Origin of the sequence: Steroidobacter flavus, from assembly GCF_042651805.1 — a bacterium.
GTDB lineage: Bacteria > Pseudomonadota > Gammaproteobacteria > Steroidobacterales > Steroidobacteraceae > Steroidobacter > Steroidobacter flavus.
The window spans coordinates 2,571,106-2,662,803 of record NZ_JBHSDU010000015.1 but is presented as its reverse complement, the minus strand read 5'-3'; the positions used below and the strand labels follow the sequence as shown (position 1 = coordinate 2,662,803).

The 91,698-nt window shown below is 61.4% G+C and carries 77 protein-coding genes, 2 tRNA genes and 3 pseudogenes (1 of these 82 only partly in view); 56 read left to right on the top strand and 26 right to left on the bottom strand.

The window, feature by feature from the left end:
* Positions 1-20 precede the first annotated feature (20 nt).
* The 3 genes from ACFPN2_RS38515 to ACFPN2_RS38505 form a co-directional block, all read right to left on the bottom strand.
* Positions 21-1,103, bottom strand: a complete 1,083-nt coding sequence (locus tag ACFPN2_RS38515; protein WP_380606654.1) for a phosphotransferase family protein — start codon at positions 1,101-1,103, stop codon at positions 21-23.
* A gap of 4 nt (positions 1,104-1,107) precedes the next feature.
* On the bottom strand, positions 1,108-1,875 hold the full coding sequence (locus ACFPN2_RS38510; RefSeq protein ID WP_380606652.1) for an enoyl-CoA hydratase/isomerase family protein: 768 nt from the start codon (positions 1,873-1,875) through the stop codon (positions 1,108-1,110).
* A 100-nt stretch (positions 1,876-1,975) separates the two neighbouring features.
* On the bottom strand, positions 1,976-3,682 hold the full coding sequence (locus ACFPN2_RS38505; protein ID WP_380606651.1) for an acetyl-CoA acetyltransferase: 1,707 nt from the start codon (positions 3,680-3,682) through the stop codon (positions 1,976-1,978).
* Positions 3,683-3,814: 132 nt separating this feature from the next.
* Here ACFPN2_RS38505 and ACFPN2_RS38500 point away from each other — a divergent pair, with 132 nt between their 5' ends.
* From ACFPN2_RS38500 to ACFPN2_RS38480, 5 genes are read left to right on the top strand one after another with little or no spacing between them, the layout of a single operon-like run.
* Positions 3,815-4,780, top strand: a complete 966-nt coding sequence (locus ACFPN2_RS38500) for an NAD(P)H-dependent flavin oxidoreductase (RefSeq protein WP_380606784.1) — start codon at positions 3,815-3,817, stop codon at positions 4,778-4,780.
* The gene (fadB, locus tag ACFPN2_RS38495) at positions 4,738-6,945 is read left to right on the top strand and encodes a fatty acid oxidation complex subunit alpha FadB (RefSeq protein ID WP_380606649.1); all 2,208 of its coding nucleotides are present in this window, start codon (positions 4,738-4,740) and stop codon (positions 6,943-6,945) included. The genes ACFPN2_RS38500 and fadB overlap by 43 nt, the downstream gene beginning before the upstream one ends.
* Positions 6,946-6,952: 7 nt before the next feature.
* Positions 6,953-8,098, top strand: coding sequence for an acyl-CoA dehydrogenase family protein (locus ACFPN2_RS38490; protein ID WP_380606647.1), 1,146 nt, complete (start codon positions 6,953-6,955; stop codon positions 8,096-8,098).
* Positions 8,098-9,762, top strand: a complete 1,665-nt coding sequence (locus ACFPN2_RS38485; RefSeq protein WP_380606645.1) for an AMP-binding protein — start codon at positions 8,098-8,100, stop codon at positions 9,760-9,762. Before ACFPN2_RS38490 ends, ACFPN2_RS38485 begins: the two co-directional genes overlap by 1 nt.
* A gap of 23 nt (positions 9,763-9,785) precedes the next feature.
* Entirely contained in the window at positions 9,786-11,996 is a 2,211-nt protein-coding gene (locus ACFPN2_RS38480; RefSeq protein ID WP_380606643.1) for an acetate--CoA ligase family protein, read from the top strand.
* A 21-nt stretch (positions 11,997-12,017) separates the two neighbouring features.
* On the opposite strand, the gene ACFPN2_RS38475 is transcribed toward ACFPN2_RS38480, so the two are convergent.
* Positions 12,018-13,226 (bottom strand): acetyl-CoA C-acetyltransferase, encoded by a 1,209-nt coding sequence (locus ACFPN2_RS38475; RefSeq protein WP_380606641.1) that lies wholly within the window; start codon positions 13,224-13,226, stop codon positions 12,018-12,020.
* Positions 13,227-13,422: 196 nt separating this feature from the next.
* On the opposite strand from ACFPN2_RS38475, the gene ACFPN2_RS38470 reads away from it, so the two are divergent.
* The 7 genes from ACFPN2_RS38470 (at position 13,423) to ACFPN2_RS38440 (ending at position 24,686) form a co-directional block, all read left to right on the top strand.
* Entirely contained in the window at positions 13,423-16,143 is a 2,721-nt protein-coding gene (locus ACFPN2_RS38470; RefSeq protein ID WP_380606639.1) for a winged helix-turn-helix domain-containing protein, read from the top strand.
* A gap of 118 nt (positions 16,144-16,261) precedes the next feature.
* On the top strand, positions 16,262-18,583 hold the full coding sequence (locus tag ACFPN2_RS38465) for a TonB-dependent receptor (RefSeq protein ID WP_380606638.1): 2,322 nt from the start codon (positions 16,262-16,264) through the stop codon (positions 18,581-18,583).
* 25 nt (positions 18,584-18,608) lie between these two features.
* Complete coding sequence (locus ACFPN2_RS38460) at positions 18,609-19,721, top strand: NAD(P)-dependent alcohol dehydrogenase (protein WP_380606636.1); 1,113 nt, start codon at positions 18,609-18,611, stop codon at positions 19,719-19,721.
* A gap of 12 nt (positions 19,722-19,733) precedes the next feature.
* Positions 19,734-20,498: an SDR family NAD(P)-dependent oxidoreductase gene (locus ACFPN2_RS38455; protein WP_380606634.1), complete on the top strand. Its 765-nt coding sequence runs from the start codon at positions 19,734-19,736 to the stop codon at positions 20,496-20,498.
* A gap of 7 nt (positions 20,499-20,505) precedes the next feature.
* Positions 20,506-21,939, top strand: coding sequence for an aldehyde dehydrogenase family protein (locus tag ACFPN2_RS38450; protein WP_380606632.1), 1,434 nt, complete (start codon positions 20,506-20,508; stop codon positions 21,937-21,939).
* Positions 21,939-23,717 (top strand): acyl-CoA dehydrogenase C-terminal domain-containing protein, encoded by a 1,779-nt coding sequence (locus tag ACFPN2_RS38445; protein ID WP_380606630.1) that lies wholly within the window; start codon positions 21,939-21,941, stop codon positions 23,715-23,717. The genes ACFPN2_RS38450 and ACFPN2_RS38445 overlap by 1 nt, the downstream gene beginning before the upstream one ends.
* A gap of 207 nt (positions 23,718-23,924) precedes the next feature.
* Entirely contained in the window at positions 23,925-24,686 is a 762-nt protein-coding gene (locus tag ACFPN2_RS38440; RefSeq protein WP_380606628.1) for an SDR family NAD(P)-dependent oxidoreductase, read from the top strand.
* Here ACFPN2_RS38440 and ACFPN2_RS38435 read toward each other — a convergent pair whose 3' ends face one another.
* The 3 genes from ACFPN2_RS38435 to ACFPN2_RS38425 all read right to left on the bottom strand — a co-directional run bounded on the left by ACFPN2_RS38435 (position 24,687) and on the right by ACFPN2_RS38425 (position 27,786).
* Positions 24,687-25,085: a YciI family protein gene (locus tag ACFPN2_RS38435; protein WP_380606626.1), complete on the bottom strand. Its 399-nt coding sequence runs from the start codon at positions 25,083-25,085 to the stop codon at positions 24,687-24,689.
* Positions 25,086-25,586: 501 nt separating this feature from the next.
* Positions 25,587-27,080, bottom strand: a complete 1,494-nt coding sequence (locus ACFPN2_RS38430; RefSeq protein WP_380606624.1) for an ATP-binding cassette domain-containing protein — start codon at positions 27,078-27,080, stop codon at positions 25,587-25,589.
* Positions 27,081-27,219: 139 nt separating this feature from the next.
* Positions 27,220-27,786 carry a redoxin family protein gene (locus ACFPN2_RS38425; RefSeq protein ID WP_380606622.1) on the bottom strand — a complete coding sequence of 189 codons (567 nt, stop codon included), beginning with the start codon at positions 27,784-27,786 and terminating at the stop codon, positions 27,220-27,222.
* 220 nt (positions 27,787-28,006) lie between these two features.
* Here ACFPN2_RS38425 and ACFPN2_RS38420 point away from each other — a divergent pair, with 220 nt between their 5' ends.
* The 5 genes from ACFPN2_RS38420 to ACFPN2_RS38400 are packed head-to-tail and all read left to right on the top strand — an operon-like array spanning position 28,007 to position 30,392.
* A complete protein-coding gene (locus ACFPN2_RS38420; protein ID WP_380606621.1) occupies positions 28,007-29,008 on the top strand; it encodes a hypothetical protein in 1,002 nt (333 codons plus the stop codon).
* Positions 29,009-29,043: 35 nt separating this feature from the next.
* On the top strand, positions 29,044-29,547 hold the full coding sequence (locus ACFPN2_RS38415; protein ID WP_380606782.1) for a GTP-binding protein: 504 nt from the start codon (positions 29,044-29,046) through the stop codon (positions 29,545-29,547).
* Positions 29,544-29,939: a roadblock/LC7 domain-containing protein gene (locus ACFPN2_RS38410; protein WP_380606619.1), complete on the top strand. Its 396-nt coding sequence runs from the start codon at positions 29,544-29,546 to the stop codon at positions 29,937-29,939. The genes ACFPN2_RS38415 and ACFPN2_RS38410 overlap by 4 nt, the downstream gene beginning before the upstream one ends.
* Positions 29,902-30,153 carry a hypothetical protein gene (locus ACFPN2_RS38405; protein ID WP_380606794.1) on the top strand — a complete coding sequence of 84 codons (252 nt, stop codon included), beginning with the start codon at positions 29,902-29,904 and terminating at the stop codon, positions 30,151-30,153. The genes ACFPN2_RS38410 and ACFPN2_RS38405 overlap by 38 nt, the downstream gene beginning before the upstream one ends.
* Positions 30,150-30,392, top strand: a complete 243-nt coding sequence (locus tag ACFPN2_RS38400) for a hypothetical protein (RefSeq protein WP_380606617.1) — start codon at positions 30,150-30,152, stop codon at positions 30,390-30,392. Before ACFPN2_RS38405 ends, ACFPN2_RS38400 begins: the two co-directional genes overlap by 4 nt.
* Here the strand turns inward: ACFPN2_RS38400 and ACFPN2_RS38395 are convergent, their stop codons facing one another.
* The 3 genes from ACFPN2_RS38395 to ACFPN2_RS38385 all read right to left on the bottom strand — a co-directional run bounded on the left by ACFPN2_RS38395 (position 30,393) and on the right by ACFPN2_RS38385 (position 33,462).
* Positions 30,393-30,923 (bottom strand): chemotaxis protein CheW, encoded by a 531-nt coding sequence (locus ACFPN2_RS38395; protein WP_380606615.1) that lies wholly within the window; start codon positions 30,921-30,923, stop codon positions 30,393-30,395.
* A gap of 13 nt (positions 30,924-30,936) precedes the next feature.
* On the bottom strand, positions 30,937-32,874 hold the full coding sequence (locus ACFPN2_RS38390; protein ID WP_380606613.1) for a HAMP domain-containing methyl-accepting chemotaxis protein: 1,938 nt from the start codon (positions 32,872-32,874) through the stop codon (positions 30,937-30,939).
* Positions 32,875-33,135: 261 nt separating this feature from the next.
* Positions 33,136-33,462: a UrcA family protein gene (locus ACFPN2_RS38385; RefSeq protein ID WP_380606612.1), complete on the bottom strand. Its 327-nt coding sequence runs from the start codon at positions 33,460-33,462 to the stop codon at positions 33,136-33,138.
* Between the two features lie 228 nt (positions 33,463-33,690).
* Here ACFPN2_RS38385 and ACFPN2_RS38380 point away from each other — a divergent pair, with 228 nt between their 5' ends.
* Complete coding sequence (locus ACFPN2_RS38380; RefSeq protein WP_380606610.1) at positions 33,691-35,574, top strand: winged helix-turn-helix domain-containing protein; 1,884 nt, start codon at positions 33,691-33,693, stop codon at positions 35,572-35,574.
* A gap of 31 nt (positions 35,575-35,605) precedes the next feature.
* Here the strand turns inward: ACFPN2_RS38380 and ACFPN2_RS38375 are convergent, their stop codons facing one another.
* The 4 genes from ACFPN2_RS38375 to ACFPN2_RS38360 are packed head-to-tail and all read right to left on the bottom strand — an operon-like array spanning position 35,606 to position 39,956.
* Positions 35,606-36,889, bottom strand: a complete 1,284-nt coding sequence (locus ACFPN2_RS38375; protein ID WP_380606608.1) for a hypothetical protein — start codon at positions 36,887-36,889, stop codon at positions 35,606-35,608.
* 37 nt (positions 36,890-36,926) lie between these two features.
* A complete protein-coding gene (locus tag ACFPN2_RS38370) occupies positions 36,927-37,850 on the bottom strand; it encodes a serine protease (RefSeq protein ID WP_380606607.1) in 924 nt (307 codons plus the stop codon).
* Positions 37,851-37,861: 11 nt separating this feature from the next.
* On the bottom strand, positions 37,862-38,875 hold the full coding sequence (locus tag ACFPN2_RS38365) for a caspase family protein (RefSeq protein WP_380606605.1): 1,014 nt from the start codon (positions 38,873-38,875) through the stop codon (positions 37,862-37,864).
* Positions 38,876-38,900: 25 nt separating this feature from the next.
* Entirely contained in the window at positions 38,901-39,956 is a 1,056-nt protein-coding gene (locus ACFPN2_RS38360) for a hypothetical protein (RefSeq protein ID WP_380606603.1), read from the bottom strand.
* 435 nt (positions 39,957-40,391) lie between these two features.
* Here ACFPN2_RS38360 and ACFPN2_RS38355 point away from each other — a divergent pair, with 435 nt between their 5' ends.
* The 4 genes from ACFPN2_RS38355 (at position 40,392) to ACFPN2_RS38340 (ending at position 43,186) form a co-directional block, all read left to right on the top strand.
* Entirely contained in the window at positions 40,392-40,520 is a 129-nt protein-coding gene (locus ACFPN2_RS38355; protein ID WP_380606602.1) for a hypothetical protein, read from the top strand.
* Between the two features lie 340 nt (positions 40,521-40,860).
* The gene (locus tag ACFPN2_RS38350) at positions 40,861-41,412 is read left to right on the top strand and encodes a hypothetical protein (RefSeq protein ID WP_380606601.1); all 552 of its coding nucleotides are present in this window, start codon (positions 40,861-40,863) and stop codon (positions 41,410-41,412) included.
* Positions 41,393-42,406, top strand: a complete 1,014-nt coding sequence (locus ACFPN2_RS38345; RefSeq protein WP_380606600.1) for a relaxase/mobilization nuclease domain-containing protein — start codon at positions 41,393-41,395, stop codon at positions 42,404-42,406. The genes ACFPN2_RS38350 and ACFPN2_RS38345 overlap by 20 nt, the downstream gene beginning before the upstream one ends.
* A 108-nt stretch (positions 42,407-42,514) precedes the next feature.
* Positions 42,515-43,186, top strand: coding sequence for a hypothetical protein (locus ACFPN2_RS38340; protein ID WP_380606599.1), 672 nt, complete (start codon positions 42,515-42,517; stop codon positions 43,184-43,186).
* 538 nt (positions 43,187-43,724) lie between these two features.
* On the opposite strand, the gene ACFPN2_RS38335 is transcribed toward ACFPN2_RS38340, so the two are convergent.
* Together ACFPN2_RS38335 and ispB are read right to left on the bottom strand one after the other, a co-directional pair.
* Positions 43,725-43,801 (bottom strand) — tRNA-Pro (locus ACFPN2_RS38335).
* Positions 43,802-43,830: 29 nt separating this feature from the next.
* Positions 43,831-44,799 (bottom strand): octaprenyl diphosphate synthase, encoded by a 969-nt coding sequence (gene ispB / locus ACFPN2_RS38330; protein WP_380606597.1) that lies wholly within the window; start codon positions 44,797-44,799, stop codon positions 43,831-43,833.
* Positions 44,800-45,048: 249 nt separating this feature from the next.
* On the opposite strand from ispB, the gene rplU reads away from it, so the two are divergent.
* From rplU to cgtA, 3 genes are all read left to right on the top strand, one after another.
* Positions 45,049-45,363 (top strand): 50S ribosomal protein L21, encoded by a 315-nt coding sequence (rplU, locus tag ACFPN2_RS38325; RefSeq protein ID WP_380606596.1) that lies wholly within the window; start codon positions 45,049-45,051, stop codon positions 45,361-45,363.
* Between the two features lie 29 nt (positions 45,364-45,392).
* Positions 45,393-45,650 carry a 50S ribosomal protein L27 gene (rpmA, locus tag ACFPN2_RS38320; protein WP_380606594.1) on the top strand — a complete coding sequence of 86 codons (258 nt, stop codon included), beginning with the start codon at positions 45,393-45,395 and terminating at the stop codon, positions 45,648-45,650.
* Positions 45,651-45,738: 88 nt separating this feature from the next.
* Complete coding sequence (cgtA, locus tag ACFPN2_RS38315; RefSeq protein ID WP_380606592.1) at positions 45,739-46,776, top strand: Obg family GTPase CgtA; 1,038 nt, start codon at positions 45,739-45,741, stop codon at positions 46,774-46,776.
* 86 nt (positions 46,777-46,862) lie between these two features.
* On the opposite strand, the gene rpsT is transcribed toward cgtA, so the two are convergent.
* A complete protein-coding gene (gene rpsT / locus ACFPN2_RS38310; RefSeq protein WP_380606591.1) occupies positions 46,863-47,132 on the bottom strand; it encodes a 30S ribosomal protein S20 in 270 nt (89 codons plus the stop codon).
* A gap of 243 nt (positions 47,133-47,375) precedes the next feature.
* On the opposite strand from rpsT, the gene murJ reads away from it, so the two are divergent.
* The 5 genes from murJ to ispH are packed head-to-tail and all read left to right on the top strand — an operon-like array spanning position 47,376 to position 54,293.
* Positions 47,376-48,959, top strand: a complete 1,584-nt coding sequence (gene murJ / locus ACFPN2_RS38305) for a murein biosynthesis integral membrane protein MurJ (protein ID WP_380606589.1) — start codon at positions 47,376-47,378, stop codon at positions 48,957-48,959.
* Positions 48,960-49,009: 50 nt separating this feature from the next.
* Complete coding sequence (locus tag ACFPN2_RS38300; protein ID WP_380606587.1) at positions 49,010-49,936, top strand: bifunctional riboflavin kinase/FAD synthetase; 927 nt, start codon at positions 49,010-49,012, stop codon at positions 49,934-49,936.
* Between the two features lie 7 nt (positions 49,937-49,943).
* The gene (ileS, locus tag ACFPN2_RS38295; RefSeq protein ID WP_380606585.1) at positions 49,944-52,748 is read left to right on the top strand and encodes an isoleucine--tRNA ligase; all 2,805 of its coding nucleotides are present in this window, start codon (positions 49,944-49,946) and stop codon (positions 52,746-52,748) included.
* Between the two features lie 10 nt (positions 52,749-52,758).
* Positions 52,759-53,307: a signal peptidase II gene (gene lspA / locus ACFPN2_RS38290; protein WP_129777101.1), complete on the top strand. Its 549-nt coding sequence runs from the start codon at positions 52,759-52,761 to the stop codon at positions 53,305-53,307.
* A gap of 2 nt (positions 53,308-53,309) precedes the next feature.
* Positions 53,310-54,293 (top strand): 4-hydroxy-3-methylbut-2-enyl diphosphate reductase, encoded by a 984-nt coding sequence (gene ispH, locus ACFPN2_RS38285; RefSeq protein ID WP_380606582.1) that lies wholly within the window; start codon positions 53,310-53,312, stop codon positions 54,291-54,293.
* A gap of 64 nt (positions 54,294-54,357) precedes the next feature.
* On the opposite strand, the gene ACFPN2_RS38280 is transcribed toward ispH, so the two are convergent.
* Together ACFPN2_RS38280 and ACFPN2_RS38275 are read right to left on the bottom strand one after the other, a co-directional pair.
* Entirely contained in the window at positions 54,358-54,822 is a 465-nt protein-coding gene (locus tag ACFPN2_RS38280) for a type IV pilus modification PilV family protein (protein WP_380606581.1), read from the bottom strand.
* 15 nt (positions 54,823-54,837) lie between these two features.
* Entirely contained in the window at positions 54,838-55,392 is a 555-nt protein-coding gene (locus ACFPN2_RS38275) for a GspH/FimT family pseudopilin (RefSeq protein ID WP_380606579.1), read from the bottom strand.
* A 178-nt stretch (positions 55,393-55,570) separates the two neighbouring features.
* Here ACFPN2_RS38275 and ACFPN2_RS38270 point away from each other — a divergent pair, with 178 nt between their 5' ends.
* From ACFPN2_RS38270 to ACFPN2_RS38255, 4 genes are all read left to right on the top strand, one after another.
* A complete protein-coding gene (locus ACFPN2_RS38270) occupies positions 55,571-56,047 on the top strand; it encodes a Fur family transcriptional regulator (protein ID WP_380606577.1) in 477 nt (158 codons plus the stop codon).
* 100 nt (positions 56,048-56,147) lie between these two features.
* A tRNA-Thr gene (locus ACFPN2_RS38265) sits at positions 56,148-56,223 on the top strand.
* 31 nt (positions 56,224-56,254) lie between these two features.
* Entirely contained in the window at positions 56,255-57,388 is a 1,134-nt protein-coding gene (locus ACFPN2_RS38260) for a S1C family serine protease (RefSeq protein ID WP_380606575.1), read from the top strand.
* A 21-nt stretch (positions 57,389-57,409) separates the two neighbouring features.
* Positions 57,410-58,144 (top strand): lysophospholipid acyltransferase family protein, encoded by a 735-nt coding sequence (locus ACFPN2_RS38255; RefSeq protein ID WP_380606573.1) that lies wholly within the window; start codon positions 57,410-57,412, stop codon positions 58,142-58,144.
* Here the strand turns inward: ACFPN2_RS38255 and ACFPN2_RS38250 are convergent.
* Positions 58,141-59,013: a cation diffusion facilitator family transporter gene (locus tag ACFPN2_RS38250; RefSeq protein ID WP_380606780.1), complete on the bottom strand. Its 873-nt coding sequence runs from the start codon at positions 59,011-59,013 to the stop codon at positions 58,141-58,143. The genes ACFPN2_RS38255 and ACFPN2_RS38250 overlap by 4 nt on opposite strands.
* A gap of 36 nt (positions 59,014-59,049) precedes the next feature.
* Here ACFPN2_RS38250 and ACFPN2_RS38245 point away from each other — a divergent pair, with 36 nt between their 5' ends.
* From ACFPN2_RS38245 to ACFPN2_RS38235, 3 genes are all read left to right on the top strand, one after another.
* Positions 59,050-59,352: a hypothetical protein gene (locus tag ACFPN2_RS38245; protein ID WP_380606792.1), complete on the top strand. Its 303-nt coding sequence runs from the start codon at positions 59,050-59,052 to the stop codon at positions 59,350-59,352.
* An 11-nt stretch (positions 59,353-59,363) separates the two neighbouring features.
* Entirely contained in the window at positions 59,364-60,095 is a 732-nt protein-coding gene (locus tag ACFPN2_RS38240) for a glycosyltransferase family 2 protein (RefSeq protein WP_380606778.1), read from the top strand.
* A gap of 297 nt (positions 60,096-60,392) precedes the next feature.
* Complete coding sequence (locus ACFPN2_RS38235) at positions 60,393-63,083, top strand: EAL domain-containing protein (protein WP_380606569.1); 2,691 nt, start codon at positions 60,393-60,395, stop codon at positions 63,081-63,083.
* 347 nt (positions 63,084-63,430) lie between these two features.
* On the opposite strand, the gene nadC is transcribed toward ACFPN2_RS38235, so the two are convergent.
* Together nadC and ACFPN2_RS38225 are read right to left on the bottom strand one after the other, a co-directional pair.
* Positions 63,431-64,282 (bottom strand): carboxylating nicotinate-nucleotide diphosphorylase, encoded by an 852-nt coding sequence (nadC, locus tag ACFPN2_RS38230; protein WP_380606567.1) that lies wholly within the window; start codon positions 64,280-64,282, stop codon positions 63,431-63,433.
* A 90-nt stretch (positions 64,283-64,372) separates the two neighbouring features.
* Positions 64,373-64,831, bottom strand: a complete 459-nt coding sequence (locus tag ACFPN2_RS38225; protein ID WP_380606776.1) for a urate hydroxylase PuuD — start codon at positions 64,829-64,831, stop codon at positions 64,373-64,375.
* A 321-nt stretch (positions 64,832-65,152) separates the two neighbouring features.
* Here ACFPN2_RS38225 and ACFPN2_RS38220 point away from each other — a divergent pair, with 321 nt between their 5' ends.
* From ACFPN2_RS38220 to rnt, 4 genes are all read left to right on the top strand, one after another.
* A complete protein-coding gene (locus ACFPN2_RS38220; RefSeq protein WP_380606565.1) occupies positions 65,153-65,344 on the top strand; it encodes a DUF1289 domain-containing protein in 192 nt (63 codons plus the stop codon).
* A gap of 28 nt (positions 65,345-65,372) precedes the next feature.
* Positions 65,373-65,696, top strand: a complete 324-nt coding sequence (grxD, locus tag ACFPN2_RS38215; protein WP_380606563.1) for a Grx4 family monothiol glutaredoxin — start codon at positions 65,373-65,375, stop codon at positions 65,694-65,696.
* 89 nt (positions 65,697-65,785) lie between these two features.
* Positions 65,786-66,832 (top strand): dihydroorotase, encoded by a 1,047-nt coding sequence (pyrC, locus tag ACFPN2_RS38210; RefSeq protein WP_380606561.1) that lies wholly within the window; start codon positions 65,786-65,788, stop codon positions 66,830-66,832.
* A gap of 38 nt (positions 66,833-66,870) precedes the next feature.
* The gene (gene rnt, locus ACFPN2_RS38205; RefSeq protein ID WP_380606774.1) at positions 66,871-67,464 is read left to right on the top strand and encodes a ribonuclease T; all 594 of its coding nucleotides are present in this window, start codon (positions 66,871-66,873) and stop codon (positions 67,462-67,464) included.
* A gap of 113 nt (positions 67,465-67,577) precedes the next feature.
* Here the strand turns inward: rnt and ACFPN2_RS38200 are convergent, their stop codons facing one another.
* Complete coding sequence (locus ACFPN2_RS38200) at positions 67,578-68,249, bottom strand: alpha/beta hydrolase family protein (RefSeq protein ID WP_380606559.1); 672 nt, start codon at positions 68,247-68,249, stop codon at positions 67,578-67,580.
* A 47-nt stretch (positions 68,250-68,296) separates the two neighbouring features.
* Between ACFPN2_RS38200 and ACFPN2_RS38195 the strand changes: the two genes are divergently transcribed.
* From ACFPN2_RS38195 to ACFPN2_RS38165, 7 genes are all read left to right on the top strand, one after another.
* The gene (locus tag ACFPN2_RS38195; protein WP_380606557.1) at positions 68,297-68,719 is read left to right on the top strand and encodes a VOC family protein; all 423 of its coding nucleotides are present in this window, start codon (positions 68,297-68,299) and stop codon (positions 68,717-68,719) included.
* Positions 68,720-68,969: 250 nt separating this feature from the next.
* On the top strand, positions 68,970-70,178 hold the full coding sequence (gene cas7g, locus ACFPN2_RS38190; RefSeq protein ID WP_380606555.1) for a type I-G CRISPR-associated RAMP protein Csb1/Cas7g: 1,209 nt from the start codon (positions 68,970-68,972) through the stop codon (positions 70,176-70,178).
* Positions 70,179-70,180: 2 nt separating this feature from the next.
* Positions 70,181-71,572: a type I-G CRISPR-associated protein Csb2 gene (gene csb2 / locus ACFPN2_RS38185; protein WP_380606553.1), complete on the top strand. Its 1,392-nt coding sequence runs from the start codon at positions 70,181-70,183 to the stop codon at positions 71,570-71,572.
* Positions 71,569-74,391, top strand: coding sequence for a type I-G CRISPR-associated helicase/endonuclease Cas3g (cas3g, locus tag ACFPN2_RS38180; RefSeq protein ID WP_380606551.1), 2,823 nt, complete (start codon positions 71,569-71,571; stop codon positions 74,389-74,391). The genes csb2 and cas3g overlap by 4 nt, the downstream gene beginning before the upstream one ends.
* Positions 74,388-75,296, top strand: coding sequence for a type I-G CRISPR-associated protein, Cas3-extension family (locus tag ACFPN2_RS38175; protein WP_380606549.1), 909 nt, complete (start codon positions 74,388-74,390; stop codon positions 75,294-75,296). The genes cas3g and ACFPN2_RS38175 overlap by 4 nt, the downstream gene beginning before the upstream one ends.
* Before the next feature lie 2,437 nt (positions 75,297-77,733).
* A complete protein-coding gene (locus tag ACFPN2_RS38170) occupies positions 77,734-78,063 on the top strand; it encodes a SymE family type I addiction module toxin (protein ID WP_380606547.1) in 330 nt (109 codons plus the stop codon).
* A gap of 22 nt (positions 78,064-78,085) precedes the next feature.
* Positions 78,086-78,286: a hypothetical protein gene (locus tag ACFPN2_RS38165; RefSeq protein WP_380606546.1), complete on the top strand. Its 201-nt coding sequence runs from the start codon at positions 78,086-78,088 to the stop codon at positions 78,284-78,286.
* Between the two features lie 1,010 nt (positions 78,287-79,296).
* Here the strand turns inward: ACFPN2_RS38165 and ACFPN2_RS38160 are convergent.
* Positions 79,297-79,920 (bottom strand): alpha/beta hydrolase family protein, encoded by a 624-nt coding sequence (locus ACFPN2_RS38160; RefSeq protein ID WP_380606544.1) that lies wholly within the window; start codon positions 79,918-79,920, stop codon positions 79,297-79,299.
* A gap of 186 nt (positions 79,921-80,106) precedes the next feature.
* Between ACFPN2_RS38160 and ACFPN2_RS38155 the strand changes: the two are divergent.
* The 4 genes and pseudogenes from ACFPN2_RS38155 to ACFPN2_RS38140 all read left to right on the top strand — a co-directional run bounded on the left by ACFPN2_RS38155 (position 80,107) and on the right by ACFPN2_RS38140 (position 82,028).
* Positions 80,107-80,528, top strand: a pseudogene (locus ACFPN2_RS38155) (VOC family protein).
* Positions 80,529-80,769: 241 nt separating this feature from the next.
* On the top strand, positions 80,770-81,099 hold the full coding sequence (locus ACFPN2_RS38150) for a SymE family type I addiction module toxin (RefSeq protein WP_380606542.1): 330 nt from the start codon (positions 80,770-80,772) through the stop codon (positions 81,097-81,099).
* A gap of 628 nt (positions 81,100-81,727) precedes the next feature.
* Positions 81,728-81,802: pseudogene (locus ACFPN2_RS38145) on the top strand (winged helix-turn-helix transcriptional regulator); the annotation flags it as partial.
* 91 nt (positions 81,803-81,893) lie between these two features.
* On the top strand, positions 81,894-82,028 hold the full coding sequence (locus ACFPN2_RS38140) for a winged helix-turn-helix transcriptional regulator (protein ID WP_380606540.1): 135 nt from the start codon (positions 81,894-81,896) through the stop codon (positions 82,026-82,028).
* An 857-nt stretch (positions 82,029-82,885) separates the two neighbouring features.
* Here ACFPN2_RS38140 and ACFPN2_RS38135 read toward each other — a convergent pair.
* Both ACFPN2_RS38135 and ACFPN2_RS38130 read right to left on the bottom strand, forming a co-directional pair.
* A pseudogene (locus tag ACFPN2_RS38135) lies at positions 82,886-83,059 on the bottom strand (GFA family protein); the annotation flags it as partial.
* A 3-nt stretch (positions 83,060-83,062) separates the two neighbouring features.
* Entirely contained in the window at positions 83,063-84,595 is a 1,533-nt protein-coding gene (locus ACFPN2_RS38130) for a M17 family metallopeptidase (RefSeq protein ID WP_380606539.1), read from the bottom strand.
* Positions 84,596-84,674: 79 nt separating this feature from the next.
* Here ACFPN2_RS38130 and aceE point away from each other — a divergent pair, with 79 nt between their 5' ends.
* From aceE to ACFPN2_RS38110, 4 genes are all read left to right on the top strand, one after another.
* The gene (gene aceE / locus ACFPN2_RS38125) at positions 84,675-87,344 is read left to right on the top strand and encodes a pyruvate dehydrogenase (acetyl-transferring), homodimeric type (protein WP_380606537.1); all 2,670 of its coding nucleotides are present in this window, start codon (positions 84,675-84,677) and stop codon (positions 87,342-87,344) included.
* 15 nt (positions 87,345-87,359) lie between these two features.
* Complete coding sequence (aceF, locus tag ACFPN2_RS38120; RefSeq protein ID WP_380606535.1) at positions 87,360-89,108, top strand: dihydrolipoyllysine-residue acetyltransferase; 1,749 nt, start codon at positions 87,360-87,362, stop codon at positions 89,106-89,108.
* Complete coding sequence (lpdA, locus tag ACFPN2_RS38115; RefSeq protein ID WP_380606533.1) at positions 89,105-90,964, top strand: dihydrolipoyl dehydrogenase; 1,860 nt, start codon at positions 89,105-89,107, stop codon at positions 90,962-90,964. The genes aceF and lpdA overlap by 4 nt, the downstream gene beginning before the upstream one ends.
* A gap of 301 nt (positions 90,965-91,265) precedes the next feature.
* A protein-coding gene (locus ACFPN2_RS38110; RefSeq protein WP_380606531.1) for an RNA polymerase sigma factor crosses the window boundary here: on the top strand, positions 91,266-91,698 show its 5' portion. It continues 188 nt past the right edge of the window; the window shows 433 of its 621 coding nt (coding positions 1-433); its start codon is at positions 91,266-91,268; the stop codon falls past the right edge of the window.

Sequence of the window (91,698 nt, the reverse complement as noted above, 5' to 3'; positions counted from 1 at the left end):
GGGGGCGGGTGGGCGGGCTCTTAGAAAACTTCGCCGCGAGCGATAGAACGAGCGAACTGAAGCAGCCCCTCGCCAATCTCACCGAACCTCTCATACCGCGAATCGCGCGTCTCCCCCCGCCTCCACCGAACATGCAACTGCTGAAAAATCACCGCAGTCCTCATCTGCGCAAGCACACGATGAAACCGAAACGTCGAAAGATCCCGCCCAAGCGCCAACGCATAACGTTCAGCAACCTGCTGTCGAGTAGGAAACCCGGGGCTAGCAGTCGGCATCTGCGCCATCTGATGCATCGCTGCCGGATCCCCCGACTCTGTCCAGTAACTCAACAGCACAGCGAGATCGAACAATCCGTCACCCCGCGTCCCTTGATCCCAATCGAGCACAGCAAGCGGCGCCAAGCTCACCGGATCGAGCAGCACGTTATCGAGCTTGAAGTCGTTATGGAGCAGCCCCTGGTTCGAGTCCGGAACGCAATGCTCACGCAACCAATGCGCAAGCTCGATGATCATTTGCAGCGTCGTCGGCGTACCCCAGCCGTCGACGGCGACGCTGGCCCGTTTGATCCAGCCTTCCGTCGCTCGTTGCAGAAAGCCGGAGGGCTTGCCCAATGTTTCCAGCCCGACGCTTGCTGGGTCCACACGATGCAGATCGATGAGGATATCCACGAGCGTATTCCCGAGCGTGGCGCCCACCGCGACATTTCCCGCGAGTGAGGTAGGCAGAGAGTCACGCAGAGAAATGCCAGTTCGATACTCGACAATCTGAAACGGCGCGCCAATGACACGAGCATCCTCACACAGATGCAAACCACGCGGTGCCAGCGGAAACTTCTGCCACAGCCGCGAGAGAATTTGAAACTCGCGCGCCATGTCGTACGCGCCCGCAGGAAGCGGGCCTTTCGGCGGCCGGCGTAGCACGGCCGGCTGGCCGTCGAGCTTGATCAGATAATTCAGATTCGCGAAGCCGCCAGCGAACTGTTGGGGTGGACTGTCGAGGTCCAGTTGCAGGCCGAGCCCCGCCAGATACTCGGCGAGCCGCGGCCAATACTGCGGCACAGTTTCGATTTCGGCTCGCATGGTGTCGGCTGCCGCGTTCAACATCGCATTACTCTCCACGAAACGCGGGCGGCCGCCGCGCGGCGAAGGCGCGGATGCCTTCTTGCAGATCTTGAGTTCGAGCGAGCAGGGATTGCGTGTCCGCCTCCCAGGCCAGCATCGTGTCCAATGACAAAGGAGCTCGCGACAGCACGGCTTTGGTCGTCGCGATCGCGCCGGGCGAGGCCGCGGCGAGTTCTTTCGCAAGCTGGAACGCCGCGTCGAGCGTTTCCCCCGGGCCCACGAGACGATCGATCAAACGCATCGACAGCGCTTCTTCGGCGCCGACCTGTCGACACAACATCATCAATTCTCGCGCCCGTCCGATGCCGACGCGCTGAGGCAGCGTCCACATCAGTCCGTAATCGGGCGTGAGGGCGACTTTGCCGAACGCCGCGCACAGCGTGGTCGACGGATCGCCGACGACGAAGTCACATGCCATCGCGAGCGAGAAGCCGGCGCCGAATGCGCTGCCAGCGACTGCGGCGACGGCGGGCAACCTTCCGCCGATCAGAGCGCGAACGGCTCGGTGGCCGACGTGCATCGCCGAGCGCATGGCGAGCGGTGCCGAGTCGAGGGATGAGATGTCGCCGCCCGAGCAGAAATGCTTGCCGCCATAGAGAACTAATGCGCGAACGGACGAGTCGTCTTGCAGAGACGTGAGCGTTTGCGAGAGCGCTTGATACAGCGCGACGCCAAGGGCGTTGCGCTTCTCCGGCATGTTCAACGTCACGATGGCGACATCGCCGCGATGCTCGACGAGTACCGGCTCACTCATGTCACAGTCCAGTTCAGAAGGTTGTCCGAGCCGCGGGTTGCTTGGCCCACGCGGCCGATGGGAATCGTTGGCGCAACACGGGCCATTAGTGCCGGCTTGCTCATGCCACAGTCCAATGGAGAAGGTTGTCCGGGCCGTGGGTGATCTGGCCCACGCGGCCGATGGGAGTCGTTGATCGGCTGGTCAGTGCTTGCAGCGATGCGCTGTCGGTGACCGGAACACGTGCCATCAGTCGACGCGAGAAAGGCTTGTCGCGGCCGTCGTTGTTTGCCGTGGCCCCGGCGATGCCCGGCTCGCCGTGCTTGACGGCGCGAGCGATGGTCGCGCCAAAGTCCTGCTCGCCGTTCTCAATAGGACGAGCGATGACCGTGCCAAATTCCGGCTCGCCGTCGCGACCGTACACGACGGTGAATGTTTCCACCGTCGCCGGTCCGCTGAAGTCATCGATCAGCTCCGGAATGGGCCGGCGTTGACGATCGGCGAGCGATTGAACGTCGCCGTCGCTGGCCGAGAGGTCATGTTCCGGCGGTGACGAGCCGAGCAGTAGCGCATGATGCTTCGTGACGAACTCGCCTTGTCCGTAGAGCAGGGCGAGACCATCGTGCTTGTTTCGGAGCCGACGCACGAGACCGGCCACGGCGTGCGTCATGTAGTTGTTGAGCGGCGCGCCGAAGAAACTCAGACCGCCGATCGCAGTCAGACGCGAGTTTTCCGGCAACGCGAGCACCCGCCGCGCCATCTTCGGCACGATGGGGAAGCAGCTGTACAATTCCACCGCATCGAACGGCGCCGACGGTAGGACGCTTGAGTCCATCGCATCGAATCGATCCAAGGGCGGTGCGGTCCCAAGAGTGCTGTTGGGAACGCCCCGCGCGAGCTCGGCGGCCGCGCGCATCGCTTCGAGCACCACTTCCTGCGCGTACGAACGCTGATACTGATCCCGCTGCAGATAATCTCTTGGCTCCGTCGCACGAGCCCCGGCGTGAATGTACACGCAGCGCTCCTCGGCAATGCCGAGCTCACGAGCCTTAGCGAGCGAAGTCAGAACGACAGCCGCACCTTGATTGACGAACGGATTCGCGATCATGTGCTTGGTGTAAGGCCAGACAATCGGGCGATTGTCTGCCGACGGTGTCGCGAGTTGATCCGCCGAGTAGGTCTGCTTGAGCCAGGCGCTCGGAGTCTCCGCGGCGACCCTGGAAAAGTCCGACCACAACGCCGCCGACTCGCGCATCGCTTCCGCCGGCGATTGTCCCCAAGCCGCCGTGACCGCGTTTTCGTAAAACGGATACACATGCACGGGCTGAGTCATGCCATGACGGATCGCGATCGGATGGCACAAGTCCTTCCCGCGTAGCAGACCGGCATTCGAGCCTCGCGGCGACCAGGGCAGCTGAATCGATTGTTTGCTGGCAGTAGCGACGGAGTGCTGTGCCTCGGCACCGACAATCGCAGCGACGACGCTCTCACCTGCAGCGATGCGTAACGCGGCTTCATGAATGAACCGCACCGGCGACTCACCGCCCGCGACCCCGTAAATACAACGTTTCGGTGTATGACCGAGGCGCGCTGCAAGCACTTCGCAGGGCTGGTCATAAGGCCAGGAGTGCTCGGCGACGATATCCAGCGAATCCAGCGCGGCGAGCAGCGACGCAGCCGAAGATCCCACCGCATCCTGAAGCGCGGCGAGCAACGCGTCGGCCATCAACGCCGCCGGCTCGCGAGCTCGAGCCAGGTCTGCTGGCCGGTCGATGACGTCGGCGACGCCGACGAGGACGGGGATTCGATGCGGTGAAACGATTGCCATGCTCGAGCCTTACTGTGGGGCTCATCGTGCCCGCGCAGCGACAGGCGAAAATCGTCAGAACCGACGAGGCGTGCTCCTCCCCCCGACCCCTAGCTTGGATTCATCGAATCACGAGACGAACCGGGGGATCCTCTGCGCACGCGCATCACCGACATGCTGGGAGTCACGTACCCCATCGTCCAGGGCGGAATGATGTGGGTCGGCACGGCTCAACTCGCCGCGGCGGTCTCCAACGGCGGCGGTTTCGGCATCATCACGGCGCTGACCCAGCCGACGCCGGAAGCGCTGTGGGAGGAAATCGGCAAGTGCCGAAGCCTCAGCGATCGGCCGTTCGGCGTGAATCTCACCATGCTGCCGTCGATCAACCCGCCGCCGTACGAGCGTTATCTCGACACGATCGTGCGCTCCAAAGTCGCGGCCATCGAAACGGCGGGCAGGGTGCCGCCGGAGTTCATGGCCATCGCGAAAGCGGCGGGCCTCAAGGTGATTCACAAGTGCGTGTCGTTGCGGCACGCGTTGTCGGCACAGAAACACGGCGCCGATGCGATTTCCATCGACGGCTTCGAATGCGCCGGTCATCCGGGCGACGACGATGTGGGTGGCATGGTGCTCATCCCGGCGGCTGCGCGTCGACTGTCAGTGCCAATCATCGCGTCGGGTGGAATTGGCGACGGACGCGGCATGGCCGCCGCACTCACGTTGGGCGCTGACGGCGTCAACATGGGGACGCGTTTCTGCGCCACGCGCGAAGCGCCGATCCACGACAACATCAAACAGGCACTCGTCGCAGCCAGTGAACGAGACACGCGCCTGATCTTTCGCACCATGCATAACACCGCTCGCGTGCTCAGGAACGCGATCTCGGAAGAAGTGGTCGCGGCCGAAGCGAAGGGCGCTCAGTTCGAAGACATCCGTCACCTCGTGGCGGGTCAGCGCGGGCGTGAAGCGCTCGCCGCCGGCGATCCCAATGGCGGCGTGATCGCAGCCGGCCAGGTCGTCGGCTTGATCGACGACGTGCCCACCTGCGCCGAGCTCATCGAGCGCATGGTGAGCGAATGCCGCGAGCGGCTGCGGCACGTCACAGCCAGTTTCAATTGATTGAGGAAGGGCGGATTCCAATGTTTCAGGGCGATTCGATTCGGGTCAGCGCGCTCGACGATGGCTTTGTCGAACTATGTTTCGATCGCAAGGACGATGCGATCAACAAGTTCGACAAGCGCACCGTCAGCGAGCTACAGCGGGCCATCACGTCGGCCAGCGCGCACGAAGGCTTGCGCGGTGTATTGATCACGAGCGCCAAGCAGTCGTTCATCGTCGGCGCGGACATCGGTGGCTTCGGTGCGCTATTCAGCAAGCCGCAGCAGGAAGTCATGTCGAGCAACATGGCCTCCAATCGCGTGTTTCATGCGTTGGAAGAGTTGCCGGTGCCGGTCGTGGTTGCGATCAACGGCTTCGCGCTGGGCGGCGGGCTCGAGGCGGCGTTGGCGGCGGACTATCGCGTGATGGCACAGGATGCTCAGGTGGGATTGCCGGAGGTGAAACTCGGCTTGTTCCCTGGTTTCGGCGGCACGGTTCGCTTGCCACGCGTTGCCGGCATCGAAGTGGCGCTTCGTTGGATTCTGGGCGGCGAACCGTCGAGAGCTCCGGCCGCGGAGAAGGCTCGAGTTGTCGATTTCATCGCATCGCCCGAGTCGCTGCGCGACACGTCACTCGATGTTCTCAGAAGCGCAGCTCGCGGCGAGCTCGGCTGGCGCGCTCGCCGATCGGCAAAGCTCGGTCCAGTGCAGATCGAGGGGGGCGACACAAATGCAGTATTTGAAGAAGCCAAGCGCACGCTCGTCGCGCGCATGCCGAAGCACCAGCCGGCCGCGATGTCGGCGTTGGAGTTGTTGCGGGAGGCGATGTCACTAGATCGAGATGGAGCGCTGGCGCTGGAAGCCGCCGCGTTCGCGAAGATCGCGAAGACTCAAGCGGCGGGCTCACTGGTGCAGATCTTCCTGAGCGAACAGCAGGTGAAGAAGACGGCGAAGCGTCATGCGAGCAGCGGCCGCAGAGTTCAGCGCGCTGCCGTCGTCGGTGCCGGGATCATGGGCGGCGGTATCGCTTTCACCAGTGCGAGCCGCGGCATTCCGGTGATGATGAAAGACATCGCGCAAGGTCAGCTCGATCTCGGCATCGGCGAAGCTCGTAAGCTGCTCGGCAAACAAGTGACGGCGGGACGGCTTGCGCAAGACAAGGCCGACGGCGTGCTCGCATCGATCGTGCCGCAGTTGAATTATCAGGAGTTCAACACTGCCGATGTGATCGTCGAAGCAGTCGTCGAGAATCTGCAAATCAAACACAAAGTGCTGCGGGAGTTGGAGGACGCGGGCCGGCCCGATGCCGTGATCGCTTCCAACACGTCCAGCCTGCGCATCGACGATCTCGCCGCGCCGCTCGCGCGTCCTGAGAATTTCGTCGGCATGCACTTCTTCAATCCGGTGCCGATGATGCCGCTCGTCGAAGTCATTCGTGGCGCCAAGACCAGCGATGCCGCGGTCGGCACCGTTGTGAGTTATGCGCTGTCGATGGGCAAGACGCCGATCGTCGTGCGTGACGGGCCGGGCTTTCTGGTGAATCGGATCCTGACGCCGTACATGCAGGCGTTCGGTCGGTTGCTCGCCGACGGCGCCGACTATCAGCAAGTCGACGCCGCCATGGAAGCGTTCGGCTGGCCCATGGGCCCGGCATATCTGAACGATGTCGTCGGCATGGACACCGGCGTGCACGTGGGCGAAATCATCAGCGCGGGTTTTCCGGAACGATTGCGCCGGACCTGGAAAGATCCCTTGCAGGTCATGGTCGCGCACGCCCGGTTGGGTCAGAAGAACGGCCTGGGGTTCTATCGCTATGAGATCAGCCCGACCGGCAAGCCGGTGAAGCATCCCGATCCGGTGGCGGTCGTCCTGTTGCAGGAAGTGCAAACCAATGGCCCGAGCACGTTTACCGATGTCGAAATCGTCGAGCGCATGATGTTGCCGCTGATCATCGAATCGGCGCTGTGCCTGGAGGAGGGCGTCGTTGCCAGCGCCGCCGAACTGGATATGGCGTTGTTGCTGGGCGTGGGTTTACCTTCCTATCTGGGGGGCGCGCTCAAGTATGCCGACTGGCTCGGGCTGGACCGGGTGATCGAGCTGTCGGAGCGCTACGCTGCCCTCGGGCCGCAATATCGAGCCACGCCGACGATGCGCTCCATGGCGCGTGAACGACGGAAGTATTACTGAGGCAATCATGCTCGCTCGTACCATCTTTACTGCCGATCACGATGAGTTTCGCAAGAACGTCCGGCGCTTCCTGGAAGAAGAATGCGTGCCGCACCACTCGCGCTGGGAGGAGCAGCAGCATGTCGACCGGGATATCTGGCGGCGTGCAGGCGAGCTTGGATTCCTGTGCCTCACCGTTCCCGAGGAATACGGCGGCATGGGTGGCGACCGCCTGTACAGCACGGTGCTGATGGAGGAGCAAAGCTATGCGGGCGTGACTGGCCCCGGCTTCTCCGTTCATTCGGACATCGTCGCCAACTACATCCTGAACTTTGGCACCGAAGAGCAGAAGCACGCGTGGTTGCCGAAGATGGCGAGCGGCGAAGCGATCGGCGCAATCGCCATGACCGAGCCGGGCACGGGCTCGGATTTGCAGGCGGTGAAAGCTCGAGCTGAACGCGACGGCGACGACTACTACATCATCAACGGCAACAAGATTTTCATCACCAACGGCTACCTCGCCGACATCGTCGTGGTGGTGGCGAAGACCGGTAACACCGGCTCGGGCTCCAAGGACATTTCGCTGATCCTGGTCGAGAACGGCCGGCCCGGTTTCACCAAGGCCTCGCCGCTGAAAAAGGTGGGCATGAAGGCGCAGGACACGTGTGAGCTGTTCTTCGAGAACGTGCGAGTGCCGCGCTCGAATCTGCTCGGCGGCGTGGAAGGCCAGGGTTTTCCTCAGCTCATGAAGGAGCTGGGCTGGGAACGACTGATCATTGCCATCCTGTCGATCTCTGCAGCGGAAGCCGCGCTCAAATGGACCGTCGACTACACCCGCTCGCGCAAAGTGTTCGGTAAGTCCGTCGCGGAGTATCAGAACACGCGCTTCAAGCTCGCCGACCTCAAGGCGAAGATCGGTGTGACTCAGGTGTTCGTCGATCGGTGTCTAGAGCTGGTGCTGAAGAATCAGCTGAGTCCCGAGGCGGCGGCAGCTGCCAAGCTCACGGCGTCCGAACTCGTGTGTCATGTTGTGGACGAGTGCGTGCAATTGCACGGCGGCTACGGCTACATGCTGGAATATCCGATCGCACGAGCCTTCATCGATAACCGCGCCAGCCGCATCTACGGCGGCACCAACGAGATCATGAAGGAACTGATCGCGAGGACGCTGTGATGCTCGAGCGTCTCGAGCACTGGGCCCGCACCGCGCCCGATCGCACGTATCTCACACAACCGCTGCCGAACGGCTCGGTCGTCGAATACAGCTGGGCTCGCGTTCGGGATGAATCCCGGCGCATGGCGGCGTATCTGCAGTCGCTGGAGTTGCCCGCCGGCAGCAGCATTGCGATCTACGGGAAGAACTGCGCGCACTGGATCATGGCGGACTTCGCGATCTGGCTCGCAGGTCACGTGAGTGTGCCGCTGTATCCGAGCGCGAGCTCATTGACGGCCGACTATGTGCTGCGTCATTGCGATGCGCGTTTGATATTCATCGGGCGCGTCGATGGCGTCACGGATAGTTGGAATGACGTCCAGCGCGTTCTGCCTGCGTGGCTGCCTCAGATTGGATTGCCGATGTCGCCGGCGAGTGTGAGCGTGCGATGGGATGATCTCGTCGCGGCACGCGAGCCTTTGTCTAAAGCCGTCGAGCGAGACGAGAATGCGCTCGCGACCATCATCTATACGTCTGGAACGACCGGTCAGCCGAAGGGCGTGATGCACAGCTTCCACTCGTTGACCGCGCCTTGCCTGACGACGGCCTCGTTGTGGGGCACGAGTCCTGACGATCGAATGCTGTCGTATCTGCCGCTCGCGCACATTGCCGAGCGGGTGGCATTGGAAGTGCCGTCGCTTACGTTCGGGTTCCAGGTGTTCTTCAATCTCAACCTGGAAACATTTGCGCAGGATCTCAAGCGGGCGCGGCCGACTCGCTTCTTCTCGGTGCCGCGCTTGTGGACGAAGTTCTATCAGGCCGTGAATCAACAGCTGCCGCCGGAGAAGCAGAAGGTTTTGTTTGCCGATCCGGTGCAAGGCCCGATTGCGAAGAAGAACATTCTGGCCGGCCTTGGGCTGGATGCCGCGAACCTCGGGTTCACGGGTGCCGCGCCGCTGCCGGCGCAGATTCTCTCGTGGTATCGCGAGCTGGGGCTCGATCTGATCGAGGTCTATGGCATGACCGAGAACGCGGCCACTTCTCATGCGAGCCCGCGTGATGATGTGCGCCCCGGTTATGTCGGTGTGCCGCTGCCGGGTGTCGAGTGTCGTCTCGGCGAAGATGGCGAGGTGCTGGTGAAGAGTCCGGGACAGATGCTCGGTTATTACCGGGCCGCGGAGGACTCACAGCAGTGCTTCACGCCTGATGGCTTCTTCCACACCGGCGACCGCGGCGAGTTGGACCAAGCGGGTCGGCTGCGTATCACCGGTCGCGTGAAGGAACTTTTCAAGACCAGCAAAGGCAAGTACGTCGCCCCGGTGCCGATTGAAAATCGACTCGGCGCGCACCCGTTCGTCGAGGCCATTTGCGTCACCGGTCATGGCGAGCCGCAGCCCTTCGCGTTGCTCATGCTGGCGGCGGATAAATATCGTCAGGCGCAGGCGGATGCGGCCGTCCACGCGCAGCTCGATCGAGAACTGTCCGGATTGTTGGAGCAGGTGAACGCTTCGTTGGAGGCTCATGAGCAGGTGGATTATCTGGTCGTGGCCAAGGAGCCGTGGACCATCGAGAGCGGCTTGCTCACACCGACGATGAAGATCCGTCGGAGTCAGATCGAAGGCCGCTATCTCGCACGAGCGGCGCAGTGGCGGGAGCTGGCGCAGCCGGTGATTTGGGAGTCCTGATTCAAGGTCGATTGTCCGGTCGCATGTCACATCCACTCGCTGCATTGTTTTCTCCGCGGTCCATCGCATTCGTGGGCGCGACTGAGCGCTCCGTCTGGACGCGCGCGGCCCTCGCGAATCTCCGCACGCTCGGGTACGACGGCAAGCTGTTTCTCGTCAATCGAAAGGGCGGGGAGGTGCTGGGGCATCCCGCCGTCAGCACGATTCGTGACATCGGCGAGCCGGTCGATGTCGCGCTCCTCATGGTGCCATCGGAAGCGTTGTTGGATACGTTGCCTGAGCTGAGTGCGGCAGGTATTCGTCACGCCATTATCTTGAGTGCGGGCTTCGCGGAGTCCGGCGCTGCCGGTCGGGAGCTGCAGGGGCGGCTGACGAGCCTGGCTCGTGATCACGGGGTTTCGTTGTTGGGGCCGAACTGTCTCGGGTTCGTGAACTACACGAGCAAGGCACCGGTGTGGACAGTGAGCTTGCGACCGCAACGTGCGCGCGATCCGAAGATCGCCATTGTTTCTCAAAGCGGGGCGTTGGCGGCGCAGATGTCGTACTTCGCGCAGTGGCAGGGCATCGGGCTGACGTACATGGTGTCCACCGGCAATGAGGCGGGCGTTGGTGTTGCGCAGGTCATCGATTATCTAGTGGATGATCCGTCGACGCGGTCGATTGCGCTGTTTCTCGAATCGGTGCGTGATGCGCCCGCGTTTGCCCGCGCCTGCTTGCGTGCGTCGCAGGCGGGGAAGCCTATCGTGGTGCTCAAGGTTGGCAGCAGCGAAGTTACGGTTCGATCGGCGCAGGCACACACCGGCTCGTTGGTCGGCGACGATCGTGTGTTCGATGCGGCTTGTCGTCGCTTCGGCCTCGTGCGCGTGACTTCACTCGAAGATTTGATCCTTACCGCTGAAGTGCTCGCTCGTTGGGGCAAGGTGCCTGACGGCGGCTTGGGCCTGATTTCCTTGTCCGGTGGGCTGTGCGAGATCGCTGCGGATCGCGCGGCCGATGCCGGCGTGAACCTGCCGTCATTGTCGCCGGCTACATCGGGTCGACTCGCGGCGGCGCTGCCTGATTTTGGAACGCCTCACAATCCTTTGGATGTCACGGGCGGGGCGTTGCTCGATCCATCGATGTTGGAGAAGTCGCTCGATGCCATGACGGCCGAGCCTGCGTTCGCTGCTGTTGTCGCTGTTCTGGATGTGGCAGCTAGCGCCGCCGACGACGGCAAACTTCTCCGCCAGCTCCTCGCCGGCGTCGCAGCCGCGCAGTCGCGCGCTGCGCGACCCACGCTGCTGATTAGTCACACGGTGCGGCCATTCAGCGAGCTAAGCGAAGAAATCATCGACGCCACCGGATGCAACTATCTTCCGTGCGGTGTCGAACACGGCATCCGAGCGGTCGCTCGCGCAGTTGAGTGGTCGAAGCTTGCGCGCGAGGTCCAACCATCTTCGAGCGTCAACGTTGCGCCTGTGCGTGGCGTACATTCGTCCACGAACGGTAGTGGGACGCTCGCGTACGTCGCCCCATCCGAGCGACAAGGCGAACGAAGGTCGCCGGGCGTTCTAATCGGAGTCGACGCGCGCCCGCAATCCGAACGTGATGTGCTCGAATATTTGCACGGCTGCGGCGTTCCGGTGGTGCCGGCGAAAGTGGTCAACAGCGCGCAGGACGCGGTCAGTCATGCCAACGCGTTGGGATCTGCGGTTGCGCTAAAGATCGTCTCTCCGGACATCCCTCACAAGACCGAAGTCGGCGGCGTGATGCTCAACATCACAGGCGCTGACGCCGTCGCCGTCGCATACGAAAAAATACTCGCGAGCGCGCGACGCGCGATGCCAGAGGCTCGCATCGAAGGCATCTCCGTCGGGCCGATGCGTGACGCCGGTGTCGAGCTGTTCGTCGGCACGATGCGCGACCCGCAATGGGGGCCGGTGATCACCGTGGGCCTGGGTGGCGTCTGGGTGGAAGCCTTGCGCGATACGAGTCTGCGCTTGTTGCCGATCTCGCAAGACGACGCGCTCGCCATGCTCGACGAGCTGCGAGGCAAAGCCCTATTGAATGGTTTTCGCGGCACACCCGCCGTCGATCGCAACAACCTCGCAAACGTCATCACAGCGATCGGCGATGCGGCCCTGGCGCTGGGGCCGCAGTTGCTGTCGCTGGAGATCAACCCGCTGCGCGCGAGTGGCGATAGAGTCGAAGCGTTGGATGGCTGGGCGGAATGGGAGGCGGCGTCAAACGACTGACGCCGCTCCAAAGCGAGCGGCTTAGAGCCGCTCGATGATGGTCACATTCGCCATGCCGCCGCCTTCGCACATGGTCTGCAACCCATAGCGCTTGCCGCGACGATGGAGAGCATGCACGAGCGTCGCCATGAGTTTTGCCCCCGAGCCGCCCAGCGGATGACCGAGCGCGATGGCGCCGCCATGCACGTTGAGACGGTCCGGATCCGCGCCGGTGACTTTCACAAAGGCCAGCGGCACCGGCGCAAACGCTTCGTTGACTTCGAACAGATCGATGTCGTTGACGCTCATGCCAGCCTTCCTCAGGGCGTTCTGAGTGGCGGGCAGCGGGGCTTCCAGCATGATGACCGGATCATGACCCATGACGCTCAGGTGATGGATGCGAGCCAGCGGGGTCGCGCCGAGTTTCTTCAAGCCGCGCTCGTTGACGATCATCACAGCGGCCGCGCCGTCGCACACCTGGCTGGCTGTCGCGGCGGTGACGCGGCCACCTTCGGCCAGCAGCTTCACGCCTCGAATGCCCTCGATGTTGGCGTCGAAGCGGATGCCTTCGTCCATCGTGTGCAGATCGTCCGTCGCAGCGGGCGTGACGATTTCACCGCTCGGCATCGTTACCGGGGCGCGGCGGATTTGCACGGGCACGATCTCGTTATCGAATGCCTTGGCCTGCGCGGCCGCGATGGCGAGCTGATGACTTTTCAGCGCGTACTCATCGAGCTGATCCTTCGACAGGTCATATTTACGCGCCATCATCTCGGCGCCGAGAAACTGGCTGAACTCCACATTGGGATAGCGCGCCTGCATGCCCGGGCTGACATAAAACCCGAACCCGTGCTTCTGGGGCAGCGACACCGACAGGCCCATCGGCACGCGCGTCATGCTTTCGACGCCGGCCGCGATCACCACGTCCATCGAGCCGGACTGCACGGCCTGGGCCGCGAAGTGAATCGCCTGTTGCGACGAGCCGCATTGGCGATCGACAGAGGTGCCCGGCACGCTTTCAGGCAGGCACGACGACAACACCGCATTACGCGCGACGTTGAAGCCTTGTTCGCCGACCTGGCTGACGCAGCCCATGATGACGTCGTCGACAGCATCGCTCGGCACTTTGGCTCGGGCCACGGTTGCGTCGATCACTTGCGCGGCGAGGTCGGCCGGATGCCAGCCGGACAGGCGTCCTCCTTTGCGCCCGCCTGCGGTGCGAACGGCGGCAACGATGTAAGCTTCTGGCATGATCGAATCCTCGGACAGGTACGTTGGAGGGAGCAATCGACGTATTCTAGGCAGCGGCCGGCGCAACACTTCGTCGGAACTGACGATTGCAGCCGCGTCCAAACCCGCTCAACTGGGCGGCGTCGGATTACGCAAAGTCGATATCAGATCGGGGGGTAGGTTGCCGGGCGGTGAGCCCGCGGCCGCGGGTCGATAGATGTACGTGGGATTGCCGAAAAATCGTTCTGACTTCGTCTCGGGCGTGCGCAATCATTTGCTGCTGGCGAAAACCACGCCGCCGACGTTGCCGGCTTCGCAAATTCTTCGCAAGGAATTGCAGGCGCGCGTGTGCTCCGGCGCCGGCCAGGCGGTGGTGCTGATTCAAGCGCCGGCCGGCTTCGGCAAGACCACGCTGATGTTGCAAGTCATGAATGGCCTGCGCGACCAAGGCATCGCCACGGCCTGGTTGACGGTGGATGCGGCCGATAACGATGTCGGGCGCTTTCTCGCCTTTCTCGACGCCGCGTTCGATAAGTTGCTCAGCGGCGTTGCCACGAGCAACGAGCCCGAGAACGATGTGGCCGCCGGTGTCATCGCGCTCGACTTGATGGAGCGCATTGCCTGCACGCCGGCCCCGTTCGTGCTGTTCGTCGATGACGCCGAGTTGTTACAGAACGCGGCGTCGCTGGCGGTGTTGCGACAGGTGATCGAAAACCTGCCCGAAGGGTGTCGCATCGTCATCGGCTCGCGAACCATGCTGGACATCGGCGCGCCACGATTGCTCGCACGCGGTCAGTTGCTGGTGGTCGATCCGATGCAGCTGCGATTCTCGGTGGCCGAGGCCAGCGATTATCTGCGCGACAAGCGCGGATTGAATATGCAGGGCGCCGACATCGCACGTTTGCAAGGTGCCACTGAAGGATGGCCGGTCGCACTGTGGCTGGCGTCGCTGGCGCTCGAGCGTAGCGATCGCTCCGTCGAGCTGGTCTCACACTTCTCTGGATCGAACGCTCTGGTCGCGGACTATCTGGCCGAGGAAGTGTTGGCTCAGCAACCGCAAGGCGTGCGTGAATTTCTGGTGCGCACCAGTGTGCTCCATCATTTCAATGCGCAACTCTGCGACGCGGTCCGCGGGCAACGGGACAGTCGCGATATTCTCGACTCCCTGCAACGCTCGAATCTCTTCGTCCAGCGTATCAGCGAAGATGGCGAGTGGTTCCGATATCACAGCTTGTTCGCGGGCTTCCTGCGCACTCAGCTGGAGCGACAGTATCCGCAGGACGTTCCCGATCTGCATCGGGCTGCTTCTCGTTGGTATGACTCGCAGAATCGCCCCGTGCCAGCGGTCGAGCACGCGCTTGCCTCGGCGGACTTCGATTATGCGCTACCCATGTTGGAACGCATCGCCGAGCAGTTGCTCGAAGGCGGACGCATCCGATTGTTGGCGCGATTGCTCGACTCGGTGCCGCCCCAGGAATTGGCGAGCTGGCCGCATCTGCGGTTGATGCATGCGTGGGCGCTGTCATTCACGAGAGGCGGGCAGGAATCCATGCAGATGCTCAAGCGCATCGAGGCGCAAGGGCCGCTGCCGCCGCACTTGGAAGTGCATGCGCTCGCCCTGCGGCCGATGTTGCTCACGATGCTCGATCGGTTCGATGAGGCGTACGAGGCGGGTCAGGCGGCGCTCGAGCAAGTGACGGCGGAGCAGGTGTTTCCTTTCAGCATCCTGCGCACCTCGCTTGCGAATCTGCACATGATCATGGGCAAGTACACGAGCGCTCGCGAGCTGCTGGATCGCAGTCGGGTGCAACAGGATGCGCCGGCCGGTCCGTTCATGACGATCTTCGCGCAATGTGTGGAAGGCGCTATTGACCTGTTGCATGGTCGACTCAGACAGGCGACCGCGCGCTTCAAACATTCCTCCGCCGTGGGCTCGCGAAAATTTCTCATCGACACCAACGGCAATGCCATGGCCGGCATCCTGCTCGCCGAAGTGCTGTACGAACAGGACGAGTTGGCGGAAGCGGAACGTTTGCTGAGCGTGTATGTGCCGCTGATGCAGGAACTCGGCATGACCGACCATCTCATCTGCGGTCATCGAAGTCTGGCGCGCATTGCTCATCATGCGGGCGATCATGATCGTGCGCTGCTGGCGGTCACTGAGATGGAATGCTTCGGTCACCGCATGAGTCTGCCGCGTCTGGTCGCGAACGCTCAGTTGGAGCGGGCTCGACTGGCGTTGTGGCGTAACGATGCCAAGAGTGCGCGTGAAGCGTTGCAGAGGGCGCGGGCCGCCGTCGATTGGACGCCGGTGATGTCCCGTGCGCTATTCGGCAACGACATGGATACGCTGCTGGAAGGCCAGCTGCGCTTGATGATTCATAGCGGCGGCGCCGACGAGGCGGTCAATCAACTCAAACAAGAGCTGGAGCGGGCTGAGAATGCCAAGCGTCATCGCCGCGCCTTGAAGCTCCGTATTCTGCTGGCGCTCGCGCTGGATAAGGCGGGCAACGCGAAGGCCTCGCTGCGCATGGCTCGCGACGCGCTCCGATTGGGTGCACGCGAACGCTTCGTGCGGATCTTCCTCGATGAGGGCGAGCCGATGCAGCGGTTGTTGCAACGACTGTCGCTGGCTCAACAGAATGAGCTGGATGAGACGGCGAACCTGGCGGAGTACCTGAAGCGTCTCGCCGGTCAGCGCACCGAAAAAGTCGAAGCGCCGGCCCCGGCGCCAGGCGCCACCGAGGCGCTGACCCGCAAGGAGCTGGAAATCCTGCGCCTGCTGGCCGAGGGGTTGTCGAACCTGGCCATTGCCGGGCGGTTGTTCGTGTCCGAGACCACGGTGCGCACCCATTTACGCAATATCAACGCCAAATTCGGCGTGCATAACCGTACCCAGGCCATCGCGGTAGCCAGGAAGCTGAACCTCATCACCTGACGCGAGATCGTCAGTTCCGACGAGTCGGACGAACCCGCCCCCGGTCCATGCTTCCGCCACAACGGGCCGCCGTATCTGGCGGCATCGGGGCTTATAGAAAGGGTCACGGGGGATAACGATGACTATCGAGTCGGGGTACAAGCGGATCGGCGGATCGCTGGCTGTCATGCTGGCCATGGCGGGCACCGCGGTTGCGCAGGAATCGAACGTCGCCAACACCAATCAGAGCGCCGGGGCGCATACCGAAGAGATCATCGTCACCGCTCAGCGCCGCGCGCAAAATCTGCAAGAAGTGCCGGTCGCCGTGACTGCCGTGACGGCGGAAGCGCTCGAAGCCGCACGCGTCGAGAACATCGCCGACGTGCAACAGATCTCGCCCAGCATTTCGTTCGATACCAGCAATAGCGCGGCGAACAGCGCGAACATTCGTATTCGAGGCATCGGCACCGTCGGTAACAGCCGGGCATTCGAAGGCGCGGTCGGCGTTTTCATCGATGGTGTGTATCGCACTCGTGCCGGCCAGGCGCTCCAGAACTGGCTCGACATCGACGGTCTGCAGGTCCTGCGCGGCCCGCAAGGCACGCTGTTCGGTAAGAACACTTCCGCCGGCGCGCTGCTGATCAACAGCACCAAGCCGACGCTGAGCAATTTCGACTCCAATTTCGAACTGACTTACGGCAACTACGACACGCTGCTCGCACGCGGCGTCGTGAATATTCCGTTCGGAGATCGGGCAGCAGCGCGCGTCGGGGTGCTGTGGTCCGATGCGGATGGCTTCATCGAGAACCCGAACACGGGCGACTCCTACAACGAGCGCAAGCCGCGTGCGGCCAAGGCGCAGTTGCTGGTCGAGCCCTCCGATTCGTTGACCTTACGATTGATCGCCGACTATTCCGAGGAAAAGAGCAACTGCTGTTACGGGCAGGTCGATGACGTCGATGGACCGCTGCAACCGTTCATCAACCTGCTGACTCAGGCCCGAGGACTGCGGCCACCGTCAGCGGACTTCGACGATTACGAGCAGGTGTTGAGCAACGACACGCAACAGGATCTGACGGACAAAGGCGTTGTGTTGCAGGCGGACCTGGAACTGGGCGGGGGCAATTCGCTGCACTCGGTCACTGCCTATCGCAGCTGGAAGATCCAGCAGGACGGCATGGACGCCGATTTCACCGGCGCCAATATTCTCACCATCAACGAAAGCTTCCGGACCGACTTCTTCTCGCAGGAGCTGACATACAACGGCAAGCTCGCTTCGGCGGACTATGTGGTCGGCGCGTACTTCGCCGATGAAGACATCGACGCTACTCACCAGCTGTTGTGGGGCAATCAGGCGCAGGCGTTTTTCGACGTGCTGTTCCAAGCGCAGGCGGGTCTGCCGCCGGGCACGTCCGCCGCACCGACCGGGTTGTGGAGCGACGCGATTCTGCCGGCGAGCAGCCGGTCGTACGCGGCCTTCACGCACTGGAGCATCGGGCTCAGCGATCCGTTGAAGTTGATCGTCGGTGCCCGCTACTCGCGTGAAGACAAGACTGGCGCGTTCAAGCGCTTCTACTTCACGCCGCTCCCGAACGCCGCGTTCCGCTTGTTGAATGTGCAGCCGGGCCCGGAGTACAGCGCCAAGCAAGAGAACGATGCGGTCACCGGCACGCTCGGTCTGCAATATCAATTCACACCGGATGTGATGGGCTATGTGAGTTACAGCCGCGGCTTCAAGGCCGGCGGCGTGAACATCGACAACACCGCCGCGGGCACGCGAGCAAACAATCCCGCCGAAGTGCCGGGCGCCCGTCCGCTCGATCCGCGCTACAAGCCTGAGTACGTCGATGGCTACGAGGTCGGCTTGAAGACCGAGTACGCCGACGGACGCGCTCGTAGCAACTTCGCGGCGTTCTACGATGAGATGAAGGACCTGCAAGTCGCGCAGTTCCTCGGTACGCAATTCACCATCGTGAATGCGCCGGAAGCCACGGTGTATGGCCTCGAAGTGGAAAACAGCTTCTCGCTGTCTGACGCGTTGACGCTTGGTGTCGATGCCACGTGGCTTGCGGAGGCGGAGTTCGGTGAGGCGGCGTCGATTCTGAATCTGTCCGGTCGCGACTTTGCGCAGGCGCCGGATCTGGCGGCGAATGTCTCGCTGAATCTCGATCAGCCGCTGAGCAACAGCCTGTCGCTGACCGGTCGGATCGCCGGGACCTATAGCGGCGATCAGTACACGAACACGTCCAACGATCTCCAGCGCGACGCACAGACCGAAGTGAATCTGAGCGTGGGCCTGAAGGCGTCGGACAACTCGTGGTCGGTGACGGCGTGGTGTCAGAACTGCAGCGATGAGCGCTATGTGACTCAGCATTTCAATTCGCCGCTACAAGGCACGGACTCGAACGGCTATGTGTCCGCGCCGCTCACGTACGGCATCACCTTGCGGATGTCGTTCTAGCTGGACGTGAACGGTCGAGAGCCGAATGCGAGTCGCCACCGCCGCTGTCGTCCGTCGCCCGGGTGCGTTCGAGATCGAACGAGTCGAGATCGACGCACCTCGGGAGCTCGAGGTGCTGGTGCGCGTGGTCGGCTGCGGCTTGTGTCACACCGATTTGAGTGCGAGAGACCAGAGTTTTCCATTCAAGCTACCTGCGATTCTGGGCCACGAAGGCTCGGGCATCGTCGAGCAAGTGGGCGCCGGCGTCACGCGCCTGCGCCCCGGCGATGCAGTCGTACTTTCCTATGCATATTGTGGCGATTGTGAGTTCTGCCAGGACGATCGCATGGCGTACTGCACACGGAACGCTCGCCTCAACTTCAGCGGCGTGCGCGCAGACGGTAGTCCGCTAGCGAAGGATCGGGAAGGTCAGCCGCTGTCGGCTCGTTTCATCGGGCAGAGCGCATTCAGCACGCATGCACTTGTGCTGGAGACGAATGCGATCCGCGTACCCACCGATGTACCGCTGGAATTGATGGGGCCGCTTGGATGCAGCATGCAGACGGGCGCCGGCGCGGTCATCAATGTGATCAAGCCGAGACGCGGTGAGAGCATCGCGATCTTCGGTGCGGGTAGCGTCGGCCTGTCCGCGATCATGGCGGCCCGAATTGCCGGCTGCGAGACCATCATCGCGATCGACAAAAACGCCGGCCGATTGGGAATCGCTGCAGAGTTGGGTGCGACTCACATGGTTAACGCACAGCTCGACGAAGCCGTTGCGGCGATTCGCACTCTCACCAAGGGTAGAGGCGTTCACTACACCGTTGAGTGCACTGGGGCGCCGACGGTGTTGAGGCAGGCGGTCGATAGCTTGCGAGCCTGCGGCGCGTGTGTGTCGCTGGGTGTGGCTGGCCATCAGGCCGAAGCGTCGCTGCTCATGAATGGATTCTTGCTCGGCAAGACGCTGCGTGGCGTGACCGAAGGCGACAGCGTCGCGTCCCGCTTTATTCCCCAACTGATCGATTGGTGGCGCGACGGCCAGTTTCCGTTCGATCGCCTGGTGTCCTATTTCAGTCTGGCGCAGCTCAACGAAGCGGCCGCGGCGTGTGCCAGCGGCCTGGCGATCAAGGCCATCGTGCAGCCGCCTCATACAGTCTAATCGGAGTCTCGAATGCAATTAGCGGGTCATGCGGCCATTGTTACGGGCGGCGCTTCCGGTCTCGGGGCCGCAACGGCAGCGGCCTTGTTGAAGTCGGGCGCGAAAGTCACATTGCTCGATTTGAACGAGACGACGCTGGCGGCGCAGGCCAAGGCGCTGGGCTGTCACGCCGAGGTTTGCAATGTGGCCGATGAGACGAGCACCGCGCGTGCTATCGAGTCCGCCGAGCAACGTAACGGTGTGGCGCGCGTCATCGTGAACTGCGCCGGCATCGGCCGGCCGGGAAAGGCGGTGGGGCGCGATGGTCCGCTGTCGCTCGCCGAGTTCTCACGCATCGTCAATGTGAATCTGGTCGGCACGTTCAACATCATTCGTCTCGCCGCTGCACGCTTGCAGAATGCCGAGCCGCTCGAGGGTGGCGAGCGCGGCGTGATCGTCAACACTGCATCCATTGCAGCGTTCGACGGGCAGATCGGGCAGCCGGCGTATTCGGCGTCGAAGGCTGGCGTCGTGGGCATGACGCTGCCGCTGGCTCGCGAGTTCGCCCGAGTCGGCATTCGGGTCGTGACGATCGCGCCGGGCGTGTTCGAAACGCCGATGCTGGGCGGTGAGCTCAACGAGCAAGTGCAGGCCGCGTTGACGGCTTCCATTCCGTTTCCCAACCGGCTGGGACGGCCGCCGGAGTTCGCGCAGCTGGTGATTTCGATTGCCGAGAATTCCTTCCTCAACGGCGAGACGATTCGCCTCGACGGCGCGCAGCGCATGCCGCCGAAGTGAGACAGCCATGTACGACTTCCGCAAGTTCTATATCGACGGCGCCTGGGTGTCGCCGGCAACGCATCGCGATCTCGAAGTCGTCAATCCGGCGACGGAGCGCTCGGTCGGTGTCATCAGCCTGGGATCGGCGGCGGACGTCGACAAGGCGGTGCGAGCGGCCCGAACGGCGTTCGAGTCGTTCTCACAAACGTCCCGCGAAGAGCGCATGGCTTTGCTCCAGCGCATCATCGAGACGATGCAGAAACATTTACCGCGCTTGGGCGAGGTAATCTCCGATGAAATGGGCGCGCCGCTGGGACTGGCGGTGCAGATTCAGGCCGGTGCTGGCATCGGACACTTCATGTCGGCGTTGACCGCGTTGCAGACCTTCGAGTTCGAAGAGCCGCTGGGCGCCACGTTGGTTCGTCGCGAGCCCATCGGCGTGTGTGGATTGATCACGCCTTGGAACTGGCCGATCAATCAGATCGCTTGCAAGGTGGCCCCGGCGCTTGCGACCGGCTGCACAGTGATCTTGAAGCCGAGCGAGGTGGCGCCGCTGTGTGCGCACGTATTTGCTGAAATCCTCGAGGAAGCGGGCGTGCCGAAGGGCGTGTTCAATCTCGTCGATGGCGATGGCCCAACGGTGGGTGAAGCGTTGGCGCGGCATCCGGACGTGGACATGATTTCCTTCACGGGCTCGACGCGTGCTGGCATTCAGGTCGCCAAGGTGGCTGCGGACACGGTGAAGCGCGTGTCGCAGGAACTCGGCGGAAAGTCCGCCAACATCATTCTGGATGACGCGGATCTGACTGCGGCGATTCGAAGCGGCGTGATGCCGATGCTCATCAATAGCGGCCAGTCGTGTAATGCGCCGTCTCGCATGCTCGTGCCGGCGCCGCTTTACGACGAGGCGGTGCGTATCGCGAAGAGCGTGGCTGAGCGCACTGTCGTCGGCGATCCGAAGGCGTCGGGCACGACCATGGGGCCGGTCGCGAGCAAGGTGCAGTTCGACAAGATTCAAGGGTTGATTCAACGAGGCATCGACGAGGGCGCGAGACTCGTGACTGGCGGGCCGGGTCGACCCGACGAGCTGACGCGTGGCTACTTTGTGCGGCCGACGATTTTCGCCGATGTGACGAACTCGATGACCATCGCGCGCGAAGAGATCTTCGGCCCGGTGCTCGTGCTCATTCCGTACCAGGATGAGCAGGAGGCGGTTCGCATCGCCAATGACACGGTCTATGGGCTCGCGGGCTACGTGCATTCGAGCGATCTCGAGCGTGCACGACGTGTCGCCAAGCAACTGCGTGCGGGCATGATTCATATCAACGGCGCGCAGATCGACATGAACGCGCCGTTCGGCGGTTATAAGCAGTCCGGCAACGGCCGCGAGTGGGGCCGCGAAGGCTTGAAGGAATTCCTCGAGACCAAGGCGGTGCTTGGGCACTTCGCGGAGCAGTGATGCAGACCTACAAGGCGCCGCTGCGTGACGTGCACTTCTGCGTGCACGAGCTGTTCGACTTTGTTTCTCACTATCGCTCGCTGCCTTCGGGCTCAGAGCTCGGGATGGAGGAAGTCGACGCGGTGGTGCAGGCCATCGCCACTTTCGCTGAAGATGTCCTCGCGCCCTTGAATCGCAGCGGCGATGAAGAGGGCGCGCACTTCGAGGCAGGGAAGGTGCGTTCACCGCAGGGATTTGCGGCCGCGTATCGCCAGTATGTCGAAGCGGGCTGGCCGCGACTCGGCAATCCCACGGAGTACGGCGGCGAGACTGCCCCCTATTCGCTCAAACTCTGTGTTTCGGAGTTCATGCAGGCGGCGAATCATTCGTGGTGCATGTATGCGCTGCTGAACGACGGCGCCATCAAGACGCTGCTTGGGTTTGCGGAGGAGGCGTTGCTCCAGCGTTTTGTTCCCAAGCTCGTGAGCGGTGAGTGGATGGGGACGATGTGCCTCACCGAGCCGCACTGTGGCTCGGATCTGAGTCAAGTTCGGACTCGCGCTGAGCCGCGTGGCGACGGCAGCTACTCTGTGACTGGCACGAAGATCTTCATCAGCTCGGGGGAGCAGGACTTCTCTGAGAACATTGTCCATCTGGTGCTGGCGCGATTGCCCGATGCGGCGCCCGGGACGCGAGGCATTTCTTTGTTCGCCGTGCAGAAGCGTGTGGCGGATACGGCGAACTCGGTGCGATGTTTGTCCATCGAGAGCAAGATGGGATTGAAGGCCAGTGCCACGTGCGTCATGGCGTTCGAAGGCGCGCAGGGATGGTTGGTGGGGCCGCCCGGCCGCGGGCTGAATGCGATGTTTGTCTTCATCAACAAATCGCGCCTGGGCACGGCACAGCAGGCGCAGGCCCATGCCGAAGGTGCGTTTCAAACATCGCTGGCGTATGCGCAGCAGCGCTTCGCGGGCCGCTCGCCGACTGCGACGGAGGATGCTGGGCCCGCGGCTCTGATTGTTCATCCTGACATTCGCCGGATGCTGCTGATTCAGAAGGCCATCGCTGAGGGCGGTCGTGCTTTCGTTCTCTATTGCGCGAAGTGGGTCGATCTCGCCGATAGTGCTGACACGCACGCGCGTGGTCGCGCGGAGCAGCGGCTTGCGCTGTTGACGCCGATTGCGAAGGGCGCTTTGTCTGAGTGGGCGACTGAGGCGACCGACCTTGGCATTCAAATTCTCGGCGGCCATGGCTACATGAAGGAGTGGGGGCTCGAGCAGCGGGTGCGCGACGTGCGCATCACACGCGTGTATGAGGGCACGACCGGGATTCAGGGCATGGACCTGCTCGGTCGGAAGTTGCTGGGGCCGTTGCGTGAGGAGTTTGTCGCGTTCACCGATGAGATTCTGGCGCTTGCTGTGCGAGTTGAGCGTCAGCGGTCGCTGGCGGGTTTGGCTGCGGGACTGGTGGGCGGCGTGAATTTGTGGCGAGAGATTACCGATGTCGTTGGTGAGCAGAGCCGCTTAGATGTGGCGAGTGTGGGGGCGGCGGCGGTCGACTATCTGATGCTCGCTGGATATGTGTGCGTTGGGTACGTGCTGGCGATGTCGGCGCTGGTCGCGCAAGAGCGGCTGGAGGCTGGCGATGCGGAGTCGGCGTTTTATCGAGCGAAGATTCAGACGGCACAGTTTTTCTTGGACAAGCTGCTGCCGAGAGTTCACGTGCACGGGCAGAGCATTCGGAATGGCAGTGGTTCGTTGATGGGTATGGATGAGGCGAGTTTCGGGCTCGGGGTTTGACTGGACCAGTACCATTAGATGATTTCCGTCACGGCATCCGATCCACCCGGCGTCATTAGATGATTGGTCGCGACATCCCATCCGGCCGGCGATTTCGGTTAGGGCATCCGATTCACCGGTACAATCGGCATCTGATTCAGTCAGCGCTGCTCAATGAACGACCATTAAGGACTCGCGCTTGTGGATGATCAAGGTCGTTCGTTAGGAATGTTGGACTTATCCGGCAAGGTGGCGCTCGTCACCGGCGCGTCGAGCGGCTTGGGTCGGCATTTCGCTCAGGTTCTGGCCCGCGCAGGTGCAAGTGTTGTCGTCGCGGCTCGGCGGGCTCCGTTACTTGAGGCGTTGGTGGCGACGATCTCCGGTACCGGCGGTCGAGCAGCGCCGTTGGTTCTCGATGTTTCCAGCACGGCGGAGGCTATTGAGAGCGGCGTGGCTCAGGCGGTGCAATGTTTCGGTCACCTGGACATTCTGATCAACAACTCAGGTGTCACAGTCAGTAAGCCTGTGCTCGATCAGACGTCGTTGGATTGGGACACGGTGATCAACACCAATCTACGTGGCGCATTCTTCATGAGCCAATCGGTTGCTCGTTACCTGCGTGCCGCGGGACGGGGCGGTTGCATCGTGAATGTGGCGTCGATTCTTGGGCTGCGACAGGCGGGGATGGTGGCTCCTTACGCGGCGTCGAAGGCCGCGCTGATTCAACTCACGAAGACGATGGCGTTGGAGCTGGCGCGCTACTCGATTCGAGTGAACGCGCTCGCACCTGGATACATTGCTAGCGACTTGAACTCAGCGTTCTTCGAGACGGACGCCGGACAGGCCCTGATCCGGCGCATTCCACAGCGCCATCTCGGCGAACCGAGCGATCTGGATGGCGCGTTGTTACTTCTATGCAGCGACGCCTCGCGCTACATGACAGGCAGCGTGATCACCGTGGACGGCGGGCACGTCGTCAGCACGTTGTGACTATTTCTTCCGGCTAGGAGGCGTTTCCGTCGTCCGGTCGAATGCGGAACACGTCTTTGGCTCAATCGGCCGGATCTCCAGACTCAACCCACACGCCAGACACGGATTCTGCGCGGCCAACGCCGCGGCCTCTTCCAGGCTATTCGCGATGAAATGCCAATAGCCGCCAATCACTTCCTTGGTTTCAGCGAACGGGCCATCGGTGATGCCGTGCTTGGAAACAACCATCTTTGCCGGCTGCAAACGCTGCCCGGAAATCATCTTGCCCTGGGCCACCAGCACGTCGTGCCATTTATAAAAAGCATCGATGGCCGCCTGAATCTGCTCAGGCGACTTGTCCTCATCCCAATATCCCTTGGAAATCACTAGAAATTCGGACGGACCTTCGGCGCTGCTCATCACTCGTCCCCTGATTGAGTTACTGTACGGATAGACAGAATAACAAACTGGCGCGCCGGATGGTGTAGGCGGGGCAGCAGGGAGCAACTAATGAGATACGTTGCTCCTTAATTGGCTTGTTCTCGTTAGGCGGCCGCCGTACAATTTCTCCGTGCACAAAAGCCGGCCCGGTGCACGCCCGCCTCGAAGAGGTCTGCCCCGGTGGCAGGTAAGCGGATCCGGACTGACGAAGCCCCGCCTCGAGCGGGGTTTCGCGTTTCTAGGGACTCCCCGAGTCCCAATTCACGCCCATCGATGGACTGCTCCATTAGTCGGTGATCGGTCACCTCCCTGCGGGACTGCTTACGTGTGCGCCCGCCGCTACGATGATGCATGGATGGAGCTGTCAAAAATTAGCGAATAACTATTTGTTTCAGGCGCTGCGTGCGGCTGCGGTCCGTGGAAAAACGTGCGGTGGTCGCCGCGGCATCCGTTCCGCGGCGACGTGCGCAGGGGCATGTACTACTGAGGAGGCAGCTCGAACTCTTCCGACACACCACACCGCTCCAAAAAGCTCCGATCGTGCGACACCACGATCAACGCGCCGCGGAATTCGCTGACCAGGGTTTCCAGGAACTCGATGTTTGCCAGGTCGAGATTGTTGGTCGGCTCGTCGAGCAAGAGGAGTTCGGGTTTGTGGATGGACAGCAGGCCGCGGGCGAGGGTGGCGCGGAGGCGTTCGCCGCCGCTGAGGGAGCTGGTTTTTTGGAAGACGGTGTCGCGGGTGAAAAGAAAGCGGGCGAGGTGAGTGCGGATTTCGCTTTCGCTGCCGGGGGCGACGGAGCGGACGTTGTCGAGGATGCTGAGGGAGTCGTCGAGGACGCTGCAGCGTTGGTCGATATAGAGCGTGACGAGCTGGCCGCGGTTCAACTCGCCGCGAGTGGTCAACGGTGCGCCTGTGAGCGCCTTGAGCAGGGTGGACTTCCCGGAACCGTTGGGTCCTTGTAAAGCAAGCCGAACATTGCCGCGCCAGCTGAAATCCAGATCCTTCGCATACAGCCAGTCCTGAAAGCGAATATTGAAGCCCTGAGCTTCGGCGACGAGTTTCTGTGCGTGCAGCGCCTGGCCCATCAGATCCGCGTACATGACCGGATCGACCTTCATATTCTCAAACGCTTCATGCGCCGATTTCACAGCAGCTTCGGCGCGCTCGACCTGAGCGACATCGCGCTTGCCAGTGGTGGTCTGAGCCGCACGCTTGAGGCCGCCTGCGATGATCCGTGGAATGCCACCGCGAGCCGCCGCCGCCTGGCCGCGACGATTGCGTTTTTCCTGTCGAGCCTGCTGCTCGAAGCGATGAGCGATGGCTGAGTCGCGCTCACGTTTCGCTTGATCGAGCGCAGCGCCGAGACGGGTACGCTCGCGATCCTTCTCGACAACATACTCCGACCACGAGCCGCCGAACTTCATCAGGCCGACGTTGGAGAGTTCCAGGATCTCATCGCACAGCTCGAGCGTCTCGCGATCGTGAGAGATCAGCAATACGCCGCCGGTATGCGCGAGGAGAAATTGAAACACGGCCTCGCGACCCTCGCGATCCAGATCGTTCGTGGGCTCGTCGAGAATCAGAAAGCCGTCGTCCAGTACGCGTGCCAGTCGCACACGCATCCACTGGCCGCCGCTGAGCGTCGTGCACAGTGCCTGCTGATCGATGTTCGCAAGCAGCCGATCTCTGGTCAGCGACCACTGTTCGACGGACGCAAGATAGTCCGCCACGGCGATCGGTTCGGGTGGCTGACGTTGAGCAAAGAGCGTGACAGGGCCGTGACGCTGGATAACTCCACGACTCGGCTCGAGCTCACCAGCAAGCAGTCGCGCGAGACAAGTTTTACCGACGCCATTCGGGCCCACTAAACCCGAGCGCAGGGCGCTCAGGGAAAAACTGAGATCCTTGAAAAGTTCGCGCCCATTGGAAAATTCGTACGCGACGTCGCGCGCCACGATAACTGGAGACATAACAACCTCCGCGCACAGGTGTGCGCGTCTGCAGGAGAAGCAAGTAGGAAATGCAGAGGTTGTTTATTGGCGCATAAGGCTCTGGATTTGCATCCAGAGGCGGCCAGTGTACGTGGAATTGCGGGAAATTGCAGCAGGCCTATGTCACAGGGGCGTCCGCAATCCGACAGCCAGTGTCGTCGCACTTCTCCATGGAAGCATCACCCGCGCCGACCGGCTGGAGAGCGACACTCGAAGGCTCGCGCATCAGCGCCATGATTTCCGCGCCGAGCTGCAAATCCGGAACGTGTCCGAAAGTCTGCCGCCGCAGCCGCCCCTCGCGATCGATAAGAAGCAGAGTCGGGGTGCCCTGCATCCCGTAGCGGCGCATGGTCGAGGGAATAGCGTCGCCATGATCGCTGGGACGATCGACGCCCACGGGGAACTGAACTTTGTATTCGTGCAGGAAAGCTTTGAGCTCTGCCGGGCCCATCGCCGCGTGATGTTCGAACACCGTGTGCAGCCCGATGATCGCGACTTCAGACGCTGGAAACAAAGCATGCGCCTGGCGTAACTGCGGAATCGTCTGCGCGACACAGCCCGGGCAGAGCATTTGAAACGCGCCGGCGACCACGACTCGACCTCGCAACGAGTGCAGATCGAGCGGCGTGTCTGAGTTGAGCCATTCAACGATGTCCCAGTCGGGAGCGAGTCTCAATTGTTTCATGGTGCCGATTATAACTATCGCGACGCAATCATTGCGCTGTGCTTAGTAGATATCCCATCGCCACTCCCGAGCGAAGTGCGAACTGGTACCAATGACGTGAACTTGCAGGTGCAAGAATTCGCCGCCTTGCAACCTGGACTTCGCACAAGCAGACGCCCATGGACTCGAGCTGTCACATCTGCCATTTCTCTCGCGCGCGTAGAGACGAGGGCATCGTCCGATGAGCGCGCGTCATTTGACGGTGACTTGTCTCGGCCTGTCTCTGCGCACGGAGTTGCGACTCAAGTCGATGCTCGAGGTGGTAAACGCCCGAACCACGGATCGGTGGTCGTTCACCGAGCGAGGCGATGCGCATGTCGCGATCTGCGATCCGGCATCGGCGCTGTCATCGGTGACGCAGAAACGTTCATCGAACGGCGCGACTCGATTCTTTTCGCTCGTCGAGGATGTGGCGCTTGCGGCCTCAGGAACCAGTGTCATTCGCGACCCGATCCGTGCATCCGATCTGATCGAGTTGCTCAATCTCGTCTCGTCGACGTTGAGTCTCGAGGTTCCGCCGCGGGAGTGGGCGGCGCTCGCGTCGACGGAAGATGCGGCGGTCGATGGGCGAAATGCCTTTCCCGTAGCGGTGGCGCTTCGTGGGCTGGCGCGCCGGGATGCACAACAGGTTTATGCGTTACAGGCGGCGTCGGTCGAGTTGAATGTCGTGCCGGAGACGCGCAGTGTGTTGCTGACGCGGCCGCTGGATGAGAGCGGTCTGGCGCGTCTGGCGGCGCCAGGGGTTCATATCAGCATTCGAGAGTGGCCCACATCGCATGCGCGCTTGCTCGCGGACACGGGTGCTCAGAGTTGCAAGCTCGACGCACTCTTGTGGCGTCTGGCGCTGCATGGATGCAAGAGCCGGCTGCTGCCAGAGTTGCCGCCGAGCGCTCACTTCAAATTACGACGCTGGCCAGATTTCGGTCGCATCGAGCACACGCCGGATCATTTGCGGCTCGCCGCGCGCCTGGTGCGGCAAAAGATGACCGTGCTCGAGCTGGCAATCGTCACACGGCTGCCGGTCAGCACGATCAACGCGTTCATCAATGCGTGCTGTTTGATCGAGTTGCTGGAAGTGCATTCGGATGGGCCCAAGCACTCGCCCGTCGATGCGCGGCCGTCGCGTTACGCGGGCATCTTCAATGCCATTCGCTCAGTTTTGCGCCTTGGAGCGTCATCGTGAACGCGCACGAATACAAACTGATATTCACTGGCACGATGGGCGCCGGCAAGACCACCGCAATCGCCGCCATCAGCGAGATCGCACCGGCGAGTACCGATGTGCAGCGATCGGAAGCGGGTGACGATGTGAAGACGACGACCACCGCCGCGCTCGACTATGGCGAGATCACGCTGCCACAAGGCGACGTGCTGCGCTTGTATGGAACGCCGGGACAGACGCGCTTCGATTTCATGTGGAAGATCCTCGGCCAGGGCGCGCTCGGTGTGGTGGTGCTGGTCGACAATCGCCGGCCCGATCCGTTGGCCGACCTTCGGGAATACCTGGGCGCGTTTCGTGACATTGTCGCTGGATCGCGCGGTGTGGTCGGAGTGGGGCGTCAGGAAACTCATCCTGTTCCTGACCTCGACGCGTACTACAACGTTGCGGCCGAGCTCGGTCTGAGCACGCCGATCGTCTCCGTCGATGTTCGACGTCGAGACGACGTGTTGCTGCTGCTGGACATCCTGTTCAATCAAATCGAAGCGGCGGAGGTCGCGTGAACGCGAAGATGCGTTGTCAGGCTCAACTGGACGCGCTCCGGCATGAGCATCACGGAGTCGCGGGAACGCTGCTCTCGACGATGGACGGCTTCGAGATTGCGACCAGTGTCAGCGAGAAAGTCTCACCTAGCAAGCTGGCGGCGATGGCCAGCTCACTACTCGCGCTGGCGGAAGCGGTGAGCCGCGAAGGGGCCGTCGGTCAGTGTCGCGATCTGATCATCGAATCGAGCGCGGGACTGGTGTTGCTGATGGATGTGCCGAGCGCCACTCACAAAGCCGTCCTCACCGTCTTATGCACAGAGGCCGCCGTGTTCGGTCGGATCCGCTGGGCCGCGCGTAACACGCGAGAGGCGATTGCACACGCGCTCGACGGCTCAGCGATGGCGTCGTAAGCGAAACAGGATTTCATCCGCTGTCTCGAAGGAATGCCGGCTGGCCGATCGGCTCGAGGACATCCTGATCACGCTCGGCAAGCAATATCACATCATCCGACCCATCGCTTCCAAGCCCGGCCTGTTCATCTACTTGGTGCTCGACAAGGTCAAGTCGAACCTGGCGCTGGCGCGTCGCTCCTGCCAGGAGCAGGAACAGACGTTGACGCTGTGATCGCACAGTCGTCCAAGACTCGTCACGCGGTGTCGGGCCATCATCGTCTGCAGCGTTTGCAGGAGAGCCCGATGACGCCCGAGACACCGCGTGATGAAGCCACGCCTGATAAACCCATCGAGCTGGCCCAAAAGCCCACCGAAGACAAAGACGACAGCTACGACCCGGTCGACGAGGCCGGCTGGGAGTCGTTCCCAGCCAGCGATCCGCCGGCCTGGTCGGAGGCGTCGAAGAAATAATCAGGCGGTGGGTACGGCGAGACTGGCGAGCTCGTCGAACGCCAGCACGTGATTCACGTCCAGCACGATGACGAACTTGCTGTGCACCTTACCCATGCCGAGGATGAAGTCGGTGCGGATGCCGGCGCCGAACGCCGGCGGCGGCTCGATGTCCGCGGCCGGGATGTCCAGCACTTCGTTGACCGCGTCGACGACGACGCCGATCACCTGGCGCTCCTCGCCCACCATGATCTCGATGATGACGATACAAGTGCGCTTGGTGACGGGCGCGGGCTCGCGGCTGAAACGAACCGACAGATCGATCACCGGTACGACCGCGCCACGGAGATTGATGACCCCGCGCACATAGGGCGGCATCATCGGCACATCGGTGAGGCTGGAATACTCGATGATCTCCTTGATCGAGAGGATGCCGATCGCGAACGTCTCGGTCCCCAGGACGAATGTGAGATATTGATGGAACTGCGGGTCCACGTCCGGCGGTGGCGGCACATTCGCCGCCACGCGCTGAGATGAGCTGGTCTGAGTCATTCGCGTCGCCCGCTTAGTTGAACTTCGCGAACTGCGATGCGTCCGGCTCGTGGCCCGACACCGCGTGAGTGCCGCTTACCGGCGCCGCCACTTTACGCGGCTGCTCTTTCACCGAGGTCGGCTTGCGGGCAGCGCTCGCGACATGGCTGTTTCTCGAGCCTGTCTTGAAGAACGACATGGTCTGTTGCAGCTGACCGGCCTGGCTGCTCATCTCTTCGGCCGTCGCGGCCAGCTCTTCGGACGATGCCGCGTTCTGCTGCGTCGTCTGGTTGAGCTGAGTGACCGCCGAGTTGATCTGGCCGACGCCGGAGGATTGTTCCTGCGACGCCGCCGAGATTTCCTGCACGAGGTCCGAGGTCTTCTTGATGCTCGGGACAATTTCGCTCAGCAACGCGCCGGCCTTTTCCGCCAGTTCCACGCTGCCCGTCGCGACGGTGCCGATTTCCTGCGCGGCGACCTGACTGCGCTCGGCGAGCTTACGCACTTCAGCGGCGACGACCGCAAAGCCCTTGCCGTGTTCGCCAGCACGCGCCGCTTCGATCGCGGCGTTGAGCGCGAGCAGATTCGTCTGATAGGCGATGTCGTCGATGATCGTGATCTTCTGTGCGATCTGTTTCATCGCGGTGACGGTGGCTTTCACCGACTCGCCGCCTTCGCTCGCTTCCGACGAGGCCTTCGAGGCCATGGTGTCGGTGACCTTCGCGTTCTCGGTGTTCTGAGCTATAGAGGCGGTCATCTGCTCGATGGCGGCGCTCGTCTGCTCGACGCCGGCGGCCTGTTCGGTGGCGGCCTGCGACAGCGACTGCGCGGTCGTGCTGACCTGCTCGGATGCGCTCAACAGGGAATCGGTCGCGCTGTTGACTTCGCTGATGATCATGCCCAGCTTCAGCACGGTGTTGTTGGCGTATTCCTTCATCTCGCCGTACGCGCCCTGATAGTCCTTGTCGATCGTCTTGGTGAGATCGCCTTCGGAAATCGCGCGCATCGTGCGCACTACGTCTTCGATGCTCGTGCCGGTGGTGGTGGCGAGCTGATTCAAGCCTTCGCCCATTTCCTTCTGGAAGCCGGTGAGGCCGTTGAGGTCCACGCGCTCCTTGAAGTCGCCGCGATTGGCGGCTTCGACCACGCGCTGCTGGCCGTTGATCACCTGCTTCAGGCGATCGATCATGTTACGCACGGCGAACAGCATGCTGCTGGTGTCGCCGTTCTTGGTGGTCACTTCGATATTCAGATTGCCGTTGGCCACCGAGGTCAGCAGCTGCGCGGCATACGAAGGCTCGCCACCGAGCTGTTTGAGAATGCTACGCGTGACCAGCAGAGCGGCCGCGACCGCGAGCAAGCCGGCGATGGCGCCGAGCGCAATCATCATGTTGCGAGCGGCTTCGTAAGTCTTCACCGCTTCCTTGGCCGCTTCGTCGTTGAGATCGCTCTCGAACTTGACGAGCTCCTCGGCGGCGTCGCGCACATGTGCGTTAGGCTTGGACACCTCGCTCATATAAACACTGATCGCTTCGGCGCTCTTGTTGGCCAGCGCCAGCTTTGCGACCTTCTCGATCAGCGCCGGCAAGGGCTGGCTGACCTCTTCCAGCTTCGCAAACAGTTCCTTTTCCCGCGCGGTCGTAGCCCCGATCGTGTCGAACATCTTGCCGAGCGCTTGACGTTCCACGCGCGCCTTTTCGAGAATAGCCTCGAGCTTGGCGTACTCCGCCTTCTTCTCTTCGGTATCCGTGAGGATGAACAGATTGCGGGTCGAGGAGCTCACTCCATACGACGCCGCGCGAATCTCCTGTGCATGGGTCATCTGGGCGACGTTTTCCTGCGTGATCGCGCGCAGGCTCTCGTTGATGTTGGCCATGCGGCTGACGCCGATCAGGACGACGCCCACCAGCAGTATCAGCACCACACCGAAGGCAATCGCCAGGCGAGTGCCCACCTTCATATCGTTAAACATCGACCTTCGACTCCAAGGAAATGAATTTCTCCTGAAGCCGTGTAGCGGACGGCAACTTGGGAACTGAAGCGCCGCTACGCTCAAGAATTTTTTATCTTGAATTCTCAGGGAATGCCGCATCCCTCATGCATACGAAATGCCGCGATCCACGCGGTAACTGCCTGAACGTAGGTGACTCTGCCCGGGCTCGTCTACGGCATCGCCTGAGGCGGACGACAGGCGCGTCATCCGCCGGATTCAATCCAGCCCGGCTGAAGTCGCTCAGCCAGGAATCGTCTTGGCCTTGGTCTTGTGGAGCGCCGTCAAGGTGGGCTTGTTGACCTGTTTGATGGCGTCGTCGACCGCCGCTTGATAGCAGGCCGCCGGACGGCGTTGCCGTGCCAGCTCCTTGTGCAGCCGGTCGTAGTCGCAGACGGACATGGCGGCGTTCTCAATTCGGGTATAGAGCTGTTCGAGGCCATGCGGGCTGGAGATATCCAGATCGTCGTAGTTGACGACGATCTTCGGCGTGCCTTTCAGCTGGCCGACGCGATCGGCATGTGCCACAGCAAAAGCTCCGACGAGCGACGCAGCCAGAGTCGCGGTCACGGCTGATTTTGTAAGCGCAGAATTCATTTCTTTCTCCCGGTTCGAGTGCCGCATGCGGATTCGGCACGTAGCGTGCGAGCCGGGCTCTGAATTGGCTTTGCAAAGACTCTGAAGCCTTGTGATTTCCCCGGGCGTGCGCCCGGGCCCGGCTCGGCGTTAGAATTTCGCCCGGGTACGGATGCCAGGCTTTGCGAGAGTTGCTGCAATATTCCGACATCCTGTCTCGCCATGGCGTCCGGTCGCTTTACCTACGAATTTGGGGAGTTTCGTCTCGACGCCGCGCGGCGATTGTTGCTGCTGAAGAATGGCGATCGGGCCCTGCCGTTGACCGCCAGAGCGTTCGATACGCTGCTGTATCTGGTGGAGCATCCCGGCAAGCTGTTGAGCAAGGCCGCGCTGATGAGCGCGATCTGGCCCAACGTGGTGGTCGAGGAAAACAGCCTGAATCAGAACATCTCGCTGTTGCGCCGGGTGCTCGGCGAACGCCCGGGCGAATATCGCTTCATCGTTACGGTGCCGGGGCGCGGCTATCGCTTTGTGGCCGAAGTGCGGACAGTCTCCGAGCCTGCGGATGAATCGCAGCGCGCGTCCGCGTCGAACGCGAGCGAGCTCGCGCATGCCAGAGCCGGACTGCATGCGCGAATTCCGCTCGCCATCCTACCGTTTGCGAATCTGAGCAGCGATCCCGCCACAGATTATTTCAGCGAAGGCATGGCGGAGGAATTGATCAACACGTTTGCGCGCGTGCGCTGGTTCGAGGTCGCCTCGCGCACGTCCACCTTCGCGTTCAAAGACCGGAACGTGGATGTGCGTAAGATCGCACGCGAGCTCGATGTGGAAGCGGTGTTGGAGGGCAGCGTCCGTCGTGTCGGGGAGCGCATCCGGGTCACTGCGCAACTGGTGGACGGTCGAACCGGTCATCACTTGTGGTCCGAGAGCTACGAGCGCGGTTGGGACGATCTCGCCCGGGTTCAGGACGAGCTGACGGTCGCGATTGTCGATTCAACGGCCAGTCATTTCGTGATCGGCTCGGCGAGGCGCAAGACCCCCACGCGGGATCTCGAGGCTTATCACCTGTACCTGCAGGCCATGGCGCTGCGCTCGCAGCCGTCCGAGGACAATCTCGAATCGGCGGTACAAATTCTCGGTCGTGCACTGGCGCGCGATCCGGATTTTGCTCGCGCCTGGTATGCGATTGCGGAGGCGCGGGCCTATCGAGCGGCGAATGACGGCTGCGCGCTGACTTTGCTGAATCATGCGGAGCGCGACGCCCGCCATGCACTTGCGTTGGATCCTTCGATCTCACGGGCGCATGGCGTGCTCGGTTTGATCAACGCCTGTTGCGGGCGCTGGATCGAGGCGGAGACCGAGCTGCGCAAAGCACTGTCGCTGGTGTCGAGAAATCCCGATGCTCTGCTGTTCCATGCGATTTATGTGGCGCGTCAGGCCGGTCATCATCGGAAGGCCCTCGCGGAAATCCAGCTCGCGTACGAGTTCACTCCCTCATCGCCGGCGCTTGCTCTGCACTTGGGCGCTCAGAAGTTACTCGACGGCGAGCGGGCGGAGGCTTGCAAGTGGATCGATCTGGCGATCGCGAATGGCTATCCACGCGACCTTGCCGAGGTTCGTGAGGCACGCGCGCAACTGGCGATGCTTGACGGGCGCTTCGAGGAGGCAGCGCAGGAGCTGACCGAAATCCTTTCACCGACGTCACGCGAAGCGGGTGGATTCGAAGCCATTCAATCTTTCTACCGGGCGCAATCCGACCCGAGCCGCGGTGACCGGGCTATCGCTGCACTACGTGCATGGGAAGCGAAATTATCTCCTGAGGATCTGGACCCCGGTGCGGCACACCGGTTGATCGTCTGGTACACCATGCTCCGCGCTATCGACGACGCGCACGATGTGGCACAGCGCCTGATCGATCGGCTGGCTTCCCAGGGAACGATCGGCAACGGCTGGGGCATCTTGTGGACTAAAGAGATGCATGCGTTTCGCGCGTCGCCGCGCTTTCAACCGTTGCTCTCGCGCCTCGGCTTGTTGGGTTACTGGCGTCAGTATGGGCCGCCGGATAACTACGTGCTTCGCGGCGAGCTGTTGCACAGCTCGTGAGTAGGGGCCGGCGCCCCTACTCACAGGTGGCTCAGGTGCAATCGGGCTTGGTGGGTGTCACGTTGAGCTTTTCGGTGAAATCTTTCGCGGCGAATTGAGCGAAGTCGGTGAGAGGAATCTCGCCGGCTCCAAGCACGGTGCCGTCGTCTTTCACGATTTGATAGACCAGTTGCAGCGTGGCGCGATACTGGAATTTATCCGAGCTGAACGTGCTCTTGACCACGCCACCGCTGGCGCCGAAGCTCGCGTTCGTCACATAGACAAAGGTTGCCTTGTCGAGGCCGTACGTTTCAGCGGCGAGCAGCAGGCTCTCCGCGTTGGGCGTCAGAGACGCGTCGTAGGCATCGAAGGCCTTGAGGAGAGTATCGAGAGCTGTGCTGACGCGAGTCAGCGCTTTCACTCGATTGGTCGCTCCATTGGCTTTCGCCTGCTCCAGTTCGGCAGTGACTGCCGCGAGCATGGTTCGCGCCCGATCGGCTGTCTGCGTGGCGGTGGCTCGCGCATCGGCGAACTTATTGGTTGCTTGAATGGACGCCAGTCCCGGAGTGATCACCTTGGAGGCTGACTTGGCGCAGTGCGCGATGCCGGCCGCAATGACATTCGCGTTGGATTGTACGGCGATCGCCGAAATGGTGGTCTCGCTCCGAAACAGCGACGCGATGCCCTTGGCGGCATCGATGGCCGGTGGGACCAGCGCGAGCAGCGCCGCGGCGGAGCGACCGCTCACCTGTTCGCCACCTTGTTCGGCCGCTTCGAAGTCCACACGCTGATTGTTTGCTGCGTTCATCGCACTGATGAGCGCCGTTTGCAGCCGCTTCAAGGTGTCGAGCGCAATTCGTAGCTTGGCTCTCGAGTCGGCCGGTGACTGATCGATGCTCAGCACCACGGTTGAGCCCGCCGGCACTGCCGCGTCATTGAGGCTCTTGCCGATCCGAGTGCCGGCTTTATAAGCCAGGCGTTGCGCCATCCATTGACCGACGTGCGCGGCATTGTCGGGATTGTTGATCGCGCCGCTCGAGCCTTGAATTTTGCCCAAGCCGCTCAGTGCCTGCGCGAGCTCTGCGTTTTTGGATTGATCGAGCTGAGTTTCAACGCTCCGCAGTTGCAGTTGGGCGCAGATTTCATTGATGCGGGTGAACGCATCCTTCACTTCTTTACTGGCGTCGGCCGGAATTTCAGGTGGCTTGGTGCAGTCCACCTGTGGGGCGCCCGATGTGGATGTCGAAGTCGCGGCCTCGGCAGCATTGCACGAGCCGCTACATAACAAGCTGAGTGACAGTGGGATCGAAGCCACCAATCCTTGAGATCTAGACACGTTTCCTCCTCAATGCACGCACTGTTGTGTCGCTGATTCACTGTGCGGCGTTTGTTGTTAGCTGTTTCTGCTGTTCTTGTCGGATCCATTGCTGGAATGTGGAGACGCGCGCGTAAACGCCGTAGCGCTTCGCCTTGCCGCAGCCCAGACCCCAGCTGATCAGTCCGGCGAGGCGGGGAGAGCCGTCCGCGCTCTTCACGACCGCCGCGCCCCCGCTGTCGCCCTTGCAGGCGTCCTTGCCGTTGGCTGATTTGCCCGCGCAGAACATGTCGGCGGAGATGCGCTCTTTATAAGTCTTCTTGCACTCATCCAGGGTGGGGAGCGCGAGCGAGATTTGTTTCAGCTGATTGGACTTGAGTCCCCATTCGTAGAGATAGCCCCAGCCCAGCGCTGTGATGTTGGGAGGATCCGGCGCCGTCAGCGTGTCCTCCGCGCTTGTCAGCATCGAGATGCGTGCGTGAGGACGCGCGGTCTTCAGTCGTAGCAGGGCAAGGTCCTGCCGGAAGTTCGTTGCGTCGTAGTCGTCGGGGATTGCGATATGATCTTCGACTTCCTCGCGAAGGCTGTCGCCCTGGAGGCGGTCCGTGCCCACTACGACGCGTAGCATCCCGCCGGTCATGCCAGCGTCGACACAATGCGCCGCCGTGACGACCCAGCCGTCGCCGATCAGCACGCCGCCACAAAAGTGACCGTAGAAGTTGTCGGGAATGTCGGCGCGCACGAGCGCCACTTGCCACGGAAAGTCGGCGTAGTGAGCATCGACTCCATTGAGGATTTTTGGCGGAAAGTTCTGTCTCTTTGAATAGATCTCGAGCGCCTTTTGATATGGCGCCGAGCCCGCGGACCGCGCTTCTGGCGTCGGCGCGGGTGTGTTCTGCGCACTCACGCAAGCGCTGAGCATGAAGAACAAAAGCGCACTGAGCCGCAGTGAGCGGAGCAGCTTTGCGTTGAATGGTTGCATTTCGCTCTCCCTCAATCGCGTGGACGAACCATCCATCGGCGTGCGGCGGCGGCATGCCGACTCTCGGGAAACTTCAGGAGGTGTTTGCGCATCGAGTCCATGGTGGGCTCCAATCTCAGCGCTTCCCAACTGGCTTCGATCTCGGCCGCGCGCGTGGGGCCATCGAGCAGCATGATGTGGATGTGACCATTCGGATCCGGGTATTGCAGGCGGTCCGGGTGATTGAGTTTCACCGCGTCGGCGGCGTTGGCCAGCTCGACGCCGATCAACGCTTCGGTCCGCCCCAGCTCCTCGTTCAGCGCTTCTGTGTAAACGCTTGGCTTGATCTCATCGGAATCGATTGTTTCCTGTGCCGCCGCGGTGTCGCCGGCCCAGGTTGCAAATCCAATGATCCGCTCCGGCGAATCCGGCACCGGCTCGTAGTAAGCACTGGCCGCCGTCATGTCGGAGGGAATGGGCTCATCCGCGAGCTGATCGGTCGGATCGCCAGCAAACGATGCCGGCTCGTCCGTCGACAGTTCGACCCGGCACGCATCGATGAGCAGAATCAAATAGGCCTCGCGGGCCAGTTTCTCTTCGATGAAGTTGCGATCGAGACTTTCTGGCTCCATGCCGCTACCGGCGGCGGTGTCCGCGTAGATGCCGGCGAGATAATCGGTGCCGTTCGCCCTGAAGCCGTGTCCCGAGAAATAAATGAGCACCACGGGACGCAGGTCCTGATTGCGCGCGAAACGAACTTCGCGCGTCCGCAAGGCTTCAATCGCAGCCTTGATCTGAGCGGCGCTTTTGTTCTGTTCGACGAAGACCTTGAATTGCAATCTCTCAAGCTTGTTCCGAATGAGCTCGGCGTCTTTCGCCGCTGAGCGCAGCGGACTGCTCGGGTACGTTTCGTTTGCAAACACCAGCGCGTAGCGGGGAACCGCGGCTTCGAACTGCAAGGTCGGGTCCTGCTCTCGAGGCAGCGCAGGTGTCGCGCCGAACGCGAGGGCCAGTGCGACGAAGATGCCCCACGCCTGAGTTCTCATGGCCTTCCTCAGCCAGGGTTCGCGATCAAGGGACTGGTGTGGGCGCAGGCGAGAAGATTTTGTCGAGCCGGTCGGTGGCGACAGGCAGCGGCCAGAATCTGCCTTCGACGCCGAGGGTTCCTGCGCTCGCCGGCATTGGCAGTACCGTTGAACTCTGCCCGGCGGTCCCATCACGGTTGGCTCCCCGACAGAACGGTGGCGCGGCTGGGCCTTCGGGGCCACCTCGACCGCCATTGCCGGGATTTCCTTTCGCACCGGGCGCCCCGCCCGCTCCACCCGCGATCAAAACAATCGCCTGCGCGGTGATGCTCTTGGGCTCCTCCGCGAGCACGATGACCGATCCGCCGTCGCCGCCAGCGCCGCCTTGACCACCGGGCCCGGCCTTTCCGCCGTTGCCACCATTGCCACCGGTACCGGGGCCTCTGCGACAATCAAACATCGATTGCGAAGCCGGACGGCCTCGCGCACCCGGGCCGCCATCGCCACCATCCTGTCCTTTTCCGCCCGGCCCGCCATTCTGCCCGCGCAAATCGACGAACAGTTGCCCGGGCCCCGTGAGCTTGCGTGTGACCAGAATCAACGAGGGCGCACTGGCGCCTCGATAGCCGGGCGTGCCCGCGTCGCCATCGCTTCCCGGCTCACCGTTCGCACCTTCTTCGCGACCCGGCGCACCGTTCGGCGCTTTGCCACGATCGGGCGGCGGCTGACGAATCGCATCCTCTCGCGCCCACGTGATCATCGCCGGGCCCTGCACGACAATCTCTTCCGCAACGATCATGTAATACGGCTCGCCCGCCGATCCGCCGGTGGGTAACAAGATGAGCTGCGAGTTCGGCGGCAGCACCAGCTTGCGCGCGGCGAGGTCCTTCGCCTTCAATATGTCGGCCTCACCGATCACCTGCTCTGCCGTCGCATTCTCGAATGCACGCTGTGCGCGCAGTAACTGATCTTCGGGCGGTGAGTTACGCAGATCCTCGGCCTTGACGACGGATTTCACATCGGCCGTCGGCACCGGCACTTTCAACGATTTGAATGAATCGAACAGATCCACTGCCGTCGCCTGCGCAGGCATGAGCATCACGCACCAAGCCACGAACAGCCAATGCAATGCTCTATCAAATCTTGGAGCTGCGAGCGCGCGTCGTTGCGCTGACTCTGGTCGAGAGGCCTCGATACGTGAGTCCATGGATCTTCCTTGCCCGGCGATGTTTTCTAATTCCGGGTCCTTTGTAAATTACGCTATCACGCGGTTCAGGTTGCAGCAATAGTTCCTACGAGATGTTTGTAAGTTCGGAAAGATTTCCGACGTTTCCGCGATTAGAAGGTAAGGTTGTATTAGCAAACAACGACAGGGTGGCGGTGGTTGTAATTTCAATTTGGTGACGAAGCGCTGACGTGTGCCCGTGCCCCTAATGGAAATTCCCTGGTCAACAGGGCGTCTCTTATGTCGTAACTCACAGTATCTCGCGCCGCACTCGCTCATACCGTTGCTGGTAACAACAAGGAAGGAGAGCGCGTGGATAAGCTGATTCGCGAAGTGCTGATCGCGGCGGTGTGTGTGATGTTTGGTGGGGTGGGTATTGCGGAGACATCTGAGGAGCGGAGGGAGATAAAAGGACAGGGTTTTATGGAGCGAGGAGGTTAGGTCGCGGCGGCCTCTGTCGAAGGTGCATGTCTGGACGGCGAAGAGGGGGTATCCGGAGCCGGTGAAGGAGAGGACGCGGGATACGTTGAGGGAGGAACCGGCCAAAGTGAGGGGGGCGGTGGGGCGTGGCCGGGGGCCAGGAAAATCAGGGCGCAAGATTTCGTGCCAAGCCCCGACAATGAGTCGCTGCTGGAGCGCCGGCAATTACTGCCTGCGCGCTGGCGATGGGTTCCGGCACTGGAGGAAGAGACACAATGAGGCTAGTCAAGCGCCAGTATCGCCAGAAAGAGCGCGAAACTGGGGGTGGCCCTCCGACCATTCTTGATCAACACTTCGGTGCATGGTCACCACACATCTAATTTCGGCTCATGTCTCTGCAGAAATGAAAGCCCGGTTCCGCAGTCTTGCCGAACAGCAGGAGATAACCGAAGCGGTGTTGTTGAAGCAGCTCGTTGATTCGGCTGTGGGTAGCGCGGGTGTTATAGACGCCGGCTGTTTGAAACCGTCAGAACGGCGGGGGAAGGGAACGCGCACGTATGCTTTGCTGCATCCGGACGACAAGCTGTTGCTCAAGGAGCGGGCGGCCTCTCGGCAGATGGGGGCGGCGACGTATATATCGGTTCTGATACGAGCTCATCTGCGCAATCTCTCTCCGCTGCCTGAGGCGGAATTGATGGCACTTAAGCTGTCGGTTGCCCAGCTTGGCGCGATCGGCCGAAATCTTAACCAAGTGATCCGACTGGCTGGTCGAGGGGTGGCAATGACGGGAATCAGTCGCGAGGATCTGCTCGCGATAGTCGAGGTCTGCGAGGCGATGCGCAATCACACCAAGGACTTGCTCAAGGTGAATGCGCTCTCATGGAGGAACGGGTATGAAACCGCTTCGCCTTAGGGGCAGGCCCCTATTTGACTTAGAAAGCCATGGTCGCGCAGGGCCGGCGGAACGACTGCATCTGACAGCAGCTCAGATTGATCAGATCGGCCGGACGGTCAGGCGGGTGCCAGAAGTGATGATCAAGGTGTCAAGCGGCAAAGGATCGAGCACGAGTCGCGGAGTGAATGCCCATTTCCATTACATCAGTAGAGCGGGCGAGCGAGAGATCGAGACAGACGATGGCGAACGGTTGCTCGGGCGGGAATCGGTTCAGAGACTAGTCGACGATTGGGATCTTGATCTGGACGAAGATCGACAGCGCCGCGGCTTGTTTGTTTTCTATCGGCGCAAGCCTCCCAAGCTCGTACGCAGGATCATCTTTTCCATGCCAGCCGGTACGCCGCCAGAAAAGTTACTCGCCGCCGTCCGGGATTTCGCTCGCGATAAGTTTTATCTCAAACATCGATACGCGATGGCCCTGCACACAGACAAGCCTCATCCGCATGTGCATGTAACATTAAAAGCGGTCAGTGAAAGTGGTTCGAGGATTGATATTCGCAGGGCGACTCTGCGTGATTGGCGTCAGGAGTTTGCTCGACACCTTCGTGCACACGGCGTCGAAGCCAATGCTACAGATCGAAGGATTCGTGGGCAGAGTCGAGCGCCGAAGTTGGATTCGATCTTCAGAGCAGCACGGAGAGGGGAGTCATCGCATGTGACCTCGAGGATAAGCGACATCGTGCACGATCTGAATGCAGGTTCCCTGGATGAGCCCAGGGCCGCGAGGCTACAGCGAACCAGAACGGAGGTGGTGCGGGGTTGGCAAGTGGTTCGGCATCTTTTGATCACCGAAGGAAGGCATCAGCTTGCTGGTCAGGTATCGAAGTTCGTGAGTCAAATGTCCCCGCCGCGGACGGATAAGCAGTGGTTGCTATCTGATGTACTGAACGCCAGTACTGAACCCATCTCGCGTACTACAGATCGCGATTCATCCGTGGAAAGGTCTCGATAGTCGCTCAGCGAAACAGTTAAATAACTGGGCGACATAGCCCCAAGCGCTGTCTCGATGACGATCGGGTGACCTGTGTCAATCGTCGCTTCAACGAGTGGAGTGAATGTCGTGCTCTCTAAGCCATGGACCTGGATCGATGAGCGGAGCCGTCGGGAGCATCAGTACCTGGCCGAGACCGATCGGTGCTTGTTTCGCGGCGAGTTCAGCGTCGGTGGAGGCGCGAGCGGATGTGCCACGAGGCAGCTACTCGCCAACTTCAAACGCAAGCCCACTGAAATCACGCGCGGCCCCAACGTGCTCCAATTGCAGGGCGACAAGGAAAGGGCGATCGCCGAGGTTGCCATCGCGCTCCGGGAGGCATTCGGTCCCATGCTCGTGAATCGACGATATACATTCGTGCCGATCCCTGGTTCGAAGTGCAGGGGCGATCCGGACTACTGTGATCGCTTGGAGCGTGCGCTCAAGCAGGCGTTCTCGGGATACGCGCACCCAGATGTGCGGCCGTTGTTGCAACAAACGGTGAGCACTGTCGCCGATCACGAGAGGGGCGCCGCGAGGGCGTCCATCGATGAGCTCATGGACATCACTCGGATAGATGTGGATCTGCTCGCGGTGCCGGCGCGCGAGACGTTGATCGTCTTCGATGACGTGCTGACGTTTGGCAAGCACTTCCGCGTGGCATCGGCCCGAATCCGGGAAGCATTGCCTCGTCAAGCCATCATCGGACTATTCATCGCGCGTGCCGTTTCATCACGGCACGCTGGTGCGATCGTCTTGTGACGATTCTCGGTCCGATCCTGACATGACGGTTCGCTGCACCCAGCCCATTCGGTCCCTCGATCGTTTCAATGCTCGGCGTGGATCCGCCATTGCTCCGGCTGCCTCAGCGTCGGATCGGGGTGATGCGATCGCACCACACCCGTCACCGGGGCCTCAATCCGTCGTCTTATGGGGCTCGTGTCGGGCATCTGTTGTGAGATGAGCCGACGGTGTTTTGGCGCTCAAGTCAGTCCGCGATGCTCGTTCGCCCGCTGGCGCGGCTGTCCCTCAATCTTCGGTGGCGTGTTTTTTCTGGGTGCTCGAGTTCTTCAGGGCGGAGCGGTGGGGCGCATACCTGGGGCCGTTCCACGTGCAGCGGAGCTGTGCGACGATCTGATCACTCTTGGTCTGTCAGGGGGATGCCAGCGCTTCAAAGAGGCGCGGCCTGTTCTAGGGGAACTGATTTCGGATCGGATTCAGCGGCCACCCATGCCGATGGGAGTCTTTGGGCACGCTCTGCGATACATCCAGCGGCCGTATCAATAGCCGCAGGATGTCGTGGTCGGGGTGACAGGATTTGAACCTGCGACCTATACGTCCCGAACGTAGCGCTCTACCAGGCTGAGCTACACCCCGAAGAAGGACTTCTCGAAAGCTGGCTGGATTCAGTAGGTGCGTTCGACCGCAAAGTCCGCCAGTTCGCGCAAGGCTTGCTTATACGCCGAGTCGGGCAATACGGCGATTGCGTCGATGGCGAGGGCGGCCTCCCGCCGCGCGAGCCGCGCAGTGTACGCAAGGCCTCCGGTAGATTCAATCGCTGCGGTGATGCGGCCTAGCTCCTCGATGCTGCCTTCTTCAATACTGCGCCGGATGAGCGTTCGCTGTTCCTCGGTGCCGGTGCGGAGGGCATATATAAGAGGAAGGGTGGGTTTGCCCTCGGCGAGGTCGTCGCCCAGGTTTTTGCCGAGTTCCTCGCTGTTTGACTGGTAATCCAGTACGTCGTCGACCAGCTGGAAGGCCGTTCCTAAATGCCTCCCATATGCCGCCATCGCGGCCTCAACCGAAGGCGAGGCGCCAGCCAATAAAGCGGCGATTTGCGCGCCGGCTTCGAAAAGCTTGGCGGTCTTCCGGTAAATGACCTCGAAGTACCGTTCCTCGGTGGTGTCCGGGTCGTTGGCGTTCAGGAGCTGCAGCACCTCGCCCTCGGCGATTTTGTTGGTGGCGCTGGCCATCACGGCCATGATCCGCATGCTTTCGAGCGAGACCATCATCTCGAACGAGCGCGAGTAGACGTAATCGCCCACCAGCACGCTGGCTTCGTTGCCCCAAACCTCGTTGGCGGTGTCGCGGCCGCGGCGGAGTTTGGAGCCGTCGACCACGTCGTCGTGGAGCAGGGTGGCCGTGTGAATGAACTCGATGATCGCGGCGGCCTCGGAGTGGCGCTCGCCCTGGTAGCCGCAGGCACGGGCCACGACCACGACCAGCAGGGGGCGCAGGCGTTTGCCGCCGCTGCCGACGATGTATTCGGCGATCTGGTTGACCAGGACGACATCGCTGGCGAGGCGGTTGCGGATGACCGCATCGACCTGTCGCAGGTCGCCATCGACCAGCGCTTTGACGGACTCGAAGCTCATGGATTCCAAAGGGAAATAACCGACGGCGAATGGTAGCCCATAAGGGCGGCAAGCTGTCGCATGTCGCAGACTTAGTTGTTTTCAGGGCCGTCAGCGGGCCCTGAAACGCGCGAAAATCCCTCCGAGGGGCACTTCGCCCCAGTTTTTGCCTTGGATGTGTCCCTAAGAGTTGCTTAGTACCCGTCCGCTCCGTACACTTCACGCCCTTTTCCGCCGGGGGCTCCCGGCCCCCGGAGCATTGGGTCAATCATGTACGCCGTCATTTCCACGGGTGGTAAGCAGTATCGCGTCAGCGAAGGCCAGGTCGTGCGCGTCGAGAAGCTCGATGCCGAGGCTGGTGCCAATGTCGAGTTCGACAAGGTGCTGCTGGTCGGTTCGGGCGATCAGGTCAAGATCGGCGCGCCGTTCCTGAGCGGCGGCAAGGTGACGGGCACCGTGCAGAGCCACGGTAAGGGCGATAAGAAAGTCATCGTCAAATTCCGTCGTCGTAAGCACTACCTGCGCCAGGGCACGCATCGTCAGCTCTTCACGGAAGTGAAGGTGACGGGCATCGTCGGCGGCTAATCTTTTATTGAATTTGGAGAGCACCAGCCATGGCACATAAAAAGGCAGGCGGCAGTACCAAGAACGGCCGCGACTCAGAGTCCAAACGACTCGGTATCAAGAAGTTTGGCGGCGAGCATGTGATCGCCGGCAACATTATCGTCCGTCAGCGCGGCACGGTGTATCGCGCCGGTGACGGCGTCGGCACCGGCACGGACTACACGCTGTTCGCGAAGACCGAAGGTCGCGTGCAGTTCCGCAAGCGCGGCGTCGAGCAGAAGACTTTCGTGAGCATCGTCGCCGAGTAATCGCGACCGCGCTTTCGCAGGATCGAAAGAGCCCCGGCCTCGCGCCGGGGCTCTTTTTTTAAGCCCTCCGCGGACCCAAACTAGCAACATGCGTTTCGTCGACGAAGCCACGATCAAGGTTCAAGCCGGCAACGGCGGGCGCGGCGCTGCGAGCTTCCGTCGCGAGAAGTTCATTCCGTTCGGCGGCCCCGACGGCGGCGACGGCGGCAAGGGGGCGGACATCTATCTCGTCGGTAGAGCGGGCATCAATACGCTCGCTGACTTCCGCTACAACCGGGCCTTCCGCGCGCCTCACGGCACGGCAGGAATGAGCAAAGACATGACCGGCGCCGGCGGCGAGGACCTCTTTGTCGAGGTGCCGATCGGTACGACCGTCGTCGATGTCGATACCGAGGAAGAGCTGGGCGACGTGACCGAGCCCGGTCAGCGCCTCCTGGTCGCCAAGGGTGGCAAGGGCGGTTGGGGCAACACTCGCTTCAAGACCAGCACCAATCGCACGCCGCGCAAGGCCATGCCGGGTCTGCCGGGTGAGAAGCGCGATCTGCGGCTCGAGCTCAAGGTCATGGCGGACATCGGGTTGCTGGGATTGCCGAACGCCGGCAAATCGACGCTCATTCGCGCGGTTTCGGCGGCAAAGCCGAAAGTTGCCGACTATCCGTTCACCACGCTGCACCCGAATCTCGGCGTCGTGCGCGTCGGTGTCCATCGCAGCTTCGTCATGGCGGACATTCCGGGGCTCATCGAGGGTGCGGCCGAAGGGGCGGGCCTCGGTATTCAGTTCCTGAAGCACCTTCAGCGCACGCGAGTGCTGCTCCATCTGATCGATGTGAGCCCGCCGGACCCGGAGGCCGATCCGGTCAAGGATGCTCGCGCAATCGTGGCGGAATTGAAGAAGTTCAGCGCGAACTTGGAGAAGAAGGAGCGCTGGCTGATCCTGAACAAGGTCGACTTGTTGCCCGCGGATCAGGCCGACAAGGTCTGTAAGGACATCGTGCGCCGGCTGCGCTGGAAGGGACCGGTCTATCGGATCTCGGGTCTCGCGCACCAGGGCACGGAGGCGCTATGCGAGGACATCATGAAGCGGCTGGAAGAGATCGACGCCCCGAGGGAAGCGGAAGTCGGCTGAGGCCGAGGGCGGGCACAAAGGTGCCACCCATAAAAAAACCGGGCATTGCCCGGTTTTTTTTTTTGCGCTCGGTTCTATCGAAGGGCTCAGCCCGCCGACAGTTCCTTCACGCGCGCATTCAGGGCGCTCTTATGACGAGCAGCCTTGTTGCGATGGATCAGGCCCTTGTTCACGGCCGAGTCGATGATCGGGCCGGCGGCCTTGAGCTTGGCGGTGGCGGTTTCTTTGTCGCCGGCTTCCACCGCGTTCACGACACCCTTGATGGCGGTGCGCAGCTTCGAGCGGCCAGCCACGTTACGGGCACGGCGCTTGACGGTCTGGCGGGCGCGCTTTTCGGCGGACTTGATATTGGCCACGGTCGTGAAGGCTCCAAAAACGAGGCCGCGAATTCTGCCGACCGATCGGCCGTAAGGCAAGGGCAAAGTGGTCGTCTGCCCGGAAAATAGCCGAATCGGTCCGCGGTCCGCCTGGGAATCGCCCGCCGCCGGCCATAATCCGGTGCGAAAAGAGGACAGATTTAATTTCTCGACAGGTCCTCATCTTCACTACCATTGCCGGCCCATGCGATCACCCGCCATTCCATTCGGGCCCGGCCGACCATGAGCCGCGGCTTCTTCCGTAGTACCGCCATCGTCGGAATCACCACGCTGCTGTCCCGGATCACCGGACTGGTGCGGGACGTGGTACAGGCCGTGATGATCCCGGCGGTCTATCTCGAGGTGTACGTCCTCGCGAACCAGATTCCCAACCTGTTGCGGCGATTGTTCGCCGAGGGCGCGTTCTCGCAGGCCTTCGTGCCGGTGGTCGCCGAGTACAAGGCGAATCGCTCCAAAGAAGACGTGCGCGAGCTGGTCGATTCCGTGTCCGGCACGCTGGGCTCATTCCTCGCGATCGTTTCCGTGATTGGCGTGATCGCCGCGCCGATCATCGTGGCCATCTGCGCGCCGGGCTTCACGACGAAAGAGGTGGGCCAGTACGGGCTTGCGGTGGACATGCTCCGCTGGACCTTTCCTTATCTTTTATTCGTCTCGCTGACCGCGCTCGCCGGCGGCGTGCTCAACAGCTATCAGCAATTCGCGCTGCCGGCGTTCACCTCGGTGGTGCTGAACGTCGTGCTGATCGTGTTCGCAGCCTATTTGTCGCCGTACTTCGAGCAGCCGGTGATGGCACTCGCCGTCGGCGTGTTCGTCGGCGGTGTAATCCAGCTGGTCATTCAGTTGCCGGCCTTGATCAAGCTCGGTGTGATTCGCCGCCCGCACTGGAATTGGGAGCACGAGGCGGTGAAGCGCATTGCCCGGCTGATGGGGCCGGCCATCGTCGGCTCGTCGATGGGGCAGCTCAGCGTGATGATCAGCTCGGGCATCGCTTCGTTGCTCGCGGATGGCAGCATGACCTGGCTGTACTACGCAGACCGGCTGGTCGAATTCCCGCTCGGCGTGTTCAGCATTGCCCTGGCGACCGTGATCCTGCCGAGCCTGTCCTCGCAGCACGCGAAGAAATCGCCGGACGAATTTTCGGCAACGCTGGCTTGGGCCGTGCGCCTGGTTTGTCTCATCGTCATTCCCGCGTCGGTGGCGTTGTTTGCGCTGGCCGGCCCGTTGACCGTCGCGCTGCTTCAGTACGGGCAGTTCAAGCCCAAGGACGCCGAGATGACGCGTCTGGCGCTGATGGCGTTCTCACTGGCGCTGCTGGGCTGGAGCATGATCAAAGTGCTCGCGACCGGTTATTACGCCCAACAAAACACCAAGGGCCCGGTGAAGGTCGCGATGCGTGCGCTCGGCGTGACGATGGTGCTGAACGTGCTCGTGGTCGCCGGCCTGTGGCTCACCGGCAATCTCAAGACTCCAGGGGCTCACACCCTGCTGGCCCTGAGCAACGGCATCGGCGCCATCATGAATGCCTTCCTGCTCTACACCGGCCTGCTCAAGAGCCAGGTGCTCCGGCGCGGTCAGGCCATGCGCGGGCTGCTGATCCGGATCGTCGTGGCGAGTGCGCTGATGGCGGCATTCCTGTGGTGGTTCGGCGGGGACGTGGCGACCTGGCTGGTCACCCCGAAAGTGCAGCGAATCGGCTGGCTGGCGGGGCTGGTGGCGGGCGGCGTCGGGGTCTATTTCGTGGCGTTGTGGGCGATGGGCGTACGCGCCGGCCAGTTCCGACTGCAGCCGCCCGCGACTTCCCTATAATGGCCCACTTCAAGTGACCTAATTTGGATTGGCGGAGCACGAGGGCCGCGGTGGAGCTCATTCGGGGCCTGTACAACCTGCGTGCCGGGCAGCGGGGCTGCGTGCTGACGATCGGGGCGTTCGACGGCATCCATCTCGGGCACCAGGAGATGATCCGTGTGCTGCGCGAGCGCGCGGCCGAGCACGGCTTGCCGGCGGCTTTGATGTCGTTCGAGCCGACGCCGCGCGAGTTTTTCGCCAAGGGCACGCCGCCGGCCCGGCTGACCCGCTTTCGCGAGAAGTTCGAAGCGTTGGAGCGCTACGGCGTCGACCGCTTCGTCTGCCTGCGGTTCGACGAGCGCATGCGCCGCCTCGGTCGCGAAGAGTTCGTGAATGAGGTACTGGTAAAAGCGCTGGGCGTCCGCCACATCGTGGTAGGGCACGATTTCCGCTTCGGGCGCGACAATCAGGGCGATATCGCCTGTTTGCGTGCGCTCGGGGCCGCGGCCGGGTTCGAGGTCACCGAAGTGCCGCCGTTCGAGATCGACGGCGAGCGCGTCAGCAGCTCCGGCATTCGTGAGGCGCTGGCGACCGGCGATATGGCCAAGGCGGCGAAGTTGCTCGGTCGTCCGTATCGGATGACAGGCAAGGTGATTCATGGCGAGAAGCTCGGCCGCAAGCTGGGCTTCCCGACCGCGAATCTGCGATTGCATCGTCGCGCCACACCGGTGGCGGGCATCTTCGCGATTCGAGTGACGGGTGGCGGACTGAACGACGCGCCGGGCGTGGCCAGTTTGGGCACGCGGCCCGCGGTGAACGGCAAGGAGCTGCTACTGGAAGCTCACGTGTTCGACTTCAACGGCGATTTGTATCGTCAGTCGCTGCACGTGGATTTCATCGCGTATCTGCGCGCCGAGCGCTGGTTCGCGGACATGGATACGTTGATCGAGCAGATGAATCGAGACGCCGCGCAGGCGCGGCAGATATTGGCTTCGTGAATCGAGTATGGACTATAAGCAAACCATCAACCTGCCCCAGACCGACTTCCCGATGAAGGCCGATTTGGCCCGTCGTGAGCCGGACATTCTCAAGCGTTGGGAAGACACCCAGACGTATCAGAAGCTGCGCGAGATTGCGAAGGGCCGGCCCACGTTCATTCTCCAGGACGGTCCGCCGTATGCGAACGGCGCGATTCATCTCGGTCACGCCATCAACAAGGTGTTGAAGGACATCGTCGTCAAGTCACGTACGATGGACGGCTTCGATGCGCCGTACGTTCCCGGCTGGGACTGTCACGGTCTGCCGATCGAACATCAGATCGAGAAGACGCGCGGCAAGGAAGTGAAGTCGCTCGATCCTCGGGCATTCCGTCAGGCGTGCCGCGAATTCGCGCAGTCGCAGATCAACGGTCAGCGCGAGGACTTCAAGCGCCTCGGTGTGATGGGCGATTGGGATGATCCGTACATCACGATGGCGCCGAAGTACGAAGCCGAACAGCTGCGTGCGTTCGCGGAGATTCTGCGCAACGGCCACGTCTACAAAGGCTTGAAGCCGGTGCATTGGTGCCTGGACTGCCGCTCGGCGCTGGCCGAAGCGGAAGTCGAGTACGAAGATAAAACATCGCCCGCGCTCGATGTGCGCTTCGGTGTGAAGGATCTCGCCGATCTGGCCAAGCGCTTCGGCGTGGCCGCGCTGAAGTCGCCGGCCAGCATCGTCATCTGGACAACCACGCCCTGGACGTTGCCCGCCAACCAGGCGGTCGCGCTCGGTCCCGAGTTTCGTTATTCGCTGGTCGACACCGGTTCGGAGCTGTTGATCCTGGCGAGTGCGCTGGTCGACGCGGTGACGAAGCGGGCGGGTGTCGAGAATGTCACGCGCATCGCTGAAGTCGATGGCGCGAAGCTCGAAGGTCTGCAGCTTCAGCACCCGTTCTATGAGCGCGTCGTGCCGGTCATCCTCGGTGACCACGTCACGATCGACGACGGTACGGGCGCTGTGCACACCGCCCCGGGCCACGGTGCGGAGGACTTCGAAGTCGGCTTGAAGTACAAGCTCGAGGTCTACAACCCCGTCGGCAGCGACGGCCGCTTCGTCACGGGCACGCCGATTTTCGAAGGCGAGCGGGTGTTCGACGCGAACAAACATGTGATCGAAGTGCTCAAGGAGCACGGCACGCTGCTGCACGAGGCGAAGCTCACTCACCGCTATGCGCACTGCTGGCGTCACAAGACGCCGGTGATCTATCGCGCGACCGCGCAGTGGTTCATCAGCATGGAACAGGCGAACCTGCGCAAAGGCGCGCTGCGTGAAATCGCGAAGGTGCAGTGGGTGCCGGGCTGGGGCCAGAACCGCATCAACGGCATGATCGCGGATCGTCCGGACTGGTGTATCTCGCGTCAACGCGTGTGGGGCGTGCCGCTGCCGTTGTTTACTCACAAGGCGACGGGTGAGCTTCATCCGCGCACCGTCGAGTTGATCGAGCCTGTCGCGAAGCTGGTCGAAGAGGGCGGCATCGATGCGTGGTTCGATCTCGATCCGGCCGCGCTGCTCGGCGGCGAGGCGGCGGACTACGAGAAGGTCAACGACATCATGGACGTGTGGTTCGACTCGGGCATCGCGCATCACTCCGTGCCCAAGCAGCACCCGAGTGTGAAGGCGCCCGCCGATTTGTATCTCGAAGGCTCGGATCAGCATCGCGGCTGGTTCCATAGCTCGCTGCTGACCTCGGTCGCTCAGCACGATCGCGCGCCCTACAAAGCGGTGCTGACGCACGGCTTCACGATCGACGAGAAGGGACGGAAGATGTCCAAGTCCTTAGGAAACGTCGTCGTGCCGCAGAAAGTCATCGGCACGCTCGGTGCCGACGTGTTGCGCTTGTGGATCGCGGCCACCGATTATGCGAATGAAATGGCGCTATCGGATGAAATCCTGAAGCGCGTCGCCGAGTCGTATCGGCGCATTCGTAACACCGCGCGTTTCCTGCTCGGCAATATGGATGGCTTCGATCCGGCGACGGACAAAGTGCCCGTGTCGGAGATGGTCGCGGTCGATCGCTGGGCGGTGTGGCGCACGCATCAGCTGCAGGAAGAAGTGATCGCGGCGTATCGCAGCTATCAGTTTCACCTGATCTATCAGAAGGTCCACAACTTCTGCAGCGTCGACCTGGGCGGTTTCTATCTGGATATCACCAAGGATCGCGTCTACACGACCGGCAAGAAGAGCCTGCCGCGCCGTTCGGCGCAGACGGCGATGTTTTATATCGCCGAGGCGTTGAGTCGCTGGCTTGCGCCGATCCTGTCGTTCACGGCCGAGGAAATCTGGCGTTATATGCCGGGCGCTCGCAGCGAGTCGGTGTTCTTCAATACCTTCTTCGAGTTCCCGAAGGAACTGACGCAGCCGCCGTCGATCGATTGGGAGGCGATTCTCAACGTCCGTAGCGCCATCGCGCGGGAGCTCGAGAAGCTGCGCAACGCCGGCTCGATCGGCGCGCCGCTCGATGCGGAAGTGGACGTGTACACGAAGGGGCCCTTGCTCGAAACGTTGCAGTCGTTCGGGGAGGAACTTCGGTTTGTGTTCATCACTTCAGAAGCGCGGGCGCATTCCGCTGACAGCCGGCCGGCTGATGCGGTCGCGGCAGCGGAAGGCGAGGGCAACACGACCTGGATCGCGGTAAAACCGACGTCTGCGGCGAAATGCGTGCGCTGTTGGCACAAGCGTCCGGATGTGGGGCAGCACCCGAATCATCCGGAACTTTGCGGCCGCTGCGTGAGCAACGTGGACGGGCCTGGCGAGCAGCGGCGCTTTACTTGAGGTTGATGCAATGACCAACCCGTTGGCGAAAGTCTGGTTCACGCCCACCCGCGGCGGCAGCAACTGGCTGTGGCTGTCTTTCTTCGTGGTGATCCTCGACCAGGCCACCAAAGCTCTGGTCATCAGCACCGTGAAGCTGGCGGACAGCATCTCGCTGCTGCCCATCCTCGATATCGTGTATCTGGAGAACACCGGCGCGGCGTTCAGCATCCTGGCGCAAGCGTCGGGATGGCAGCGCTGGTTCTTCATCACGCTCGCGGTGGTCGTGAGCTTGACGTTGATGATCTGGCTGCGGCGGATTCGCTCGGATCAGACCGTGCTCGCGATTGGATTGTCGCTGGTGCTCGGCGGCGCGCTTGGCAATGTGATCGACCGGGTCATGCACGGCTTCGTCGTCGACTTCATTTATTTCAACTGGCGCACGTGGGATTTCCCGGCGTTCAACATCGCTGATACTGCGATCTCCATCGGTGCCGCTTGTTTGTTGATCGATGCGTTCCTGGAGAGCGGGCACGACCGTCGCCCCGCGGATGGCACGCCCCAGGCGCCGAGTAAGTGACGATGCAGATTCTTCTCGCCAACCCTCGCGGATTTTGTGCCGGCGTCGATCGAGCCATCGACATCGTCGAGCGCGCGATCGAGCTGTTCGGCGCGCCGATCTATGTACGGCACGAGGTCGTTCACAACCGCTATGTGGTGGAACGGCTGCGCAGTATGGGAGCGGTGTTCGTCGAAGAGTTGGACGAAGTGCCGGACGATGCCACGGTGATCTTCAGCGCGCATGGCGTTGCCCGCGCGGTTCAAGATGAAGCGCGCCGTCGCGACCTGAAAGTGTTCGATGCGACCTGTCCGCTGGTGACCAAGGTTCACATGGAAGTCTCGCGCTACGCGCGCGAAGGTCGTGAAGTGATTCTGATCGGGCACGAAGGTCATCCCGAAGTCGAAGGCACGATGGGCCAGTTCGATACTCAGTACGGCGGCCGCATCGTGCTGGTGGAGACGCCTGAGGATGTGGATCGTCTCGATATCAAGGACGAGGCGCGTCTGGCGTTCGTGACGCAGACGACGTTGTCGGTCGACGACACGCAGAAGGTCGTCGACGCTCTGCGCCGTCGCTTCCCGACGCTCACGACCCCTCGCAAGGAAGACATTTGTTACGCGACCCAGAATCGGCAGGACGCGGTGAAGCGTCTGGTCGAACGTTGCGACATCATCCTGGTGGTCGGCTCACCGACCAGCTCCAACTCGAACCGTCTGCGCGAGATCGCCGAGAAGGCCGGCATCCCGGGTTATTTGATCGACGGTCCCGAGGACATGAAGCGCGAGTGGTTCGATGGCAAGCGCGTCGTCGGCGTGACGGCGGGCGCATCGGCGCCGGAAGTGCTGGTCGAGCGCGTGGTGGCTCAGCTGAAAGCGTGGGGTGGTCAGGCCCCGGAGCATCTTCAAGGGCAAGTTGAAAATGTGGTGTTCAGCCTGCCGCGAGAGCTTCGTGTGCCGCTCGCTCGCGTCGAGACGCGCGCCGCTCTTTCAGAAAAACCAAACTAACAGAATATTTTTCTCTTCCGGGAAGAACGGACGTGGCGTGGCCGTCGTCGCGTCGGGCGTAGCCCTACCTGACTTCCACTCGCGTCACATACGACGCCGCGCCTGTCCCCGGTGCCGACCAGCTGACCGCGACGACGTAGCTCGCCGGTGTCATCGACGTATCGCGTGAGATCGAGCCCAGGCCGCTGGGGAGTGCGTTCTCGACTTCGTCTTCCCAGCACGCGGCGATTTGCGCGGCCTTGTCTTGAGGTGACTTGGTTTTCGCTTTGTCGTTACAGATCACGCCGACCGTCGTGGCGAAGCCGTCGCGGCCTTCAGGCGTGGTGCGAATGAGGTCCGCCATCTGATCGGCCAGCTCCGCCGCGCGAATGGGTAGGCGCGCGTCGGCGGGAATGTGAGTCTGATCCGAGTAGAGCGCAGCGATGCCGACGATCGCCACAGCCATGACGAGCAAGGCAGCGAGAATCTCGACGATGTTGAATCCGCGCGTGTAACGAGCGCCGCGCAGGGGCGTGATTGGTCCTCCCATACGCGAGCATGATGGCTATCCGCTCGGACAGCGTAAAGGGCGATTGTTGGAGTCGCGCTTCGAGACGCGTGGACGGCCGGCGATGTTGATGATGATGGCCCGCGCATGCGCCGAGCCACGACGGTCGCAGAACACCACCGTGCCATTGACCACCGATCGCAGGTACGGCTTGAACGAGTAACCGCGACGGTTCGATGTGATCGTGCCGCCGGGCAAGGCTGCTTGAGTGACCAGGACGCGCTCGTTCCTGTCTCGCACGGGCGGCTCGTCCCGATCCTCGTTCACGAATACGATCCAGCCGAGTTGCCAGTTCGTCGTGTCGGGACTGCAGGTCTGGCCGTCGGCCGAGCGACAGATGCTCACGGTCCGGTGATAGGTGATCGCGGAGCTGCGGGCCAGAAAGATGCTGTGCATGGACCCGTTCACCGCCAATGCGCGCTGGGAGTCCAGCCACATGCCTCGAAAGGTGGGCGCGGTCAGTCCCAGCAGGACTCCCGCGACCGACAGGGTGACCATCAACTCCAGCAGAGTGAATCCCGGGGCGGCTCCGGGCGGGCAGGTTCGATGCATGGCGGCGCGATCCTTCGCTGATGACCGCGACCAACATAGTGGCCCCGCTCGGCCCCCAAATGTCGATATGGCGGCATTTTTACCTAGTTTCTCGCCTCCCGGCGCATGCCGAGGTATGCTCGGCCCTCAGTTGGTTGCCCTGGGTATTTGCCCGGATTTTTCAGTGGCGGGTTCTTAAGTGACTTCCGAGTACAGCCCCCAGCTCAGCTCTCCGTCCGCCGCGGCCGTTGCCGACGGCCCGACGCGCGATCGAATCATCGAGCAGCTGCACCTGCACGGCCTCAAACCCACGCATCAGCGCGTGCGGGTCGCCGAGATCCTCATGGCGGCGCCGACGCATATGACGGCGGAGCAGATCCTGGCGGAGATCCGCCGGGGCGGCGAGCGGGTCTCCAAGGCCACGGTCTATAACACCCTCAAAGTGCTGGCCCAGCGCGGCCTGGTGCGCCAGATCCACCTGGATCCAGAGCGCTCGGTGTACGACTCGACCATCGTGCCCCACCATCACTTCCACGACCTGGAAACCGGCGAGCTGCGGGACATCGATCCGGGCGACATCGCCTTCAGTCGTTTCCCGACATTGCCCGAGGGCATGGAAGCGGAGGCCATCGAGGTCGTGATCCGCCTGCGCAAGAAGCGCCCGGCCGAGGCCTGAAAGAGTAAGTTCGCTGCGGCGCCTGTTCGCTCGCAACTTCTTCCCCTATACTTCGCACCCCGCCGCACCGGGCTCCCCGGTGCCGCATCGGTTCTTCGGTGCCGTCTTAGCTCAGCTGGTAGAGCAACGCATTCGTAATGCGTGGGTCCGCGGTTCGATTCCGCGAGACGGCACCATTTCCCATCAAGAACTTACGCCGCAGGGAACATGACATCCCAAGCTTCTCGGCACTCGCGCTGGCGAACGGTGTCTCGGGTCATCGTGCTGGCTCTGGCCGCTTATGGCGCCTGGTATCTGGGCAAGGACACGGTGAGTCAGATCTCCGCCTTCGCCGCGCCTCGACCTATCGTCCCCCGTCACCAACTTCAGCCGGACGAGCAGGCCACGATCGGGCTGTTCGAGGCGGCCAAGGGCTCGGTGGTATTCATCTCGACGCAGGAGCGCGTGCTCGACTACTGGACCCGCAACGTCATGACCGTGCCTCGGGGCACCGGGTCGGGGTTCATTTGGGATGAGCAAGGCCATGTCGTTACGAACCTGCATGTCGTCCAGGGTGGCAGCAGTGCGGTCGTGAAGCTCTCCGACGGACGAGACTTCGAAGCGACCTTCGTCGGTGGCAGCGAGACGCATGACATCGCCGTGTTGAAGATCGTCGCGGCGAAAGACGCGCCGGCGCCGATTCCGGTCGGCACCAGCGGCGATGTGCAGGTCGGTCAGAAAGTGTTCGCGATCGGCAATCCTTTCGGTCTCGACTGGACCCTGACGACCGGCATCGTGTCCGCGCTGGATCGTTCGCTCAGCGAAGAGGACAACCGCGTCATTCAACATTTGATTCAGACCGACGCCGCCATCAATCCGGGCAACTCGGGCGGGCCGCTGCTCGACAGCGCCGGTCGCTTGATCGGCATGAATACGGCGATTTTCAGTCCCTCGGGGGCCAGTGCCGGCATCGGTTTCGCGGTGCCTGTGGATACGATCAATCGGGTCGTGCCGGAACTCATCGCCAACGGTCGTTATGCGCCGCCGAGTCTTGGGATCGAGACAGACGAAATGTTGAGCCGCGCGATCGCACGTCGATTCGGCGTTCAGGGCGCGGCGATTCTGAGAGTGCGACAAGGCAGCACCGGCGATCGAGCGGGCTTGCAAGGCGCACGCATCGAACGGCGCAATTCGATCGTTCCGGGCGACGTGATCGTCGCGGTCAATGGCAAGGAAGTGGACAGCGGCGCGCTGTTGTCCGCGCGGCTGGATGATTACAAGCCCGGCGACACCGTGCGGTTGAAGGTGTGGCGCGACGGTAAAGAAATCGAGCTGAGCGCCCAGCTGCAGCAGGGCGAGTAGCCGTTCGGTAAACTTGCCCAGATGTCAGAAGCAAGTGCGCCGCCGCCGCGGCCTCCGCGTACCAAATCTCAGCGCCAGCTCACCGCCGGGCGCATGTTCGTCTATCGGCTCGCCGCGTATCTCGGCGCATTCATTCTCGAAGTGCTGTGGCGGACCAGCCGGCTGAAAATCGTCCATCTGGATCGGCTGGAAACATTGCTGAAGGAGCAGGGCGCGGTCGTGCCGGTGTTCTGGCATCAGCATCTGCTGATGTGTGCACGCTTCATGGCGTCGAGCAAGATCAAAGGCATGAAGCCGGGCTTCATGATTTCTCCGTCGGTCGACGGCCAGGCGCCGACGCTGCTGGCGGAGATCTATGGGTGCCATGTGGTTCGCGGCTCGGGCTCATACACCGGCGTGCGAGCGGTGCGGGGCGTGTACAACGCCATCGTGAAGGAAGGTATCTCTCCCACCATCACGCCCGATGGTCCGCGCGGTCCTCGTTTCGTCATGAAACCCGGTGCAATCTTCACCGCGCAGATCAGCGGTAAGGCGGTCGTGCCGATTGCTTATGCGGCGAGCCCGGCGAAGCTGCTCAGGACCTGGGACAAGTTTGTCATCCCGTTTCCGTTCGCGCGCTTGCGAATCGCGATCGGTGAGCCGTATTTCCCGCCGAAGCGAATGACCGAAGAAGAAATGGAAGCCGCGCAGAAGGAACTAGAGCGCCGCTTGCACGAGACCTTCAAGATCGCCGAACGCGCTCTGCATGAGCGTTAGGCGCGAGCGACGCGGTCCTGTTTGATCGGCTCTTCCGCGCAGTCCTTGTCGATGCAGCCTTCCACTTCGATCTGAATGGTCGTGTGCGTGATGCCGAAGCGCTCGGCCAGCAGCGCCTTGGTGTCTTTCAACACCATCGCTTGATCCGCCGCGCCATTCACCAGCGCATGCATGGTGAGAAACGTGTCCTGCGGGCCGACCGACCAGGTGTGCACGTGATGCACATCGCGGATCGCCGGGATCTTTTGCTCGAGCGTACGACGCAGTTCGCCTTGATCCAGCCACTCCGGTGAACCTTCCATCAGAATGTGCGCCGAGCGGCGGACCAGCGAGATCGCGCTCTTGACGATCAGCGCGCTCACCAGCAATGACAGGATCGGATCGATGGGCATCCAGCCGGTCCACAGGATGACCAGTGCCGCGACGATGGCCGCCGCCGAGCCCAGCAGGTCGCCGAGCACGTGCAGAGTGGCGGCCGAAATATTCATGTCGTGCGAGTCGCCCCGACGCAGCATCGCGAACACGATCAGGTTGACGATCAGGCCGAGGGTGCCGATCCACAGGATGGCTTTCGCATTCACGGGCACGGGGTTCAGCAGGCGCTGGACCGCCTCGAATGCAATCCAGGCCACGATGAACAACAGAGCGCAGCCGTTGACGAACGTAGCAAGCACGCGCAGGCGTTGATAGCCGAACGAGCGCTTGGCGTCGGCCGGGCGGGTGGCGATGCGCACCGCCGCCCAGGCCAGGGCCAGCGCAGCCGCATCGGTCAGCATGTGGCCGGAGTCGGCGACCAGGGCGAGCGACTTCGCCAGCACGCCGCCAGCAAATTCGACCACCATGAACAGCGCGGTCAGCGTGAACGCGATGGCCAGAACGCGGCCGCTGGCGCCGGCGGTGTGGTCGTGATCATGGTCGTCGTGGTCGTGACCATGACCATGCCCTTGATCATGTCGATGCTCGGCGTGGCCATGATCGTGACTGTGGTCATGCTTATCGCCACGGTCGCGCTCGTGGCTGTGGCCATGCTTATCGCCACGGTCATGCTCGTGGCTGTGCTCATGGCCATGACCTTGATCGTGCTGGTGCTCGGCGCAGCCGTCGTGCCCGGCGCCATGGCCATGGTGCGGGTGCCGTGGGTCGTTCATGGCGTCAGAATAAGTCGATTGGTTTTGTCCGGCCAGACGTCCTACCTGCCTGGTCTATAATCCGCGCGCTCATGAAACTCTCCGTCGTCATTCCAGTCTGTAACGAGGCTGACAATGTCGGGCCGCTGGCCCGCGAAATCCAGGCCGCCCTGGTCCATCATCAGCCTTTCGAGATCATTTTCGTCGACGACGGCAGCACCGACGGTACGGTCGAGGCCATCCGGGCCGCGCATGCCAATGGCATCCCGGAGATCCGCCTGCTGGAGCACTCCCAGCGCTGCGGCCAGAGCCGGGCGGTCTGTACCGGCGTGGAAGCGTCCCAAGCTGAATGGGTCGCGACCCTGGACGGCGACGGCCAGAACGACCCCGCCGACATCCCCGAGCTGGTTAAAGCGGTCACCGCTGGCGACGACTCGCTGCGGCTCGTGATGGGCAATCGCACCACACGAAAAGACACCTGGCTGCGCCGATTTTCTTCGCGTGTGGCGAATCGTGTACGCGGCGGGCTGCTGCGTGATGGCACTCCGGACACGGGTTGCGGCATCAAGCTGATGCACCGGGCGACCTTCATGCGGTTACCCTGGTTCAACCACATGCATCGGTTCCTGCCGGCCCTGTATCAGCGAGCCGGCGCTCGCGTCGTTTCCGTTCCGGTGCGCCATCGTCCGCGCACTCGAGGGGTCTCCAAGTACGGGTTGAGCAATCGACTGTGGGTAGGCATCGTCGATCTGTTCGGCGTTCGTTGGCTGATCCTGCGGAATTCGCCGCCGATTCGCATCCGGGAATCCCTGCGTCGCGAATGAGTCGGTCGTCTGACGGAGGTTCCGTCGGATTGCGTACGGCCTGCACAGAGAAATGTCGCTGTTTAGCGTCGACCGCCAGGTGCAACACTTGGCGCCGTGCTTTTCATCGCATAATTTGCTGTGCCACAATCGGACGATCGCCGCATTGCTATTCATATCTCAGCAAAGCAGTGCAGGCGGCGCGCAAGAAAGTTTCGGTTCGGGAGGGTGCCCTGAATGGCGAACGATACGAATCGCGGCCCGTTGTCGAGTCCGCGTACCGGCGGCTTAGCGTCCGCGCACTGACGCGCCCCGCAAGTGGCAAGCAACCCGACAGAGCATGGACCGCTGATCTCCGCGCCGAGCGGCGATACGCTATTTACCGCGCGTCCACGCCGTAACACCAAGGTAGGCCTGGACGTCCTGCTGACCAAAGCGTCCATCGATTTTCAGAATCTCACTTCCGAGCGCGACGATCCGCTGCTGACCCAGAATCTCGAGGCGCTGCGCGAATCGGCCGGCCTCGATGCGGTCGTCATTGCCACGTTCGATGAAGCTCACAAGAGCATCGAGCACGTGGTCGCGGCCAGCGGCCTGTTCGCGACCTTCAACCCCATCGTGTTCCATGGCGAGCCGCTCGAGCGCTTGCCGTATCTTCGTAACAAACTCGGTCATCTGCGCATCGTCGAGATCCGCGATACGGCGCGGCCGCGTCGCGAGCTGGTGCCTGAAGGCGCGCGGTTCGCTTCATTACATATTGGCGCCGCGCTGATCGTCGGCGTGGCCATTCAGGGACGCGTTCAGGCGTTCATCGCGCTGTGCTCGACGCTGCCGCGCGATTCGTGGGATGCCAACCTGCATTTGATGCTCAAGCTGCTCGGGTCGAGTTATTCGAGTGGCATCGAAAGGTTGCGCTACCAGCAGCACTTCCATCAGATCGAAGAGCGCAACGAGCTCGCGTTGCATGGCGCGAACGACGGCTTGTGGGACTTCGAGGTCGATGCTCAGAAGACCTGGTTCTCGCCGCGTTGGAAGGCGATGCTCGGCTACAGCGACGACGAAGCTGAACCGCTGGTCGACTGGCAACAATTGTTACATCCCGATGACACGGTGCGCGTGAGCACGGCGCTACGCGATCACTTGTCCGGTAAAGAGCCTTTGTTCGAAAGCGTCCACCGGCTGCGCCATCGCGATGGCGTGTGGCTGTGGGTGGAGAGCCGCGCCAAGGCCCGCCTCGATGAACACGGGCGTGCGCGGCGCATCGTCGGCGTCGATCTCGACGTCACTGAGCGCAAGCTGTACGAAGAAGCGCTGTTCAAGGAGAAAGAGAGCGCACAGATCACGTTGCAGTCCATCGGCGACGGCGTGATCACCACCGATTCGAAGTGCCGCATCGAATACCTCAATCCGGTGGCTGAACAGCTCACCGGCTGGCGGCTCGAGCACGCGCAAGGTCGCGTCATCGATGAGATCTACCGCAGCTTCCACGAAGAGACCTGCGAGCCGCTGGAGAATCCGTTGGCGGTCGCGATTCGTCGCACGCGCGCGATCAAGTCGGTTCGCCCGACGCTGCTGATCCGTCGCGACGGCAACGAGCTTTACATCGAGAGCTGCGCCTCACCGATCCGCGATGGCGCGGGCAACGTGTCCGGCGGCGTGCTGGTGTTCCATGACGTGAGCGAGAGCCGCGAGCTGAATCGCAAACTCTCCTATCACGCGAGCCACGACATCCTCACGGGTCTCGTGAATCGTCGTGAGTTCGAATCGCGGCTGGAGCGTGCGCTGAAGAGCGCCAAGGCTCGCGAAGCGTCGTATGCGCTATGTCACATCGACCTCGATCAGTTCAAGATCATCAATGACAACTGCGGCCACAGCGCGGGCGATGCGTTGCTCGGCCAGGTTGGCGCCTTGCTCAAGTCGAAGATTCGCTGGCGCGATACGGTGTCGCGTCTCGGCGGCGACGAGTTCGGCGTGCTGCTCGAAAGCTGCTCGCTGGAAGAGGCTGTGCGTAACGCGGAGATGCTTCGCGAGGCGATCCGCAATTACAAGTTCGTGTGGGAAGAGCGTACGTTCCGGCTCGGTGCCAGCATCGGCGTGGTGCCGGTGTCGCCTGAGAACGAGGATGTCGCTTCTCTGATCTCTGCCGCTGACAGCGCTTGTGCAGCGGCCAAGGAAAGCGGCCGCAACCGTATCTACAGCTTCCAGGAAAACGACATCGACCTGATGCGTCGCCGCCGCGAAATGCAGTGGGCCGCGCGCATCAACAACGCCCTGGAGGACAATCGCTTCGAGATTTTCCGTCAGGTCATCCAGCCGCTACAGCACAAGGAAGCGCATGGTCTGCATTACGAGCTGCTGCTTCGCATGCGCGATGAGGCGGGCAAGATCGTGGCGCCGGATCAGTTCATCGTCGCCGCCGAGCGTTACGGCCTGACGCCGAATATCGACCGCTGGATGATCGAACATGCGTTGCGCTGGCTCGTGTCCGAGGCCGATGAACGCGAGAAGCTGGAGCTGTGCTCGATCAATCTTTCCGGTCAGAGCCTGGGTGACGACAAGTTTCTGCCGTTCGTCATCGATCATTTCCATCGCAGCGGCATCGATGCCTCGAAGATCTGCTTCGAGATCACCGAGACTGCGGCGATTGCAAGCTTCTCGCAGGCGAACCGCTTCATTCATGCGCTGAAGGAACTGGGCTGCCGCTTCGCGCTCGACGACTTCGGCACGGGCCTGTCGTCGTTCGGGTACCTGAAGCACTTCCCGGTCGACTTCCTGAAAATCGACGGCAGCTTCGTGAAAGAGATTCTGCACGACCCGATCGATCGGGAGATGGTGCGCTCGATCAACGAAATCGGTCACCTCACCGGCAAGCAGACGATCGCCGAGTTCGCCGAGAACGTCGAGATCATCGAAATGCTCCGAAGCATCGGCGTCGACTACGCCCAAGGCTACGGCATCGCCACACCGCAGCGGGTGATGAAGCTCGCGTCGGGTGGTGAGGCGTTCTAACGAATTGTTGAGCCCGCCTTCGGCGGGCCAACCCCTCAACTTTGACTTGCTCGCCTGCCGGCGAGCCGTGCGCCACACCCTAGCGGGCGCGCTTCTCGTTGGCTCGCCTGCGTCGAACGGTGGGCATGCGGGTACCGCCGCGATTCTCGTCAGCTCGGCTGTGGTGAGTCGGCCAACGGTGCGTATACGGCCTCTTTTGCGGCCGGCCGCAGGCCAAAAAATCTACGGCTGCGTAGTACGAAGCGCACGACAAGTCCACGGCTCGCACGTGCTTCGGATCAAAAGGCGCGAGCCGGGCATGTCTGCTCCTTGCGGCCGGCCGCAGGCCAAACAAATCTGTGGCTGCGTTATGCGAAGCGCATCGACAGGTCCACGGCCCTCACGTGCTTCGTCAGTCCGCCGACGGAGATGAAGTCCACCCCTGTTTCGGCCACGGCGCGTAATGTCTCGAGCGACATGTTGCCTGACGCTTCCAGCTCGATGCCCTTATTCTCGTGCGACCGGGCGATACGCACCGCGGCTTTCATATCTTCGTTCGAGAAGTTGTCGATCAGAATCCGGTCCACCTTCGCCGCCAGCGCCTGCTGCAGCTCGTCGAGATTCTCGACCTCAACCTCCACCATCACCTCGCTGTTCACACGCCGCGCTTCAGCCACCGCCGCTGCAATCGATCCCGCCGCCGCGATGTGATTTTCTTTAACCAGGATCGCGTCGAATAACCCGATGCGATGATTCGTACCGCCCGCGCACCGCACGGCGTACTTCTGCGCCAGTCGCAGACCTGGAATCGTCTTGCGCGTATCGAGCACTCGGCACTGCGTGCCCTTCAGCGCCTCGACGTAGCGAGTCGCCTCCGTCGCCACGGCAGACAAGCATTGAAGGAAGTTGAGCGCCGTCCGCTCGCCGGTCAGCAGCGATCGTGACGGGCCGGACAATTCGCAAAGCACCTGATTCGCGCGTACGCGATCGCCGTCCGCGGCCTTCCAGGTCACATGCACTCGGGGATCGATTTGACGAAACACTTCATCGAACCACGCCCGGCCGCACAGCGTCGCGTCCTCACGCGTGATGACCGTGGCCTTCGAGACACGATCGGCCGGGATCAACTGCGCCGTCAGATCGCCTGTGCCGACATCTTCCTCGAGAGCGATGGTGACAGTGCGGGTGATGTACTCGGAGCTGGGCAGGGCAATCGACATGACGGGTCCTCTAACGCAAGACGCGAAAGATACGCCGCCAAAACGGCAAAACCCAGTCGCAGCCGGGTTTCGCTACCAATCGAGCCGGTTTTAAAACGGTAAGCCGTGGCTCTGGCCACCCATGCACATCAGCATGGGCACCGACAGGATGAAATTCACGCGCGAGGCGTACAGCGCGACTTTGCGAGCCTTGGCCTTTTCCTCGTCCGTGGCAGGGACGATGCCGAGGATTTTCTTCTGGTTCCGCCAGATCAGGCCCCACACGTTCAGCAGCATGATGGTGCCCAGCCAGGCGCCCACGCCGATGGTCACGAACCCTTCTTGGAGCATGAAGGCCTTGTGCAGGGCTACCGGGGTGCCATAGCCGAACAGCAGGAAATACGCACCGGTGACCCAGGTGAGCACCGCGGCCCAGCGGAACCACCACAGTGCTCGCGGGGCGACATATTTCGTGATTCCAGCGCCGCCCGGCCCACCCTTATCGGCGGTGGCATCGCCGAGCGCCGGCACCTGAACGACGTTGAAGTAGTACAGCAGGCCGATCCACATCACGCCCGAGACGATGTGCAGCCAGCGGTCGATGCGGGTGTGGTGCAGGCCCAGCCCGTCGGCGCCGACCAGGGTGGTGGTGAGAATGACCGAGAGCACGATGGCCAGCACGAAGGCCGAAATAATGGCTCCGCGCACCGTAGTCAGTGGATGCATGACTGAACTCCTCGCTCGAACCCGCCGGTTATTGGTTTTTCAAATTGTCGGTTTGGGCCGCGTCCATGCGACTTCCCAGTCCGAAGGACTACGGCATTTGTCAGCAAAAAGCGTTTGAAGAATAGGGTAGGCATCCCCATAATTCAATTGTCAGCCCCTTCCGTCATGACGTTGCCGCCCCCATCTCCGGCCGTTGCTTCTCCCTGTATCAAGGTCTGTGTACTCGATGCACGGCAGGTCTGCGTTGGCTGCGGCCGCACCATTGACGAGATCGCGCAATGGTCGCGCTTGACGGAGGAGCAGCGGCGCGAGGTCGTCGACCGGGCGCGCCAGCGGTGCAGCCAGGCCGCTTCCTGAATCGTCTTTGGCTTTATTCGAGGTTTGTATGGACGTCATCGAACGCATCAAGTCGCAGCTGTCCTCCAGCCCGGTCGTGCTGTACATGAAGGGCACGCCTGATTTTCCCCAGTGCGGCTTCTCCGCAGCGGCCGTGCGTGCCCTGGGCGCGGTTGGCGCCGAGTTTCAGCACGTCAACATTTTCGAGGATCCTGAGCTGCGCGAAGCGCTGAAGCAGTACTCGAACTGGCCGACCTATCCGCAGCTGTACGTCAACGGCGAGCTGATCGGCGGCTCCGACATCATCATCGAGATGTACAAGTCCGGCGAGCTGCAGAAGCTCATCGGCGAGTCGGCCAACGCCGCCGGTTGATCCGCCCCAACTCGCGTTGCCCTCCGCCGCACGGCGGAGGGCGCGTGCGGACGGAGCGTCCTCCGCTCGCGTCCGTTAGACTCCCGCCCATGACTCAGCTGACCCTGCTTCGTCCCGACGACTGGCACTTGCACGTGCGCGATGGCGCCCACCTGGCCAGTGTCGTTCCCTTCACTGCCCGGCAGTTTGCCCGCGCGATCATCATGCCGAATTTGAAGCCGCCGGTGACGACGGTCGCCGCCGCGGCTGCTTATCGCGAGCGCATTTTGCAGGCCGTGCCCAAGGGCGTGAGCTTCGAGCCTTTGATGACGTTGTATCTCACGGACACGACCTCGCCGGCCGAAATCATCGCGGCAAAGCAGAGCGGGTTCATCGTCGGCGCGAAGTTGTATCCGTCCGGGGCGACCACGAATTCCGATGCCGGCGTCACGGCGATCGATAAAATCTTTCCGGTGCTCGAAGCCATGCAGGACGTGGGTCTGGTGTTCCAGGTGCACGGCGAGGTGACCGAGCACAGCGTCGACGTGTTCGATCGCGAGAAAGTGTTCATCGATCGCATCATGTCGCGCATCGTGGAGAAGTTTCCGAAGCTGCGGGTTGTGTTCGAGCATGTGACGACGCGCGAAGGGGTGCAGTTCGTCAAAGGGGCCCGCGCCGGTGTCGGCGCGACCATTACGCCGCAGCATCTGTTGTTGAATCGGAATGCGATCTTTCAGGGCGGCATTCGTCCTCACAACTATTGCTTGCCCGTGCTCAAGCGTGAGCATGATCGACAGGCGCTGGTCGAAGCGGCGACGAGCGACGATCGTCGATTCTTTCTTGGCACCGACAGCGCGCCGCATGCGCGTCACACCAAAGAGAACGCTTGCGGTTGCGCCGGCGTGTTCTCCGCGCACGCTGCGATTGAGCTCTATGCCGAGGCGTTCGAAGCGGCGGGTCGACTGGATCGCTTGCAGGCGTTCGCATCGGAGCGCGGGCCTGACTTCTACGGCTTGCCGCGCAATACAACCAAGATCACTTTGAATCGCACGTCGTGGACGCCGCCCGCCGTGTACCGATTTGGTGACGATGAGCTGACGCCGTTCCGTGCCGGCGAGAGCGTTGCCTGGCAGCTGGCCGAAGGAATTCCGTCTTGAACGATGTAGTGGGTGTCGAAGTCGAAGGCAAGCTGCCCATGGCTCGCCGCTTCCGCGGCTTTTTGCCAGTGGTCATCGACGTCGAGTGCGGCGGCTTCAATCCGAACACCGATGCGCTGCTCGAGATCGCCGCTGTGCTGGTCGAGATCCAGGGCGACGGCACGCTGCTGCCGGGCGAGAGCTGGCGTTATCACGTGCAGCCGTTCTCAGGTGCGAATCTCGAGCCGGCGTCGCTGGCGGTGACCGGCATCGATCCGTTTCATCCGCTGCGTCCGGCGATTCCGGAGAAGGAAGCGCTGACCCGGCTGTTCAAAGAAATCCGTCGCGCGATGAAAGACAACGATTGCACGCGCGCCATCCTTGTCGGTCACAACGCCTACTTCGATTTGAACTTTATCAACGCCGCGATTGCGCGGACCGACATCAAACGCAATCCCTTCCATCCGTTCTCGAGCTTCGATACCGCGACGCTCGCTGGCGTTGCTTACGGACAGACGGTGCTCGGGAAGGCGCTGCAAGCTGCGGGCATCGAGTGGGACTCGAATGCCGCGCACTCCGCTGCGTACGATGCGCAGAAGACGGCGGAGTTGTTCTGCAAGATCTGCAATACGATGAAGGCGGCGGTCGGGTAGTCGAAGGCGGCTGTTTGGTTGCACCAGCGTTGGCAACCTGGCCAACATTCGTCGGCTGTCGCGACGCGCTGGCGGTCCCCTCGCTGATCGAGGCCTCGCTGTGGCACGGTGGCCTAGAGCCTTGCTATCCAGTTCGCGATTGTGTCTGCGAGTTCTTCCATCACTTCGCGATCGTTTCTTCCTGAGCTCTTTAGCACGTGGAAGGAATGATCCGCTGCTTCAATGCGTTTCATCGTCGCGCTCGCGCCGAGCTTCTGCACGATCGGCTCGAGCAGCGTGAGATCGGCCAGGTCATCTCGCGTTCCCTGCAGGAATAGCATCGGAATCTTCACCTCCGACAGGTGAGCCGCACGTTCGGTCGATGGCTTCTTTGCCGGGTGCAACGGAAAGCCTACGAACGCCAGCCCACGCACCTCAGGTAATGGTTTCGCCGCCTGAGCCTGCGACGTCATTCGGCCTCCGAACGACTTACCACCAGCAATCAACGTCATGCCTGGTGCTTGCTTGCGTGCTTCCTCTACAACCGCACGCACCGTCGCATGACACAGTGCCGGCGGATCGGGGCGCTTTGAGCCGCTCTCCATGTAAGGAAAGTTGTAACGCAGCGTGCCGATCTGTCGCGCTTCGAGTGCGTTCGCGAGATCGGCCATAAACGCATGCGCCATTCCAGCGCCCGCGCCATGACCCAGCACGTAACAAGCGCGTGCCTTTGGCGGAAGTTGCAGTAAAGCTGACACCCGTAGGCCGGGTTTAGCTTCTATGCTCAGCGATGTGGCGGCTGTCATGGCCGGCAGTATGAGCTTTCGTGACGCTGAATGGAAAAGGACGAACTATGAAACCTTGCATCACTCTCATCACTCTCGGCGTCGACGATCTCGAGCGCGCTGTGATGTTTTACGCCCGCGGCCTCGGGCTCAAGACCGAGGGCATCGTCGGCAAAGAGTTTGAGCACGGCGCGGTCGCGTTCTTCGAATTGGAAGGCGGCCTGCGATTGGCGCTGTGGCCACGCAAGAGTTTGTCGCACGACTCTGGCTTGCCAGTCGCTGCGCCAAGTCCGACCGATTTTTGTCTTGCTCACAATGTGAGCTCGAAGGCGGAAGTTGAGGCGGTGATGGATGAGGTTTGGAATGCAGGTGCGACCATCGTGAAGTCGGCGCACGATACGTTTTACGGCGGGTACGCGGGATATTTTCAGGATCCAGATAAGCATCTGTGGGAAGTGGCTTGGAATCCGGCGATCCTGCCGCAGGAATAGGCGCACGCTCATCGCTCGCGCGAGCCGACGAGCCACATCACATGCTGTGAAAAGCTTGTGCCGCCGGCACCGCCTACGCTTGCTGCATCCAGCGCCTTGCATTCTAGTTCCAGTACGTTTGCCGCGACCGAGTCGACGCGGTGACTTGGGGGTCATTGGTCTATAAATCCAATCTAATACAAAGATCGCCGCACCAAATGACGGCGCCCCGACTTCCGCTGCATCAACCCGAAGAGCAGGAAACCAACCGATGAACCTCAGTGACGTGGTGAAATCCGCCGCAGCGATTCGCTTACGCCAGAAGCTGCTTCCCGAAGGAGGGGAGGGTGACAAAATTTTCCCTCCCTCGTTCGCTGGTGGCATGTATTGCTGGGAGCAGCGACGTATCGATGGAAGAAGTGTCCCGTGCGTGGTGCTTGATTCGGTGGCTTCTCAGGCCAACCGTCTCGAAGAGGTATTATCCGAGCTCGCCGAAGAGGGATCGATCGAGCTGCCCCGCTTGGTGGTGCAATTCGATGGCGAGCTGGACGATATCGGCGAGATAAGCACGCTGACTGCTCCCCATCGCGTGTTCGATGCCATTCTTCGCGACAGCAACACCAACAACGGCAAGCCATTTCACAAATCCGATCTTTATAAACAACTAACGGCCGCCAACGTTAGGAATGCCACGGCCCTGTTTGCAAGCTCCCCATCGGCATTGCTGTTTGGATGCTGGGACTCAACGGGTGCCGCGGGCGGCGCGGGAAACAAATTCGCTCGTGCGGTTACGAGTGAGATCGTGGGCATCAATGCTGAATGGGGTATCACGCAGGGTGGCGTTCGCCAGGATCCGCTGAGAATCAGCTCCAGCCTGGAGATTGCAACCGATTCGAACGGGGATTGGTCCCTGGTGGGAAAATCATCGGTGGAAAAAAAAGAACGAGCAAAAGGCACGCGCCCTTCTGAGATCAATCATGGCAGCATTTTGGTGAAAGTGGAGTCGGGGACGCGCGAAACAATGGATGCCAATGGAGCCATCCAGAAGCAACAATTGCCTTTCAAGGGCGGAGTGACGGTAGACCACGCCCTACAGACAACCGTCGTATCTTTGACCGCCCTGCGAAGATTGAAATTCCCCGTTGTGGACAAGTCCGAGACCGATCACGCCGCGAGAGTCGTGCTGACAGGTTTGGCCTTGGTTGCCATAACGGCCGCGCGTGAGCGTGGCTACTGGCTACGGTCGCGTTGCGGGCTGATTGCGAATGGTCAGCAGGAGCTGGAAATTGTGAAGGCCGACGGATCCTCCTCGGCGTTGGAGTTGGATCGTGACGCTGCCGTCACGCTCTACAAAGATGCGATTGCGCGAGCAAAGAAGGCCGGGCTGCCGTGGAGTGCCAAGCCGGTCGCACTTCGACCTCAGCAAAAGCTCGTTGAGTTGGTCAAGAAGAGCCGTCAAATCCAGTCTCTGGGAGCTTGAGTATGCTGACCATCGAGATGGAATTCCTCATGGGTCGAGCGGTTCTCAGTCAATGGGGCGATCGCACCCAGGCGGAATGGCCGCCGCATCCCCAGCGGTTGTTCTCTGCGCTGGTTTCGGCCTACGGAGAGTTGGGCGCACAGAAGGAGCATGAAAACGCGCTGCGCTGGTTCGAGAGTCTAACTGCTCCGGAAATCAAAGCTGATTTATCGCCGGCGCTGCGGTCGACCCCCAGCTATTTCGTGCCGGTGAACGATGAAGCGATGAAATCTGATTCAGGCCGGACGGATTTTCGCCATGTTTTGGATCGCCGCATTCGCCACGAACGATTCTTTCCTGCAGTGGTGCCCGAGGATCCGATCGTGGTTTTCCAATGGCCACAAGTCCCGCAACTCGAGCAGCATCGCGCTCCTTTAGCCGAACTCGTGGAGAGCTTGACGTATATCGGTCATAGCTCTTCACCGGTGCGGGCATGTTTGCGTGATGAATCAGTGACGCCATCGCTCTGCCCGGCGGATCATGGCGAGATGTCCTTGCGCATTCCTAGTGCGGGCCGATTTGATCGGCTGATGTCGAGTCATGAGCTTCGCCGCGCGGACGAAAGCATTCAACCGCCTTTAGGGCGCGTGCAATCGTACAAGCGACCGATCGCTAGTAGTATCTTTTCCAACGACGCAATCGTTGTTGCGCTGGAAGGCGGGCCGAGATTGGGAATGGGCTCGACACTGCCGCTTATACAGCAGGTGCGGAGCGCGCTGCTGGCCCGATTTGGTACCTCGGTTTCGGAGGTGCTTAGCGGTCATGACAGCGTTGGGGATATGAGCAGGCAGCCCCATCTGGCGATCGTACCGCTTGGCTTTGTCAATTCGCCGTACGCGGACGGCTCTCTCAAAGGAGTCGCGTTTGTTCTTCCTGCGACCGCCGATCGCAGTTCACGTCGACAGCTTCGAGCTGCATTGGCAAAGACGTGGAAACTCCATTTGGGACCATTGGGATCGATCAATGTCCGCTATGTTGATCCTCGGTCACAAGGCAGACTCAAATCGTTGGATTTCAGTGCCTATGTAGGAGCGTCCGACACGTGGGCGAGCGTGACGCCGGTAGTGCTCGATCGGCATCCGAGAGACAAGCGGCCCGCTGAAGCAGTCATTGCCACGGCCTGCGAGAGAATTGGCCTGCCAAGGCCCGTTGAAGTGGGAATTCGATCTGTATCCACGATTTCCGGCGCCCCAACCGTACATGAGTTCCATGGGCGGTCCAAGCAGGTCGATAACAGGCCCCGACAGCATACGACGATCAGATTCGACCGGAAGGTGCATGGGCCTGTCATGTTGGGCGCTGGGCGGTTCACTGGTCTTGGGTTGTGCATGCCTCTCAGGATACCGAGCCGATGAAAGCACTCAAGTTTGTCGACTTCTTTCGTGACATTCATGGATATCCTCCGCTGCCATGGCAGGCTCGGCTCGCCGCCCAGTTGGTGAGAGACCATGAGTGGCCTGATCTGATTGATCTGCCCACAGCGAGCGGCAAGACGGCGTGTTTGGATATAGCGTTATTTCACTCGGCGTACTGTGCTGAACGCGGTGAAGCCTGGCGAGCGGCGCGACGCATCGTGCTTGCCGTCGATCGACGCATCATCGTGGACTCCGCCGCGGATCGTGCCGAAAAACTACGCAAGAGTCTGACAAGGCCTCGGACGGCGACTTTGAATCGAATCGCGCGAGCACTGAAAAGCCTGGGTGGGAGTGAGCCCTTGCTCTGCGAGAAGTTGCGAGGAGGAATGCCTCGTGAGCAAGCGTTTTCGCTCGATCCTGCCCAACCGATGATAATTACATCGACCGTCGATCAAGTGGGTTCACGGCTCTTGTTCCGCGGCTACGGTGTCAGTCCCTATTCATACCCCATCCATGCGGGGTTGCTCGGACACGACACTTTGCTGTTGGTAGATGAGGCGCATTTGAGCGCTCCGTTCCTCGATACGCTTGATGCGATCCGGGCGCGGCAGCTTCAGGCGGAGCGTCCGCTGAATTCCGTTCGTCCTGTTCGAGTGGTACCGCTCAGTGCGACGGTTAGGGCAGGTGGCGTGCCATTCCGTCTCGACGCCAAGGACTTGGCCAACAAAACGCTCGCGGAGCGCCGGTCTGCGAAGAAGCCTGCCCGACTGGTCGAGGCTTCCGGAAGGTCCGCTGATCGAGTGAGTGTCCTTGCGCATGAAGCACTTCATCTATATCGGCGCCTGGATAGCGCGGCGCCCAAGATCGCTGTGATCGTGAATAGAGTGCGCACGGCGCGAGCTTTGTACGATGCCTTGTTGAAACAGAACCTAGCGGATCGGTTCGATCTCCAACTGATGATCGGCAGATGCCGACCGCTTGATCGTGATGAGGTTACGAAGCATGTCGAATCCCGCGTCGGCGTAGACGTCAAGGATGCGAACGATCGAGGGTTGATCGTTGTCGCGACCCAAACCATCGAGGTCGGCGCAGATCTTGATTTTCAGGGGCTGGTAACGGAGTGCGCGGCCTTGGACGCCCTGAGGCAACGATTTGGGAGGCTCGATCGCTTGGGTAAGTTCCGAAAAGCTCAAGCGGTGATCGTCGGGGACGGTGGTGGAGCAGAAGATGATCCGATCTATGGAGCCGCGCTCCGCGAGGCGTGGAGTTGGCTCAGTTCGGTCGGGAAAAAAATCGGTGGTTTCGCCGTCGTGGACTTTTCCATTCAGTCGGTTGAGCGGCTCACGAAGGGCATGGATCTGGGCCAGCTAAATACCAAGCCCGGACTGCAGCTGAGTTTGACACCGATTCATATTGACCTGCTCTCGCAAACATCACCGACGCCGATGTTCGATCCCGACGTCCAAGCGCTACTGCATGGGTTGAGATCTGGTGCCCCGGATGTCCATGTGGTGTGGCGTGCCGATCTTCCCGTCGCCAGTGGCGGGTCATTGCTCGATGTTTCGGAGCTGGATGCCGCGGCAGCGCTGCTTGAGCTTAATCCACCAACTAGCCTCGAGGTCCTCTCGTTACCACTGCGAGACGTACGCGCCTGGCTTCAGGGGCGCGCGGATGAGACAGGCCTCACCGACATCGAGGGTGTACCTGAAATCGAGGCCGTGAATGGCGTTGAATCAAAAAGGCGCTTCGTGCTGCGTCGATCTGGGAATCGATGGGAGCGCGCCTCTGCGCGGGATATCAAGCCCGGTGACACAATAGTGGCCCCCAGCACGTACGGTGGATGTGACTCGTTTGGCTTCGCGCCAGAATTCACGAAGGCCGTTGTTGATCTGAGTTCGAGGGCACGGGAGGAATTGAAAAGGTCCAAAATCGTCTCGATCACTGAGCGATGGCTCGCGGCCATCGGTGTCGACATCGAGCAGCGTCGATCGATCTGGGGGATGTTACAGAAGGCGCTTGGCAGCCAGGCATCGTCACGAGAATTATTCGCGCTGCTGATGGAGGAGATCTCGTCATTCATCACGTTTGATCTCAAGTGGCTAAGCAACCAGCCTGTACTCGATGTCGTGCGGAATGCGGCTGGGAAATTGCATGCCATAGTAGCAACCGACGCGGTCGTTTGTGCTGGGGATCTATCGGACGAGGATTTCTCATCCAGCTATACAGTCCCGGTCTCCTTGCAGGAGCACAATGCCGGCGTGGCTCGGCATGCGCGAAGACTTGCCAAAAAGCTCTCGTTGGAAGCGGAGCATGTAAAGCATCTGACTTGCGCTGGCTCCTTTCATGACGTCGGCAAAGCGGAACCAAGGACTCAGGAAGTGTTGCGTTCCGGCGCTCCCGAGGCATTGCCGGGGCAATTGCTTGCAAAGGGCAAGCGGCGTTCCGGCGTTGGGCGTGTCGAATTCTCGGAGAGGCACGAGGCATACTCCGTGGCCTTTCTCCGCCAGTATCCGGAGCTGCTGAAAGCCGTGGCCGATCCCGACTTGGTCCTGTACCTCATCGGCACGCATCACGGACGGGGACGTGCGCTGATGCCTGATCGGAGTGACGATGGCAGCGCCTTCGCTGTTGAAGTAGCTGGGCGAACCCTTCCCTTCGAAGGAGCGCCCGCGTTGGGTTCGCTCGGGGCAGGGTGGGCCGCGCGGTTCTGGCGTTTGAATCGCCGCTACGGACCTTGGGGGATCGCCTATCTCGAGTCGGTGCTTAGGCTGGCGGATTGGAAGTGCTCTGCGGAAGAAGCCAAGAGTAAGCGAGCATGACGAATTCACTCATCCTGCCGGCGCTGATTGGCTCTCATCCGCTGGGCGCGATGTCCAGCTTCGGGCTGTTACGGCTCATCAGCAGTGTCGATCCACTCGCAAAGCTGGCTTTCGTTCTGCGAGACGACTGGGTTGCGTGCATTGAATCGTCTATTTATACCAACGAGGGACTGCTGATTCAGGCTCTCGAACGATGGCTCAACTCGGATGATCTGGATCAGGCGCTTACTTGGGCCAGCGATGTTCGCGTTCAACCCGCAGTCTATCGAGCGGCATTGAAGGATGGCGGCGGAGCAAAAACCACGCGCTCGGATTTTTTATGTTCACTCGTCGCGGATGGCGCTCTCGATACTCAAAAGGGCCTTGTCAAGCCATCGGCGTTCTACATGGTATCCGGCCAGCAATCATTTCTTGGCGGGATGCGTGAAATTCTAGCGCAGACGCGAAGATCTGCTGGAGCGATCTTTCGAGAGGCAGTCTTTGGGCCGTGGCGCTACCAGGTGCGCTCGCACAGCTTAGGTTGGGATCCGAATACCGAACGACTCTACGCGCTTAGGAGTCGTGCTCCGAGCTCGGAGAAGCCTTCCTGCGTGGCTGGCGCGATGCTTCTCGCATTCTGGGCTCTACCGATGATGCCCGCGCTTAGTCACGAAGGGCGGCCGCAAACGATCGGTTTCTCGCGGCGAGGTCGCGAGCAGAGCTTCCGCTGGCCAATATTTTCGAAGTCGATTGATGCATCAGAACTCACCACGTTGTTGCAAGTGGGCTCGAAAGGTTGGCGAGGTCCCCAGGGGATGCGCTCGGGGATCGAGACGGTATTCGAGTCCTCTAGGTTCGAGTTTGGTCAGGGGTACGCCGTACTACGGCCGGCGCAGTCGATTCACGCGCGTAGTTTGATTGGCTAATGTCTCCGCAGCAGGTGACTGCGCCTGCGGTGGTGAATGTCCGGAATCGTTTGCGATTTCGGCGCTCTTTAAAAATTAGAATCAGCTTTTTCCGCAGCGGTCTCGCTGCGGTCTCATTGAAGCACGGGGCTGGTAGATCTTGGCTTGCAGCCCGGTGGCATGTAATCGCGGCAGTTACGCTGCGAGTTCATTGAAGCTCGACTTCCTCCTGCCACCAAAATCCGACACCGCCGATGTGATCGGGCTGACTGTGCCGAGCCTCATTGAAGCCCGTGCAGTCGAAACTTGTAGCTCCAATACTTCGCGGCACTCGCGGTGCTGACGCCGCGAGCCCATTGAAGCGCCGGTGGAGTGATCGTGCCAGTCAACGGGGCTCAGTGCCCGCGGCAAACGACGCCGCGGATTCGTTAGTGTGATTCGCGGCCATTACTCCGTGACCTCATTAGAGGACCGTCGAGAGCGATATCCCCGGCGCGACACTCGTGTCGCGGCGATGACACTGCGGCCTTATTGAAGCATGTAAGGGCCATGCCACCAGTGACCTGTGGACAATCGTGATCGCGGCCGATACGCCGCGACCTCATTGAAGGGCGAACGTTTCTAGGTCGAACGCGTCGCGCAGTGCGGGTGATCGCGGCTGATAAGCCGTGGCCTCCTTGAAGCTGGATCAGATCCAGGTGTGTGCCGGAGATCGGGCCGTGATCGCGGCTGATACGCCGCGGCCTCATGTAAGCGCCACCGCGCTGAACGTGATCATGTGGGTTTAAACGATGTGATCGTTGAAGTTGGGGCACGTGCCTTATTGAAGTATCACGCCTCGGCGGTGCCGCTGGTGTGTCGTCTTATCGCAGCGATTACGCTGCGACCTCATTGAAGTGTATTCGACGGGATTTATGGCGCAAACCGGGTCATAGACAGTGTGGTGCCGGGACGGTTGATCGTGCCTACGGTCTTGCGGCGCTCTTGCTGCCGCCTTGTCGAAGCAGGACGATCCCAGCTGCGTCGCCAACTGGGTTCACAGCTATCGGGGCGACTTTTCTGCGACCTTTTCGAAGCGAAGCTTCTGATCATCTAGTCGTCAGCAACGTGAGTAACTTCCGCGGATGCCGCGGTCTCATTGAAGCGGCGCGACCAGCCGATCCAGCACCATGACAATCAGCGTGATCGCGGCAGATACGCCACGACCTCATTGAAGCGACCCTTGCCGGGTCACGGTGTTGGTCTCACCGGACGGTGATCGCGGCTGATACGCCGCGGCCTCATTGAAGCGCGCTTATCAACGCGGTGGCCGTAGTGGCTGTAATCTGTGATCGCGGCCGATAGCTGCGACCTCATTGAAGCCTCTCATCCCAGAACAGCACAGCTTGGCCACGATGGTGATCGCGGCGGCGACGTTGCGACCTCATTGAAGCGAATAGCGTCTCAGCGATCGCTACGCGCGATCGGTCGTGATCTCGGCTGATACGCTGCTACCTTATTGAAGCCAGTCGCCCACGACGGGCATTAGCTGGACCGCAGGCGTGATCGCGGCTGATACGCCGCGACCTCATTGAAGCGGATCGGCAAGGAAAATGAATGTGCTACCTGCCGAGATGATCGCGGCGGATGCGCCGCGACTTTATTGAAGCGGCATCATCCAAAAGGCAATGCGCGGAGAGTTCCGCAGTGATCGCGGCGACTATGCCGCGACCCTATTAAAGCGGCTTCAAGTGCGTCATTAGGCCAGTCACTGCGCCCGCGTGATCGCGGCGAATACGCTGCGATCACATTGAAGCGACGAATACGGGCAGCTGAACTGGATCCTTTTGCGCGTGATTGCGGCGACTACACTGCGGGCTTCGTTGAAGCGCGCGTGACGGCGGCACAATGAACCTCGACATCGTGGTGATCGTGGCAACTACGCGGGGAATTTGAGGCCGCACGGAAATAGGCACTCTGAAATTGAGTGTGATGTGATCGTGGCGAATACGCCGCGACCTCATTGAAGCGGCCCGATGTATGTCCCCGCCAGCACCATTACGCGTGATCGCGGCCACTACACCGCAGCCTCGTTGACGCAGCGAGCGCGACTATCCTGCAGTCCGCGCTCAAGACGATCTACGGCCGGTATGCCGGCTGCTTCCAGAATCTGGACAAATATTTGTGGGAGGTAGCGTGCAATCAGGGGATGCTGCCGAAGCAGTGATTGATCTCGCGTCGGGGGTGGATTCACTCTCGTCGATTGGTGAGATCAGGTCGTCCTGATGGACGATGCATCCTCTCAACGGATTCTCTGGTCTTGGTGTTCTCATGAGTTGCCGAGGACAAAAAAGCTTATAGACATCCGTTTCTGCGTCAACGGATACTGAGCGCGCAACTCGACAAAGAGCGGCGACCGGAGGTGTTGATAACACCATCCGGGCGCCTGACCACAGCCAACTTTCATAGGAAGCTGGCAATGGCTACTGCAAAGTGTACGACGTCCCCGCGCGATATAGATGTGTCGATTTCCTCGCAAGCCTCCGAGGAAATTGATTCACGCCAGCTGAAGATCCGAGACTTCCGCCCATACATGCGTTTGCTGGAAGGCAACGAGCCCGGCTCGAGGCCTTCATTGCACCTCCAGGGGCGCTGGCTTGAAAAAGCGGGCTTCCTGATCGGCGCGAATGTGCGAGTGCGGGTGGCACCGCCCCGTTTGGTCGTGGAGTTGGTGGAGTGCGATGCCGACGGCGCAACCTTGCGCGGGCCATGCTCGCGGCAAACACGCGCGGACATCCCAAGGCGTTAGCTGATGCGATAGGATCCGTCGCGTGCTCATTCGCGGCGGGTCTCATGAATGTGGCATCTTCGGTCGCAATTTAACTTTCGAGGTTTCCGCAGAAATTTCGGGGCTAACGGAGGACGGCATGTTCCTCCTGCACTTCCTGAACGATCGTGATCGCGGCCGATACGCCGCGATCTCATTGAAGCTCCTCGCCATCAGTGATGATTGCGAATATCACATGCCGTGATTGCGGCGATGACGCCGAGACCTAATTGAAGCGGGGCGAGGACGTAGTAACGCGGGCCGTACTATGCCGTGATTCGCGGCGATGGCACCGTGACCTCATTGCTGAGTTGTGCGGGCCACGCTCTTGCCGCCCCCGCGCGGACATCTCAGGGACCTGATCGATGTGGTGAGGACTGCCGCGTGCGTGCGCGGCGGTCCTACGGGATATCTTCATTCCGGTCGCAATTCTACATTCGACGTTTTCGCCAATGGGATGGTCTCGATGGCCTGGTCCATCACCACGATCATGTCCGGTGCGTCGATGTCGGGCCGGCTGATCATGTAACGCCGCGAGTGATAATCTTGGGAAAGGACTTCGAGCCGATCACGCGCGAGTCTGTCATCGTTTGATTTTGCCGGGTCGCGCGAGCGCTGCAGTGATGATGCAATCCCGGGGAGCGATCGCAAAGTAAAAGTTCTTTAAAAATCAGGATGTTTATAAGGAATCGGTGGGTTCTCCGCATGGTTATGTGTTGTCCGGCCCGGGCCAGGAATGTAGCTCTCGCGAGCATGCGGGAAACGCGAGAGGGCGCGGGGGGGGGCGCGCGGACGGTGATCGCGGCGATGACGCTGTGGCCTCATTGAAGCTCCACGACTTTCGGATCGGCTATCGCTTCATCCACCGTGATTGCGGCGGTGACGCTGCGGCCTCATTGAAGCCATAGATTGATTTGCCCAATGCCCGAGTAACTATCGGTGATCGCGGCGGCCTCACTGAAGCCAAACCGGAGCGTTACGGAAACCTCGCCCGACTGAGTGATCGTGGCGATGACGCTGCGGCCTCATTGAAGCGAAACTGCAGTCACCATGTGTTTCCGGTTCTTTCCGGTGATCGCGGCGATGACGCCGCGACCTCATTGAAGCCAGAGCATCCAGCGTTATCGCTGTGGGCTCATTGAGTCTTACTCCATGCGGTTGATGTTCGCGCTGAGGCGGAGTAGTCAAACGGCTTGGTCGCTTTCGATCAGAAATCTACAGGGCAGTCGCCCAGCTCGCGATGGTCTTCGCGAGTTCTTCCATCACTTCGCGGTCGTTCCGGCCTGAGCGCGCCAGCACGTGAAAGGAATGATCCGCGCCGTCGATACGTTTCATCGTCGCGCCCGGGCCGAGCTTTTGCACGATCAGCTCGAGCAGCGTGAGATCTGGCAGGTCATCTCGCGTTCCCTGTAGGAATAGAATCGGGATCTTCACATCCGACAGATGCGTCGCACGTTCGGTGGACGGCTTCTTCGCCGGATGCAACGGGAAGCCCACGAACGCGAGCCCACGCACGTCAGGTAACGGCTTCGCCGCCTGAGCCTGCGAGGTCATTCGACCTCCGAACGACTTACCGCCAGCAATCAATGTCACGGCCGGCGCTTGCTTGCGTACTTCCTCCACTGCTGCGCGCACGGTTGCATGACAGAGGGCTGGCGGATCGGGGCGCTTCGAGTCGCTCTCCATGTAAGGAAAGTTATAGCGGAGCGTGCCGATCTGTCGCGCCTCAAGTGCGTTCGCGAGATCGGTCATGAACGCATGGGCCATTCCGGCGCCCGCGCCATGTCCCAGCACGTAACAGGTGCGTGCACTTGGCGGCAATTGCAGTAAAGCTGACACCCGTAGGCCGGTTTGACTTCTATGCTTAGTGGTGTCGCGGAGCTTGTCATGTCCGGCAGTATGAGCTTTCACGGCGCTGAATGGCAGATTGCGCTGGCGCAACTTGGGATCGTCGATCAGCTCGCTTCAGTGAGTGGCATCATCGCGCACCCGGGGCGCTCGCTAGATCGATGTGGAAGGTGAATCATGAAATCTCGCATTACGCTCATCACGCTCGGCGTCGACGATCTCGAACGCGCTGTGTTTTTTTACGGCCGCGGTCTCGGGCTCAAGACCGAAGGAATCGTCGGAAAAGAGTTTGAGTAGGCGCGGTAGCCTTCTTTGAATTGGAAAGCGGGCTGCGATTGGCGCTCTGGCCGCGTAAGAGTTTGTCACACGACTGTGGCCTGCCCGTCTCTGCACCCAGCCCGACCGATTTCTGTCTTGCTCACAATGTGAGTTCGAAGGCGGAGGTCGATGAGGTGATGGATGAGGTGCGGAACGCAGGTGCGACGATCGTCAAAGCCGCGTACGACACTTTCTACGGCGAGTACGCCGGATATTTTCAGGATCCGGACAAGCACCTGTGGGAGGTGGCTTGGAATCCGCAGATGTTGCCGAAGGAGTGAGCGAGTCCTTAATCAAGGATTCACTGGCATCGATAGGTGAGATCAGATCGTCCTGATGGGCGACGCCTCCCTTCAGCAGATTCCTGAATTTCGCCGTTATCATGAGTCGGGGCCATAGACTCATAGACACTCGTTTCTGCAGCAGCCGATACTGAGTGCGCAACTCAAAAGAGCGGCGCCCGAAGGTGCTACAACACCATCCGGGCGCCTGACCACAGCCAACTTAACGAGGAAGCTGACCATGGCTAGTGCCAAGTGTACGTTGCCCTCGCGCGGCGCAGATGCGCATATTCCTTCCCAGTCTTCCGAGGCGTCCGAATCGCGCCAGCTGAAGATCCGAGACTTCCGCCCCTACAAACGTTTGTTAGAGGGCAGCGAGCCCACGCCGATGCCGTCGCTGCATCTGCAGGGACGCTGGCTTGAGAATGCGGGATTTCCCATCGGCGCGCATGTGCGAGTGCGGGTGACTGCGCGGGGTTTGGTCGTGGAGTTGGTGGAGTGCAGTTCCGTCGTCGCCGAGTTACGCGGGCGGCGTTCGCGGCGCGCCCGCGCGGACATTTCGCAGGGCTGATCGATGCGATGGGAGTCGCCGCCTGCATGCGCGGAGGGCCCACGGGATATCGTCGTTTTGGCGCGCAGCTTTACATCCGACGTTGCCGGTAACGGGATGGTCTCGATGGTTTGGTCCTTCACCACGATCATGTCCTGTTCGTCGATGTCGGGCCGGCTGATCATATAAGGCCTGCGAGTGATAAGCTTGGCAAAGGACTTCGAGCCGATCAGTGCTCGAGCCTGTCATTCGTTTGATTTTGCCGGGTCGTGCGAGCGCTGTAGTACTGATGAAATTCCCGAGGAGCGCTCGCAAAGAAAAAGTTCTTTAAAAATCAGAATGTTTGTTGAGAATTGGCGGGTTCTCCGTGTGGTTATGTGTTGTCCGGTCCGGGCTAAGAAGGTAGCTTTCGCAAGCATGCGGGAAACGCGAGAGGTCGCGCAGGGTTGCGCATGTGCCGTGATCGCGGCGATGACGCCGCGACCTCATTGAAGCGTCAGCGTGCCGTCGATATCGCCGCGGACTCTGTTGTGATCGCGGCGATGACGCCCGCGACCTCATTGAAGCTTCCATCGTCCCCGGATAACGTCGCCCACCTCGATCGTGATCGCGGCGATAGTGCTGCGCCTCATTGAATTGCACTCGTGCCATGTGCTTGTTGAGCGGGCGCTGGCGGACGTTGCTGGTGTATTACTTGATTGATGGGAAGAAGCAGTTCGCACAGCTGCAAAGAGATAACCCGAAAGTTTCGCATCGCATCTTGACGCATGAATTGCGATGCGCTGGAAAGAGCAGGTGTCATCACGCGAACCGTCATGCCTGGAAAGATTGCGCACGTCGAGTACGAGCTGACCGAAGGCGGCCGCAAGCTGGTGTCGCTGATCAACGCATTGGGCGACTGGTACGAAGAGTTGCAGAATCAGCGCGAGCCGGCTCAAGCCGCAATTTGACAGTTGGCGTTGCCGCGGAAACGTCCAGAGCCACACAGGGGGCGCTCGGATTTTGGTGTCATCATGGCGCGATCGCCGCCATTTCATTGAAGCTTCTGCGGGTTCGATTGCAGGCGTGCTACCAGTCCGGGTCATCGCGGCGATCTCATTGAAGCGCCATGTCGCGCGAGTTGCGTCGGTGATGTAGCCGTCATTGAGGCGTGATCGTCGCGAACCCATTCAAGCTGCTCGACATCGCGGCCGCACCTACGCCCAACCTCATTGAAGCATCGATATCCTTTGTTCTTTTCTTTATGCGCGCAATTGTCATCGCCACGTGATCGCGGCGACCTCATTGAAGCTTGGCTCCGGATGCTTCCTATGGTCATCCCAGTGGGGCCGCGACCTCACAAAGCGTCATGAAGATGCCCGGCAAGACTGCGCACGAGCAGGTCTCGCGGCATAATCGCTGCGACTCATTGAAGTACGCCACTCAGATACTGGACGGCGGCGGCTCTGCCTTTGTCGTCGTGGCGTGATCGCCGGACCTCATTGAAGCACGATGGAGGGCAACATCACGGGCGCTACTGCTCCGATTTATCGCCGCACGGCGCCGCGGCCCGTTGAAGCATCGAGCCGGGCGCGGACAGCGCGGCGCTCGCGGACGGGTTATCGTGGCGTGATGCCGCGACCTCATTGAAGCCACACGGAAGAAGGTGTTGAGGGGCGAGTCAGTGTCGTTATCGCGGCGGATCGCCGCGACCTCATTGGGCGAAAAGGGTTACGGGTGCGTGGTATTGACGGGTGTGATCGCGGCGTTACGTCGCAACCTCATTGAAGCAAGAGCGCCAAGTTCGGCAAGGCTCCTGCGCACATACTTCCGTCGCATTGCCTGAAACTCTGAACGGCGCCGCGAAGCCGGCGAGGGTGGCGAACACGCTGCCGGTTCGCTGTTGGCACGCGAGGCAATGGCAGACGCCGACGCCGCTAGGGTCGCCATCGACTTCGATGCTCAGCTGACCGCAACAACACGACGCCTTCCGTGTAACCACGCATTACTCCTTACGTCCTCGCTTCATCCGTCCACCCGTCAGCAAGTCCTGCTCGAGCAACAGCGCCGTCGTGTAGCGAACGCCAAATCCTGTGAAGTCCGTCGGCACGTGCGCCAATCCGCCGGGCCGATTGCCTGCCGCGAGATCGATGTGAATCCACGGAATCTCCGCAGGCACGAACCGATTCAGGAAGCGCGCAGCCAGGATGTGATCGCCCTTGCTGTCCGGCGTGCACTGTAGGACATCGGCGATCGACGATTCGAGGTCGCTGTCGAAGTCCTCATCCATCGGGAACGGCCAGACACGTTCGCCGCTAGCGCGGCCAGCGGTTTCAATGGCGCCGTGCCATTCAGGTCGATTCGTGAACGCACCACAATAGCGCTCGGTCAGCGCTGTAACACACGCGCCAGTCAGTGTCGCGAAGTCGATGATCAAATCTGGCTTCTCGCGCGCAGCGATCGTGAGTGTATCGGCGAGCACCATGCGACCTTCGGCGTCGCTGTGCGCGACTTGGATCGTTGTGCCATTCGCTGCGCGCACGACTTCTTGCGGACGGAAGGCGTTCGGGCCGATCTGGTTTTCGGTGATGGCGAGCCAGCAATCGATGTCATACGGCACGTTCAGACGACTAAGCGCGAGCAAGGTGCCAACGGCGACGGCGCTGCCCTGCATGTCTTCGTGCATCTGATACATGCTTTTGTGGGGCTTTAAATTAATACCCCCCGTGTCAAAACAAATACCCTTGCCGACCAGGGCCAATTTCTTGCGATTGGCGTCGCCGCCTGCGCGATAGCGGAGCCGCACGATGCCTGCGTCGCGATGCTCGTTCGCGCGTGTTACCGCCAGAAATGCGCCGGCATTCAGCTTCTTCAGCGCCTTCTCGTCGAGGAATGAGAACGCCCAGCCTTCGCGTTTGGCGAGGTCACGCAACGCTTTTCGATAACTGGCCGTGTGCAAGACATTGGGCGGCAGCGTCGTCAGCCAGCGCGCCAGGTGATTGCCGCGATCGATCGCGATCGACAGGTCCGCGTCGATGTCCGGGCCATCGCCACTGAGCGTGAGCTGCGGCGGCTCTGGCGCCTTCGGAGTCTTCGACTTGATTACTGGCATCGGCGCGGTCGCGGCCAGTGCAGCAGCCGTGAGCGCTTCGAGCATCGCGGCGCTCTGCGTGGCATCGAGCCCTTGCGTCGAGAGCAGCACTTTCGCACCCGAAGCAGGCGCCAACTCCTTCCAAATACGGGTCGCGAGCGACAGGCGCTCGAACGCCGAACTTGAAGCTTTTGCAAGCGCCACCACCATCAGTGAAGCATCGGCTGCCAGTCGCGCACTGAGGATAGATACAGGTCCGCGTGCCTTGGCTTCGCGATACAGCCGTTGCCAGGCAGCCCCGTACGGGAGCTTGGTCAAGCGCTGCTCGGCCTGGTCCTTATCGACCACGACGATGCAGGCATCGTGTTTTTGTATTGAGCTTTCGCTCAGCGGCGCGTGTCGCTGAAAAATACGGATGTCGCGCTCTGCGGGAAGCAATTCCACCACGCTGAAGTCCCTACTGGTTCCTTGACCGAAAATTCTCAAACTCCGATGATACGCGGCCTACTTTTGCAGCACACCCGACATGTCCGAACCCTCCAGGTTTGATGATCTCGATCCCGAAGAAACCCGGGAATGGCTCGAATCGATTGACTCGGTGATCAAGGCGCAGGGCGCCGGCCGGGCGCACTTTCTGCTCGAAAGGTTGATCGATTTCACGCGCCGGAGCGGCGCGTACCTGCCGTTCAAGCCCAACACGGCCTATGTAAATACAATTTCACCCGGGCAGGAGCAGGAATACCCGGGCGATCGCAGCATCGAGCGGCGCATCGAGGCCTTCATCCGCTGGAACGCGATGGCCATGGTGGTGCACACCAATCGCCAGAGCTCCGAGTACGGCGGACACATCGCAAGTTATGCCTCCTCGGCGACCATGTACGAAGTGGGCTTCAACCACTTCTGGCGTGCGCCGTCGGAAAAGCACCCTGGTGACATGATCTACATCCAGGGCCACGTCGCGCCGGGCATCTACGCACGCGCCTATCTCGAAGGTCGCCTCTCCGAAGAGAACCTGCGTTACTTCCGTCAGGAAGTGGCCAGCCCGGAGAAGGGCCTGAGCTCGTATCCGCATCCGTGGCTGATGCCGGATTTCTGGCAGTTCCCGACCGTGTCCATGGGTCTCGGCCCGATGATGGCGATTTATCAGGCGCGCTTTCAGCGCTACCTCGAGAATCGCGGCGTGGTGCCGACGACGGACCGCAAGGTGTGGGCGTTCCTCGGTGACGGCGAGATGGACGAGCCCGAGTCGATGGGCGCGATCACCATGCCGGTGCGCGAGAAGCTCGACAATCTGGTGTTCGTCATCAACTGTAACTTGCAGCGCCTCGACGGTCCGGTGCGCGGCAACGGCAAGATCATTCAAGAGCTCGAAGCCGCTTTCCTCGGCGCGGGCTGGAACGTCGTCAAGGTCATCTGGGGCTCGCGTTGGGATCCGCTGCTCGCGAAGGACACCAACGGCCTGCTGCGCCGTGTGATGGAAGAGTGCGTCGACGGCGAGTATCAGAACTTCAAAGCCAAGGGCGGCGCTTACACGCGCGAAAACTTCTTCGGCAAATATCCTGAGCTGAAGGAGATGGTCGCCAACATGTCGGACGACGACATCTGGCGCTTGAACCGCGGTGGCCACGACTACAAGAAAGTCTGGAACGCCTACAACGCGGCTGTGAATCATAAGGGCGCGCCCACCGTCATCCTGTGCAAGACGGTCAAGGGCTTCATGATGGGCAAGTGGGGCGAGAGCCAGAACATCACCCACCAGCAGAAGAAGCTCGACGACGAAGCGCTGAAGGAATTCCGGAAGCGCGTGCACATCAACATTCCGGATGAGCAGCTCGCCAAGTCGCCGTTCCAGCGACTGCCGGAAGACAGCGAAGAAATGAAGTATCTGCGCGAGCGTCGCGAACGACTCGGCGGACCGCTGCCGCAGCGTCGCGCGAATGCGCCGTCCCTCACGATTCCTGCGCTCGAAACCTTCGATTCGCTGCTGCAGTCCTCGGGCGATCGTGAGTTCTCCACCACGATGGCGTTCGTGCGCATCCTGCAGATGCTGGTGAAGGATAAGAACATCGGCAAGAACGTCGTGCCGATCGTGCCGGACGAGGCGCGCACCTTCGGTATGGAAGGCATGTTCCGTCAGGTCGGCATCTATTCTTCGGCGGGTCAGCTGTACACGCCGCAGGACGCCGATCAGCTGATGTTCTACAAGGAAGACAAGAAGGGACAGATTCTCGAGGAAGGCATCAACGAAGGCGGCGCGCTCGCGTCGTTCATCGCGGCCGGTACCGCGTATGCCAACCACAACGTGAACATGATTCCGTTCTACATCTACTACTCGATGTTCGGATTCCAGCGCGTGGGCGACTTTATCTGGGCTGCGGGCGACAGTCAGGCTCGCGGCTTCTTGTTGGGCGGCACGGCCGGCCGCACGACGCTCGCAGGCGAGGGCTTGCAGCACCAGGACGGTCACAGCCATCTCGCGGCCAGCACGATTCCGAACTGCATTGGCTACGATCCGACGTTCGCGTACGAGCTCGCGGTCATCATCCAGGACGGCCTGCGCCGCATGTTTGCCGAGCAGGAAGATGTTTTCTATTACCTCTCGGTGATGAACGAGAACTACGCGCACCCGGCGATGCCGAAGGGCGCGGAGGAAGGCATTCTCAAAGGCATGTATCTGCTGCAGTCGGGTGGCAAAGGCAAGGTGCGTGTGAACCTGATGGGCTCCGGCACGATCCTGCGCGAAGTCATCAAGGCGGCCGAGATTCTCGAGAAGGATTACGGCGTGCCGGCCGACGTGTTCAGTGCGACCAGCTTCTCCGAGCTGCGTCGTGAAGCGTTGGATGTCGAGCGCAAGAACATGCTGCATCCGGATGCTCCGCAGGCGGTGCCGTATGTGCGGCAGGTGCTGGGCGATCGCACCGGCCCGTTCATCGCATCGACGGACTACATGCGCATCGTGCCCGATCAAATTCGTCAGTGGGTGCCCGGACGGTTCGTCGTGCTCGGCACCGACGGTTATGGTCGCAGCGACTCGCGCGCTGAGCTGCGCCGGCACTTCGAAGTGGACACCGCGCATATCGTGGTGGCCTCGCTCCGCGCGCTTGCGGATGAAGGCAAGCTCGACATGGCGACCGTCAAAGGCGCGATCAAGAAGTTCAACATCGATCCGGACAAACCGAATCCGGTCACGCAGTAAGGTCCGGTCATAAGCATGGCAACAGATATCAAAGTCCCGGACCTGGGCGACTTCAAGGACGTCGAAGTCATCGACGTGCTGGTGAAGCCAGGCGATGCGGTCGAAGTCGACACGCCGCTGATCTCAATCGAGACCGAAAAGGCGACCATGGATGTGCCGTCTCCGGCGGCTGGCGTGATTCAGTCGCTGGCGCTGAAGAAAGGCGACCTGGTTTCCAAGGGCAGCCTGATCGGTCAGATCGAAGCCAAAGGGGGCGCGGCTCCGGCTGCTGCTCCTGCCGGCGCGAAGAAGACGAGTGGTGCGGCTGAAGAGCCGGTGTCCACGCCGACGATCAGCAAGGAACAATCGGAGAAGAATGCTGGCGCACCGGCGAAGGCTGCGGCTCCGAGCGCTGAAGCTCCGAGCAAACCGGCTTCCGGCGGTGGTGCTGCCGCGGGCGGTGGCGAAGTTCGCGTGCCCGATCTCGGTGACTTCAAAGACGTGGAAGTGATCGACGTGCTCGTGAAGCCCGGTGATCGCATCGAAGTCGATACGCCGCTGCTGACGCTCGAGACCGAGAAGGCAACGATGGATGTTCCGTCCACCGCCGCCGGTGTGGTCAAGTCGCTCTCGTTGAAGAAGGGCGATCGAGTTTCTAAAGGGGCCTTGATCGGTCTGCTCGAAGGCGGCGCGGCTCCCGCTGCTGCCAAGGCTGCGCCGGAAGCGCCGAAGGCTGCGCCCGCAAAAGCGGCTGAGCCCGCTGCGGCTCCTGCGAAGAAAGAGCCGGCCCCTGCGCCAGCTGCCCCGAGCCCAGCGCCGGCGGCGACCAAAGTTTCTCCGCAGTTCGATGAAGCCGGATTTGCCAAAGCTTATGCGAGCCCGTCGGTTCGCAAGTTCGCTCGCGAGCTCGGCGCCGATCTGAGTCGGATGAAAGGCACCGGCCCGAAAGGTCGGATCACGCCCGAGGACGTCAAAGCGTTCGTCAAACAAGCGCTCACTTCGGGCGCCGGTGCGGGCGCAGGCGCTCCGGCCGGTGGCGGCGCGCTGCCGAAGATTCCGGACGTCGATTTCTCCAAGTTCGGCGAGATCGAGGTCAAGCCGCTCAGTCGTATTCAGAAGATTTCCGGTCCGCATCTGCAGGCCAGCTGGCTGAACATTCCGCACGTCTGGCAGATGGACGAAGCGGACATCACCGAGCTGGAAGAAACCCGCAAGAAGCTCAAAGGCGAAGCCGAGAAGCAGGGCATCAAGCTCACGCCGCTCGCGTTCGTCCTGCGTGCCTGCGTGAAGGCGCTGAAGGAATTCCCGACCGTCAACAGCTCGCTGGAGTCGTCGGGCAAGAATCTGATCCTGAAAAAGTTCATCAATCTGGGCTTCGCGGCGGATACGCCGGGCGGCTTGGTGGTGCCGGTCATCAAAGATGCCGACAAGAAGGACATCTATGAGATCGCTCGCGATCTCGCCGACCTGTCTGCGAAGGCCCGCGATGGCAAGCTGAAAATCACCGAGATGCAGGGCGCGACGTTTACGGTGTCGAGCCTCGGCGGCATCGGTGGTGTGGGCTTCACGCCCATCATCAATGCGCCGGAAGTGGCAATCCTCGGTGTCGCGAAGTCGAGCTTCAAGCCAGTTTATAAGGACGGCCAGTTCGTGCCGCGCCTGATGCTGCCGTTCACCCTTGCCTACGATCACCGCGTGGTCGACGGCGCCGCTGGCGTGCGCTTCACCACGTTCCTCGCGGAGAAGCTTGCTGATGTCCGTGGGCTCATCGAGGCTGTGCCGTGACCCAAGTTAACGTTCCCGATATCGGCGACTTCAAGAACGTCGAAGTCATCGATGTGCTGGTCAAGCCGGGCGATGAGATCGCGCTGGAAACTCCGCTCGTGACGCTCGAGACCGAGAAGGCGACGATGGATGTGCCGTCGTCCGCGGCGGGTGTCGTCAAGTCGGTCTCGATCAAGAAGGGCGACCGCGTTTCCAAAGGCAGCTTGATTCTCGAAGTCGAAGCGTCAGGCGCCGCCGCTGCGCCGGCTGAGAAGAAAGAAACAAAGGCTGCAACGCCCGCGCCCGCTGAGGAAGAAGACGTTCCGTTCACGGACACGATCGTTCGCGAGAAAGAGAAAGCCGCAGCCGCTGCCGCGCCAACTCCCGCGAAGGACACGTCGGGCGGCACGTACGATTTCGACATGGTCGTGCTGGGGGCCGGCCCTGGCGGTTACACCGCTGCGTTCCGCGCCGCCGATCTCGGTATGAAAGTCGCGCTGGTCGAGCGCTGGCCGCAACTCGGCGGCGTGTGTCTCAACGTCGGCTGCATTCCTTCGAAAGCCCTGCTGCACGCCGCGAAGGTGATCGAAGAAGCGCATGAGATGGAGAGCTTCGGCGTGACTTTCGGCAAGCCCCAGATCGATGCGGTCAAGCTGAAGGGCTGGAAGGAAAAGGTCGTCGGCAAGTTGACCGGCGGTCTCGGCATGCTCGCCAAGCAGCGCAAGGTTGAAGTCATTCGCGGCATCGGCAAGTTCGTGTCTCCGCATGAGATGCAGATTGCGAACACCGATATGACGCCGCTGTCCACGGTGTTGTCGAAGGGCGAGAACGCGCCGGGCGAAGGCGCACGCAAGATCACGTTCAAGAACTGCATCATCGCGGCGGGCTCCGAAGTCATTCGGTTGCCGGGCCTGCCTGACGATCCTCGCATCATCGATTCCACCGGCGCGCTCGAGCTGGATCTGCCGAAGCGCATGCTGGTCATTGGCGGCGGCATCATCGGCCTGGAAATGGCGACGGTGTACGACGCGCTGGGCACGAAGGTCAGCGTCGTCGAGCTCACCGACGGTCTCATCCCCGGGTGCGATCGCGACCTGGTGCGTCCGCTCGAGAAGCGCGTCAGCAAGCGCTACGAGAAGATCATGGTGAAGACCAAGGTCACCAAGGTCGAGGCGCTGAAGGAAGGCATTCGCGTCACGTTCGAGGGCGAGCAGGCCATCGAGCCACAGATCTACGACAAGGTGCTGGTCGCCGTCGGCCGCAGCCCGAACGGGAAGAAGATCGGTGCGGACGCGGCGGGCGTGGTCGTCAACGAGCGCGGCTTCATCCCTGTCGACAAACAGATGCGGACCAATGTTTCGCACATCTTCGCGATTGGCGACATCGCCGGTCAGCCCATGCTTGCTCACAAGGCGTCGCATGAAGGCAAGCTGGCCGCTGAAGTCGCGCACGGCGAGAAACGTTTCTTCGACGCGCGTGTGATTCCGTCGGTCGCTTACACCGATCCGGAGATCGCATGGGTCGGCGTGACGGAGACCGAAGCGAAGGCCAAAGGCATCACGTACGAGAAGGGCAGCTTCCCGTGGTCGGCGAACGCTCGTTCGCTCACACTCGGGCGTGACGACGGCTTGACCAAAGTGTTGTTCGATCCGGCGACTCACCGTGTCATCGGCGGCGGCATCGTCGGTCCGAACGCGGGCGATCTGATCTCTGAGATCGCGCTCGCCATCGAAATGAACACCGACGCTACCGATCTGGGCCTGACCATCCATCCGCATCCGACGCTCTCGGAAACGGTGATGTTCTCGGCCGAAGCGTACGAAGGCACGCTGACCGATCTGTACGTGCCGAAGAAGGCCGCGCGCCCCGCGCACTGATCGGTCGTCGACCGGTCATCCGTTAGAAATATTTGTGAAATGGCTTGTCCTCCGGACAAGCCTCCCTTGCTTGTGAGGAAATGACCGGGCTCATTTCTGCCGTTTGTCACTAATTCGTTTCATCACAGGCAGATAACTTAATACCAACCACGAACCCGTGGCAGGCGCAGGGTTAATGGATCAACCCTGACCGGTCCACAACAGTGGAAACCCCTTTTGCAACGCGCGCCCCGACCAGGATAAAAATATCGGCGGCGGTGCATAACAGGGTTCGGACAGACACGTCGCTTAGGGATTGCTCGTGATCGATCGCCGGAGTCATGGGGAAGTGAAGGTTGCATCATCATCAGAGCGTGCTGTCGACACGCGGGGTGAGCTCGCGGCTGCGAGCGCTGACGCCGAGCCCGTTGATCAGGGCAACACGCGCTTTGCCCAATGGTTCAAGGATTGGCGCAAGCCGGTCCGGCATTGGTTGTCCCGGCGCGCCGCCGTCCCGGCCGCCGAGCTGGACGATCTGGCCCAGGAAGTTTTTCTGCGCCTGCTCCGTTATAGCGAGAAGACTGCCGTCGAGAATCCGCTCGGCTATTTGCTGCGGATCGCCGGCAATGTCGCGAGCGAATGGCGTGAGCGCGCCCGGGTATCCAAGCCCCACGATCAGGAATGGCTCGAGGACCTGCTGATCGAGCCCGATCAGGAGCCCGAGAACTCACTTTGCAAAACTCGCACCGATGCCA

What these genes read in the sequence shown, in the direction of transcription:
- ispH (WP_380606582.1), top strand. Translation starts at nt 53,310, where the DNA reads ATGCAGATTCTTCTCGCCAACCCTCGCGGATTTTGTGCCGGCGTCGAT.
- ACFPN2_RS38515 (WP_380606654.1), bottom strand. Translation starts at nt 1,103, where the DNA reads ATGTTGAACGCGGCAGCCGACACCATGCGAGCCGAAATCGAAACTGTG.
- ACFPN2_RS38150 (WP_380606542.1), top strand. Translation starts at nt 80,770, where the DNA reads ATGGCTAGTGCCAAGTGTACGTTGCCCTCGCGCGGCGCAGATGCGCAT.
- nadC (WP_380606567.1), bottom strand. Translation starts at nt 64,282, where the DNA reads ATGTCGATTGCCCTGCCCAGCTCCGAGTACATCACCCGCACTGTCACC.
- ACFPN2_RS38280 (WP_380606581.1), bottom strand. Translation starts at nt 54,822, where the DNA reads ATGGGAGGACCAATCACGCCCCTGCGCGGCGCTCGTTACACGCGCGGA.
- ACFPN2_RS38255 (WP_380606573.1), top strand. Translation starts at nt 57,410, where the DNA reads ATGTCAGAAGCAAGTGCGCCGCCGCCGCGGCCTCCGCGTACCAAATCT.
- ACFPN2_RS38380 (WP_380606610.1), top strand. Translation starts at nt 33,691, where the DNA reads ATGGCGTCCGGTCGCTTTACCTACGAATTTGGGGAGTTTCGTCTCGAC.
- ACFPN2_RS38460 (WP_380606636.1), top strand. Translation starts at nt 18,609, where the DNA reads ATGCGAGTCGCCACCGCCGCTGTCGTCCGTCGCCCGGGTGCGTTCGAG.
- ACFPN2_RS38465 (WP_380606638.1), top strand. Translation starts at nt 16,262, where the DNA reads ATGACTATCGAGTCGGGGTACAAGCGGATCGGCGGATCGCTGGCTGTC.
- pyrC (WP_380606561.1), top strand. Translation starts at nt 65,786, where the DNA reads ATGACTCAGCTGACCCTGCTTCGTCCCGACGACTGGCACTTGCACGTG.
- ACFPN2_RS38480 (WP_380606643.1), top strand. Translation starts at nt 9,786, where the DNA reads ATGTCACATCCACTCGCTGCATTGTTTTCTCCGCGGTCCATCGCATTC.
- ACFPN2_RS38225 (WP_380606776.1), bottom strand. Translation starts at nt 64,831, where the DNA reads ATGTGGATCGGCCTGCTGTACTACTTCAACGTCGTTCAGGTGCCGGCG.
- lspA (WP_129777101.1), top strand. Translation starts at nt 52,759, where the DNA reads ATGACCAACCCGTTGGCGAAAGTCTGGTTCACGCCCACCCGCGGCGGC.
- cgtA (WP_380606592.1), top strand. Translation starts at nt 45,739, where the DNA reads ATGCGTTTCGTCGACGAAGCCACGATCAAGGTTCAAGCCGGCAACGGC.
- ACFPN2_RS38365 (WP_380606605.1), bottom strand. Translation starts at nt 38,875, where the DNA reads ATGAGAACTCAGGCGTGGGGCATCTTCGTCGCACTGGCCCTCGCGTTC.
- ACFPN2_RS38240 (WP_380606778.1), top strand. Translation starts at nt 59,364, where the DNA reads ATGAAACTCTCCGTCGTCATTCCAGTCTGTAACGAGGCTGACAATGTC.
- ACFPN2_RS38260 (WP_380606575.1), top strand. Translation starts at nt 56,255, where the DNA reads ATGACATCCCAAGCTTCTCGGCACTCGCGCTGGCGAACGGTGTCTCGG.
- cas7g (WP_380606555.1), top strand. Translation starts at nt 68,970, where the DNA reads ATGAACCTCAGTGACGTGGTGAAATCCGCCGCAGCGATTCGCTTACGC.
- rpmA (WP_380606594.1), top strand. Translation starts at nt 45,393, where the DNA reads ATGGCACATAAAAAGGCAGGCGGCAGTACCAAGAACGGCCGCGACTCA.
- grxD (WP_380606563.1), top strand. Translation starts at nt 65,373, where the DNA reads ATGGACGTCATCGAACGCATCAAGTCGCAGCTGTCCTCCAGCCCGGTC.
- ACFPN2_RS38475 (WP_380606641.1), bottom strand. Translation starts at nt 13,226, where the DNA reads ATGCCAGAAGCTTACATCGTTGCCGCCGTTCGCACCGCAGGCGGGCGC.
- ispB (WP_380606597.1), bottom strand. Translation starts at nt 44,799, where the DNA reads ATGAGCTTCGAGTCCGTCAAAGCGCTGGTCGATGGCGACCTGCGACAG.
- cas3g (WP_380606551.1), top strand. Translation starts at nt 71,569, where the DNA reads ATGAAAGCACTCAAGTTTGTCGACTTCTTTCGTGACATTCATGGATAT.
- csb2 (WP_380606553.1), top strand. Translation starts at nt 70,181, where the DNA reads ATGCTGACCATCGAGATGGAATTCCTCATGGGTCGAGCGGTTCTCAGT.
- ACFPN2_RS38220 (WP_380606565.1), top strand. Translation starts at nt 65,153, where the DNA reads ATGACGTTGCCGCCCCCATCTCCGGCCGTTGCTTCTCCCTGTATCAAG.
- aceE (WP_380606537.1), top strand. Translation starts at nt 84,675, where the DNA reads ATGTCCGAACCCTCCAGGTTTGATGATCTCGATCCCGAAGAAACCCGG.
- ACFPN2_RS38420 (WP_380606621.1), top strand. Translation starts at nt 28,007, where the DNA reads ATGAGCGCGCGTCATTTGACGGTGACTTGTCTCGGCCTGTCTCTGCGC.
- ACFPN2_RS38430 (WP_380606624.1), bottom strand. Translation starts at nt 27,080, where the DNA reads ATGTCTCCAGTTATCGTGGCGCGCGACGTCGCGTACGAATTTTCCAAT.
- ACFPN2_RS38485 (WP_380606645.1), top strand. Translation starts at nt 8,098, where the DNA reads ATGCTCGAGCGTCTCGAGCACTGGGCCCGCACCGCGCCCGATCGCACG.
- ACFPN2_RS38170 (WP_380606547.1), top strand. Translation starts at nt 77,734, where the DNA reads ATGGCTACTGCAAAGTGTACGACGTCCCCGCGCGATATAGATGTGTCG.
- ACFPN2_RS38345 (WP_380606600.1), top strand. Translation starts at nt 41,393, where the DNA reads ATGAAACCGCTTCGCCTTAGGGGCAGGCCCCTATTTGACTTAGAAAGC.
- ACFPN2_RS38470 (WP_380606639.1), top strand. Translation starts at nt 13,423, where the DNA reads ATGTACGTGGGATTGCCGAAAAATCGTTCTGACTTCGTCTCGGGCGTG.
- ACFPN2_RS38445 (WP_380606630.1), top strand. Translation starts at nt 21,939, where the DNA reads ATGCAGACCTACAAGGCGCCGCTGCGTGACGTGCACTTCTGCGTGCAC.
- ACFPN2_RS38505 (WP_380606651.1), bottom strand. Translation starts at nt 3,682, where the DNA reads ATGGCAATCGTTTCACCGCATCGAATCCCCGTCCTCGTCGGCGTCGCC.
- rnt (WP_380606774.1), top strand. Translation starts at nt 66,871, where the DNA reads ATGGCTCGCCGCTTCCGCGGCTTTTTGCCAGTGGTCATCGACGTCGAG.
- ACFPN2_RS38415 (WP_380606782.1), top strand. Translation starts at nt 29,044, where the DNA reads ATGGGCGCCGGCAAGACCACCGCAATCGCCGCCATCAGCGAGATCGCA.
- aceF (WP_380606535.1), top strand. Translation starts at nt 87,360, where the DNA reads ATGGCAACAGATATCAAAGTCCCGGACCTGGGCGACTTCAAGGACGTC.
- ACFPN2_RS38510 (WP_380606652.1), bottom strand. Translation starts at nt 1,875, where the DNA reads ATGAGTGAGCCGGTACTCGTCGAGCATCGCGGCGATGTCGCCATCGTG.
- ACFPN2_RS38450 (WP_380606632.1), top strand. Translation starts at nt 20,506, where the DNA reads ATGTACGACTTCCGCAAGTTCTATATCGACGGCGCCTGGGTGTCGCCG.
- ACFPN2_RS38175 (WP_380606549.1), top strand. Translation starts at nt 74,388, where the DNA reads ATGACGAATTCACTCATCCTGCCGGCGCTGATTGGCTCTCATCCGCTG.
- ileS (WP_380606585.1), top strand. Translation starts at nt 49,944, where the DNA reads ATGGACTATAAGCAAACCATCAACCTGCCCCAGACCGACTTCCCGATG.
- fadB (WP_380606649.1), top strand. Translation starts at nt 4,738, where the DNA reads ATGCCGCGAGCGGCTGCGGCACGTCACAGCCAGTTTCAATTGATTGAG.
- rplU (WP_380606596.1), top strand. Translation starts at nt 45,049, where the DNA reads ATGTACGCCGTCATTTCCACGGGTGGTAAGCAGTATCGCGTCAGCGAA.
- ACFPN2_RS38195 (WP_380606557.1), top strand. Translation starts at nt 68,297, where the DNA reads ATGAAACCTTGCATCACTCTCATCACTCTCGGCGTCGACGATCTCGAG.
- ACFPN2_RS38275 (WP_380606579.1), bottom strand. Translation starts at nt 55,392, where the DNA reads ATGCATCGAACCTGCCCGCCCGGAGCCGCCCCGGGATTCACTCTGCTG.
- ACFPN2_RS38140 (WP_380606540.1), top strand. Translation starts at nt 81,894, where the DNA reads ATGCCTGGAAAGATTGCGCACGTCGAGTACGAGCTGACCGAAGGCGGC.
- ACFPN2_RS38370 (WP_380606607.1), bottom strand. Translation starts at nt 37,850, where the DNA reads ATGCAACCATTCAACGCAAAGCTGCTCCGCTCACTGCGGCTCAGTGCG.
- murJ (WP_380606589.1), top strand. Translation starts at nt 47,376, where the DNA reads ATGAGCCGCGGCTTCTTCCGTAGTACCGCCATCGTCGGAATCACCACG.
- ACFPN2_RS38455 (WP_380606634.1), top strand. Translation starts at nt 19,734, where the DNA reads ATGCAATTAGCGGGTCATGCGGCCATTGTTACGGGCGGCGCTTCCGGT.
- ACFPN2_RS38390 (WP_380606613.1), bottom strand. Translation starts at nt 32,874, where the DNA reads ATGTTTAACGATATGAAGGTGGGCACTCGCCTGGCGATTGCCTTCGGT.
- ACFPN2_RS38350 (WP_380606601.1), top strand. Translation starts at nt 40,861, where the DNA reads ATGGTCACCACACATCTAATTTCGGCTCATGTCTCTGCAGAAATGAAA.
- ACFPN2_RS38435 (WP_380606626.1), bottom strand. Translation starts at nt 25,085, where the DNA reads ATGAGCAGCGCCGAAGGTCCGTCCGAATTTCTAGTGATTTCCAAGGGA.
- ACFPN2_RS38395 (WP_380606615.1), bottom strand. Translation starts at nt 30,923, where the DNA reads ATGACTCAGACCAGCTCATCTCAGCGCGTGGCGGCGAATGTGCCGCCA.
- ACFPN2_RS38490 (WP_380606647.1), top strand. Translation starts at nt 6,953, where the DNA reads ATGCTCGCTCGTACCATCTTTACTGCCGATCACGATGAGTTTCGCAAG.
- ACFPN2_RS38425 (WP_380606622.1), bottom strand. Translation starts at nt 27,786, where the DNA reads ATGAAACAATTGAGACTCGCTCCCGACTGGGACATCGTTGAATGGCTC.
- ACFPN2_RS38200 (WP_380606559.1), bottom strand. Translation starts at nt 68,249, where the DNA reads ATGACAGCCGCCACATCGCTGAGCATAGAAGCTAAACCCGGCCTACGG.
- ACFPN2_RS38440 (WP_380606628.1), top strand. Translation starts at nt 23,925, where the DNA reads ATGTTGGACTTATCCGGCAAGGTGGCGCTCGTCACCGGCGCGTCGAGC.